Source organism: Carboxylicivirga fragile (assembly GCF_050589805.1).
GTDB classification, from domain to species: Bacteria; Bacteroidota; Bacteroidia; order Bacteroidales; family Marinilabiliaceae; genus Carboxylicivirga; species Carboxylicivirga fragile.
Window position 1 is genome coordinate 1 of sequence record NZ_JBNGOY010000008.1, and the last position, 115343, is coordinate 115343.

At 37.7% G+C, this 115343-nt stretch carries 78 protein-coding genes, 1 tRNA gene and 1 pseudogene (1 of these 80 running past the window's edge); 20 read left to right on the forward strand and 60 right to left on the reverse strand.

Annotated features, from left to right (window positions below):
• Positions 1-80: 80 nt before the first annotated feature.
• Positions 81-254 (reverse strand): hypothetical protein, encoded by a 174-nt coding sequence (locus ACRD7B_RS04615; protein WP_430823303.1) that lies wholly within the window; start codon positions 252-254, stop codon positions 81-83.
• Positions 255-537: 283 nt separating this feature from the next.
• Here ACRD7B_RS04615 and ACRD7B_RS04620 point away from each other — a divergent pair, with 283 nt between their 5' ends.
• Positions 538-1527, forward strand: a complete 990-nt coding sequence (locus ACRD7B_RS04620; protein ID WP_430823304.1) for a helix-turn-helix domain-containing protein — start codon at positions 538-540, stop codon at positions 1525-1527.
• A gap of 120 nt (positions 1528-1647) precedes the next feature.
• Here ACRD7B_RS04620 and ACRD7B_RS04625 read toward each other — a convergent pair whose 3' ends face one another.
• Positions 1648-3333 (reverse strand): sulfatase-like hydrolase/transferase, encoded by a 1686-nt coding sequence (locus ACRD7B_RS04625; protein ID WP_430823305.1) that lies wholly within the window; start codon positions 3331-3333, stop codon positions 1648-1650.
• Positions 3334-3565: 232 nt separating this feature from the next.
• On the opposite strand from ACRD7B_RS04625, the gene ACRD7B_RS04630 reads away from it, so the two are divergent.
• Both ACRD7B_RS04630 and ACRD7B_RS04635 read left to right on the forward strand, forming a co-directional pair.
• On the forward strand, positions 3566-6790 hold the full coding sequence (locus ACRD7B_RS04630) for a VPS10 domain-containing protein (RefSeq protein ID WP_430823306.1): 3225 nt from the start codon (positions 3566-3568) through the stop codon (positions 6788-6790).
• Between the two features lie 252 nt (positions 6791-7042).
• The gene (locus tag ACRD7B_RS04635) at positions 7043-7582 is read left to right on the forward strand and encodes a GNAT family N-acetyltransferase (RefSeq protein ID WP_430823307.1); all 540 of its coding nucleotides are present in this window, start codon (positions 7043-7045) and stop codon (positions 7580-7582) included.
• Between the two features lie 3 nt (positions 7583-7585).
• On the opposite strand, the gene ACRD7B_RS04640 is transcribed toward ACRD7B_RS04635, so the two are convergent.
• The 9 genes from ACRD7B_RS04640 to ACRD7B_RS04680 all read right to left on the reverse strand — a co-directional run bounded on the left by ACRD7B_RS04640 (position 7586) and on the right by ACRD7B_RS04680 (position 17059).
• Positions 7586-9067: a DUF3300 domain-containing protein gene (locus ACRD7B_RS04640; protein WP_430823308.1), complete on the reverse strand. Its 1482-nt coding sequence runs from the start codon at positions 9065-9067 to the stop codon at positions 7586-7588.
• A gap of 154 nt (positions 9068-9221) precedes the next feature.
• Positions 9222-9773 carry a 2-oxoacid:ferredoxin oxidoreductase subunit gamma family protein gene (locus ACRD7B_RS04645; protein WP_430823309.1) on the reverse strand — a complete coding sequence of 184 codons (552 nt, stop codon included), beginning with the start codon at positions 9771-9773 and terminating at the stop codon, positions 9222-9224.
• Positions 9774-9801: 28 nt separating this feature from the next.
• Entirely contained in the window at positions 9802-10569 is a 768-nt protein-coding gene (locus tag ACRD7B_RS04650; RefSeq protein WP_430823310.1) for a thiamine pyrophosphate-dependent enzyme, read from the reverse strand.
• A complete protein-coding gene (locus ACRD7B_RS04655; RefSeq protein ID WP_430823311.1) occupies positions 10569-11657 on the reverse strand; it encodes a 3-methyl-2-oxobutanoate dehydrogenase subunit VorB in 1089 nt (362 codons plus the stop codon). The genes ACRD7B_RS04650 and ACRD7B_RS04655 overlap by 1 nt, the downstream gene beginning before the upstream one ends.
• 31 nt (positions 11658-11688) lie before the next feature.
• Positions 11689-11925, reverse strand: coding sequence for a 4Fe-4S dicluster domain-containing protein (locus tag ACRD7B_RS04660; protein ID WP_430823312.1), 237 nt, complete (start codon positions 11923-11925; stop codon positions 11689-11691).
• A 126-nt stretch (positions 11926-12051) separates the two neighbouring features.
• Entirely contained in the window at positions 12052-13371 is a 1320-nt protein-coding gene (locus tag ACRD7B_RS04665) for an aminotransferase class I/II-fold pyridoxal phosphate-dependent enzyme (RefSeq protein ID WP_430823313.1), read from the reverse strand.
• 104 nt (positions 13372-13475) lie between these two features.
• Positions 13476-14000, reverse strand: coding sequence for a flavodoxin (locus ACRD7B_RS04670; RefSeq protein ID WP_430823314.1), 525 nt, complete (start codon positions 13998-14000; stop codon positions 13476-13478).
• Between the two features lie 71 nt (positions 14001-14071).
• Entirely contained in the window at positions 14072-14776 is a 705-nt protein-coding gene (locus ACRD7B_RS04675) for a hypothetical protein (protein WP_430823315.1), read from the reverse strand.
• 222 nt (positions 14777-14998) lie between these two features.
• Positions 14999-17059, reverse strand: a complete 2061-nt coding sequence (locus ACRD7B_RS04680; protein WP_430823316.1) for an acetate--CoA ligase family protein — start codon at positions 17057-17059, stop codon at positions 14999-15001.
• A 245-nt stretch (positions 17060-17304) separates the two neighbouring features.
• Between ACRD7B_RS04680 and hydE the strand changes: the two genes are divergently transcribed.
• From hydE to ACRD7B_RS04700, 4 genes are all read left to right on the forward strand, one after another.
• Positions 17305-18399: a [FeFe] hydrogenase H-cluster radical SAM maturase HydE gene (gene hydE / locus ACRD7B_RS04685; protein WP_430823317.1), complete on the forward strand. Its 1095-nt coding sequence runs from the start codon at positions 17305-17307 to the stop codon at positions 18397-18399.
• 37 nt (positions 18400-18436) lie between these two features.
• Entirely contained in the window at positions 18437-19966 is a 1530-nt protein-coding gene (gene zwf / locus ACRD7B_RS04690) for a glucose-6-phosphate dehydrogenase (protein ID WP_430823318.1), read from the forward strand.
• 80 nt (positions 19967-20046) lie between these two features.
• Positions 20047-20733, forward strand: a complete 687-nt coding sequence (locus ACRD7B_RS04695; protein ID WP_430823319.1) for a DUF3575 domain-containing protein — start codon at positions 20047-20049, stop codon at positions 20731-20733.
• Positions 20734-20857: 124 nt separating this feature from the next.
• Positions 20858-22042, forward strand: a complete 1185-nt coding sequence (locus tag ACRD7B_RS04700; RefSeq protein WP_430823320.1) for an aldo/keto reductase — start codon at positions 20858-20860, stop codon at positions 22040-22042.
• 22 nt (positions 22043-22064) lie between these two features.
• Here ACRD7B_RS04700 and ACRD7B_RS04705 read toward each other — a convergent pair whose 3' ends face one another.
• The 6 genes from ACRD7B_RS04705 to ACRD7B_RS04730 form a co-directional block, all read right to left on the reverse strand.
• A complete protein-coding gene (locus ACRD7B_RS04705; RefSeq protein WP_430823321.1) occupies positions 22065-24491 on the reverse strand; it encodes a PAS domain S-box protein in 2427 nt (808 codons plus the stop codon).
• Between the two features lie 384 nt (positions 24492-24875).
• Positions 24876-25061, reverse strand: a complete 186-nt coding sequence (locus tag ACRD7B_RS04710; RefSeq protein WP_430823322.1) for a YgaP family membrane protein — start codon at positions 25059-25061, stop codon at positions 24876-24878.
• A 28-nt stretch (positions 25062-25089) separates the two neighbouring features.
• A complete protein-coding gene (locus tag ACRD7B_RS04715) occupies positions 25090-25392 on the reverse strand; it encodes a hypothetical protein (RefSeq protein WP_430823323.1) in 303 nt (100 codons plus the stop codon).
• Positions 25393-25403: 11 nt separating this feature from the next.
• Positions 25404-28652 (reverse strand): efflux RND transporter permease subunit, encoded by a 3249-nt coding sequence (locus tag ACRD7B_RS04720; protein ID WP_430823324.1) that lies wholly within the window; start codon positions 28650-28652, stop codon positions 25404-25406.
• 133 nt (positions 28653-28785) lie between these two features.
• Entirely contained in the window at positions 28786-29862 is a 1077-nt protein-coding gene (locus ACRD7B_RS04725; RefSeq protein ID WP_430823325.1) for an efflux RND transporter periplasmic adaptor subunit, read from the reverse strand.
• 82 nt (positions 29863-29944) lie between these two features.
• On the reverse strand, positions 29945-31279 hold the full coding sequence (locus tag ACRD7B_RS04730; RefSeq protein WP_430823326.1) for a TolC family protein: 1335 nt from the start codon (positions 31277-31279) through the stop codon (positions 29945-29947).
• A gap of 425 nt (positions 31280-31704) precedes the next feature.
• On the opposite strand from ACRD7B_RS04730, the gene pgl reads away from it, so the two are divergent.
• The 3 genes from pgl (at position 31705) to ACRD7B_RS04745 (ending at position 35153) form a co-directional block, all read left to right on the forward strand.
• A complete protein-coding gene (gene pgl / locus ACRD7B_RS04735) occupies positions 31705-32412 on the forward strand; it encodes a 6-phosphogluconolactonase (RefSeq protein WP_430823327.1) in 708 nt (235 codons plus the stop codon).
• A 134-nt stretch (positions 32413-32546) separates the two neighbouring features.
• A complete protein-coding gene (locus ACRD7B_RS04740; RefSeq protein ID WP_430823328.1) occupies positions 32547-33722 on the forward strand; it encodes a PP2C family protein-serine/threonine phosphatase in 1176 nt (391 codons plus the stop codon).
• A gap of 123 nt (positions 33723-33845) precedes the next feature.
• Positions 33846-35153, forward strand: coding sequence for a carboxypeptidase-like regulatory domain-containing protein (locus ACRD7B_RS04745; protein WP_430823329.1), 1308 nt, complete (start codon positions 33846-33848; stop codon positions 35151-35153).
• Positions 35154-35223: 70 nt separating this feature from the next.
• Here the strand turns inward: ACRD7B_RS04745 and ACRD7B_RS04750 are convergent, their stop codons facing one another.
• Entirely contained in the window at positions 35224-36582 is a 1359-nt protein-coding gene (locus ACRD7B_RS04750) for an MATE family efflux transporter (RefSeq protein WP_430823330.1), read from the reverse strand.
• Between the two features lie 218 nt (positions 36583-36800).
• Between ACRD7B_RS04750 and ACRD7B_RS04755 the strand changes: the two genes are divergently transcribed.
• Positions 36801-36874: transfer RNA gene (locus ACRD7B_RS04755), tRNA-Arg, on the forward strand.
• Between the two features lie 733 nt (positions 36875-37607).
• Here the strand turns inward: ACRD7B_RS04755 and ACRD7B_RS04760 are convergent.
• From ACRD7B_RS04760 to ACRD7B_RS04840, 17 genes and pseudogenes are all read right to left on the reverse strand, one after another.
• Positions 37608-38450, reverse strand: a pseudogene (locus ACRD7B_RS04760) (recombinase family protein); the annotation flags it as partial.
• Between the two features lie 51 nt (positions 38451-38501).
• Positions 38502-38705: a hypothetical protein gene (locus ACRD7B_RS04765; protein WP_430823331.1), complete on the reverse strand. Its 204-nt coding sequence runs from the start codon at positions 38703-38705 to the stop codon at positions 38502-38504.
• 681 nt (positions 38706-39386) lie between these two features.
• Entirely contained in the window at positions 39387-40313 is a 927-nt protein-coding gene (locus ACRD7B_RS04770) for a response regulator (protein WP_430823332.1), read from the reverse strand.
• Between the two features lie 30 nt (positions 40314-40343).
• Complete coding sequence (locus ACRD7B_RS04775; protein WP_430823333.1) at positions 40344-46706, reverse strand: PAS domain S-box protein; 6363 nt, start codon at positions 46704-46706, stop codon at positions 40344-40346.
• Positions 46707-46750: 44 nt separating this feature from the next.
• Positions 46751-47923: a response regulator gene (locus tag ACRD7B_RS04780; RefSeq protein ID WP_430823334.1), complete on the reverse strand. Its 1173-nt coding sequence runs from the start codon at positions 47921-47923 to the stop codon at positions 46751-46753.
• Positions 47924-48402: 479 nt separating this feature from the next.
• Positions 48403-49455 carry a hypothetical protein gene (locus ACRD7B_RS04785; protein WP_430823335.1) on the reverse strand — a complete coding sequence of 351 codons (1053 nt, stop codon included), beginning with the start codon at positions 49453-49455 and terminating at the stop codon, positions 48403-48405.
• A 182-nt stretch (positions 49456-49637) separates the two neighbouring features.
• The gene (locus tag ACRD7B_RS04790) at positions 49638-50378 is read right to left on the reverse strand and encodes a DUF2490 domain-containing protein (protein WP_430823336.1); all 741 of its coding nucleotides are present in this window, start codon (positions 50376-50378) and stop codon (positions 49638-49640) included.
• Positions 50379-50501: 123 nt separating this feature from the next.
• Positions 50502-51839, reverse strand: coding sequence for a DUF1254 domain-containing protein (locus tag ACRD7B_RS04795; protein ID WP_430823337.1), 1338 nt, complete (start codon positions 51837-51839; stop codon positions 50502-50504).
• Between the two features lie 205 nt (positions 51840-52044).
• A complete protein-coding gene (locus ACRD7B_RS04800; RefSeq protein WP_430823338.1) occupies positions 52045-52776 on the reverse strand; it encodes an acid phosphatase in 732 nt (243 codons plus the stop codon).
• Between the two features lie 220 nt (positions 52777-52996).
• Positions 52997-55381, reverse strand: coding sequence for an arylsulfatase (locus ACRD7B_RS04805; protein WP_430823339.1), 2385 nt, complete (start codon positions 55379-55381; stop codon positions 52997-52999).
• Positions 55382-55420: 39 nt separating this feature from the next.
• Entirely contained in the window at positions 55421-56965 is a 1545-nt protein-coding gene (locus tag ACRD7B_RS04810) for a DUF1214 domain-containing protein (protein ID WP_430823340.1), read from the reverse strand.
• 76 nt (positions 56966-57041) lie between these two features.
• A complete protein-coding gene (locus ACRD7B_RS04815; protein WP_430823341.1) occupies positions 57042-57848 on the reverse strand; it encodes a hypothetical protein in 807 nt (268 codons plus the stop codon).
• Between the two features lie 155 nt (positions 57849-58003).
• Positions 58004-58726, reverse strand: a complete 723-nt coding sequence (locus tag ACRD7B_RS04820; RefSeq protein ID WP_430823342.1) for a hypothetical protein — start codon at positions 58724-58726, stop codon at positions 58004-58006.
• A gap of 113 nt (positions 58727-58839) precedes the next feature.
• The gene (locus tag ACRD7B_RS04825; RefSeq protein WP_430823343.1) at positions 58840-59406 is read right to left on the reverse strand and encodes a porin family protein; all 567 of its coding nucleotides are present in this window, start codon (positions 59404-59406) and stop codon (positions 58840-58842) included.
• Positions 59407-59415: 9 nt separating this feature from the next.
• Complete coding sequence (locus tag ACRD7B_RS04830; protein ID WP_430823344.1) at positions 59416-59883, reverse strand: hypothetical protein; 468 nt, start codon at positions 59881-59883, stop codon at positions 59416-59418.
• A 31-nt stretch (positions 59884-59914) separates the two neighbouring features.
• Positions 59915-60493 (reverse strand): outer membrane beta-barrel protein, encoded by a 579-nt coding sequence (locus ACRD7B_RS04835; RefSeq protein WP_430823345.1) that lies wholly within the window; start codon positions 60491-60493, stop codon positions 59915-59917.
• Positions 60494-60509: 16 nt separating this feature from the next.
• Entirely contained in the window at positions 60510-60779 is a 270-nt protein-coding gene (locus ACRD7B_RS04840; RefSeq protein ID WP_430823346.1) for a hypothetical protein, read from the reverse strand.
• 195 nt (positions 60780-60974) lie between these two features.
• Here ACRD7B_RS04840 and ACRD7B_RS04845 point away from each other — a divergent pair, with 195 nt between their 5' ends.
• Complete coding sequence (locus ACRD7B_RS04845; RefSeq protein WP_430823347.1) at positions 60975-62558, forward strand: hypothetical protein; 1584 nt, start codon at positions 60975-60977, stop codon at positions 62556-62558.
• An 891-nt stretch (positions 62559-63449) separates the two neighbouring features.
• Here the strand turns inward: ACRD7B_RS04845 and ACRD7B_RS04850 are convergent.
• The 5 genes from ACRD7B_RS04850 to ACRD7B_RS04870 form a co-directional block, all read right to left on the reverse strand.
• Positions 63450-63731: a hypothetical protein gene (locus ACRD7B_RS04850; RefSeq protein WP_430823348.1), complete on the reverse strand. Its 282-nt coding sequence runs from the start codon at positions 63729-63731 to the stop codon at positions 63450-63452.
• 599 nt (positions 63732-64330) lie between these two features.
• Positions 64331-67030 carry a CHC2 zinc finger domain-containing protein gene (locus ACRD7B_RS04855; RefSeq protein ID WP_430823349.1) on the reverse strand — a complete coding sequence of 900 codons (2700 nt, stop codon included), beginning with the start codon at positions 67028-67030 and terminating at the stop codon, positions 64331-64333.
• Positions 67031-67071: 41 nt separating this feature from the next.
• Positions 67072-68190, reverse strand: coding sequence for a hypothetical protein (locus tag ACRD7B_RS04860; protein WP_430823350.1), 1119 nt, complete (start codon positions 68188-68190; stop codon positions 67072-67074).
• A 327-nt stretch (positions 68191-68517) separates the two neighbouring features.
• Positions 68518-68739, reverse strand: a complete 222-nt coding sequence (locus tag ACRD7B_RS04865; RefSeq protein ID WP_430823351.1) for a hypothetical protein — start codon at positions 68737-68739, stop codon at positions 68518-68520.
• Between the two features lie 71 nt (positions 68740-68810).
• The gene (locus ACRD7B_RS04870) at positions 68811-69044 is read right to left on the reverse strand and encodes a DUF4248 domain-containing protein (protein WP_301200411.1); all 234 of its coding nucleotides are present in this window, start codon (positions 69042-69044) and stop codon (positions 68811-68813) included.
• A 690-nt stretch (positions 69045-69734) separates the two neighbouring features.
• Between ACRD7B_RS04870 and ACRD7B_RS04875 the strand changes: the two genes are divergently transcribed.
• The 6 genes from ACRD7B_RS04875 to ACRD7B_RS04900 all read left to right on the forward strand — a co-directional run bounded on the left by ACRD7B_RS04875 (position 69735) and on the right by ACRD7B_RS04900 (position 78388).
• Positions 69735-70724, forward strand: a complete 990-nt coding sequence (locus ACRD7B_RS04875) for a GntR family transcriptional regulator (protein WP_430823352.1) — start codon at positions 69735-69737, stop codon at positions 70722-70724.
• A gap of 64 nt (positions 70725-70788) precedes the next feature.
• Entirely contained in the window at positions 70789-72264 is a 1476-nt protein-coding gene (locus ACRD7B_RS04880) for a xylulokinase (protein WP_430823353.1), read from the forward strand.
• Positions 72265-72340: 76 nt separating this feature from the next.
• Positions 72341-74572, forward strand: a complete 2232-nt coding sequence (locus tag ACRD7B_RS04885) for a glycoside hydrolase family 3 C-terminal domain-containing protein (RefSeq protein ID WP_430823354.1) — start codon at positions 72341-72343, stop codon at positions 74570-74572.
• An 86-nt stretch (positions 74573-74658) separates the two neighbouring features.
• A complete protein-coding gene (gene xylA / locus ACRD7B_RS04890; RefSeq protein WP_430823355.1) occupies positions 74659-75975 on the forward strand; it encodes a xylose isomerase in 1317 nt (438 codons plus the stop codon).
• A gap of 302 nt (positions 75976-76277) precedes the next feature.
• Positions 76278-77660 (forward strand): D-xylose transporter XylE, encoded by a 1383-nt coding sequence (gene xylE, locus ACRD7B_RS04895; RefSeq protein ID WP_430823356.1) that lies wholly within the window; start codon positions 76278-76280, stop codon positions 77658-77660.
• 80 nt (positions 77661-77740) lie between these two features.
• Positions 77741-78388 (forward strand): M50 family metallopeptidase, encoded by a 648-nt coding sequence (locus ACRD7B_RS04900; RefSeq protein WP_430823357.1) that lies wholly within the window; start codon positions 77741-77743, stop codon positions 78386-78388.
• Between the two features lie 51 nt (positions 78389-78439).
• On the opposite strand, the gene ACRD7B_RS04905 is transcribed toward ACRD7B_RS04900, so the two are convergent.
• The 9 genes from ACRD7B_RS04905 to ACRD7B_RS04945 form a co-directional block, all read right to left on the reverse strand.
• Positions 78440-79906 (reverse strand): sulfatase, encoded by a 1467-nt coding sequence (locus ACRD7B_RS04905; RefSeq protein ID WP_430823358.1) that lies wholly within the window; start codon positions 79904-79906, stop codon positions 78440-78442.
• Positions 79907-79958: 52 nt separating this feature from the next.
• The gene (locus ACRD7B_RS04910) at positions 79959-81467 is read right to left on the reverse strand and encodes a sulfatase family protein (protein WP_430823359.1); all 1509 of its coding nucleotides are present in this window, start codon (positions 81465-81467) and stop codon (positions 79959-79961) included.
• Between the two features lie 28 nt (positions 81468-81495).
• Positions 81496-83490, reverse strand: coding sequence for a sulfatase (locus tag ACRD7B_RS04915; RefSeq protein ID WP_430823360.1), 1995 nt, complete (start codon positions 83488-83490; stop codon positions 81496-81498).
• A gap of 397 nt (positions 83491-83887) precedes the next feature.
• Positions 83888-85363 (reverse strand): sulfatase, encoded by a 1476-nt coding sequence (locus ACRD7B_RS04920; RefSeq protein ID WP_430823361.1) that lies wholly within the window; start codon positions 85361-85363, stop codon positions 83888-83890.
• 136 nt (positions 85364-85499) lie between these two features.
• Positions 85500-87113, reverse strand: a complete 1614-nt coding sequence (locus ACRD7B_RS04925) for a sulfatase family protein (protein WP_430823362.1) — start codon at positions 87111-87113, stop codon at positions 85500-85502.
• Positions 87114-87120: 7 nt separating this feature from the next.
• The gene (locus ACRD7B_RS04930) at positions 87121-88812 is read right to left on the reverse strand and encodes a glycoside hydrolase family 9 protein (protein WP_430823363.1); all 1692 of its coding nucleotides are present in this window, start codon (positions 88810-88812) and stop codon (positions 87121-87123) included.
• 13 nt (positions 88813-88825) lie between these two features.
• Entirely contained in the window at positions 88826-91150 is a 2325-nt protein-coding gene (locus ACRD7B_RS04935; RefSeq protein WP_430823364.1) for a glycoside hydrolase family 3 N-terminal domain-containing protein, read from the reverse strand.
• An 85-nt stretch (positions 91151-91235) separates the two neighbouring features.
• The gene (locus ACRD7B_RS04940) at positions 91236-92792 is read right to left on the reverse strand and encodes a RagB/SusD family nutrient uptake outer membrane protein (RefSeq protein WP_430823365.1); all 1557 of its coding nucleotides are present in this window, start codon (positions 92790-92792) and stop codon (positions 91236-91238) included.
• A gap of 18 nt (positions 92793-92810) precedes the next feature.
• A complete protein-coding gene (locus ACRD7B_RS04945) occupies positions 92811-95984 on the reverse strand; it encodes a SusC/RagA family TonB-linked outer membrane protein (protein ID WP_430823366.1) in 3174 nt (1057 codons plus the stop codon).
• Positions 95985-96483: 499 nt separating this feature from the next.
• On the opposite strand from ACRD7B_RS04945, the gene ACRD7B_RS04950 reads away from it, so the two are divergent.
• Together ACRD7B_RS04950 and ACRD7B_RS04955 are read left to right on the forward strand one after the other, a co-directional pair.
• Positions 96484-100419, forward strand: coding sequence for a hybrid sensor histidine kinase/response regulator transcription factor (locus tag ACRD7B_RS04950; protein ID WP_430823367.1), 3936 nt, complete (start codon positions 96484-96486; stop codon positions 100417-100419).
• A 4-nt stretch (positions 100420-100423) separates the two neighbouring features.
• Positions 100424-101398: a glycoside hydrolase family 5 protein gene (locus tag ACRD7B_RS04955; protein WP_430823368.1), complete on the forward strand. Its 975-nt coding sequence runs from the start codon at positions 100424-100426 to the stop codon at positions 101396-101398.
• Positions 101399-101790: 392 nt separating this feature from the next.
• Here ACRD7B_RS04955 and ACRD7B_RS04960 read toward each other — a convergent pair whose 3' ends face one another.
• The 11 genes from ACRD7B_RS04960 to ACRD7B_RS05010 form a co-directional block, all read right to left on the reverse strand.
• Positions 101791-102984, reverse strand: coding sequence for a T9SS type A sorting domain-containing protein (locus tag ACRD7B_RS04960; protein ID WP_430823369.1), 1194 nt, complete (start codon positions 102982-102984; stop codon positions 101791-101793).
• A 36-nt stretch (positions 102985-103020) separates the two neighbouring features.
• On the reverse strand, positions 103021-105066 hold the full coding sequence (locus ACRD7B_RS04965) for a hypothetical protein (RefSeq protein WP_430823370.1): 2046 nt from the start codon (positions 105064-105066) through the stop codon (positions 103021-103023).
• Positions 105067-105109: 43 nt separating this feature from the next.
• Positions 105110-105964: a sialate O-acetylesterase gene (locus tag ACRD7B_RS04970; protein ID WP_430823371.1), complete on the reverse strand. Its 855-nt coding sequence runs from the start codon at positions 105962-105964 to the stop codon at positions 105110-105112.
• 94 nt (positions 105965-106058) lie between these two features.
• Positions 106059-106424 carry an SGNH/GDSL hydrolase family protein gene (locus tag ACRD7B_RS04975; RefSeq protein WP_430823372.1) on the reverse strand — a complete coding sequence of 122 codons (366 nt, stop codon included), beginning with the start codon at positions 106422-106424 and terminating at the stop codon, positions 106059-106061.
• A 46-nt stretch (positions 106425-106470) separates the two neighbouring features.
• Positions 106471-107604 (reverse strand): endo-1,4-beta-xylanase, encoded by a 1134-nt coding sequence (locus ACRD7B_RS04980; protein ID WP_430823373.1) that lies wholly within the window; start codon positions 107602-107604, stop codon positions 106471-106473.
• Positions 107605-107629: 25 nt separating this feature from the next.
• Positions 107630-108727, reverse strand: a complete 1098-nt coding sequence (locus ACRD7B_RS04985) for an SGNH/GDSL hydrolase family protein (protein WP_430823374.1) — start codon at positions 108725-108727, stop codon at positions 107630-107632.
• Positions 108727-110259, reverse strand: coding sequence for a sulfatase (locus tag ACRD7B_RS04990; protein WP_430823375.1), 1533 nt, complete (start codon positions 110257-110259; stop codon positions 108727-108729). Before ACRD7B_RS04990 ends, ACRD7B_RS04985 begins: the two co-directional genes overlap by 1 nt.
• Before the next feature lie 19 nt (positions 110260-110278).
• Positions 110279-111292, reverse strand: coding sequence for an alpha/beta hydrolase (locus ACRD7B_RS04995; protein WP_430823376.1), 1014 nt, complete (start codon positions 111290-111292; stop codon positions 110279-110281).
• Between the two features lie 4 nt (positions 111293-111296).
• Positions 111297-112598, reverse strand: coding sequence for a T9SS type A sorting domain-containing protein (locus ACRD7B_RS05000; protein WP_430823377.1), 1302 nt, complete (start codon positions 112596-112598; stop codon positions 111297-111299).
• Positions 112595-114073, reverse strand: a complete 1479-nt coding sequence (locus ACRD7B_RS05005; protein ID WP_430823378.1) for a sulfatase — start codon at positions 114071-114073, stop codon at positions 112595-112597. The genes ACRD7B_RS05000 and ACRD7B_RS05005 overlap by 4 nt, the downstream gene beginning before the upstream one ends.
• A 104-nt stretch (positions 114074-114177) precedes the next feature.
• A protein-coding gene (locus ACRD7B_RS05010; RefSeq protein WP_430823379.1) for a T9SS type A sorting domain-containing protein crosses the window boundary here: on the reverse strand, positions 114178-115343 show its 3' portion. It continues 550 nt past the right edge of the window; the window shows 1166 of its 1716 coding nt (coding positions 551-1716); its start codon lies off the right edge, out of view; its stop codon occupies positions 114178-114180.

Genomic DNA, 115343 nt, shown 5'->3' on the forward strand with positions numbered 1-115343 from the left:
ATTGTTTTTGTTGATACAAAGATTGCTCGTTTCAATCTCTGCTTTTATTCCAATCCGACTTTGTAATAACCCTTAAAGACTTATGATGGAGAAACAACTGGTGGCTGACCCACTGGGTTTTCAGGTCCCGGAGCTACTGGCACTTCAGGTTGTTCGGGGTTAACCGGTGTATAATTATCATCGCTACTACAAGATGTGAGTCCAATTCCCATTAAAAATAAACCTACTGCTAATACTGTTTTTAACTTTTTCATGACTTTTGTTTTTTACTGTTTGACTTTTGTTTTGGAACGGTTCTCTATAACCATTATGCAAGAAAGAATCGTTCCTTATTTTATTAGTTGATCTTTATTGTTTTTGTTGATACAAATATCACTGATTCAAATGCTTCAACTTATTCCAAGAAGACACAACAATGCTCCATAAAGACCAAAACACCCCTTTTTCAATAAAAAAGTGTCAGATAATAAATAAGAAGTTTTATGAGAATGGATCTATTTAGTAAATTGCAAGTGCATCATATCCAATAAACCGATCATGAACACATCACAAGAGAAGATACACATCGTTATACCTGAAGGAGTTGCAAAAAACTACATTAAAGGCATTAAAGATGTTCTGGGAGGTACAGAAAAAGAAAATAGCCTGGAAGTTACAAGTGGACCTGTAAAATTATCACTTCGTTATTACTCCATTGAAGGCGTTGAATTTACCTATGTTGAGTTCAACTCAAAAAAACCAATGATTATTACACGTACACCTGATAATGATCCGGAATTCATCCACCTAAATATTATGAAAGAAGGCTCATTTACTCACACTTATAAAGAGTCAGATACTAAAATGGGTGATGAAGCGGGTGGTAATATCTTCTTGTACAATGGCCTGTTTCCAGTAGAAGGAGAATTTGAGGCAAATACCAATGTAAAATGGATAGGCTTTAAGTTTGATCGCAAAAAGATGGGACCAATATACGATGGGCTCGACAGGGTACATTCCGAACTTTTTGATTCGGATGGAGGCATTGCCTATCGTATGGATCTTTCTCCAGAGAACGATAAATTAATTTCCGACATTTTTGCCTTTGACAAACTACCTTACGCTAAGGTACCACTTATATCGGCGCGTGCACTTGAGATATTTACCAATGTGGCACTTCATTTTAAGAAAGAGGTTGATGAAGATGAATTATCGGGTTTGCACATTGATGACTATAAGCTAATTCATACCATTCGCTTAAAAATTCTTAATAACCTTGAAACCGCTTTTACCATAGAAGAGTTGTCAAGTGAATTTGGCGTGAGTCCAACAAAGCTTAAAAAAGATTTCAAACATCTTATTGGTTCCTCAATCTACCAATTTTACACGCAAGAACGTATGGAAGAGGCCTATCGACGACTTAAAACAGGCGACTACTCAGTATCGGAAGTGGGTTATGATTTGGGTTACTCCAGCTTATCGAAATTCAGTAGCATGTTTAAAAAGGTGAAAGGCATACTACCAACCGAAGTTACCAGAGCCAAATAACAAATACGACTAAAGGAGCTGCTCTTTCTAGGAAATTTCACTAGAAAGAGCAGCTCCTTTAGTTATTCAAAAAAAAGGCTGCCTCCGAAGAAGCAGCCTTGATGCTATTATTAGTTCCGATCATTCGTCTACAAAAGGTAACTCATGATCCATCACCTCTTTTAAATCGAATGGTAAATCATCCATATTAAATGGTGCATGATACAGTTTTTCTGTTTCTGGTCGAACATTTTCGATACCTTGCAAAGGAATACCTGGCGTTGCATCCGGACGATTAGGGTATTTTTCAATCCACAATAAGTGACGCTCTTTCTGACGCTTGAACATACTCTTGGTATGAAATTGCTGAATCATCTCTGGATTATCTTCGCGAGGATCGGTATACAGATCATAAAATTCAGCACCTGATAAACCTGGCTCAGCATTTTTCCAATCTCTCTTAAAACGCCCTTTAATACCTGCAGATAAATTATCACCTTGATAAACCATTACATAATCTCTTCTGCTATAACCATCTCCATTGATTAATAAAGAAGTTTGGTCTACTCCATCAACAATTCTATCTCTTGGAATATAATCCGTTGCTCCAGCTAAGCGTGCAAAAGTGGTATACAAATCCGTTATGTGAATGATATCGCCAACAATCTGTCCTTCTTCAATGGTACCTGGCCATGTTGCAATACATGGTACTCTTATTCCACCCTCAGTAAAGTCACCTTTTCCACCGGTATACAATGTTTCAACCATTCCACGAGGTCCATGGTGAGTAAAAGGACCATTATCAGCCATTACAATTACCAATGTGTTTTCTGAGATTCCTAACTCTTCCAGTTCCTCAAGCAATTCACCCACAAAAGCATCAACTTTAACCAAACCTTCTTGCAAAACATTTTTATTTGCAGTAATCTTCTCCGAACTTCTAGCATCTGGCACAAAAGAAGTTACAGTAGGCCAATAGGCAGCATAAAATGGCTTATTTGCTTTAGCATTTCTTCTCACAAATTCCATTGTACGCTTTTCACACTCCTTATCAATATCCCAGAAGTTAGGCACGGCAGGAGGAGCTCCCCATTCATAAGTTTTACCACCTTTGGTTCCTTCCAGAGTCCAAACATAACCAATTGGTTTCCATGATTGATCGATATCATAAATATCTTCTCCGTATAATTCAGGATATAAACCTGTTACAACATTATTGGCTTCAGCTTCACGAACCCACATACTTGGCACCTGGTTGTAAGGCGTAAAAAAAGCTTCATCAAAACCTTGATTGTGTGCGTAACTTGACTCAGTATCACCTAAGTGCCATTTACCGTAAAAAGCAGTTGAATACCCGGCTTCTGACAATACCTCGGCTATGGTTACTTCTTCAGCATCCATTCCTGAATTCTCTATTGGAAAGCTTACTGTGTGCATCCCTGTTCTTACGGCATATCTGCCAGTCATGGCATCAGCCCTTGTTGGTGTACAACTTGGCTCGGTATACATTCTCATCATGTTCATACCATCTTCGGCCATTTGATTCATATTTGGTGTTTCAAATCCACGTAATTTCTGAATCTCAGGTATACCTACTTCACCAACACCTGTGTCATCCCACATTATATGTATAATGTTTGGTTTGGTTCCATGCTTTTTCTCAAGTTTTTTGAGCTTAGCATCAATATCTTCATCTTCTGTTGCCCAATTATCTCCATGTTGCTTTTTTAACACATAATGTTCAGCATCGTGAATAATGTCCTGAGCGAATAAGCTTGTTGAAAATAAACAAGCAATAACGACTAATACTACATTTAACTTTTTCATGACTTTTTATTTTTGTTTTGTTTGTTAATTATTACACTACAAAGATGTAGTATATCGAAGCCCCCTTTTATTCCAAAAAGACTTAGCATTAGCCCAAAAAGAAAAATCCTATTTCCCATATAAAATCAATATTTATTTACGTATATTGTATTTCTCAGTTACTGAATATCAGGAAGTATTAACCTTTATCACCACACAAACGATGAAACATCAACTTAAAAGATGCGCCCTAATGATCATCATCATTATAGGCGTTCATTCTGTGCACGCGCAACATTCACTGTTAAACGACACCACATTTTCGGGTTTAAAACTACGTAATATTGGCCCGGCGTTTATGTCAGGTAGAATTGCAGATATTGCCATTCATCCCTTACATGAAAACACTTGGTACGTAGCCGTTGGATCAGGAGGAGTCTGGAAAACCAATAATGCAGGTACCACCTGGAAACCTATCTTCGATAAGCAAAAGGTATACTCCATTGGCTGTATCACCATCGACCCTAATAATCCACATACCATTTGGGTGGGATCAGGTGAGAATGTTGGCGGCCGACATGTTAGTTATGGCGACGGTATTTACCGTAGTAACGATGATGGACAAACATGGGAAAATATGGGATTAAAAGAATCTCAGCATATTTCTAAAATCATTGTAAATCCCGAAAACTCAGATATTATTTGGGCAGCTGTTCAAGGCCCACTCTGGAACAAGGGCGGTGAGCGCGGTTTGTACAAATCAAGCAATGGCGGACAAACATGGTATAAAACCCTGGGAGACGATGAATGGATTGGTGTCACTGATCTGCTAATAGATCCGCGAAATCCTAAACAACTGTATGCAGCCACCTGGCAACGGCATCGAAATGTAGCAGCTTACATGGGTGGTGGTTCGGGTACGGCCATATATAGCTCCAAGGATGGAGGTGAAAGCTGGCAAAAGCTTAAAAAAGGTTTACCAAATAGTAACATGGGTAAAATCGGTTTAGCTATCTCCCCACAAAATCCGGATGTAATTTATGCCGCCATTGAACTCGATCGCCGACAGGGAGGTGTGTATCGCTCAACTAACAAAGGTCAATCGTGGAGCAAGATGTCCAATGCAGTATCAGGAGCAACTGGCCCTCACTATTATCAAGAGTTATACGCGAGCCCACATCAATTTGATAAACTATATTTAATGGATGTGCGCATTCAGGAATCAAATGATGGCGGCCGTACGTTTTCACGGATGAAGGAGCAATACAAGCATTCTGACAACCATGCCATAGCTTTTAAAAAGGATGATCCCAATTACTTGCTCATAGGAACCGATGGAGGTTTATACGAGACCTTTGATGGAACAAAAAATTGGCGCTTTATTTCTAACTTGCCAGTAACACAATTCTACAAATTGGCTGTTGACGATGCTGAACCCTTCTACAATATTTATGGAGGTACGCAAGATAATAATACGCAAGGCGGCCCGAGTAGAACCGACAATGCTAATGGCATCGCCAATCGCGATTGGTACGTTACTTTATTTGCCGATGGTCATCAGCCGGCTACTGAGCCAGGCAACCCAAATATATTATACAGCGAATGGCAAGAAGGTAATCTGGTACGCATTGATAAAACAACTGGTGAAATAGTACACATTCAACCGCAACCGGGTAAAGGTGAGCCGAACGAACGCTACAACTGGGATGCACCAATTCTAGTTAGCCCTCATGAACCAACACGGCTTTATTTTGCTTCTCAACGTGTTTGGCGTTCCGATAACCGTGGTGATAGCTGGACACCAATCTCAGAGGATTTAACCTTGAACCAAGATCGAATCACCTTACCAATTATGGGTGAAACGCAGAGTTGGGATAATGGATGGGATTTTTATGCCATGTCGAATTATAACACCATCACATCATTGGCTGAATCACCTATTCAGGAAGGATTAATTTATGCAGGAACCGATGATGGTCGGATACAAGTAACATCAAATGGAGGCGAATCATGGATTGAAACCGAACTTAGCTCAATCTCAGGTATTCCAGCCACAGCTTTCGTTAACGATATAAAAGCAGATTTATTCGAGCCAAATACTGTTTATGCTGTATTGGATAATCATAAGTATGGCGATTTAAATCCCTACCTCATCAAAAGTACGGATAAAGGAAAATCGTGGAAATCAATCAAAGGAAATCTTCCTGAAAACACATTGGTGTGGAGACTCGTTCAAGATCATGAAAAACAAGACTTATTATTTGCAGGAACAGAATTTGGTATTTACTTCACAGTTGATGGAGGTGAGAAGTGGATTAAACTGATGGGCAATGTTCCAACTATCTCTTTCCGCGATTTGGCCATCCAGCGTCGAGAAAATGATTTAGTTGGTGCGTCATTTGGCCGTAGCTTTTTTGTGTTCGACGATTACTCCGTACTTCGACATGTTAGTGAAGAACAACTAAATAAAGAGGCAAGTTTGTTTCCAACGCGTAAGGCTTTGCGTTACATTCCACGTCCAGGCGTTTCAATGGGCGGACGAGGTTCACAAGGTGCTGAATACTACCTTGCTCCTAACCCCGAATTTGGAGCCATATTCACTTATTACCTTAAAGAAGGTTATTTGAGTATAAAAGGCCAACGACAAAAGGTGGAGCGAGAACTGAAAAAAGACCTGAAACCAATATCTTTTCCGGGCTGGGAAAGTATTGAAAAAGAATTAAATCAAGACTCCATTCGTGTTTGGCTGACAGTTAAAGATTCTAATGGTGATATTATACGTAAAATTAAAGGTTCGACTAAAAAGGGCTTTCATCGAGTGGCATGGGATTTAAGGTATCCAGAAAAAAATGCAGTGAAATTGAATTCAAAATCCAGTGGAAGATCAGGTGCACTTGCCCCTCCTGGAGTATATACCGCTAGTTTATCCAAAGAAGAAGATGGTAATATCGTAAGTTTAAGTGAGGCAATTAACTTTGAAGTCGTTAACATGAAAGATGGCTATTTACCAGCACAGGATGACCAAACCATCGCCAACTTTAACAAACACTTTGGTGAACTTCAAAATAAGCTAAGTGCCGTTAATTTATCTCTTAACAAAAGTTTGTCGCAATTATCGGCAATGCATAAGTCATTAGCTCAGTCTTCTTTAGAAGCCGGACAAGCCGAAGGTGAAATACAAGAATTAAGAGAAAAACTATATGTACTTAAGGCAAAAATTGAAGGCGATAAGGCTAAAAATGAGGTTGGTGAAAAGTCAATGCCATCGATTAATCAGAGATATGGTAATGCCTCAATGGCACTTAGGAATACTTATGGCCCAACAGCCACTCAATTACAAAGCCTGGAAATTGCGACGGAAGAATTGGAAAAGGTAAAGTCTACATTACTCGAATTACAAAAAAATCAAATGTCTGAGCTTTATAAACTGTTAGTTGATAGTGGAGCTCCTTTGATAGAAGGCATGCAACTTCCATAAAAAAAAGAAAGAAAGTAACTTTCAAAATGAGGCTGTCCAAAAACTAAGCTCGCTCATCGAGATGCCCCTTGAGCATGTCGAAAGGAAGTCGAGATGAAATTTGATTAGTACTGATTATCAACTAATAATTACTTCGACATACTTCGGCAAGCTCAGCAAGCACTCAGTGAACATATGCTTTCACAGTTTTTGGACACCCTCATTTTTTTTGTATTTTTCCGAAAACAGACTAGACACTTAACCCAAATCAAAATGGACTATCCCATTATTAAAACAGAGCGTTTAACTTTACGCCAGATAACATTCGATGATTCAGCTGCTGTTTTCGCTTATCGCTCAGATACAGTCAGTAATCGATACCAAGGATGGATTCCTAAAACCAAGGACGATACCGAGGACTGGATTGACAAAATAGCTTCAAGCTTTAATCAGGCAGATTCGTGGGCACAATTCGCCATTATCCTAAATTCATCCGGAGAACTTATAGGTGACATTGGACTCCACTTTTTGGATGAACATCAAGTAGAATTAGGCTGTACATTGGCTAAAACAAATCAAGGCCAAGGTTATGCTACCGAGGCCTTGTCTTCTTGTATAAAATATCTTTTTAAAAGCTTATATAAACATCGTATAATTACTTCCATTGATCCTCGAAACACGGCATCAATAAACTTAGTTAAGCGTCTTGGCTTTCGACAGGAAGCGCACTTCAAGCAAAGCATATTACAAAATGACCAATGGTTGGATGATCTTGTGTTTGCCTTGCTTAAAAGCGAATACAATAGTTATTAAGAACTAACGCCTTCTTCCGCCACCTCCTCCACTTGGACGAGTAGCTGGGCGACTTGTAGGTCGTGGCGCACTCATATTTTGCTTAAAACTTTCGTTTGAGCGATAGTTATTATAATTAACCGGTCGCTGACTAGGTTGCTGCGTCGGCCTTGTACTAGGTTGCGTACTTGGACGAGTTGACGGTTTCTGTGTTGGTTTCTGAGCTGGCCTTGTTGTAGGCTTTTGTGTTGGTCTCTTCGCAGGTTTAGTGCTTGGCCTTGTAGTTGGTTTACTTGCCGGTCTGGTTGAGGGCTTATTCGCCGCACCACCAGACGGTCTTGTACTTGGTTTTAAAATATTTTGTTTATTCCGGTCTATCTTATTTAAGTTATCCCGATTGACATTCACATTATTATTAATATTCACATTTACATTTCGGTTAAAATTGTACCGAGAACGTGGGTGACGATGGGCATGTCGACAATAATGATACGACAAGTGATGGTAGCGATTTGGGTAACGACGATGATGCCAGCCTACATAATAATAAGAAGGCATACCTATGAAAATCATTCCCCCACTAGGTCCATAATAAAAACCAGTATGAAAGTACCATGGATAAGGTCTCCAGTATGGTGAAGCATACCAATAGGGATATCCATACCAGTAAGAATAATGATGCACATGAACCATCTGTACATCTTGTTCTTTAGCTTCAGTAATATCCTCACCACTTGTATCCGCAGAGTATTGCTTGGCTGCAGCAACCATTTCTTCCATGGCTTCTGGATCTTCCTCAAGTTGCTTCTGGTAATCAGCTAGCTCCGCCTTTTTTTGTTCACTAATTTTATCATGACGAACTTTGAGTTTAGCGACCAACTCGTCTGGGTACTCGCGATAAACTTCTCCAAGTATTCGAACAAAATCCATATTCTCATCCATCGCTGAGATAATTTCAGGATAATCCATCAACCGCTTAACACTGGATTGCACTTCCTCATTATAAGAAGAAATAACTTGCTGGAATTCACCAATATTTTTTTCATTTAAAATATTAATGGATGTCAAAGCATCGAACTGCTTATTCCCATATTTTTTACCTGATTCATGTATATCTTCAGGATAAGCCATCAGTATTTGCTCAATCTCCTTCTTGGATTTCTTGCCATTAATGGTTAAAGTTTTAATCAGGTCGGGATAACGACTTAACTCATACAAACCAAACTGCGTATCTTGATCGTATGGATCAATAATATTTTGAAAAGCTTTATGCGATCCATCCCGGATTTCAGCCAATTTTATTAATATTTCAGGATGCAAGGATAAATTTAAAATATCCATTCGCAGGGTTAAATCATACCCAGCTAAAGCATCAACCAAAGTACTATCCTCTTCAATCTGCTGCTTATATTTCTTTAAATCATCTTGTGCATAACTACTTGTAGTAGTACTAACGACTATAAACAAAGTAATTAGCAAAAAACGAAAACGTAATAAAAAATCCATAAGGTTATGTTTTAAGTTACAATGGTGCTAAACTATAAAATATGTTCATAACATAAGGCATGTAATAGCACATTTAATATCTAAGCAAATATGAAGCCAAAAAAAGCGCAACTTGCTGAGGGTTGCGCTTAGGATTTTCATAAAAGATGGATTGCTATGCTTCTGAAACTTGATTAATACATTCAGTTCCACGTGTGATTGCCTTCTCATTCATCGGGATAAGATGATGGTGGCGTTCAGGTAAGGACTTCTTCAATCCAGCAATAACATTTTCCATTTTCACAATAGGCTTCACCTTAAGGTATCCACCTAGTACAATCATATTAAACGTTTTTACAGCATGCATGCGTGCAGCTTCAGCTGTTGCATCAATGCGATAAATATTTATATCGGTACGTTCCGGGTGACGTGTAATACCATTTCCATCATAGATAAGCGTACCACCTGGTTTAATATCAGATTCGAACTTATCCATCGACTGCTGATTAAGAATAATCGCAGTATCGTATTCGTGAAGAATTGGAGAACTGATACGGTCATCACTCAAGATAACTGTTACGTTGGCAGTACCACCACGCATTTCAGGACCATAAGCTGGCATCCACGACACTTCCATATCTTGCATAACGCCAGAGTAAGCAAGGATCTTACCCATCGAAAGTACTCCTTGTCCACCAAATCCGGCTATTATTATTTCTTCTTTCATTTCTTAAATTTTAAAAGATTAAACCGAACTACTCTTCGTTCTTAATATCACCAAGAGGGTAATAAGGGAACATATTCTCCTCCATCCACTCATTGGATTTGATTGGTGTCATTTTCCAACCTGAGTTACAGTTTGAAACCACCTCAACCAATGATGTACCTTTATTTGCCGCTTGATTCTCAAATGCCTTACGTAAAGCTTTCTTTGTTTTGCGAACATTACCAGCCGTATGAACCGACTGACGTGTCACATAGCAAGTACCCGGTAGCTGAGCCAAAATTTCAGAAATCTTAATAGGCTCACCATCGTGGCTTACATCACGTCCGTGCGGACAAGTTGAAGCTGCCATACCTGGTAAGGTTGTTGGTGCCATCTGTCCACCTGTCATTCCGTAGATACCGTTATTGATGAAGATCATCACAATGTTTTCACCACGGTTACAGGCATGAATAGTTTCAGCAGTACCAATTGCCGCTAAATCACCATCACCCTGGTATGAGAATACATTTTTCTCTGGCATCAAACGTTTAACAGCTGTTGCCAATGCTGGCGCACGACCGTGAGCTGCTTGCTGCCAATCAATTTCTAAATAGTTATACGCTAATACCGAACAACCAACAGGTGCAATACCAATGGTGGTATCCTGAATACCCATTTCTTCGATCACCTCAGCAATTAGCTTATGAACTGTTCCATGACCACAGCCAGGACAGTAACTTAAATCATTATCCGAAAGAACATCAGTTCTTTTGTAGACAATATTTTCAGGCTTAATAATTGTATTTATATCTGACATTACTTATCCCCTCCAATTAATTTTTGTTCAAGCGCTTCAACCACTTCTCCCGGCGAATGTACGGATCCACCAAAACGACCAAAGTGTTCAACAGGTATAGAGCATTCAACAGCTAACTTAACATCTTCAACCATTTGTCCGGCACTCATTTCAACAGATAACATTCCTTTAACCTGCTTAGCGCGTTTCATTAATTGTTCTGTTGGAAATGGATATAAAGTGATAGGACGAAACATTCCTACTTTAATACCTTTTTCGCGTGCAATTTCAATTGATTTTTGACAGATACGTGCACTTGAACCGTAGGCTACGATAATATAATCTGCATCATCGCACATCACTTCTTCGTAACGAACTTCATTCTCTTCAACCGAACGATACTTCGCTTGTAATTTATGGTTGAATGCCTCTTGAACTGAAGCTTCTAACTGAACCGAAGTGATAATATTTTTCTCTCTATTGGCCTTTTTACCAGTTGTTGCCCAAGTATGATTTTCTTCGATATACTCAGCTGTCCAGCGTGGCTTTTGTTCCGACAACTCAACTTTTTCCATCATCTGACCAATAACGCCATCAGATAAAATCATTACCGGGTTACGGTATTTAAAGGCTAAGTCAAAAGATAATTCAACAAAATCAGCCATTTCTTGAACGGATGCAGGAGCTAAAGTTATTAACTTATAATCTCCATGTCCACCACCTTTTACTGTTTGGAAATAATCTGACTGAGCAGGTTGAATGGTTCCTAAACCAGGACCTCCTCGTACAACATTAACAACAACACAAGGTAATTCAGCTCCCGCAAGATAAGTTAAACCCTCTTGCATCAAACTTACTCCAGGACTTGATGATGATGTCATAACGCGCTTACCACAACCTGCGCCGCCGTAAACCATATTAATAGATGCAGTTTCACTCTCCGCTTGTAGTACAACCATCCCGGTTGAATCCCAAGGTCTGAGGGCCATAAGGGTCTCCATTACTTCCGACTGAGGAGTAATAGGGTAGCCAAAGTAACCATCCACACCAGCGCGAATTGCTGCTTCAGCAATTGCCTCATTGCCTTTCATTAATTTTAATTCTCTCATGTGCGACTAAAATTTCTTTATGAGTTTTAAATTAAGCAGTAGCACCTGCTTTAGCGCGATAAACAGTAATACATGTGTCAGGACAAATGATCCCGCAATTAGAACATCCGATACAAGCATCCGGGTTCGCCATATACGCATAGTGATACCCTTTGCCATTTACTTCGGTAGCTAATTCAATTACTTTTGTGGGACACACGGTTGTACAAACACCGCAGCCTTTGCACTTAACTGTATCTACCACAATTGCACCTTTTGCTTTTGCCATTTTATTGAGTCTTATTGTTCGTTACAAATTTACACAACTTTCTTGAAAAAGGACATGATGGAAGTCAATATTTCTCTGTCGCATAATATATTACAAAGCTTACAATTAGTAAGCAACAATCCATTTTTAACTATAATTCTTATCAAAAGCACTCAATCGCTCTTTCAATTCTACAAAGCGCTCTTGCCCCGTTTGTGAAACACAGGCACGAAGCCCCTCTTGCTTGCTTCCGGTTTTACCTAAAGTAATGGCACTCACACCGTAATACAGCATCTCCTTCAGCAACTCACCTCCACTCATATTGCCATAAGCAACCGTAAAGTAAAAGCCATCTGCCAAAGGCTCATCCATATCTTTGTCGTAAATTATATTGAAGCCATTACCAGTAAATAATTCTTTCATCAATCTTCCTCGCTCGCCATATTCGCGGATCTCATCTAAGAATTTAAACTCACCATCGTTAGCAGCTTTTAACATTGCCGACAATGCATACTGTGCAGAATGACACGTTCCGGAAGATAAACTATATAATACACGCGCTACCAATACCTGACCATACTGTTCCAAGCCAAAGCGCTTCTCAAGATTTTCATACCTACGTTTATACAGGCTATCAGAAATACACATCATACCCGTACGTTGTCCTGCATAACTAAATGCTTTTGAACTAGAAATGAGCAAGACATAATTATCAGTAAAATGCCCAACACTACTTTGGTAAGGTGCCTCGAATGGTTTTGATAAATCCTGACGGAAGTCCATGGCGAAATAAGCCAAATCCTCAATTACTACCACATCATATTTGGTAGCTAATTCGCCAATTATTTTTAATTCCGTTTCGGTAAAGCAAACCCAAGTTGGGTTATTTGGATTGGAATAGATAACCGATGCTATCTTACCAGTAGAGAAATATGATTCTAACTTTTCTCTTAAAGCTTCACCTCTATAATTGTATACATCAAACGATTCGTAATTATAACCCAATACATCAAGTTGCTGTTTCTGAACTGGAAAACCCGGATCGATAAACAATATTGTGTCTTTCTCTTCGAATAATTTACCCGTAACTAAGAAGTTTGCATACGACCCCTGCATAGAACCAACTGTAGGCACACAACCTTCAGGTGAAACCTCCAAGTTCATGAATGCTTTGACAAAACGACTTGCTTCGTGCTTTAAGGATTTGATCCCTTCTAACATAGGATACTTCGAAGCCATACCATTCTTTAAGGCTTCAATCTCAGCATTGGTACCAACCTCAGATGGCATTAATCCGGGAACACCCATTTCCATACGAATGAACTTCTCCCCGCTCTCTTCCTCTATATCGTTAACGATAGAAACAATTTCACGAATTGTAGCTTCGTTTAAATCCTCAATTTGATATTTAGCCAATACCTTGTCAACTATGTTAGCAGGTATTGGTGTGTTTTTATGTTGATGCATGCTATTAATTTAACTTGAGTTCGATTTGACCAATTGAACTAATTTCATTTGGCCCATTCGAAACAAAAAAGGTGGTATACACAATACCACCTAATTAATAATTCTTAAAACCCAAACTCGTTAATGAGTCGGTTAATCCAATTCTGTACGCGTAGATCCGTTTTTTCTGGCTCACTGTCTTCATCAACAGGTAAACCTAAAAACTGTCCGTCCTTTACTCCTTCTGATTCAACATATTCATATTCATCAGTAGAACAAAAACCTACAACTTCGACCTCTAATTTCTCTAATCGCTCGTAAATCCATCCAATAGCATCTACGAAGTGTTCAGGATACTGAACATGGTCACCTAAGCCAAAAATAGCAACCTTCTTTCCATTCCAGTTAGCATCTTTTAACTTAGTCGCAAACACATCCCAATCCGAATCTTTGTAATCCGAGTTCCAATTTGTCATACCAATTGTAGAAGCACCAAAAATCATTTTATCAAAACGATCTAAAGCGGCTGCATCACAATTTTTAACAGGAATTAATTCAACTCGATCATTGCCGATCTTATCAGCAATTAAGCGCGCTACCTTCTCAACACTGCCCATTTCTGGACCATAGAAAATACCAATTTGAGACATAGTTTGTTTATTTAGTTTTCTTGGTTTGTAATACTTCAAATATGCTTTAATTATACGAGATTTGCAACCTTTCAACCCTTAGTTTTAGGCTTAGGACTAGCTATTGCCAGCAGCACTCCTAACACTATACCAAGCAGGGCAGCGAACAATACCTGATACTCGGCCGCCATCAAAAAGGTAATAGTATGCGCTGGAATCCAGAAAAATGGTATGGTCTTTTTAAACACAAAATTCCATTGCATTCCCCAATCCATTTCCTTTAGAATTTTTCCAAAATTGATTCGTTTAACTAAACACGACACCTGACCACCATGAAACAATATATGAGTGTCAGTTATTCGATGTAGCGTCATCATTACAGGAGCATAAACCAGATTCATAGCTGCACTAATTGAGAAAGCTGCCAACAATTTCGTTGTACTAAAATCCCCTTTCATTGAAGCTACTATACCTTCAACACCCATTTTTTCTAGAAAAATAGGCACTCCACTCGCAAAAACAACGAATGCAGCCTTTATGGTAATTCCCAAAAAACCCCATACTATCGCGCGAGACATTAAGCCAAAGCCTTTTTCCCAATAAATACTTTTTCGAATTCGTAAACCAATTACCTCGCCTAAAGTTGCTAATACCGCAAACTTCAGAAAACTCATAATAAGTGGGTGATCTATATTAAATTGGCTATAGGCAACAAATACCTCCTCTATTAAAAAAAACGGTAGAAAGAAGATAACGACACCTAAAACGAATATTATATCTTTAAAATATCTGTTCATACATTCCATTTATTAACGCTTACAAATTGATTGAAGAATTTTTTCTCTATTTACTTGTTTCAATCTGTAAGACTTCACAAAAATACAAGTATTTGTTAAAATCATACACTCCTAATAGATGATTTAAATCAAGTTTACAGACTTATTTCTCTATTAGTAATTTATAAACAAAAAAAGCTGACTCACAAAGCCAGCTTTAATTCTTATTATTAGTTACTTATACTATTTTTCAATTCTAATTCGAGCATCAACAGCAACAACCTTTTCACCTTCACCTAGTAAAGGATTAATGTCCATTTCTTTAATTTCAGGCGCATGTTGCAACATTGTCGACAAACGAACTATCACCTCAGCATATTTCTGTTCATCAACACCTTGCTGACCTCTAACTCCTTTTATAATCTCGTACCCTTTCAGATTTCTAATCATCTGCAAAGCCTCGTCCTGAGACAAAGGTGCCAAGCCTGAACTAACATCCTTTAATACTTCCACAAAGATACCTCCTAGTCCACATAAAACCATGTGTCCAAATCCAGGCTCAAATGTTGCTCCAATAAAAAGTTCCTTACCGCTCAACATTGGCTGAACCATAACTCCTGTAGCATCTTTTATTTTCATCATACGATCAAACTCACTTGCCAACTGCTCATCTGAATCCACGTTTAAAACAACACCACCGACGTCTGACTTATGAACCGGCCCAACTACTTTCATCACCACAGGATAGCCTGTTTCAGAAATAGCATTTTGCAAATCTTTTAGTTGATCACTAACAAATTCTTTTACACGCGGAACTCCGGCAGCATCCAATAAGTCCTGAACAACTTCAGGTGAAACATATCCATCTTCCTGAGCTTCGATAATTCGACGCACCTCAGTTACATTAACTTCTTTAGGCGCTTCGCTTTTTTCTGCGGGCTCGTTATTATTAAACACCTTCGTAAGAGCCTGCCCTAATTGCACCTCATCCGGAAAGTTAATATTACCTTTAGCTAAAAAGTTCTCTATGTCAGTTTTAGCATTAACAACCGAAGGTAGTACCGGATAAATTGGCTTATTACAGCTTCGCATTTTCTCATGCAGCACATCGTAAACCTCTCCAATAGGGAATAAACCAGGACTACCAAAGATGACGGCCATGGCATCGATATTATCAAAATCCTTATCGCAAGCTTCAATAATATCACCCAACTGCTCTGCCGTTCCCGTAGCTAAGAAATCAATTGGATTAGCCACACTAGAACCAGGATATAGCTTTTCCAATAATGCATCAGCCTTAGCTCCTTCAATGTGCGGAATTTCTAGGCCACCATTGGACATGGCGTCCGTTAACATTACTGCAGGCCCACCCGCATGAGTTATTATTGCTATATTTTTCCCTTGCAGCTCTTTTGCCATAAACACGGCAGCTACATTAGCTAAATCTTCACGTCCATAACAACGAACAATACCCGCTTTTTTAAACAAAGCGTCAACAGCTAAATCACTACTTGCCAAAGCACCAGTATGACTTGATGCAGCTCTACTACCCGCTTCTGAATTACCAGCTTTAATGGCAGCTATTTTACATCCCTTCTTTATTAAAGAAGAGGCATGCTTCAATAATTTCTGTGGATTATTTACACTTTCGAGATACAATAATTTAATGCGCGAACTTTTCTCAGCATCAAAGGTGTTATCCAAATACTCTAATACTTCCTCAACTCCTGTCTGTGCACTATTACCAACCGAATAAACACTATTAAACTTCAATCCTTTTGAAGTACCAGCTTCAATAATAAATACCGCTGTTGCACCAGAACCAGAAATAAAATCAGCACCTTGACTTTCTAGTGCAGGAATAGGCGTAGTAAAAACACTGTTGTGATGAGTAGTTAATACACCTACACAGTTAGGGCCGATTAAACAACCGCCAACTTCGTTTACCGTGTCAACAACTTGCTGTTCTAATTTGGCTCCTTCTTCATTCTCCTCGCTAAAGCCAGCGGAAATAATAATAAAAGCCTTAGTACCTTTTTGCTTAGCCAAAACCTCAACAGTTTGTGGGCAAAACTTTGCTGCAATAGCCAAAACAGCCAAGTCAACTGTTTCAGGTAAATCAGCGACATCCTTGTGACAAGTTATTCCTTGAACAGTTTCACTTTTAGGATTAGTAACATATAAATCTCCTTTATAGTTACCATCTATTATATTCTTAACAATTTTACCTCCGGGCTTCTGAATATTATCAGACCCACCTACTACCACAATACTCTTTGGATTAAGAAGTTGTTCGTTTATCATCTCTTTATATTTTGTCAGGTTATATTTTGCTAATCAGGAACTAACAGTCCCAAATGTCATTTTTACTTACAATTCATTAATCAATCTTATCCACTGTATTCCTAATACTTACAAGCTTCGACCAGAATTTTTATTAAATTCTAATAACAATTTATCACGCGGCAAAAATAAACGAATGATTGAACTTTCAACCTGATTGATATTGTTTTTTTCTTATTTTTACGCTTTCTAAAAAAGGATTAGCCGTGAGCAACTCAATATCAGAGATCATTAAGAAAGAAAAACTTAACAAAGCAGATTTAAGCTATTTGTTAAGCCTGGAGGGGAAAGAAAGAGATGACTTTCTGAAACAGACAGGCAATCATTATATCAATTCACTAGGCAAGAAAGTATATTTTCGAGGCTTAGTTGAATTTTCAAATTACTGCACTAAAGACTGCTATTATTGTGGCATTCGCAAAGGCAATTCATCATCGGAGCGTTATGACATTGATGATGAAGCAATAATTGATGCTGCAAAATTTGCTCACGAAAATCGCTATGGATCACTTGTACTACAGGCAGGTGAACGGAGCGACAAAATTTTCACCGATAGAGTAACTGCTCTACTTAAGGAAATAAAAAAAGCGACTAATGGAGAACTAGGTATAACCATTTCGCTTGGAGAACAAACAGAAGAAGTATATCAGGAATGGTTTAATGCGGGGGCTCATCGTTACCTCTTACGAATTGAAACATCAAACAAGGAACTATACTATAAAATTCATCCCAAAGATGAGCAACACAACTTTGAGAAACGTATAGAGTGCTTAAGGACATTACAAAAGGTAGGCTTTCAAACCGGAACCGGTGTAATGATTGGTTTACCATTTCAAACCTACGACCAACTGGCCGATGATCTTTTATTCTTTAAAGCTATGAATGTGGACATGGTAGGTATGGGGCCATTTATTGAACACACCGAAACGCCACTTTATAAATACAAAGATGATTTGTGGCCTTTGCAACGTAGGTTTGAAGTGGCACTAAACATGATTGCCTCTCTTCGCCTATTAATGCCAGATATTAATATAGCTGCTGCAACCGCCTTACAAGCCATTGATCCAATGGGACGAGAAAAAGCTCTGCGTTACGGTGCCAATGTGATTATGCCAAACATCACACCAACTACGCATCGAAAAGATTATACGCTCTATGAAAATAAACCTTGCACGGATGAAGGCGCCGAGGATTGCTCAAACTGCCTAAGTATCAGAGTTGAGATGGCAGGTAGAGAAATTGGCTATAACCAATGGGGTGACTCAAAACACTTTTTTAATCGACAAATCGACAAACAATAGTGCCACTTTCTTAGTTATCTATTGAAACTATACCATCGTGAATAAACCAGAAAACCACATACTAGTAATATTTGGTGCTTCAGGCGATTTAACCTATCGCAAATTGGTACCTGCAGTGTTTGATTTATTTGATCAGGATTTATTACCAAAGCAATTTGCCATACTTGGTTTAGGACGAACCGATTTAAGTGATCAGGAATTCCGCACTAAGATGAAGGAAGGAATTATCCTGTTTGCATTAAACAAACCTGAGAGCGAACAAAAATTAGATGAGTACCTTGAGAAATTGCACTATTTCTCATTCGACACCAAAGATCCGGATGAATATTGTTTGCTGAAAGGTAAACTGCGCGAGTTGGATGAACAATACAAAACAGGGAACAACTTTATCTACTACTTGGCTACGCCGCCAAGTATGTACAGCATTATACCTGAGCAACTTGCAAAACAAAATTTAAATAGCGAAGAGGATGGATTCAAACGCCTTATCGTTGAAAAACCATTTGGCTATGATTTAAAAACAGCTCAAACACTAAATACAAAATTATTACAAGACTTTAAAGAAGAGCAGATATACCGAATAGACCACTATCTTGGCAAGGAGACTGTACAGAATCTTCTGGTGACACGATTTTCAAATGGCATATTTGAACCGCTTTGGAATCGCAACTACATTCATCATGTGGAGATTACTGGTGCCGAAAACATCGGTGTTGGGAATCGTGGCGGCTATTACGAAGGATCGGGTGCCATGCGCGACATGGTTCAGAATCACCTATTACTTTTAGCAGGGCTGGTAGCCATGGAACCACCTGCCTTGATAGATTCTACTAATATTCGAAACGAAATTGCAAAGGTTTTTCACTCACTCCGCCCCATCAAAGAAGAAGAAGTTTCGAAATATGCTATTCGTGGACAATATACAGCATCAAAAATAAAGGGAGAGCAAGTAAAAGGCTATCGCGAAGAACAAGGGGTTGATCCGGACTCTCGCACTGAGACTTTTGTTGCCATGAAACTATTTATCGACAACTGGCGCTGGGCTGGTGTACCGTTTTATATCAGAAGCGGAAAAATGCTACCAACACGTGTCACCGAAATAGTGATCCACTTCAAAGCAACACCTCATCATTTGTTTGCTGATAACGAAAGCATATGCAAAAACTACAATCAGTTAGTCATTCGCATTCAACCAGATGAAGGTGTACTGATGAAGTTTGGCATGAAAGTACCGGGAGCTGGTTTTAATGTTCAGAATGTGAATATGGATTTTCACTACAGCGATTTATCTGACACATATTTACCAAGTGCTTACGAACGATTACTACTGGACTGCATGTTGGGTGACGGAACATTGTACCACAGAGGCGATGCAGTTGAAGCTGCATGGAAATTTGTGGACCCAATATTAAAAGCATGGCAAGAAGACGATAGCATACCTGTGCACGGTTATCCAGCAGGCACTTGGGGCCCCGATGTTTCTGATGATCTTATTGAAGAAAATGATATCACATGGCGCTATCCGTGTAAAAACCTATCGAACGATGGAAACTACTGTGAGCTATAGACATAAATAACTAACATTTATTGAGAGTGCGTGCATACTATTAATTAGTTGTCATAGTGAATGAAGAAATCTAATTCCCTATGAACCGACTTATATTAGCATTGATATTGTTGCCCAGCACTTTCTTAATTGCGGCTCAAGAAGAAACCATTGAACACGATTACAAAGGAAACATCATTTTTAGTTGGGCACCTTTGTCTGCAATGGACACCTATTCGCGAATACGACTAGGTGTCGAAATTGGTCTTTCGCAAAGAGTGAGCTTAAGCACTGACATTGGCTTTAATCAGAGTAAATACCAACGAGGATCATACTATCAAAATGATCGCTCGTATCAAGTATTTGAAGTACGTCCCGAATTAAAGTTTTACTTAAACGATAAATACCGGGCGCGTTGGTATAATTCCGTTGAGCTTTTTTACATTGATGTTAAAGAAAATCTGAAAGACGACTATTACTACCAGGATAGAGGTGAAATAAAGGTAAGCTACGATGCCGCTACATACACTCGATTAAAATTTGGCGCGCATTATAAATTTGGCATTAGTTTAAGAATGGGATCCAGAATGGTATTTGATCCGTTTGTGGGTATAGGCATCCGGTTTGTTGAACGTGAATACATTGATGTTGAAGGTGCCATTTCTGATCCGGAGGGAGGCGACATTTGGGACGATTGGCTGTGGAGCGAGGCTCGCAGATATGAAGGCAACTATTGGGGCATCAATATTAGCGCTGGATTTCGTCTAGGTATTTATTTATCGAAATAGATAAACGCTGCTTCCATTGGCATTACAATTCACTTAAATTTAATGAACCTTAAATATGCTCCATTGTTGAACTTTGGATTACTTTTGCAGCCACAACAAACTCAATAGGATTCAATCACAAGCAATGGAGTACAGACGTTTCGGGAAAACCAATAAACATATTAGCACAATCACACTAGGTGGAATGCGTTTCAAACAGGTATGGGAAGAGCCTCGTCACGAAATTCCACGTGCCACACAAGATCACTGCAATCAAATTGTTGACCTGGCAATTAAAAATGGCATTAACCATTTTGAGACAGCTTATGGTTACATGAAAAGCGAAACTGTTTTTGGCAGAACCCTTAATGATGAATTAAATATTGATCGCTCATCGTATTACCTAATGAGCAAGGGCAACTCAGCCACTGCCAATGAAATGCGAAAATTAGTTGATACACAATTAAAAACACTTAAAACCGACTACCTCGATTTTTATGGATGGCATGGAATCAATACAGATGAAATTATAAGCTCTGCTTGTAAGACAGGTGGCCCTGTTGAAGCCTTACTGAAAATGAAAGAGGAAGGCATCATTAAACACGTTGGTTTCAGCACCCATGCTCCACTAGAGGTGATTGAAAAAGCCATATCAACTGATTTATTTGAGTTTGTTAATTTACACTACTATTATTTCTATCAGAGAAATGAGGCGGCAGTAGCATTGGCAAAAGAGAAAGACATGGGTGTTTTCATTATCTCTCCTAACGACAAAGGTGGACAATTATACAAAGCTCCGGAAAAAATACGCGAAACCATTCCTCACTCAACTCCCATCCAATGGAATGCTCGATTTTGCTTGAGTAATCCTGCTGTTCATACCTTATCATTTGGGATGACAGATATTGAACACTTCACCGAAATGAAAGGGATATTTCCAAGTCATACACCACTTAACAAACCAGATAAGGAATCAAAAATAAAATTGGATGAAATGGTTAATGATGATCCATATGCTTTTTACGATGGCTACGATTCGGATCCCAGCATTACAGAAATGAATATTCCGTTGTTATTGCATTGGCGAAAACTATGGAAGTGCTATAACCTTCTTGATTTTGCCCGTTACAGGTACAAGGAACTAAAAACTCCTAACCATTGGGTTCCTGGCGTTTTTGCAACACCCGAAGCAATTAATAAAATGAATTTTTCATCCATACCCAAGAACATTCCGTTAAAAGATATGCTTACAGAATTGCATGAAGCATTCTATCAAGCTCCTGTGGACATTAATAAAATTGATCCAACAAAAATTACCTTGCGCAAATAGAAATTGTATTATTCGAATATTATCAAGATATATATTCCAACACTTTCTGTTTCAGCAAATCCTTACTAATTGGCTTGGTTAAATAATCATCAAACACGCCTTTGTATTTAGCAAGTTCATTTTCTAACACATATGCCGATTGACCAAGAATCGGAATCTTAGGATGCGACTGTTTTATAAGTTTAGCTGCCTCATAACCATCCATAACAGGCATTTTAATATCCATTAAAACAAGGTCTATATTCGGATTAGAGTTACAAGCAACTATCGCATCCTTGCCATTCTTTACATGAATTACAACGAAAGACATACCCGTTAAAATAGCATCTAAGTATAAAAAATTATTCTTAACATCTTCGGCCACCAACACTGTTCTTACTTGCTCACTCTGTTTGACAACGGCACCTTCTTCATCGACTTTAATAATCGGCTCATACGGAATAGTAAAATATATGGTGGTTCCCTTTTCGATCTCCGATTCTAACCAAATCTTTCCTCCTAACAGTTCAACAAAGGCTTTTGATATTGACAAGCCTAAACCAGTCCCTCCAAATTCCCTGCTAATTAATACATCAGCCTGACGAAAACGCTCAAAGATTTTCTCATGAAATTCAGGCTTAACTCCTATACCGGTATCTTTAACGTAAAATTCCAAATCGTTCTTTACCAAGCTACATCCAATTTCTACCGATCCTCTATAGGTAAACTTCAAAGCATTAGCTATCAAATTACTTAACACCTGTGTCAACTTTGTTCCATCAGTATAGATTTCAGCCTCATGATCTTTTAATGACATATTAGAAACCAATTCTACATTCTTATCCGAAGCCTGCTGCTGAAATATCGTTAATAAATCAGCTACAATGAGGTTGACAGAAGCCTCCCCCACATTTTTCTGCTCTTGATTGGTTTCAATCGCTGAAATAGTTAGCACATCAGTTACAATCGATACCAACTGATTACTACTATTTTGTATGATAGAAACGTAGCCCTCTCGCTTCTCTTTAGATAAATCTGGTTCATTTAATAAACCTGAAAACCCGGAAATAGCATTAAGTGGCGTTCTAATTTCATGCGACATATTTTGCAGAAAGGATGTTTTCAAATGATCACTTTCCTCAGCATGCTCTTTAGCTCTTATCAATTCAATTTCAGATAATTTACGCGCAGTAATATCACTTCCAAAACATGACCCACCAATCACCTTCGAATCTTTGATGATGGGATTAAATGAAATTTGAATATAGATATTTCCATTCACCCCTTCTACTATATCCTCAACCGTATATGACTCCCCTGCAAGAACCCTGTCGTATCGAGGTTTCCAGAAACCACGTATAGCTTTTGGCAAGGCATCGATCAAATTAGAGCCAGGAAGTAATAACACTCCAAAAGCTTTATTAAAATCTCGTTGAAAAACTTTATTAATGTAAATAATGTCATACTTGACATCAAATGCCCAAATACTATCCTCTGTTCCTTCGATAATAGCAGTAACATTTGCATTGTTAGCCTCAGCAATTTCCTTAGCTTGCAACAACTCTTCTTCTACTTCTTTACGCGCACTTATATCCCGAAAACTACCAACCAAACATTTCTTACCCTTATATTTCACTTCAAATGGTAATACCTCAACCGGCACTGTTGTACCATCCTTCCGAACTATCAGATTTTCGACCCTATTGGTATGAACTAATTCCTGAGCGTCCTTGGCGTGTTGCTTAAAGGTTTTTTTGGTATAATCCTCTTTTTCGGGAGGATGCAGTCTAGATTGATGTAAACCAACTAATTCACCTCGCGTCATTTGCATCAATTTCTCAGCTGCTCTATTGGCATCCAGAATAAGACTTGTTTCGGGGTCTGCAATAAAAATAGCATCTGCTGCATTTTGGTATAAACTTTTAAACTGCTGCTCACTTTCTTCAGCTTTTACTTTGGCAACAATTAAATCATTCAAAAACTGCTTCTTCTCGGTAATATCGGCAGCAAAAGTAATTACCACATCCTTGCCAAAATAACTTCCTTTTACGGTCCAAACATCTTTAGGAAAAATAGTACCATCTTTTTTTAAACCCCAAAACTCAAAAAATTGTGGCTCGCCATTAAAAGCACGCTCAATCAACTTAGCTACTTTATTCAAATCATTCTTTCCAGGCGCAGAAAGAAACTCCGGTGTTTTTCCAATAAAATACTCACGTTCGTAACCATACAGATCAATGGCACCTTGATTTACATTCACAAAGGTTAAATCCGGATTTTGTATATATATTGCTTGCTTTACAGTATTAAATAAACCGAAGTAATTTATCTCTCTTTCTTTTAAATCCAGTTCTGTTTGCTTCTGATCAGCGATTACTCTATCATAGGTGTTTTGCAAGGAATTATACTTCCGCTGCAAGTCATCAAGTTTTTTCAACAGTTCCTTTTGACTTTTATTTTGATTGTCCATAAGCAGTAATTTGTGGTATTTTGCTATGACTAAAGCTCTCTACCATAAATTTAACTTAAATCAATTAAAAATCAAATACATATAAACCTTTTTAACTAAATATTAATATTATATTTTGAAATCTTCTCTATAAGCCAGTATATACAAAGAGGGTGTCCAAAAAGTATTTTTGTGAACAAGCAAACTTACAGTTTGTTATTTTACTTTCGTTTTACCCCTCCAAACCTCCCCTAAAGTGGAGGCTTAAGTGCGATAGCTATCGCACCCCTTCAGGGGATTTAGGGGTAGTAAAAAAGGATATTTGATTACAAATTAAAAGTAACCTAATTGTAATTTTTACTTTTTGGACACCCTCTTCATCATCTATTTACATTCCAACACTAACTATTTAGGCACTCCTAATTTTGTAAGTATATCTGTTAAAAAACACCATTTGGTAATTGATGATTGAATTAAATTGACAGCTACAAAACCTGCCAAATAAAGCCAATTGATATGTAGGGTGATGGCAAGTAAAATACTTATCAACACCATAGTACCAGCTATCGCCCTAACTATTCTTTCTTGCATAATTCTATTATTTAATATTAATAATTTTCTATATACCCTTATCAACATCAACGATATAGGCATTAATATTACACTGCGGAACTTCAGCTTTACACCGCAATAACTTTTCAAGTAAACTATCAGCTTGGGTATCATCTAAAAAAGCCAAAAAGGCAATATTATTAATACCAATACTTCCTTTACCGAACCAATTGCCCAGACGATGCTGATTCTGCAACTTGCGCATACCTTTCATTTCAAACTCGTTATAATAAGGCACCTGATGTTCGCTAAAATGCTCCTGCAGGCGATCTCTAAATTCTGCAACTGTAATGGCTATTAGTAATTTCATTGTGTCAAGTTTTATTCGTTATCATTCGATTCTGTTTGTTCTGTCTCATTCACCGATTTAACTTCTACATCACCTTCATGCTTTTTACGCTCTGTCATGAAAAATATGAGAGGAACAATAAGTAATGTAAGCACCGTTGAGGCAATGGTTCCGCCCATTAACGAAATAGCTAATCCCTGAAAAATTGGATCGAACAGAATAACAACTGCTCCAATAACCACGGTTCCTGCCGTTAATAGAATTGGCGTAGTTCGCACTGCACCAGCCTCTATTACAGCCTCGCGAAGTGGTACACCTTCATTAAGCCGAATGTTAACAAAGTCGATGAGTAAGATGGAGTTCCGGACCATTATTCCAGCAAGTGCTATCATTCCAATCATTGAAGTGGCGGTAAAGAAGGCATCGAGCAACCAATGTCCCAACACAATACCTACTAAGGATAATGGAATAGCAACCATCATCACAAATGGCACTTTCAAGTTTTGAAACCAACCAACTATCAACATATAAATAATAACTAACACCACAGCGAAAGCTGTTCCCAAATCACGGAATACTTCATAGGTTATTTGCCACTCTCCATCCCATTTTAAACCAAAATTACTTTCATTAAAAGGTTGTCCATTATAAAACTCTTCTATTGAATAACCTTCTGGCAAATTAATTTCATCCATTCGATCACTCATATCCAATATGGCATACACAGGACTTTCCAGATCACCTGCAACATCCGCCGTAACATAAACCACTTGCTTCTGGTTTTTCCGGAAGATACTTTTGTCATTGAGCACTTCACGCACATTCACCATGTCGCCAATAGCCACCATATCACCTCGCGATGACACAAGGTTAATTTTCTTCAAATCATCAATGTTTGTTCGGCTATCTTCAGCTAAGCGCAAGGTAATACCAACCTGTTGATGATCGTTCTCAGCATACAGTTGCGATACTGTAGCACCACGTAAAGCCATGTTCATCGCTTGAATGATCTGCTGTGGAGCTATACCTGCCATCATCGCTTTTTCTTTATCCACATCAAAGCGATACTCTAATTGGTCATCTTCCATCATCCAATCCACATCAACCACACTTTCGGTGGTCGCAAACAGATTTTTAACCTGTTGGGCAACATCTTTTTGAGCTTCATAATTCGGACCATAAATTTCTGCGACAAGTGTAGACATTACCGGAGGACCTGGTGGTACTTCAACCACTTTTACGTTGGCATTAAAGCGCTCTCCTATAGACTGTAACCCCGGACGTAATTCCTTGGCAATATCATGTGACTGCAAATCACGTTCTTTTTTCGAAACCAAATTAACCTGTATATCGGCTACATTTGAACCACGGCGCAAATCATAGTGACGCACTAAACCATTAAAGTTAATAGGGGCCGATGTTCCTACGTATGTTTGGTAATTGGTTACCAACTCATGACTTCTTAAATAAGCAGCTAACTCTTTGGTAACATTAGCCGTTTCTTCAAGCGTAGTACCTTCAGGCATGTCAATCACCACCTGGAATTCGTTTTTATTATCGAAAGGTAATATCTTAACTGTTACAACCTTGAACAAGAACAAACTAGCCGAGCCAAATAATAAAAGTGTAACGCCAATTATAAACACCCAACGTTTCATAGGGCTTTCAATCATAGGGCGCATTGTTTTATCATACATCCTGTAGATGAAGGTATTCTCAAGTGAATAATCCTTTTCACCATCAGTAGAATCGTCGTGTTTTAACAATCGATAAGCCAACCAAGGTGTAATCATCAGAGCCACCAACAATGAGAATATCATTGCAATGGATGCACCAATCGGCATCGGACTCATATACGGCCCCATCATTCCAGACACAAATACCATCGGAATAACAGCCGCTATTACCGTGAATGTTGCTAAGATCGTAGGATTACCAACCTCATCGATGGACCGCAGTGCCGCTTGCCAAAATGGCAATTGTTTCATTTTAAAATGGCGGTGCATATTCTCCGCTATAATAATGGAATCATCCACCACTATACCTGTTACAAATACAAGCGCAAATAGTGTGATACGATTCAATGTGTAGTCCATAAAATAGTAACTAAACATTGTTAGAGCAAAGGTAATTGGTACTGATATAAATACGACCAATCCACCACGCCAACCCATGGCAAGCATCACCACAAAGGTTACTGCAATAATGGCACCCAACAAGTGCATTAACAACTCACCAACCTTGTCAGACGCTGTTTCTCCATAATTACGAGTCACCTCTACCTGAATATCAGCCGGAATTAAATTGCTCCCCAACTGCTCCACTCGCTTATTAATCTGCTCTGCTAAACGCATCGCATCAGCTCCACGTCTTTTTGCAATTGAGATAGTTACGGCAGAATATTCACCTTTGTATGTTTCTTTTTCTTCGCTTGCTTTTCCATAACCGAAAGCAACATACGAATTAGGTACAGCAGGTCCATCAATAACTTGCGCTACCTGATGCAAATAAACGGGTGAATTTTGATAAACACCAACAATTAGGTTAGCTACCTCATCGGCTGTTTCAAAAAACTTACCAGTTCGAACGACGTATTCCTCATTACTTTGATTAAAACTTCCGGACGACACTTGCTGGTTAGCAGCCTGAAGCTGTTGAGTAATCATCAATGGATCAGACTTAAATACGCCCATCTTATCGCGATCAAGAACTACTTGAATCTCACGATTACGTCCACCTATAATTTTAGTCTCTGAAATATCAGTTATTTTTTCAACTTCAGAGCTTAATTCCTGAGCGACGCGCTTTAATTGATAATCATCGTAATGCTCGCTCCAAAGTGTTAAACTCATTACTGGAACATCGTCAATTGAACGTGTCTTAATCAATGGAAGCGTTACCCCAGCAGGCATTTGATCCATGTTTTTCATTATCTCATTGTAGAGTTTTACCAAGCTGCGCTCAATATCTTCACCTACATAAAACTGAACAATCAACATGGCCTGTTCGGGCAAGGACTGGGAATACACATACTCCACACCTTTAACATTAGAAATAACCTTCTCGATAGGTGTAACAATCTTCGATTCAATTTCTGACGGACTGGCTCCCGGATAGCCAATAAAAATATCGGCAATAGGCACATCAATCTGTGGCTCCTCTTCGCGAGGCGTTAAGTAGGAACTATACACTCCTATTATCACAAAGACCACCATCAAAAGTGGTGTCAACTTTGATTTTATAAACATTCGGGCTAGTGTCCCGGCAATACCTGTTTTCATATGATAATATTTTCTTTCAATTGTCTCCCGATAGCTATCGGGATGGAACTCGCCAGCAAAGTCATTCTCGTGTGTGAGAATTATTCGCTCATGGCTCGTTTCATCTGTTATATTTATTTTTATTGCGGAACAATTAATTTAAATTCAATTCGGCTCCATCGTAAAGACGGCCATCAGCTTTAACAACTAACTTTGAGCCCTCATTCAAACCTGATAAAACCTCGATTTTATCTCCATACTTTTTACCTAAACGTACCCAACGGAGTAATGCTTGGTTGTTTTGACTTACAATCCAAATACCTTGTAATTGGCCTTGCGTAACAAGTTGTTTTTCTTCAACGAGTATTTTCTCCTCTTTTCCTTTTAACAAATCAACATGTGCAAACATGCCACTTCGTAATTTCTCGACTTGACCAGGCATCGGCAACAATGTAATAACAGCATCAAATTGAGAACCTGAAAAACGACTCGATGGACTTACACGAGCAACCATACCAGGTACAGGTTGGGTTAAAGTTCCAACACGAACTTCAACCGTATCACCCTTCTCAACCATATAAACTTCTGATTCTGGAATTTTTACATTTACTTCAAACAAATCAGGTGCTTCGATGGCTAATAATGGCATACCAGGATTCGCCATATCGCCCGCATCAACAAATTTTTGAGTAATAACACCACTATATGGCGCTACAATATTGGCATACGACAGCATTTCAAGCACTTCTTCTTTGGCTTTCTGTGCCATCTCAAGTTGCGCCTTTGTCATTTCGTAATGAACAGTTATATCATCCAGTTCTTTTTGAGTGGCACTTTTACTTTCGAATAAGACAAGTAACCTTTTATGGTCATCTGCAGCATGTTTATTGGCTGCTTTAGCTTGGATAATATTAGCTTCAACTTGTTTCTTTTTGGCCAAAATATCGTTACTTCTTATGGAAATTAACAACTGCCCCTTATTTACAACATCTCCTTCACCAACATGAACTTTACTAATTTGCCCCATTAAGCGGGTACTTAAAGTAGATTGATTAACCGATGCCATTGCTCCCGTAAAATGATACTTCTTAGCAACAGTTGATTTTGTAACAACTTCCGTTTGAACGTTCATGCCATTTGTTTTACTAGACTCATCAGCCTTACCCTTTCCGCACGATTGAGCCAGTATGGCAACTACCAGCAATGACATAAATACATTTAATACTTTCATATTTTAGATTTTTTTATTGACTTATTGATTATGACTTTAGTAATTGAACGAAAATCTCAATTACTCTTTATTTAATGGATTATTATTGATTTGATTCTGATACCAATAATTGATATTTAAAGACCGCTAAATTATAATTATAGATAGCATTGAGTTGCTGCAACTGACTACCTTCAGCCTTGGTTTCACTCATCAATAAATCGCTTGTACTCTCTAAACCTTGATTGTAACGGTTTGATCGAATTCGTAATGATTCCTTGGCTTGATCGGCTGCCAATTGATAAGTGATAAGCTGACTCTCGGCCAAAACAATTGCTCGAGAAGCCTTGGACAACTCCATATTTTCCTTCTCTATATAATCATCGTAATTAATTTGTGCTTTAGAATAATCGGCCTTTGCTTTATTTACCTTACCTATGTTTCGGCCTCCATTAAAGATGCGCCATTGCAACTTAAGACCAAGCATATAACTATCTGCACTGAAACCACCAAAATCAGAATCGTTTAAATTATAAGCACCAAAGGCATTTACACGCGGAGCAAATTTCATCAATTCGCTTTTCGACATTTTTTTGTAGGCATCAACCCCGTACTGCATGGCCAAAACATCTGAACGATTGAAAATCGTATTCGCTGTATTAAAGGTAAAGCTCACTTGCTGAATGGAATCACTTATTTGAATCGCTTCATTTAATTGGCGCCCCAATAAGAAGTTCAAAGTTTCACTAACCGTATTCACATCATTTTCGGCTTCCTTTAACTTTGCATCTTGTTCGTACTTTCGAACTTTGATCGACATCACATCAGCCTCTTTCATATAACCTTGTCTCAAGTTATCTTCACCCATCTTTAAATAATTCGCAGTAGCAACTTGTGCTTTTTTCATGACTTCAACCTTATTCTGGGCAAGTTGAAGCGCATAATACGTTTGCTTTACCAAGTACGCTACATAAGAACGAGTATACTCCGTTTTGTGTTCTACTGCTTTAAGCTGATTATTAGCAGCTCCTTTTCCCATCCAAGCATCAACATTTACAAGCGGTTGCTCAACCAATACTTGTGTATTGAAATGATTGGTTCTACCTGGTGAATTAATCACAGCTGGATCAAAATCGGCCATGGTTACATTTTGCTGCTGCAACTTAAACCCAAATGCGTTTAATGGATCGTTTGACACTGCATAAGCACTCGATAGCTCAATCGATGGTAAAAATGCAGCGAGCGCCTGTTGATTATTTGCCTTAGCTGCTTTAACATCAGAAAGTGCTTTCAACACCTCTCTGTTATTTTCATCTGCCAATTGTAGGGCTTCTGTCAGGCTCAATGTTGGCTCATTATTCAATTGCTGAGCCTTGGCTCTATCTGGCATCCCCATTAAGGAGATTAGTAATAAACTTATAAAAACTGTTCTGTACATATTATTTTCTTTTCAACTTTGAGAGTTCAAAACTATATCTAATTTTCTACATATACAACATTCTAGATGTTTGGATGTTTAATAATTTCTCTAAATTACTTTATATGAGTATATTATAATTTTATACTTTAAGACACTTTTGTCTTTTTTATGAAACACTAACAAAAAAAACACCCAATCAATTCAGAATTGATCAACAAAAAGCAGGACTAACCAAACTATAAATGTTAAATTAAATATACCTGTTCGACAGTTCATTATCTTACCTCAAAGTTCTTCAAACGAGTCGCAAATGAATTAATAGACTAAGTGTTAATATATAGATAGTAATATAAAGTTGTATTGCAGAAAATATAATGAACATCATTATACATCTAATTGTCTATTTATATAAGTTAACTTTGTTTCGATATAATAGAAGACCTATGAAAAACGTACAGGTATTTTCAGATAAAAAAACCTTAGCAAAACAATTCGGCGATTTATTAAGCAAGTTATCGCTTGAAAAAAAAGAAGTTTATATAGCCTTATCTGGTGGTAGTACACCCAAAGCGATTTTCGAAGTTTTATCGCATGAATACAAGAAAAAAATAGATTGGTCTAATCTTCGCTTTTTCTGGGGCGACGAGCGTATCGTTGAAGCCACTGATCCGGAAAGTAATTTTGGAATGACTCGCGAACATTTATTTGATCACGTAAGCACAAAAGCAATCAATATTTTTAGGGTAAAAGGTGAATTATCACCTGATGAAGCTGTTGACGATTACATAGATGTTATTTCTGAAAATGTGCCTCAGGCAAATGATCTTCCTCAATTTGATCTCATATTACTAGGCATGGGTGATGATGGGCATACTGCCTCCATCTTTCCACATCAAATAGGATTATGGAATAGTGAGAATATTTGTGAACTAGCCCAACATCCGGAATCAGGCCAATTTAGAGTCACCTTAAGCGGTAAAGTTATTAACAATGCAAAGCAGATAATATTTTTGGTGACAGGTAACAACAAAGCTAAAAAAGTTAAAGAAATCATCAATGAAGAGGAAGTTGCAAAAAACTACCCTGCAGCTTTAGTAGATAAAAGTAAATGCACTTGGTTCTTAGATAAAGAGGTAGCTTCACTACTATAACTCTATTTAACCATCATTTCCAATGCAAATAAACATAAGTTAGAAATAAAGAAATTAAATCCACTTGTTTGACATAAACCACAAACTTTCAATCATTTTTTCCGTAAATTAGATTACACATTTCAAAAAAGTGCATGACCAACCAAAAACCAAGTATATTATTAGTAGATGATTCGCCTGTTAATATCGACATCTTAAAAGATTCCTTGGCGCGTTATAATCTATACGCTGCTGGTGATGGTGATACTGCACTTGAAATAGCATTCTCTCGAAACAAACCAGATCTTATATTACTGGATATAATAATGCCAGGGCTTAACGGCTACGAAGTTTGCAAGTTCCTTAAGACAAACGAACTAACAAAGGACATTCCCGTTATATTCATTACGGGACAAAACGATCCAGAAAGTATTATTAAAGGCTTCGAAGCAGGTGCTGTCGATTTTATTACAAAACCATTCAACACATTAGAACTTAAAGCGCGCGTAAAAACGCAGATTGCTATAAAAATGGCGCGTGATCAAAACCAAAGGTTAATTTGGAAGATTGGCGCCATGAATAAGAAGTTAACGGATAGCATTAACTATGCACAAAAAATCCAAAATGCCAGTTTACCAAAAGAAGAGTATTTAAAAGAAGTTCTTCCTGAACACTTTATCCTATTGAAACCACGCGATGTGGTTAGTGGTGATTTTTATTGGGTTGGAGAAGTGGGAAGCAAAGTAATTGTTGTTGCGGCTGATTGCACCGGACACGGTGTTCCCGGTGCTATTATGAGCATGTTTGGCGTTGCGTATCTTCATGAAATTATTGGTAAAAATGAAGAAACACAGCCAGCCAAAATACTGAATGAACTTCGAAGAATTGTGATTGAATCGTTGCAACAACATGAAGAAAGTGAAGTCAAAGATGGAATGGATATAAGCATTGTAAGCATTGACAAGAAGAAAAATGAACTACAATTTGCCGGGGCATTCAACCCAATTATACTCGTTCGCAATAACATGTTAAACATTTATCCGGCCGATCACATGCCTGTATCCTATGGTGAAATTGATCGCTCTTTCAGAAATCACACCATCAAATACGAAAATGGAGATTGTCTTTATATGTACTCAGATGGTTACGCTTCTCAATTTGGCGGACCAAAAGACAAAAAGTTAATGCAAAAAGGATTCAAACAACTTATACTTGACAATCATTCTCATCCAATGCAGGAGCAAAAGACTATTTTTAATAACTTCTTCGAAGATTGGAAAGGATTTAACGATCAGATTGATGATGTTTTACTAATAGGAATTAAACTATAACACTCTACTTTTCTGTCCGTTAACAATCATTCAATTATTTTTTTCAAAAATAGGTAGGGGTAAACTGTTTTAAAAGATGTCCTTTAAGCGACAACGAAATAATAACAGTTAAACCTATATACCATGAAAAATTTAATTAATCATTCCAGTCGCATCAGTCGTTCATTAGTACTGATAACATTGTGCCTTTTTACATTTACAGCAATTACATCAGCAGGTAACTTGTTTAAAAAAGCTCAACAAACCGACACCTTATCTTTCATAACAGTAAAAGGTGTTATTCTCGATGAAAATAATAACGAACCTTTAGTGTTCGCAAATATTGGAATTGAAGGAACAAACATTGCAACCGTAACAAATTCAGAAGGTGCATTTGGACTAAAAGTACCGAAGGAAATGGCAAATAAAAACTTGCAAGCATCTTACATTGGGTACAAAGGAAAAACCCTCGCAATTAAGGACTTAAAAAACAGCAAGAACAAAATAAGGTTAGAACTACTAACTGTTTCTCTTGATGCCATTAATGTTTTTCCTAAAGATGCCAACCTCTTGATTCGTGCGGTACTCAACAGGAGAAATGAAAATTACGTACAAGACGAAAGTTTAATGACCGCTTTTTATCGCGAAACAATAAAGAATAGACGCAAATATGCCTCTCTTTCAGAAGCTGTAGTAGAAGTGTATAAGCAAGGTTATAGTAACGATAGATATGATGCCGTTCGCCTACTTAAAGGTCGTAAGAGCGCAGATTATTCAAAACTTGACACTCTTCTATTTAAATTACAAGGAGGGCCATATTCAACATTGATGCTCGATATCATGAAGAATCCTTACATGATATTAGCGGAAGATGCTATTGAGGATTATACTTTTAAGATTTCGAATGTAACTCGTGAAAATGATCGTTTACTTTATGTTTTAGAGTTTAAACAACAAACTTGGATTGATGATCCATTGTTCTATGGTAAATTATACATAGACTCGGAAAAACTAGCAATCGTAAGTGCCAACTACATGGTTAACACCGAAGACAAAGCCGCCGTTGGACGTATGTTCATCAAACGAAAGCCAGCAGGTGCCGATGTTTATCCAACGGAAGCCAATTATTTAGTGACTTACCGTGAAAGTGATGGAAAATGGATGTATGCTTACTCACGAGGTGAAATAACCTTTAAAGTAAAATGGAAAAAACGACTATTTAACTCAGTATATCATACCGGAATTGAAATGGCGGTTACTGACTGGAAGAAAACATCTCAAAAACGTTTCAAAGGATCGGACAGAATGAAAATGAATGTTGTGATGAGCGATGCAGAACTAGGTTTTGCTGATGAACATTTCTGGGGAGCATACAATGTAATTGAACCAGAAAAGTCAATAAATTCAGCTATCAAGAAAATACAAAAGAACTTATCAAAACTTGAAGAATAAATCACTTTCCACCACAGAGTTTAATTTTTAAATAGAGACATGAAAGCCAAATCCAGAAGGGTTTGGCTTTTTAATTATGCTCTATCCGCTTATTAAGCACCTTTAATTCTCTTACTAAAAAGAAGGAAACTACGATAGCTGATATAGTATCAGAAATAGGCCCAGCTAACCATACGCCATCGAGACCTAAATATTTCGGAAGAATAATAATGACTGGCAAAAGAACAATAACTTGGCGCATTAAAGATATTAACGAAGCCAAACCAGCTTTTCCTGTCGACTGAAAGTAATTACCTGTTATAACTTGAAAACCAATCAAGGGTAACGCCATCAGAAAGATGCGCAATCCTCTCACGCCTATTTCCAACAACTGTAGATCCTCGGTATTAAATAATTTAATAATTGTACGAGGGAAGAATTCACCCAATAAAAAACCAATGATTGAAATTAAAGTGGCAAACCAGAGGCTCAGCACAAAAGTTTGTTTAACCCGACTAAAATCCTTCAGACCATAATTAAAGCTGATTATTGGTTGAGCCGCCATATTAATAGCAATAATTGTCATCACCAATAGCATAGCGATACTCATTATAATTCCCATTGCCCCCACTGCAATATCACCACCATATTTAACCAACTGTACATTAAAAGCACCGAAAACAACACTTGAGGCCAACTGCATCGAAAAAGGCGCAAAACCTATACTTAAGATGTACCAAACAATATCCCATTTAATGGAAAAATTACGGGCTCGCAAACGAATTACTGAACGACTACTACGAAAATGTGCAATCACCCAAATACAAAGAGCAATTTGAGATATTACAGTCGCATATGCTGCCCCCTTTACGCCCATATCTAAACCAAAAATAAAAATAGGATCCAATACAAGATTCAATCCTGCACTGATAAGCATTGAATACATCGCCACCTTAGCACTTCCTTCAGAACGAATTAAATTATTAAGGGAATATCCAACTATATTGAACAATGTTCCTGCTAAAATAATATCGAGATAATCATTGGCATAAACATATGTTTCTTCATTAATACCAAAAAAGATAAGAAGAGGTTCCTTAATAGCAAAGCCAAGTAGCATTATTGACAACGAAACAACAACCATCAACACAAAGGAATTACCTAGTACCTTCTCGGCCCGCTCAAAGTCTTTCTTGCCTAAGTTAAAAGAGATACGTACCCCCGCTCCAACACCTATGAGCATACCAAAAGCCATCATAATTACCATAATAGGAAAAACAGCACTTAAGCCAGATAAAGCTAACGCGCCAACACCTTGACCTATAAAAATTCGGTCAACAATATTATACAATGAGTTGATAATTACTCCAGCAAAAGCCGGCAAAAAATACTTAAATAGTAATTTTGGTATCTGTTCAAATTCAAGCTCTCTAACGTTGCTCTCAGACATATATAGGAATTGTAAAACAAAACTAATAAAACAAGCGATAAGTCTGCATCTATTAACCAAAAAAGAGTTCTTCAAAAAATCCTAATAAACACATACCCCAACACTTAGCAAATACAATTAAAATGCGATAAAATCTTTTCTGAATTTTAGCAAAATACTTTTGATGATTTGAGTTGAATGTTTATCTTTGCAACGCTTTTGAAAAAAGGCACAAGGCTGGTCCCGTAGCTCAGCTGGATAGAGCATCTCCCTTCTAAGGAGAGGGTCTCAGGTTCGAATCCTGACGGGATCACAAAAGCGGGGATTTTGTCTTTATTGACGAAATCCCTTTTTTTATGCCCTTCTGTGTACCTTGCCAACTCAGGGATTAGAGAGAAAAAAGAATTTACACGTGGGGTTCGAACTTGGTTGTTTTCGTGATTGTAGTAAATTCCTTCGGGGAATAGCAAGTTTTGGAATACTTTCTTACTGTCAATACTTAGTGACTCCCACATATTCAATAAATTAGAACTTATTTTGGCGACAAATTTCAGTGCCTTATTGAGGTTCGAACTATAATTACCAGTTGCATTTAATTCTTGCTCAATTTCGACGATTTCTTTCTCGAATTTCGGCTTAAATTTATCATATAAGGAGCGGTCTATTTCTCCGATAACAAATCTCTCTTCGATTGCATCCAGTTTCTTTTGCACTTCACTTCTTTGTGCTTTTAGTTTTTTTGAGTCTTCACTTTTCGTTTTAAAAAATACATTCATTTGTTCTGATAATACGACCTTGATAACTTCTTGCTCATCTTTGTCGATATGAAAAGCAGAAACTAAATTCTGAAACATCTGATGCAATGATTTGGCACTTTTATTCACTCTGCAACCTTTCGTTCTGCATTTGTAATAGTATATGCCTTTCTTCTTTACCAAATAACCGGTCATTGGAGTTCCACATTTCTCACACTTTGTAAATACCTTTAGTGGAAGACTCTCATTGTCTTTATCATGTACAAAGCCATGAACCCTATTTTCCTGACGAATATTATTTACTTGTAAAAACAAATCACGAGTTACCAAGGGTTCATGCCGCCCCTCAATAACCTCACCCGGTAGCATTTTGCTTGTAATTAAACCACAGTAAAACGGATTTGTAAATAGGTTGTGTAATCTTTTTTCAGAAATATCAACGCCCAATGTTTTTAATTTACGAGATATTTCTGCATTAGGAGTTTGTTTATATGCTTTCCATTCAAAAGCCTTCTTTAATATTTTACCTTCATCATTCACTACTAAATTACGCTCAGTTGCTTTTCCTTTATTAAGGTCAGTATAACCTCTTGGAGCAGCCCAAACCCAATGACCTTTCATTAACAGTTCTTTCATTCCGGTTACCACTTTATCTCGTCTCAACTCATTGTCCATCTGACCGAAAAGAAACATTATATTCTGCTGAAATGCACCTGAAGGAGTTGTTGGGTCAAGTTCCTGTGTGACAGCTAATGTTATAATACCATGCTTTTTAAGCAAATCATTGGCAATGGAAGCTCCATTGATGCCAGAACGAGAGAAGCGTTCATAAGAATATACTATAACGTAATTGATGCTTTTTGAGCGTTTTAAAAAGGTGAGCATACGGTTAAATTCTTTTCGGTCATCGGTTTTAGCAGATTCGTACGTTCCACCAAAATAACCAACAATATTTAGCCCTCTTTTACCTGCAAAATTTTCACAATATTTTTTTTGAGAACTAAGACTTGTATTATCCTCTTGGTCTGCCGACGATACTCTTGTATAAATCACGGCATTATTACCTTCCTTGAATTTTTCAGGAATTTTCGGTGCAAATTGTTGAAAAAGGGATAAATTACTCATAGACTTCATTTTTAGACTTACTCTCTACAAATATACTGATTCCCTGGATTTTAAATAATACTAAAGTTCGCACTCTATAACTTCTTCCTTAGATAAGGACTCAAGAATCAATAAAGAAAAGGCTTCCGCATAATTAAAAAGGTCATTGTATTCCTGCTCTGAAATATCCTTGTATTTATTTCTTCTTTGTAATTGCCCTATAGGAAGTCGTTGTTTTGCTCTCATAGTGGCTTCCTGAATAGTATCTGAATCCGGCTTTTGCATAATTGTTTCAATAATTATGCTGTAAACCTATGTAACTTGAAGTGTGCAGATTGGTTAGAATATGGTTGATTTGGCTAGAATTGGCTGAATGTGGTTATTTTTGATTTTTTGTAAGTGAAAGTGCATTAAATAAGGGTAATAACTTATAGCTTCATTTGCTTTTATTATTTGTACTTATTCTTAATTTCAGCATCAACATTATGGATAGATTAAGCAAACCATGTCATCATCTTCTTTATATAATATAGGTCAATAATCATTTCATCACTTTTATTTGTAATTCCATAGCGGAATGTTGTTCCAGCTGGGTCAAAGTCAACAAATGCAAGTATTATATTTTCAAACCACTTCGGTGGGGTAACTTAAAAGATTCTGAAAGAAGTACCTTAAACTCTGTGTAAAGAACTTTGAGGTTATGAATTTTACATTCGTTTGGGAGAGAATTGATTTTGCCAATTAATTTATGTTTGTGGTATAATTCAATAGCGTGTCGGTAATTATAAATTGCAGGGTAAATGAAATCAATGTTATAATCATTAATGCCATTCTGAACAAATGCACCTCCTGCTTTTTTATATGAATCTGCAAGTGAAGTTTTATTTTATAACTTTTTTAATTTCAGCCTTGATTCGCATTAGTAATACACTATTACATTATTTGTGAATTTTCAGGCTTTGAATATTACCTATCCGAACCATAATGATTGTCAATATAGGCTAACATCTCGCGAGGCTTTAAACTTTGCGTAGAGTTTCCTACCCTAACATAGAAATACTCTTCGTCATCTCTACTAAAAAAAACGGGTTTAGGCGCAGAGTCGCACTTTACAAACAATATCTGTTCACCTTTGTAATTTAAAATTTCACTTTCGATAAACTTTATTAAATCTGCACCGACAGTTTCCTTTAAGAGGTTAAACCAATGCAATAATAATTTATCGTTATTCTTAAAATTATCAGCAGTCAAACCTAATGCTTTACCATCATCATCGATTCCTACCAACAAGTAGCCGCCTTTACAATTTAAATACCCAACAACCGTTTTTAAGCATTGGTTTTCAATTCGCGCTTCGTTTTTTTGGGTGTACAAATTTTTTCGCAAGGTCGATTTAAACTCAATCTCATTGGTTTCACCCAAAGCTATCAACTGCTCAATTTCTTTTTCGGATATAGGCAATGCTTTAGCATCATTCAAAGTTTGAAGTTGCTTTTCTAGTTTCTTCCTTTCTTCTAAAACACGCACTCGGGTTTTTATTCGAGACTTTACTACTTCCGGTTCAAAAGGTTTGGTAATAAAATCCGATGCTCCTAATTCAAATGCCTTTTGCTCATCGAGGGGGGTATTGTTTGATGTCTGAAATATAATGCTGATATCTTTAGTATCTTCGGAACTTTTCAAGATTTTACATACCTCATAACCATCCATCTCTGGCATCATTACATCGAGTAATATTAAATCGGGTTGTGGTTTTTGTTTTGCTATTTCTAAGGCTTTTTTACCCGAGACGGCTGCCTTAAGTTTATATTCTGTGCCTAGCAAATTTTTAAGTATGGTAATATTCTCAGGTACATCATCTACTATCAGAATACTAACTTTATCTTCTTTCATTTATTACTTTTTGTTTTAATCAATACCACCTTACAAACTTAATTGATTTATTACTTCATTGGCAGCATCAAAGTCAAAAGAGTCTAGTGCTTCAAGTGCAGTTTTAAGTTTGTTCTTTAGATCTGGATTTAGGTTTTTATGTAAGATTTCTTTTAATATATCTGCAGCATCTAAATCATTTTCAGTTATTAGTGTTTTTAAATCGTTTAGCTCATCAATAATATCTTCTACATTTTTTATGGGCTGTGAATTATCCTGAGCATTTAAATCATTCAAATTCTCTCTTGCATGAATAAAAGCGCTCAACTCATTTATTACCAAATTCAACTTTAGTTGATAGTTTCTTAGCAAAGGCTCAAAACCCGGATTCAGAATGTTCAATTCAAGCTCTATGGTTGCTTCATGAAGATCTATAGCTCCGATATTACCTGATGTGCCTTTTAGGGTATGAATATAGCGCTTTAACTCATCGGTTGTGGTAAGAAGTTCAGCGAGGTCTTGTTCGAAACTACTATAGCGTTTATGGAACTTTTGGAGCAAATCAGCATACAGCTCTTTATTGTTGTTCACTCTCTTTAATCCTTCGACAATATTAATATGTTCAAATTCAGGAATATTTATTTCTTTCAATTCTACCACCGGCTTATCAATAATTTCAGCTTCAAAGGAGCCTGCTGTTATGTGTTTTTTTAAGGTTTCGTATAAACTATCGGTATCAATGGGTTTTGTAATAAAATCGTTCATTCCCACATTCAGGCACTTTTCTTTTACGCCGGCTATGGCATCGGCCGTCATGGCCACAATGGGTAGGCTAATCAATCCCAAATCTTTACGTATACAAGTTGTAGCAGTATAACCATCCATCACTGGCATCTGAATATCCATAAACACCAGTTGATATTTATGAGCATTTGCTTTAAGTATATCTACAGCTACCTGGCCGTTTTCAGCAACATCAACATTAATACCAGCAGTCTCAATTAGCTCCTTGGCAACTTGCTGGTTTATATCATTATCTTCAACTAGTAAAATCCTTGCACCTTTTAAGGACGCAAGTTTTTCAACCTTCTGAATTAATTCATTTTTATTAAAAACTTTTATAGTATCAATCTTTCCAAATGCGGTCATAATTGCATTTAACAAGGTCGAATGACTTACTGGTTTCACCAATAAACCTGCAATATCCATTTCTTTTACATCTTGGTAAATTTCATCGCTATTATAAGCGGTTACCATTATGATAGAAGGGATTAAGTTCTCACCGAATTTAGCTTTTAAAGCCTTTATGGTTTCAATTCCATCCATTTCAGGCATTTTCCAATCCAACAATAATAAATCAAAGGGGTTTTCAATATGCTGCTCTAATTGTCGAATAGCTTCTGCTCCAGAGTTTACTGCTGTTACTTTAAATGATAAATCTTCTACGGTGTTTGCTAATATTTCTAGAGCAGTAGCATTATCATCGCATAATAACACCTTTAATCCGCGTACATCGGGTGTAGGTTTAAACTTGTCTTTTTTCTGCGATTTTTGCTTTGTAAAAGGCAGGGAAAAACAAAATGAACTACCTTCTCCTTCTTTACTTTTCACCCATATTTTTCCATTTTGGCCATCTACTATACCTTTACATATGGCAAGACCTAAACCAGTTCCTCCATATTTACGAGTGGTAGAAGCGTCGGCCTGAGAAAAGGATTTAAACAGTTTGTTCAATTTTTCCTCTTCAATACCGATTCCGGTATCATTAACCGAAAACTCTATAACTACGTTGTCATCTGTTTCTTCAACCAAGTTAGCGAGTACAGAAATTTCTCCTTGATGTGTAAATTTTATAGCATTATTTACGAGGTTAACTAAAACTTGTCGTAATCGTAAAGGATCACCAACCAAAGAAAGTGGCACATTTTTACCAATCCCTAACACAAATTCAAGTCCTTTTTCATGGGCTTTGTAGGTTACCACATTGGCATTATCTTCAAAAACCTGTTCTAAATCAAATTCAATATTTTCAAAGTTCAGTTTTCCAGCCTCAATTTTAGAGAAATCAAGTATGTCGTTGATAATGCCAAGTAACGAATGCCCAGAGGAATTTATTTTTTTTACATAATCGCCCTGTTTGGCATCAAGATCAGTAGCCAAAGCTAACTGACTTAATCCTATAATGGCATTCATAGGGGTTCTTATTTCATGACTCATAGTAGCCAAAAACTCACTTTTTGCCTTTGTTGCATCTTCGGCAATTTCTTTAGCTTTTTCCAATTCGGCACGATGATTATTGATTTCGGTTACATCTAGATAAGAAGAAAGCAGCACTTTTTCACCCGAATAATCAACTAAAATGGTGGAGAATAAAACAGTTCGTTGCTCTCCCGTACCAAATAGCTTAATATTCAATTCTTGATCTTTTATAGTACCTTCTGCTTTTATCTTTTCAACTACTTTATTTCTATCTTCAATATCTGCATAAGCATCTACGACATTAAATTTGCATAATTGAGTAAAGGATGAAAGTTTCACTAACTTTAAGAAGGCATTGTTTGCTTTTAAAACTTCTCCTTTTACGTTGGTTATTAGCATGGGTACTGGTGACTCATCAATTATTCTTTCCGAAGTTTCTTTTGCAACGATTAAATTTTGTTCCGCTTCCTTTCTACTGGTAATATCTTCTTCAATGATTACAATATGCGTAAGGTTTCCTACATTATCAAGCACTCCTGCCAATGACAGACTACTCCAGAAAGGGCTCCCATCTTTCTTTACGCTCTCTAATTCACCACTCCAGTGTTTTTGGTTTTGTATTTGCTTAAATATTTCATCGTATTCAATTCTACTCAGCACACCAGTTTTTAAAAGTGAATGTGTTTTTCCTATCACTTCTTTTGCGCTAAATCCTGTTACACTGGAGTATTGAGGGTTAACATAGTCTACTATCCCTTCAGGTGTAGCTATGGAAATCATTGCAGGACTTTTTTCAACGGCGGTGAGCAGTTTTTGGTTCTTTTCTTCAGCCTTTTTGCGTTCACTTATATCTCTTGTAAATGCAACGATATGTTCAACCTCTCCAAATTTTATATAAGATGCTGTAACTTCAATAGGGAAAAGTTCTCCACTTTTTGTTTTATTAATTGATTCAAGACTTACGATACCTTCTTTTATTATTTTAGCAGAAAATTGCTTCCAACTCTCCTTGCTAAAGTTCGGGTCAATATCATATACAAATAACTCCAGCATTTCTTCTTGTGAATATTCTAGAGTAGTCCAGCTTTTTTCATTTACATATTTAAATTTTCCGCTATTGATATCGATCCATAGAATGGAATCACCCGCATGATCTAAAGCATATCTCGACAATAACAACTTTTCTTCAACCTCTTTTCTTTTTGTTATATCTGAAAAAGTAATTACAGCTCCCAGACAATTTCCATCTTTCATAATGGGCTTACTGGTATAATCAACAGGAAATGAAGTACCATCTTTTCTCCATAAAACCTCAGTATCCACATGATTTGTTGAGCCCTGTGTATAGGTTTTATACATTGAACAATTCTCAACGGGATACTCACTTCCATCGGGTAATTTGCTATGTATTAGATCATGAATACTTTCACCTATTATTTCACTCTGGCTATACCCCAGCATTCTGGTCGCCGAGGTATTAATGAATGTTGTCCTGCCGTTTAAATCAACCCCAAGTATTCCTTCGCCTGCTGATTCAAGAATAAGACGGTTTTTCTCCTCCGTTTCTTGCAATTCAGCCGTACGTTCCTCCACTTTTTCTTCAAGTTCTTCTTTGCTTTTTAATAAAGCCCCAACTGCAGTTTTTCTAATATAAAAATTAGCAATCTGTCGAGCAATAGCCTCTATTAAGAGCTGCTCTTCTTTCATAAATGGCCCAATATCGGAAGTTGGTCTTTCTTCAGTATAATAAACTTCAATAGAACCAGACACCTCTCCGTTAATTGATATGTCTTCTTTTTGACTCCAGGCACCTGCAATAAAATTGTCAGATAAGTATTCCTGATTTAAGAAAGAAATCTTTGCACAAGTAATGTCAGGGTATTGCCAAGAAGGTGGTATAATATTTACAGTTTTATTCAATAAATCATTTATAGTTGTACCCTCATCGTCTATAATTTTATAAATTTCATATAGACAATTGAGCTCTTTAACTCTTTCGCCAACTTCATGAATGAGTTGCTTTTGTGATTCTTCAGTTAACTTCTGCTTACTAATATCTATATGCGTACCGATTGTCTTCGTTGTTATAGAATTATCCTCGTTCCGCAGAGTTCTTGCCCTTGACCAGATCCAAACCCAACTACCATCTTTATGCTTCATTCGGAAAACACTTTCATACATTCCAACTGAACCACCTTCAAGGTAGCAAGTAAATAAATTGGCCGCTTTTTCTTTATCATCAGGGTGTAATAAATCTACCCATACTTTATTTAGGTTGTCATTTCCAGACAAATCATAATCTGCTGCACTTCGACCTAACATTGTAAAATACTCCTTACTGCACCATAAGAAGTTAGTTTCTGAGTTAAACTCCCAGGCGCCCGTATTCGATGATTCTATGAGTGCCCTGTACCGTTGCTCTTTTTCTATGAGTTCCTGTTCTCTCTTAACCAGTTTGGTATTCATCAAGTTGAAGGACTTTGCCAAATAACCAACCTCATCTTCTGAGTTAGTTTCTATAATTGTATTGTAGTCTCCATCGGCAACATTCTTAACTGCTGTATTAAGTAATTTAATTGGCTTGGCAATGGCTCTAGAAATCAATACAATAACAATTATAAGTACAGTAATAACAAACAATAGAATTAGTAATTGATTCAGAATTTCTGCTCTAACCTCTTCAATTGCATTGTACTCGCTAATACCCAGATAAACCTTCCATGGAGCACTATTTATTGGAATATAGTAAAGCCAATTCTCATTTTTAGTTTGGTTGCCTATGTATTCAAATTTACCCGACACATCGGTTGAAAATAGGGATGGAAGGCTATCAGCAATGTCATAAGAATACTCAATATTATTTTTATAATGGTTTTGACCTACCAGATTAGGGCGTGTTGAATTGTATAGGAAAGTCCCTTTTGTGGAAACTATATAGTATTCTAATTCATCAGAGGTATTAATCTCCATTAAAACGGGTAATTCAGCCAAATGTAGATCAAGGGTTATTACAGCCCAAACTTCTTTTTCATGGTAGATAGGGACACTATATGTGCATAATAATTCATTGGTAATACCCTCATCAAAGTAGGGTTCTGTCCAGACTGATTTGCCAGCATCTGCGGCCTTATTAAACCACTCTACATCGGCTTGCATATAATCAATCTCATTGGCTAAGTCTAATCGTAAGAGTATTGAATCTGGTTTGTAGACATAAGGGCCATACAGCCTTTTTTTCTTGTCGTAATCATATTCATTAAACAATAAGGCAGAACCATAAATTAAGCTGTCTGATTCGACAATATTTTCGAGTAAGTTATAGATTTCATCCTCATTTACACGATCCTTATTTAAAAGCTCTCTCCTTGCTTCTCTCAGAATTTCTGTTGCATCAAAAAGATTCTTGTCGATTTTCTCAGCAAACTTATAGCTTAGTGTAGCCAATTCGGCATCTGTTTTTTGCTCAGTAATTTTCTTTAAATGATTAATGTCTGCAATAGAATCTACAATGTAGATTAGTATTACCGGAATTATTATTCTGATTATTAGTCTCCATTGGATAGTAGAATTGAAAATGTTCTTTTTTTCAAAATTATGCCATAACCATGAGAATAAGCCGATACTCATAATAAAAAAAGAAATTGAAGTATTGATCGACATCCTTGTCCAGTGCCCCCAACCATAAGCAGCTTCAAGACCAATGAAATAGCCTACCAATGAAATACTAGCAATTAAACCGATTACACCACTAATGGGAAATAGAATATAATAAAAGTACTTCTTAAATAATTTTAAAGAATAAGCTATAAGACCGAAACACGCTAAAGTAAAGCAGATAGCAGTATTCATCCCCATTCTACCAGGAGATGAGGTTTTTATGAATATATAATCTTCCAGAAATAATTCATCGATGCCAATTTGTACATTGAATAAGTATTCTATAATAGTTAATGTGGCAATAATAAAAACGGCCAAAGATGGTATTACAGCTACTTCTTTCTTGTTCTGTAAAATGAGGATTATTGACAGTCCCGTAAGAAATATACTTAAAGCTGTATTAAAGTGTGTTGGAGCATAAATGATATTAATTTGAGTAATTGTTTGGTTTTTTATCAACCAACCTATAATTATTATTACACCTGTAAAAACTAGAAAGTAGGAGGATATTAGCGCAATGGATTTAAATATATTGTTTGCTTTAGAACTTGCAACCATAGAGTTTGATTTTTGTTATTGATATAGAGTCAGCTTTAATCCGTTTAAATTTTTATACTTATGATAAGAGTATCATCAATCTGTTCATTGCCATCTTGCCATTCGCAGAAAAACTCTAAGAGCTTTTTCTTTTGTTCTGCCAATTCAAATTCTGAAAACTCAATAAGCTTTGCTCTGAAATTTTTTTTCATTAGTTTCCTGTTCCTGGGGCCTCCAAACTGATCAGCATAACCATCAGAAAATATGTACAATTGATCCCCTTTAATAAGTGGCACTGTATGCTTTGTGAAATCATTCATAAATACATGTTTCCCTATAGGCATCGTGTCCCCACGAGTTATCAACATTTCTTCCCCCCGTAATATCCATAGAGGATTGTTAGCACCTGCGTAGTCAACCGAACTAAAATTACTGTTTATGGTCAATACAACCATATCCATACCATCTTGCATATTGGTCATTTCACCCTGATTGAGTGATTGTATTACTGTTTCGCGCATGCGGTTCAAGATTTGGTCAGGCTCAGTTATTTTGTCTTTCAGTACAATTTCATTTAAAAAAGCTATGCCATACATACTTAAAAATGCTCCAGGAACACCATGCCCTGTGCAATCTGCTGCAATAACTATGGTTTTATCCTCCACTTTCTTAGCCCAATAAAAATCCCCACTTACAATATCTCTAGGACCATAATACACAAAATGTTTGGGCAAAATATCTTTTAGGTAATCTTTCGACGGTAGACTTGCTTTTTGAATTAAATGAGCATAATTAATACTGTCTGTAATTTGCTTGTTTCTTTTATCAATTTCAGCAATGTATCGGATATTATCGTCCATCGATGTTTTAAGAGCCAACTGTGTTTTAACACGTGCTTGCAACTCTCTAACATTAATAGGTTTAGTTACATAATCAATTCCGCCCACTTCAAAACCCTTAACAATACTTTCAGTTTCAGTTTCGGCGGTAATAAATATTACTGGAATATCCTTAGTCTCTTGATTAGACTTTAATATTCTACAAACCTCAAAACCATCCATTTCGGGCATTATTATATCTAAAAGAATTAAGTCTGGTTTATGCTGAAGTGCAAGCTCTATGGCTTTAGATCCATTAGTTGCAGCAATTCGTTTCCTGTCCGAAAGTGCATTGGATATCAAAGATATATTCTCTGGAGTATCGTCAACAATTAGTACTTTTTGTTTTGCAATAGTCATTTATGTTGGATTAATTTAATGCCCATCAAAATACAGTTTAAATGCATTTTTTGAAACAGCAGTGATCTTTGTGTCAAATTATAAAATATTTGCGAATTCTGTTTTAGTTTTATAGCAACTAAACAGATTGAGGCTAAATTAGAGTTATTATAAATAAGGCAGATGTTTATTGACTGCTTTAAACAACTAAAATCATTAAGCTGCACATAACAGAAGTGTTTGTATTGCATATTTTATTTAAAGTCGATTGTTTTTTGTTAGGGAAAGGTGGTAAAAATCAATGTTTTTTATTTAGAAAAGGGGGTCGAGAGCATATTTCTCTATCGATACAATTGCCCCTTATTTCATACTATAAGGCTTTTAAATATTCAACAGAATAATCATTGAAGTTTAACTCGAATTATAGATATTAAAGGTTGTTGTACAGAATTAAGAATCGGTAACCTTCTTGAAGCAATGCCTTAGAATGTTGCATATTCTCAAGGCTTAACATTCTCATCCTCTTTGATACCGTTAAGTATCATTTGCTGTAATTGAGGATTAGTTAACAGGTAATCGTGCCATAGCCCCTTTTTATCTTCTTCAACCAGAAATTCACCAACATCCAAAACCTTAATATAGCCGGGTAAGTTTTCAGGTTTACGAGGACCATACAGGCCCATCCGCTTGCGAAAATTGAGCGATTTTGAAGCTTTTAAGGGGATGTCGTTATCATGCCAGGTTACCGTAACCGTATCGCACAGTTCGTTAAGATGGTCAAAGCCCTTTCCTTCTTCGAAAGAGCCCCATGAAGCATCGCTCCCTATAAATAATATATGCTTATAGACCTTTGTGAATGGTATATCCTGTTTTTCACGCTTAATTAAGTACTTCTTCAGCAACTGATTTCCCATGGAAGAGCAAGTCAAATAAAAAGTGATGTCTTTCGGATGAGTGGAGAAAAAAACGCTATCCGATAAAAAATCCTCCAGCATGTGTTGAAATATAGCAAAGTCGGCTGCTCCGCGTATGGCAGAAGTTCTAGCACTATGATAACGATAAGGCCGCCATTCATCGCTCCACGCATAGAGTAAGTGTACCATATTGTGTTTCACCGAATCGGCATAAGTCTTTTTAACACGATGCATGTACTTATATATCTGATCATCGAAGGTGTGAGAGTATCCAGGTATCACTACTGAAAATTTTTTTATGCCCTTTTTTATGCGTAAATCGTCATAGATTTTGTAGAAGATATTATTTTCAACTTTTTCAACGGGGTAGTTATTGGAGCTATTCTTAGCCCTGTATTTAATTAAAAAAGTATCCTGTGCGTAATCAAACAAGCAAAAATAAAGGTTGTCGGTCTTCTTGTTTGTTTTGTTCTTAAATTCTAAAATACCTTTTTTGCTTTTTACTTTTAAGGGGCGGTTGGTAAAAAAGTACGAATGGTCTCCAAACTTATGTGTTGTTGTATCGATCCAGTAAGTATCTATCTGTGCTTGCAAGCCAAGCGGAACTATAAGAAGGAATAATCGAATAAGGGTTTTCATGTCGGTATAGTTGGATAATAAAGGTATGAAAAAATAACCCTATATAAAGTTGAAGCTTTTCACTCTGCTAAAAGGTATATAAACGCCGCTAGCCCCAATGCCGTAACACTCATATAGATATAAAAACACTCAAATTATAGGTATTCATTTACCATGTTGAGTTTGATTGGGCACTTATTCTCTCAAAAGTTATAATAAACCCTAATTCTTAGTGCTAAATCATTGGTAGCAAAAACATCTTCAACGGTATTTCTTGTATAAAAGTAACCAATGTCTACTTCACCTTTCCATTTTGGTGAAAATTCACGTCCAAGCCCGAACATAACCCTAACCGCATCATTAAACTGTTTTACTCCTATAAGATTCCAGAATAGCTCTACATTAACCGGAAGATAAATGCCATTGTTAAAACTTAGCCAATCACCCTTTAAAAAAAATACCATGGCTGCCTGATAGCGAAGTCTAAGCCCAAATGTATTCACCCAATTTGTAGCGTCTATATCAAATCGCTCTTCCAACCTTAGGTAATGCTGAATTCTGATTCTTGGACGGTTTGGCCAGCTTATTTTATAGCCTTGAAAAGGTCGAATCTCAAACCTATTTACATCCGACAAGTTATTGGTGAAGAAAAACCCGATACCACCATGCAATTCGGAACGGTAATATAAATTTGAAAATATTGTTTTGGGTAATTGATAACGAATAGAAGGTCTAATCACATATCGATTCCACTCATGAGGAGAAACTGTTCTTGCTCCAATATCACCATAAAGGTTAAACGCTTCATTTAATTTATACGAAGGGTTGTAATCCAGCCAAATCTGTTTTGTAACAATATTATCACTTGTTACATCTTGCGAAAAAATCTCAAAATTTAAAACAAAAGACGTTAGCGCTATAAATAAAAATAATTTAAAAGTCATAATACTATTATTTCCTTTAAAGTATATTAGAGTTGGGCGATAGCTGTGTTTCCAATCTCCATTGTTACCTAGATAAAAAACACCCATTCAACAATAATAAATCGTTGAATGGGTGCATCTTCTTTATTCCACTATTTCAAAATCACCGGGCTTCCATATTTTATCAAACCAAGGTTCCAGTGGACCATAAAGGCGCAGTAATACGTTGTAGCTTTTACCAGGGATAGTCTGAATCCAATTGTCTTCATGACCTTCGGGTGCCTTAGGACCGAACCAAACCGTATAGGATTCATCTTCGTTTTGTTGAATGGTTGGGCTGTTGCTATCGAGACCGGCTTCTTTTTGATCGGTCTCCAACATGGAGCGATGTTGGCCAGAATAGACCATGAATGACCAAAAGTTGTTCACGGGGATAGGTGCAGGTAGGGTTACTTTATATGTTTTTCCACCATCGAGATAGTTTCCTTCCGCATCGTGCGGCGTAAAAGCATAGGCCGATCCTGTTCCCACTTTTGGCATGGACATGGCTGGTGTAATGCCGGTAGCAACATAGTGAAAAATAGTACGACTATCAATATTCATTTCCCCATTATCCATAAAATCATGGCCGCCTGCAAAGGATGTATACCATCGACGATCTGGGTAGAAATAAACATCTGCATCGCGAGGTCTGAAAACAAGGGAGCGTGCCGAAGCGTTAGCAATTGCAGCTGCGTCCTTCAATATTTTTTGCATGCGCTCATCCGGAGCAAACGGTTTTCCTTTTTTAATTCCGATAGAGGCAAAAAGTCCTACCAGTTCGGGATTAAAAGCATCGGCAGGTTCATATTGTATAACCGCGTTAAGTTCTTCGTAAAAGTGCTCGTTGTTTGCATGAATGGTATTAAATTTTTGCCCTGACAAATCTAGTATCCTCTGCTCTGGAGGTTTATTAGCTTGTGCAAGAGGATAACAGCGAAAACCTTCTTTTAGTTGTACTGTAGATCCCTTCACATCACCATCTTTTACAAAAACACGCATGAAAAGCCAGTGGCGATAGGTTGTGGATTTTGCCACAAAGTAGCCTTCAGGGATATCTCCTTCGTAGTCAGGTCCTATAAACAGATACTTACCTCCCTTGCCTCGATCAGGACCCGTTAGCCCTACATCACTAACATAACGAAAAAAAGCATCATCAAGCGAGCCCAATACAGGTCCGGGTATCTCTACTACAACGGGGCCATTTTTTAAGTCAACCTCAACAAAGGCATAAGGAGTTGTTGATTGCGCAGTCAGGAATAAAGTACGTGCATCCATCAAACCTCCAAAAAGACCGAGATCCCCCGGTTGCAAGCCTGCTTCTTTAAGTCCTTCGAGCATGGCATAGATAGAAACGGCTGGCATTCCACTCAAAAATGCCTCTACGCCACGTGATAGGTCAAGAAAATCAAAACTTTTCTGAACAGTAGCTTCATTGGGCATACCATCGAAGAATTCGAGTTCCCCGAGTAAATCAGTCTCTACCTTGTCTGGTGTAAGTAAAAACTCAGGTACATCAGCCGCATAGGTAGGCTTTATTTCTTGAGTAAACGCCAGCGTTGTTAAGGATAAAACTAGCGTAGCGAGTATAAAATATTTCCTTTTCATAGTATTGGATATAGGTTTTTATTTTGATAAGAATTATAGTTTAATTTCTTAAGGCTTTAACTTCTTCTTTTGCAGCTTCTACATCAATCATAAAATCAGTATTAGCATGCAACATAGCTACTGCTGCAGCTCCCATCATTCTTCCGTAAACCACATCGCTATGCCAATGTACATTACATACATTACGGCTGATGCCAAATTGTAAGCCTCTTTCCATAATAACATCGGTTTGTTCAGGAAACACTTCCGTTAAAATTAACGCCCAAGCCCAACCGATAGCGGTATGTCCCGAAGGATACGATCCATCTGTACGTAAAACTGCTTCTTCATCGGGTGTGCAAGTAGGCGTATTGTTAAGCATAAATGGCCGCGCCCGCTGATAGTGGTTTTTGGCGGCATAAGTTGACAAACCTGCATCTGCCAAAGTCCTGCGAAGAATCATATATAAATGCGGTGTGGATTCTTCCGTTATTTTTATGTCCAACACACTATTAAAAGCTTCGGTAGCCTCAGGGAAAGACAATACAGCATCATTTTTTGCTTGTTCTTTTCTGGCACTATCGTCTAAAGATACGTACATAGCTGCAATTTCTTGATCCAAGAAAAAAGCTGCCGATCCTTCCTTCGGTGGCGGAGGTACTAATTTTAAACTATTCGGAATTTCTTCTTTTGATAAATAGCCTTCTAAAATTCCGGCATGAATTTCCTTTATATCTTTTGATACAGAAGTAATGGGCTGCTGCTCTTTTGCAGTTTGCTGCGTACAACTCAACAATAGAGCGGACAGTGCTAGAGTCGTTAATATTTGTAATTTGGAATATTTTTTTTTCATAATGCTGTAGGATTATGTTTATTATCTTCTTCTATTCTTTGCTACGTAAAAGAGTTTTACCTAAAAACCTTGTTTAGTGGCTGCGCACTGGTACGGCCACTAAACAGGTTATTTATTAAATGCCTGTTAAACAAACATCACTCAGCGTTTATAGACAGCTTTAATCAATATATTTAATATGGATTTTTTCAATCTTTCCGTTAAACCTAAATGGTGCTCTATCAAAGTAATCTAGCGCCACAGGCGAACCATAATCTACTCCAACATCAAAAGTTTCAGATGCGGTATGCCCACCAGGTACAGAACGTTCCATACGCACTTGTCCTACTTCTTTTCCATTCACTTTTAAAGTAATCGTTGCAGGAGCCAAACGCTCTTTTGTATCATATTTGGTCTCTACCTCAATGTTTACTTTACCCGTGGGAATAGCTGATTTAGAGGAAACTTTATAACGATTTAATGTCATGGCGTTGTATTCCGCTTTCAAAATACCATTATCCATGTACACGGTGAATCCTGACGAGATACCCCCTAAAGCAAAAAGTACTCCTTCTGCATCCTTTGGTATTTCTGCATCGATCACTGCCAAAGTAGAGCGTCCGCTTACAAACTTTGGGGCAATTGCTTCCGGTATTCTACCTTGACCTTCAAAGAATGACCATTCTGTCAAAGGGGAAGAGGGCATTTCACTGGAGTTGTAGAGCGCAGTATATAATCCTGCTCCAATAGGATATACGAGGTTATCTGTGGCCTCGTTGTCAAATACGGCTTTCAACTCAGCCAGCTTTTCCGGATTTTCTTTTGCCAGGTCTTGCGACTGTGAGTAGTCTTTTTCCAGGTTGTAAAGTTCCCATACATCATTTTCCGGTTCCCAGTTCAAAACGCGAGAAATGTCAGTAGACCAAGGTGTTCGAGGACCAGGAGTTCCCGCAAACCAACCTTCGTGATAAACACCACGGCTGCCCATAATCTCAAAATACTGGGTATGTTTGGCTGCTTCGGCCTCAGGATTATCAAAGGTATAGGCCATGGATATTCCGTCAAGCTGTTGCTGTTCTATTCCATCCACAAACCTCGGAGCTTCAATATCAAGAATGTCATAAATAGTCGCTGCAATATCATTCACATGATGAAACTGAGAACGAATTTTCCCGTCATGCTTTATCTTTGCAGGCCATGATATAACCAGGGGAGTTCGAGTTCCACCCAGATGAGCGGCAACTAACTTGGTACTCTGAAAAGGTGCAGATCCTGAAAATGCCCAACCATGGTGATACATAATGTCAAGCTTGGGTCCACCCAAGGCATCCATTCCGCCATAGTCTTTGTTAAGAACATCCATCTGTTGTTCTTGCGTTGAAGGCATTGAATTCTGTGCCAAAAGTTCAGATATGGTTCCATTTAAACCCTCAGCGGAAGGTCCGTTGTCGGAGTTAATATAGATAATCAAAGTGTTGTCCAGTTCTCCCTGACGTTCGATTTCATCTACAACCTTTCCGTACTGCACATCGGTATGCTCCAGGAATCCTGCATATATTTCCATTAAGCGTGATTGAAATTCGCGTTGGGATTCCGGAATATCACTCCATTTTTGCATACTTTCTGCTAAGGGATTCAGTATGGCATCCTGTGGAATCCAACCTAGTTCTTTCTGTTTTTCAAAGGTCATGGTTCTCAGTACTTCCCAACCTTCATCAAATTTGCCATCATATTTATCAGCCCACTCTTTGAAAATATGGTGAGGACCATGAACAGCACCAGGAGCGAAGTACACAAAGAAAGGCTTGTCTGGATTTAATGTTTTACTGGTTCTCATCCACTGAATGGATTTTTCAGCCAAGTCTTCTGTTAGGTGATATTTAGCGTCGTGCGGCGCTTCTACAGGGTTGGTATTTTCAAACAGTACAGGTTCGTACTGTGATGTTTCTCCGGCTAAAAAGCCATAAAAGTAGTCAAAGCCCAGTCCTGTTGGATAGCGGTCAAATGGTCCTAGTTTAGTTATGTCAGTTACTGGCGTGTTGTGCCATTTTCCAAAGGCCGCCGTGTTGTAGCCATAATATGAAAGTACCTGTGCAACCGTGGCTGTAGACTTTGGTATTTTTCCCACATAACCATCCCAGTCTGAAGCATATTCCGCAATCTGACCTGCACCCACTCTGTGATGGTTACGCCCTGTTAATAATGATGCTCTGGTAGGAGAACACATGGCCGTGGTATGAAATGCATTGTAGCAGATACCCGATTCAGCCAAACGCTCCATGGTTGGCATATGTATGGGACCGCCAAACACCTCTGGATTCGAAAAGCCCGCATCATCGGTCATAAAGATGACAATGTTAGGAGCATCCTTTGGTAAATGATTTTCGGCTTTTCGCCACTGGTGTTTTGAATCGGCAAGGGTTTTACCTGTTGCACTCGCTGACGGTGGTTCTGGAAACGGTAAGACATCTCCCGGTTTAGGTGCTGGTGTTTGTTGACAAGCAAAAGCCAAAACCCCTATTAATGGAATAACAATTATTTTTATTTTGTTTTTAAGTCTTTTCATGGTTTATCCTTTATAAGATTCAAATAGCTTCTAATCAATTTACTCAACTAACATAACTTCACTTGGTCTCCATGTTTTATCAATCCACGGTTTTAAAGGACCATATACACGAAGAATGACAATAAAACTTTTTCCGGGAATGGTTTGTAACCAATTATTTTCCATACCTGAAGCAGGATTTGGAGAGAAAAACACATCGTAAGAACCATCTTCGTTTTGTTTAAACCCTTCCGTTAAACTACCCACTGTAGGAAACTGTTGGTCAGTTTGTAACAATGAACGTGTTTGGGTGTCGTAAATAGTTACCGCCCAAAAATCATTTACCGGTACATTTGCTGGAATATGCAATTTGTATTGTTTTGCACCATCAAACGGTTTTTTTTCTCCATCCAAAAATGAAATGGCATAATCAGACCCCGCTCCTTCAATAGTAACGGCCATGGCAGGAGTAACAGCAGTGTAGCTGTAGTGAAACATATCCAAAGCATCTACATCTAAACCGCCTGTTTCGGTGGTAAAAAACACATTTTTATCAGCAAAAGCCATTATCCATGAACTTTCGGTATCCGGATAAATTTCTACACCCGCTAAATTTTTATCGGTACGCGGATAAAAAGTAATTGAACGAGCAGCCGCATTTCCAATGGCAACGGCTTCTGTAAGCAATCCTTTCATTCGTTCATCGGGAGCAAAAGTTTTTCCTTTTTCAATACCAATGGATGCAAAGAGTCCTTTTGTAACATCATCCAACATATTCACATGCTCCTCGTTAATCCATTCAGCTAAATGCTCATAAAAAGAAAAGTCATTGGTATGTACCGTATTGAAATCTACGCCTGAAATATCAACTAATTCCATTGCTTTTGGATTATCAATTTCAGCCAATGGATATACTTTTAGCGTTTCTCCAATCATCTTTACGGCTTTTTCAATACCATTTGCAATGGAGGTTCTTGTAAAAACAAATACTCTGTTGGTTGGAGATTTTATTACAAAATAACCTTCTGGAATTTCACCTTCATACGCTGGAGGCAATATCAAATATTTTCCACCTTTGCCTTTGTCTTCGCCAAAAGGTCCAATATCGGCGATGAAACGAAACCATGCATCGTTAAAAGCACCCAACATACCAGCAGGAATTTCCATGACTATGGGACCGTGTTTGCCAACATTTAAATACGGAGTAACATAAATGGTAGAGGTATTGGCTGTTAAGAGTAACGATTTTGAATCTAACAAGCTTTTTGTAATTCCCACTTTATTGTAATCATCTACGCCAGCTTCTTCTAGTCCAATAATTAAACCTCTAACTGAAGCACCAGGTATGCCCTTCATGAAAGCATCAACACCACGCATTTTATCTAGATAGTCATACACATTTTCGGCAGTTTCTTTTGAAGGAACTCCATCAAAATATTCCAAGGTACCAATACTTGTTTCAACATTGTCGGGGGTGAGAATACCTGCCGGAATTTCGGTGGTCATCTCAAAAGTTTGAACGTTATTTTTTTCTTTAACTGCTACATTTTGCTGACAAGATGCAAGAGCTAAAGCAATTCCAAAAACTAAAAGTATTCTTTTCATAGAACTTATTTTTAAGGTTATACTAGCCTTTGTTTGGCGAATATTAGTTATAGTGCATGGGGTATTTTCAAATGTATTAATTTTTCTTTAATATACTGGTTGGCAAAAGTATTTGAGCTTGCACCCGCCATTGCCATTCTGGACCAAAATCTGGTCGTACAACATTGTAGTATAACTGAGATTGAAGGTTTAGCGGCAGTTTTCCGCCAAGCATTATCAATTTTCCGCCACCACCACCTAATGGTACAATCCATCGGTCTTTAGAATCGGCTGTCCAATCGGCTGTAATTATAGGCGAACTGTTTACGTACCAGCCTCCACCTAACTGACGAGTAGTAAATAGATTTACCATCATGTGGTTTACATCATCACGATGGGACTTTCCGGCAACCGACCAAACATTGTTAATTAAACCTCCAACCGTCCAGTCGCCGGGTTGAACCATTACTACAAGCGACGGGCCCACACTCCACTTTTGCGTGCCCCGTGTGCTACCACCGGTTGGCAATTCAAAAACAGGACCAAAGCCCCACATCAATCCTTTACTTTCAGGAACATAGAATCCCGTTAATACCATATCACTTAATCCTGAAGATAGTTTTCCACTTTCATTGCTAAAATCAGGAATACGTACTATAGGCATAATGGTACGTGTAATCAATTTACCTTTAAACAAAGGAATAACCGGTTGAATGTTTAATACATTAACATTACGATTGTGTTCTCCATAATTCATATTCAGGTTATTCTGAAAGGGAAAACTCATTAAATCGGCTAAGGGATTAGCTGCTGCTGCTGATAATTCTTCCTGAGATTGCTGAGCATTGAGTATTCCAATTGTAAAAACGAGAATTAATGCTGCGGTTAATATTTTTTTCATCATGTTATAGTCTAAATTTGGTTACTTATTATTCTTTATTCATAAAACTAAAACTAAAACGCTTAGTATTTATCGAAAGGGATTCTAGTTACGAAAGCTTAGGTATTCTATATCTGTAAACGCTGCTTATCTGTTTTCCTTTATAGCTTAACTGGTAATTAAAACCCAGCAACTATACCAACACTGACAAATGGTTCAACGGTTTTATAGGGTGAATTATCTTCTTGTAAAACATCCCAAAGTATTTCAGCATTTAATGACACCCTTTTAGACATTGGCAAACGAACACCTCCACCAACATATAAAAAGGAAATCCATTCGCGGTTACTGTTTCCATTTATATCAAAAAACTTGTAATTCATTTCAGAATATTCTACATGCGCATAGAGCCTTTTAGCAATTCGTAGTCGCGAAAACGCTGCAACACCATAATTTGAGACTTCGCGAGGGGGATCGTAATTTTTATTTTTAACATATTCATAGGATAATTTAGCACCCAATGAAAATTTTCGAAATAACTTATATGCAATTAAAGGTTCAATACCAACAGCCGTATATTTTCCGAATGAAAAGGTAGCGTATCCACCATAATATACTTTATCATTCTTTTCCTTACTCTTTGGTTTAGGAGTTTCAGTCGCTTGTGGTTGATTTGGAGGTTTTGCTTCCTCTTTAAGTGGCAGATAAACCGTATCTACCCTTACCTTTTCGATTACAACCGTATCTACTCTAGTTGGTTCAACAGCAATACTATCCCTACTTTCTATAATTTGTACCGTATCCTGAATCGTATTATTCTCATATGCTGAAGAGTCAGTTTGAGCGAAGGTGGCTGTGCTTATTACAAAAAATAGTAACGATGGAAGATATATTTTTTTCATATTAATTATTCGTGTTTATGCCACGGAAGCTATACTTAAATGCTAATAAATGGCTGATTTTATATTTTATAATAAAACTTATAAACAGTAAAATGGGTATAAGTTTTATTGCTCTAAAATGAAACGACAGCACCCAATTGAAAATAGCGATTATGCATTCCATTACGTACTTCCATAAGTCCCCAATGATAACGTGCTTCAACCGAAACAAAAAGGATTTTCACACCCGCACCCAGAAAAACCGGTACATCAAACCAATTCGATTTATCGGAATCAATGGGACTTAGACTATTATCACCTACAACAATTTTCTCCGATACTTTAAAATTCGCAGCAGCGCCTACAAGCCCAAAAACAGGACCAATTTTCAACTTCAGATTAACCGGAACACTCAAAGTATGCAATAGTCTTTTACTGCTGTTTGTATACCGTAATCCATTTTGAAAATATTCAATACCTGTTCCCCAATATAAAAGATCAGTCACTTGTTTTTCTCTACCGAAGCCAATATAAAAGTTATTTACACTTTTTGCGGTATCAGGTTTATTGCCTTCAAAATCCATATTTGCCGAATGAAAGCCGGCTCTTATGCCGACTGATTCATCCGAATTATTTTGTGCTATTAATTTCGTGTTTAAGAAAAGCACAACACCTAATAAAAGGATTACGTAGTATTTCATAACCTACCCTTAATTAGATCTTGTAAACTTAACTCCTTCACCAAATCTAAATCGAGCCATAAAACCCCAGTTGTTTGAACTAAACTTCATCCCATTGCTTAGCATGAAATGTGGTCGCCAGTCAAAACCAATGGTTAATGGAAAGTCAAATGAGTATTCAGCGCCAAAATCACCGGCTGCTGCCACATTAAAACTATTACCAAAATAGAATTCAGGACCTACACCCGGATAAAATTTTAAACCATTAGGGCCTCCTTGCAAATCGAACATCCAATCGAAATAGGTGCCAAATGAAAAATTATTGTCAAAATTTAATGCCGTGTGTAAACGTGGTGCTGCGGATAAGGGGATAGTTATATCGGCTGAAAAACTATTGCCAAAACGTGCTCCAACTTCCCAATTGGATTGAGCTCTTAGTTCAGAACCCAAGACCATTACCAAGCCAATAATTAATACTTTTGTAAAAATTTTTTTCATAATGTATTGCTGTTAATTAAAAATTAAATAATTAGAACGAAACCGTAAAACCCAGTTGCATGTATTGGTTGCTAGCCTCTTTGTGTACGTTAAACATTCCCCAATTATACCTAGCCTCAACAGAAAACATCAGTATTTTTAAGCCCGCACCCAATTGAAAAGGCATATCGAAAAATTGTGTTTTTTCATTATTTAAAGGGTCCGCTAAAGCGCTACCTGGTATTTCTTCCGATACTTTAAAATTAAAGCCTGTTCCTCCAGTTGCATAAACAGGACCAATTTTTAGTTTTAGGTATAAGGGGACACTTATATAGTGTATCTCACGTGTAATGTTATCCGTAACCTTATAGCCATTTTGAAAGTACTCCAGACCTGATCCAAGTCTAAGTAATGGCACCATCTTTTTTTCTTTGAAAACCCCAATATAGAATGAGTTTATATGTTCAGCCCCAGACAGTTCTTCATTATCAATAAACATAGAGGCATAATTCCAACCTGCTCGCACGCCAATCTTTGCTGGCTTATCATTTTTATCTTGTGCGCTTAAGCTAATACTGCTAATGGATAAAACAGCCAATATTAGCAGGTTAAGAGTAATTTTGTTTTTCATCTGTTTAGAATTTGGGTTATAGTTTTTTAATATTTAATATTAACTTATCTGTTTTTGATAATAGTTCCATTTTTAGCTCGCTTAAGAGCAGCCTTAGATCATAGATTTCTTTCTCAAGATTCTTATTATTTTGGGCTTCCATATCCTCGATAGAGTTTTTGCAAAGTATATAGTCCTCACATATTTCAATAAAATTGGAACTTTCGTCAAATAATATTTCAATTTCCTTTTTGCAATTGGGAAAATCGGAAAGAATGATTTCGAGTATTTTATTCTCTTCAAGCATTATCAAATTTTTCAACGAACTAGTTAGGTTTCATAACAGAAAATCAAAGATAGAGTACCCCTTAAGGCAAGTCAAGGTTGCTACAGTAAAATACAGTAAAATACAGTAAAATACTATGCTCAAGAACTAAGGCTACGGTGGAATTAAGCTAAGGATAATTTATTATCTTTGAACTGTGCTACAATGCGATATACAATGATGCCAACGACACTTCCTTCAGTAAATGAGATCAATAAACAGATAGAAAAACTATGTGCAAGCGAGGAATTTAAATCTAAGCTGCTTATTTGCAAGCTATTAAGGTATCTGATTAAGGAAACAATAGAGGGGAGAGAAGATAAGTTAAAAGGATTTACCATTGCAATTGAAGTATTTAATAAGGATCACCACTTTGACTCGGATAAGGATCCACTGGTAAGAATACATGCAGGTAGATTAAGAAGGATGTTGAAAATGCATTATGCGGGGATAGGGAAAAATGATCCCATTAGAATTGATATTCCAAAAGGAAGATATATCCCCTTCTTTTCATTTAATAACCCATCATTAGATGAACAGATTGGTACCACCATAGCACAAAATAATTCCACTCTAGGCCCCACGGTGGTCGTATTACCCTTTAAAAACCTTGCCGGTAATGCAGATAAAGATTATTTTGCTCTTGGCCTTGCTGAAGAACTTTCTGTTGAACTCACCAAATTTGAAGAGCTAACCATATTTGGAAGCACCCCTTTTGCGAATCAAAATATTTCTGAAGCCGATAAAAATGAATTTATTATAAGTAAAGGCATCCGCTTTATTATTGATGGAGGTGTGCATTGGGCCGGTAATAAAATAAAACTTTTAGTAAAACTGACAGACACCTTAAAGGGTGAGCAAATTTGGGCTGACCGATACACAGTCGAATTAACACCTGACAACATTTTTGAAGTTCAGGAAAAAATTTCAAGTGAGGTTTCCTGTATTCTGGGTAGCGAATATGGTATTATTTTACAGCGTTTATCTCTAGAATCAAAGCGAGTAAAGCCAAAAGATATTGACACCTTTGATGCGATTTTAAAATTTCATTATTACCAGGCGTGCCAATCACCGGAAAGTGCAATGCAGGCTTTTACTGCTTTACAACACGTCTTAAGTAAAGAGAATGATTCGGGCTTAGCCACTGCAATGTTGGCGGGTTTGCATGTCTCTCTGTATTTATTGGATATGCCAAATGCTGCATATTCACTTGAACAATTGCATATCCTCTCAGAAAAAGCATTTAAACTTGCCCCAAATAGCTTCATGGTTAGGCTTGTTCTTGCTATAAAATATTTTATAAATAATGAAAAAGATCGTTTCCTAAATGAAGTTGAAAAATGCCTTTCGATGAATTCAAAATCCCCGCTTAGATTGGGTAATGTAGGTCAATACCTTTCGCTTTATGGAGAATGGGAACGTGGAAAACTTATTTTGGATAGAGTAATGCAAATGAATGTTAGTTACCCAGCATATTTATTAGGGCCAACAACTCTTTATTATTATCGGAAAAAGGAATATGACAAAGCTTTGAAAGAGGCTAATCAATACGATACTCCCTTCTGGGGCCCAATGCTTAAGGCAGCAACTTTAGGGCAATTAAATAGGCTTTCTGAAGCGGAAGTCAGCATTGCCCACCTAAAACAATTAAAACCAAACTTTGAAAATGAAGCAACTTATTTAATCAGTCGATTTGTTAAAGAGGACGAGCTTGTAGAACATGTAATTGAAGGACTTAAAAAAGCTGGGATGATAATTTAAAGCTATCATAAAGTTATTCAGCACCTAAAATTACAACAAACTCCTTAGCATAGCTTTCCCAAGCAACTTTCAATTCATCCTATCTTTCTCGATATTGACTAACAAGTTTTGTGGTTTCTACAGGGTCAATTATATGCTGTTACAAGCCATACAGTATATGATTAAGGTGTATTTACAAGAGTGATGTTACAATTAATATTTTGGCATTTCTAGTAGTTACCAGGAAAAACTGCTCTTTTGCAAACTTCAGCTTGTAGATTGGCATTGTGCAGTTTGCAATTATACTGTTGTGTGTTGGATTCCCTTTTATAAGGAGGAGACAAAATATATATCGTTTTAGCGATGAACTTATTGCGTAGTGTTAACTTCTTAGGAATAATTAAGTTAATGCTTATTAAATAAGCAAATGATAATCTTTAAGCATTTTATAAGCTGTCACGTCCTAAAATACAGCTACAGGTTAAAATTAAATTGTGCTACATTTTTAAATACCATATTAGGTGTTTTATAATCTAATTATAAATGTAATCTTTTGTTGTTATAATTGTTAATTGCATTTTTTGTAGCTTTCTTGCGCATGCAAAGTGCTATAGGAGCATTGGTCAAGATTAAATATTTTCCTTAAATATACCATCAACTCTCTCAGCAACTGCGTTTTTTTATGGCAGTTTTTTTCTTCGGTCATGCTAATTAGGATATTTTGTTTTTTTAGTATTTCTACATAAGTATGACTACAATACTGAACACCTCTGTTAGAGTGATGTGCTATTCCGGACGCTGACCGAGCGCCTTCCAGGGCCATTTTTAGGGCTCGGAGACACCCAGTCAGCTCCAGCGAGTCACTGATGTCCTATTCTACTATCTTTCGTGAATGCAAATCAGTAATAAGAGCTAAATGGCAAAGCTATTAACTGTGTGTATATCGGTAATATCAGATACCCAGACTTGATTTGGCCGAGTTACTTTCATATCCTTAATCAAGTTATTATACTTGTGGAAATAAAGATATGAGTTCGTTGGTTTAGCAAAGACTCTTTTCTTAGAAACAAGCATATTACTGTTTCTTAAAGTATCAAATAAGTAGTCTCTGATAACTTTCATATTTTCAATCACTAATGCTTCTTCTTTAGCTGCATGTAGCTTTCTTATGCCACCTCTCCTACGTCTCGGCATACAAATAAATATTTAAGCGAGAATATTAATACTAAAAATATAATGAGATATCACATATTAAAAAAGAAATGAGTTTTTTTTCTTTCCGAATAAAACTGAAACTTGGGAATTTCATATTAAAAAATGGTTCTTGCTTGCCTATCTGACACTCAAAAAAAAAATGTTAACTATGTTAACCATGTTAACCACACCTGTAAATTGCAGTAATTCTGTTGCTTAATGGTTAACACAAGCGCAAATCACATGTTAACTTGTGTTAACTGTTTCAAAAACGCTTACTATTTAGAGCTAATAATAAAGAATTCAAATATGTAGGTGTGTTAACCATGTTTACCTCATGTTAATCGATAAGAAACTACAATACAGTAAAATAGCATGTTTGGTTAACATGGTTAACATAGTTAACATAGTTTATAATTCAACATCTTATCAAGTTTAATAAGGACAAAAAAAATACCGATTAAAACGGTATTATACCGATTACCAAATAAAATGAGTCTTAAATTCGCTCTACTCTTTAAGTCTCTTTATTTGTGTATCGGCATTAACAATTGTAATTTTTAAATATCGCTTAAAGCTCTTTGAAAAAACAATTTGTATTATAAGTTCAGTTCTACAGCATTTATTATTATTCCCATTCCTTCGGGTATATCTTCATATTTAAACCGATAACAGCTCCCCAAAGGTTTTTTATTAATTGCCTTGTCTCTCGACTTCTGTGTTGTATTTTGAATGAAAGATGTATTGCCTTTTGATGTGAGTAATGATTTTAACGAGTTTGCATCCAAATCGTTTAATCCGTTCTTTTTCACATATTCCTTGTAATATGGAAACAGGAGAGGAAATTTAATAAACAGGTTTTTATTTACCGGGTCTTTTAAATAATGTGTGCTTACTTTAATCTCACTTTTAGGTTGGCTCAGTTTAAAAGCAATGGCTTCCCAAAATATGGTGACATCTTTAATGGTACTGGCCATCTCATTTTGCTTAATTGTATTCTCAATAACGGACTGTTTGTATGTTGAATAATCAAATGGTAGCTCCAAATTGCTTTGTAATAGCTGAACAGGAGTTAGCAATAAAGCTATATGCTTAATCTGTCGGTCAGATATTTCAGTAACAGTCGTTATTTCCGGTTTAAGTTCGTAAAAGATAGCATCAAACGCCGTTTTAAACTTCGATTCAATAACATTCCGGTACTTTAGAAGTTCCCTGGTTATGTTACAAAAGCCTTGTTCTTTCTCTTTTAATAGGGTTTTATAAGCTTGGGTGCTTTCATCTGAAAACTTATTGTCCTCAAAATGCAGTACAATCATTCTGGCAAATAATGCAGCTTCTGATGTGGGCAGCTCGTTACCATCTACCATACAGGCAGAACTAATTTCAAGCGTTGTGGTTTTATTATCGTTACTTTTTTGAGCCATAGTGTATAGCTCTCCATCGTAACCAGTTTTGAAGACATCAACCGTTTTCTTATCAATGGCATTGGTGTATTCCTTTAGATAATAAAGTGCATTATTTCGTTGTGTAAGCGAACGAGAAAAACCTTTATCGGTTGAGTTTAGTAATGATATCCCATGATTAGGCTCGCCAAACAGATGTAGAAAAAAGTTGACAAAGTTTGATTTCCCGGCTCCCTGGTCTCCAAACAGGAACAGGAATGGAAAAAACCCTGTCAGTTCAAGTATAAAATCACGATACAAGGCAAGTATGATGAAGGAAATACCAATTGCGCCATTAATACCATAAGCTTTATAAATCAGCTCCGACCATTCTTTAAAATTCAGGTTTCCTGCTTTGTATGTAAATTTTCGTTGTCCGGAATAGCTTTTATCATCAAGATTGGTGTATGCAAATGGAGGTAAATAATAGGCAGATTTACCATGATTCACAATACCGAGTTTGTCTGGATAAAGCAATTTATTGTCATGGGTTATTGTAGCATCCGCAAAACAATAGGCTTTTGATTCTTGCTGATAACCCAGCTGATTTACAGCAATGGCATTTTTTTCATTATCGTAGAGGTAAGTAAGGATAGTGTCAAGATTTTGGGTGTTCCCAAAGAAAGTTAAACCACGCTCGGATATACTACGAATTACTTTCTTAAACTTATCGAGGTTAAGCTCAGAACTTGTTATTTCATTTACTGTAATCTCTCCTGTATTTCGTTGAAACTTAATCAAGCGTTTGCTTTCCTTTGTGCCATCCATTAAGTGATAAACTGAATCCATCAAAAAGTTGGAAAGCTTTCTTTCAACAGGTTTGCTTTTATGAAACTCATTGGCATAGTAGCATCCATTTTTCTTATAAAAGTTGTATTCTTCGATGTCGGTCAGTTCATCAATACTGAATTTTGGAATAGGCTTATTAATAATATCTTCCCAAAGCAATTGGTAATTATTCATGTTTTGAAGAAAATCAACAATTGTTTTGTCTTGAAGTAAATCATTGGCATCCTTATTCCCCGGTAATATCAACCTACGTAGTGATTTAATGTCAAATCGGTTGGATAAAATAAAATCTTGATAATACTCCGCACATTTATTTCCTGCACTATCGTTATCCATTGCTAAAACAACGATTTTTCCTTCAATATACTTTTGTAGGATTTTAGGATTCTTGATTTTATTCTCTGTGGAAAACAAAGCGATGGATGAACAGCCTTTCATTGATAGAGCATTTACAACGCCCTCCTGTATGAAAACAACATCATTATCGGGATTGTACATTTTATCATAGATGCTGCCGTTTAACGTTCCGTTATTTTTTGCTTTTGGCTTACCCTTTGTAGGATTAATCATCCTGCGGTTAATGAGTTGATTGTTGGCATCAGTAAAAACAATAGCATCTGCGTGTGAATCGTACCAATAACTATTGTCAGGCAAATCATCTATAAAACTAATTCCACGAGATTTTAGGTAATCGGCAGCAGTTTCTTTAGGATTGTTTTTTATGGCAAAAAGCATTTTGTCGAAAGCACTTGTAACATTCTGTGATGGTTGAAACGTCTCTTTTATACCAAGATATTCCTCCTGTAAATATTTGATAGCCTTATGTTCGTTCCAACCTGAATTTAGAGAAATCAAGAAATCTATGGTGCTACCACCGGAACCACATGAAAAACATTTGTAGAAATTATTTTTCTTTTTAATGCTAAAAGCTGGAGACTGATTCGTGCCTTTACCGCTACCACAAAAAGGACATTTTTCCAATTGATTGGTTTTATTGAAGCAAGTTCCGGTTTCCTTTTCAATAAGAGCTTTTATATCAATTTGCTTTACTTTTTCAATTGTTTGCATCTGCATTATTATTGAGCCATAAACTGGCTGTTTAAATCCTTTTATTCTTCTTTCCCTGTGCTTTCATCATCTTCCTCAATGGTCAAACGCTGTTTTTCCTTTTCGAGATGCTGAACCATGCTCTTGGTCAGCTCTTTGCTTTCCATGCAATTGCCAATTATTGTTATCATGTAAATAGCAAATTGAATATCGCTTTGCTTGAGTGCTTTTGCAGTATCATTTATGGCATTAAAGATTTGTTTTTGCTGTTCTGTTTTTGGGACTGGCATCTCTTCTACGTCAACATCGTGTTGGGTAATGGAAGAATGTCCTTGCAATTCTTCATCCTCTTCAACAAAACCCAGGGCAGCTTGCAACTCATCTTTTGATAAACCCATTAATTCGGCAGCCTTTGGGCTATTCCCAAGTATCTTACTACCGATGCCTGATAGTACACCCGTTGCAACCCGTTTTAATAGTTCCGTGTTTGAATATCCGGCAAGTCGGGTTTCAAGCTCGGACACCTCAGTTTTGTAAGCCGAATTTGCTTTTTCTAATTCCTGATTTTGGTTTTTTAGGCTATCTCGCTCAGTAGTTATTTTATGCAACTGCTTTTTCAATGTGCTGAGTTCGGTTTCCTGTTTGTAATCGCTGAGTTTTTTCTCAAACTGCATCAAGGTGTTTTCATACCGGGAATTATTGACAGCACCCAATAATCCGGCTAAACCATTTAAGGTATTACCGTTGTTTTCATTATCAGCATCATTACCTGTTAATGCGCCGAATAGCATATTGAGGTTTTCAATACTTCCCAATCCACCTATATTTCTACTGAACTGGTATTTTTTAATAGCCATATCAACCGCTTGTTCTATTTGTGACTGATTTGTTACAGGTTTCTCAGTTTTACTGTTGTCATCTAAATCAATGTTGTATCGTGTAACTAATCCGGCTTTTGGACTTTTACCACGATAAATATCTACTTTGATATTACCGCCATCTTGCTTGACAATATCTTTAGCCGATTTCATGTTCTCATTAAAAGCCTCGATATTATTGGTTCGGGGTACAATCAGTATATGTCCTGAATTGTCTTCGACTAATATTTCATAAGCGTAAGTTGCGTTTTCTTGCAAATTCCGATAAATGGCATCTTGTAAATTGCTATGTTTTTCCTTCATTGTTGCATTTTTTTATGTTGTACTCAATTCTTATGGTATTAAAAGCTATTGGTCGGGCACATTTTTCTATAAAAAGTTATTATGACCTACTTTGCTGCGATTATTACCTATTGTGAGCAATTAAATTCTACTAAACAGCTACTTTTCTAAGTGTTGCAGCTATTAATAGTGACTACTCATCTATTATTTTTTAAAACTCCATTTGTGATTTTCTCTTTGATTTACTTCTAATAGACTTTTCAATACTATTGAGCAAAAGAGTGGGGTTCTTAACGTATTAGATTGAAACTATGGGTTATTAAAAACAACCCACAGCTTACCATTGCCTTACTCATCATCTTCTTCTGAGTAAACCTCGTCCAGGTCTTCTAAATGGTCAATCATTTCAAGAATTGCCTGGCTGTGTTCCTCTGGGTCGTAATCTACTTTAACAAGGATTTCATCATCTTCATTTGTGCCAATGATTGCACCTTCAAGTTCGTACTCTCCCAATAACCCGGCAAATTCAACCATCGAAACTGCCGAAACATTAAATGTTCTAATCTTCATAATTTTAAATTTTAATTAAACAAAAAATTGACTACTCATTTCGGGGCGGGATTATTGTTTAATATGGAATATTACAGCTCCTCAAACTCTTCTGGCTCAACACAGAAATGTTCAAGTATTAATAAAAGCTGCTGTTTGTTGTAGTAGTGTCGTTTGGTATGACCAGCTTTAGCAATTTGCCTTTTTAAATCAGGGCATGTATCTATCTCACGCCTTAGATGCTGCATGGCAGATTTAATTGAGACACTATTAGGATATAACTTTGTTACTAACTCTTGCTTTAATATTGTTCTGCGATTTATCATAGCGATGAATTTTATTTAGATAACTGAAATATTTTTAGAGGAATTGACGGTGAGAATAGAATACAAGTGTAGAACCTTGATATTTCGGATAATAAATCGAAACATAAGGCAACAAATCAAAAAACACTTAGGGACTATAAACACGAAAAGCCCCTGAACGGAGCTTGTTTTAAAAGAATCGGCATGTATTTTCGGCATAATTATGAAAATTACACCCTTGACAATTAGCTGTAGCAAATATATAATTTTAGCCGAAAATTCCTGAAAGTTTTCGTTTGAATTTATTTGAAGTGGATTGATTAACATATCTCGGACTTTAATAAGTTAATCAAGTACTCCGCTAAGGATTACATTAGAAATTGCCTCTAAATCTTCAAGTATATAGTTCGAAATTTGACCGCTTGGGTTCACATTACAAGAATTCAAATTGTATCAAAAGCCTGTAAATCGCACGATTTACAGGCTTTTCTTATGAATAAGTTAAGTTTTAACTTTCTTAACAATACTGATCAATATTCGAGTTAACTCCTGATTAGCAACTATCATTCTCAACCAAAACCAGTTGTTAAACAACAAAGTAAAAAATACTTTTTCTGCTACCACCATAAATTTTAGCTAAGCCAGTACTCTATCTCTACAAATAATCATATCTTTGACCCGATCAGAACAGAACACTTTAACCAGGAAGCAATGTTAAAATTCAATATTAATACCAACAGTGAAATTCCTAAATTTCAACAGATGGTAGATACAGTTACAAATGCTTTAGCCGAAAATAAACTGCATGAAGGAGACCAACTCCCATCGGTAAATGCCATTTGTAAAACCTATAAATTATCGCGCGATACCGTATTTAAGAGTTACGGCATACTCAAAGAACAAGGCATCATTGAATCAGTGCCAAATAAAGGATACTTTGTTGCTAAAGAGGGGCAAAAAGTATTTCTTTTCTTGGATACATTCAAAGCATATAAGGAAGTACTATATGCTGAATTCGTGAAAAATTTAAATAAAAACACCATAGCTGATGTTCATTTCCACCATTATAACATTGAGTTATTCAAAAAGCTAATTACCGAAAGTCGTGGGCGCTATAGCAAGTACATTATTATGCCATTCGCCCATAAAGATGTAGCTGATATTGTTAACCTATTACCACCAAACAAAACACTCATAATTGACTGGAACACAAATATAAACAAGGTTAAAAATAAACTATATCAGGACTTTAATACCCCTGTTTCAAAAACCTTGCAAGAGGCTGACCATCTACTAAAAAAATACAAGCGCAAAATAATGGTCTATCCCTCCTTTACCTACCACCCTATTATAACGGCACAGGCATTTGAAAAGTATTGTAAAGACAAGGGGTATGAACATTATAAACTAACAAATGAAGAAGAATTAAGTGTTAGAGCAGGTGACATGTATTTTTGTGTAAGCGACAGAATGTTAGGCCATATATTAGAACAGTGTAAGGAACGTAAACTTGAACCAGGAATTGATGTTGGCATCTTATCGTACAACGAAACACCCATGAAGAAATTTATTTACAAGGGTATTTCCGTTATTTCAACTGATTTTAAATTAATGGGACAACAAGCGGCTGCCTTTGCTTCCAACGATATTGAAATGGACTTTTGCGTACCAACAAAAATATTTTTTCGAGAATCATTATAATGGTGATTCTTTTTTTTATAGATTTGCACCATACCACAACAGAACAGTATAGAAATATAGAATTATGTACTCATTAGGATTCGACATAGGAAGTTCATCGGTTAAAGTTGCATTGTTAGATGTAAAAACTGGCAAGGCTGTTAACTCGGCTTTTTACCCAAAAGAGGAAATGGCTATTTCAACACCTGAGGCAGAATGGGCAGAACAAAATCCATCGGACTGGTGGTCTAACTTAAAATTGGCATTATCAGATGTTCTGAAATCTTCAAACATAGATAAAAAAGACATCAAATCAATTGGCATCTCATATCAAATGCATGGTTTAGTATGCCTTGATAAAAATGGTGAAGTTCTGCGCCCATCAATCATATGGTGCGATAGTCGTGCCATCCAATATGGAAATACAGCATTTGAAGAAATTGGCGAAGAGCATTGCCTGTCACACATGTTAAACTCACCTGGAAATTTCACGGCTTCTAAACTTAAATGGGTAAAAGAAAATGAACCTGAAGTATTTGATAAAATTGATAAGATAATGCTTCCAGGCGATTACATTGCCTATAAGCTAACTGGAGATATCGTTACAACCAAAGGTGGTTTATCAGAAGGTATTTTCTGGGATTTTAAAACGCAAAGCGTATCAAAAGAGCTTCTTGAAAACTATGGCTTTAATGAAAATATTATCCCAACTATTAAGGAAACATTTGAAGTGCAAGGGGTTTTAAGCGGTAAGAGCGCTAAGGAACTTAATTTGAAGCTAGGTACTGCAATTTCATACCGAGCCGGCGATCAACCTAATAATGCCTTGAGCTTAAATGTACTTAACCCAGGCGAAGTGGCTGCCACAGCTGGAACATCTGGTGTAGTTTATGGCGTAAGCGATCAACTGAAATACGATCCTGCATCACGCGTTAATACCTTTGCTCACGTCAATCACACAAACTCAGACAATCGCTTAGGTGTATTGCTTTGCATTAATGGAACAGGCATTCTGAATTCGTGGTTACGCAAAAATGTAGCAGCCGATTTGAACTATGTTCAGATGAATGATGAAGCAATGGCTGTTAAACCTGGTAGCGATGGTTTGCTAATTTATCCTTTCGGAAACGGCGCTGAACGAGTACTTAAAAATGAAAATCCAGGAGCTACGGTAAAGAATTTAAACTTCAACCACCACAGTCGTGGACATATGCTAAGAGCTGCTCAAGAAGGTATCGCTTTCAGTTTTAAGTACGGAATGGAAGTAATGGAGCAAACAGGTATTGAAACTAAGGTGATTAAGGCTGGCAAAGCCAACATGTTCCTCAGCCCTGTTTTTCGACAAACATTGGCTGATGTTTCAGGTTCGACAATTGAGTTGTACGAAACAGATGGCGCCTTAGGAGCCGCACGCGGTGCTGCTTATGGTGCCGGATTATATGAGTCGCTTGAAGAGGCGTTTGCATCATTGGAAAAGGTACAAGTAATAAAACCCATTCCTGAAAATTCAGATACTTTAAAAGCAGTGTATAGTCACTGGAAATCTAACATTGGCTTATAAGCTGCTTACATTCATCCTTAAAAAATATTTGCATAAAGCATATTGATCAAGAACACTAACTAAATACGGATTCACTATGAAGCAATCATTAATCATTGGCATCATCACAACAGTATTTACAATAAGCTGTAGCGCACCAAAGCAAAAGACAAAAAGCAACAATCAAGCTTCATTTCCTGATTCTTTAGCTGGCACCTTTCTTGATCATCGCATTGATATTGAAGAAAGACTCAATCTTATTATCAATGAACTTACACTAGAGGAAAAGTGCGCTCAATTAATGCATGACGCCCCAGGAATTGAACGTTTGGGTATTAAACCCTACAACTGGTGGAACGAAGCTCTTCATGGTGTGGCCAGAATGGGGCGCGCCACCATTTTTCCTCAGCCCATTGCTATGGCATCTACTTTTGATCCTTTATTAATTGAAAGCGTGGCTTCGGCCATATCTGATGAAGGAAGAGCAAAATTTAACATCGCTCAAAAAAATGGCAACTATCTGCAATATGCTGGCCTAACATATTGGTCGCCTAATGTTAATATCTTTCGTGACCCTAGATGGGGACGCGGAATGGAGACTTGGGGTGAAGATCCTTTTTTAAGTGGAATACTTGGTGGTGCTTTTGTTCAAGGAATTCAAGGCTACGACTCCACCTATCTTAAGGCAGCAGCATGCGCCAAACATTATGCAGTTCACAACGGTCCTGAAGGTTTAAGACACAGCTTTAATGCCTATTCTTCGCCCAAGGATCTTTATGAAACCTATTTGCCAGCTTTTAAAATGCTGGTAACTGATTATAATGTGGAAGCTGTTATGTGTGCCTATAACAGAACATTGGATGTACCTTGTTGTGGTAGCACCCTGCTGCTAACAGATATCTTACGAAGCAACTGGGGTTTTAAAGGGCATGTAATGTCCGACTGTGGTGCCTTGGCAAATTTCCATGGACTGCATCAATATACAAACAACCCCAAAGAGTCATCAGCAGAAGCAATAAAACACGATGTAAGCCTCAACTGCGGAACAACATATAAAAATCTTGTTGAAACAGTAAACGCAGGTTTATTAAGTGAAGTTGATATCGACCGCAACCTTCGTTTACTATGGCGAACACGTTTTAAGTTAGGCTTATTCGATCCCTATGGCGATAACCCTTATAATAACTTAGGCCCTGAGGTAGTAAATAGCAAACAGAACATTGATCTTGCTCGTCAATCTGCTCAAAAATCAATTGTTTTACTAAAAAACAATGGCGCACTACCCCTCAAAAAAGATATCAATCACTTATTTGCAATAGGCCCTTTGGCAGCAGATGTTGACGTTATGTTGGGTAACTACAATGGTATGTCTGGCAATGTGGTTTCGGTAATTGAAGGTATCGCCGGAGCGGTAAGCTTAGGTACCCGTTTTGAATACCGCCATGGCTTTTTATTAAGTGAAGAAAATAAAAACCCTATTGGTTGGGCAATAAGTGAAGCCCGAGGTGCTGAAGCTTGTATTGCTGTAGTAGGGATTAACACGCTTCTCGAAGGAGAAGAAGGCGAGGCTATTGGGTCGGCTCATAAAAGTGATCGTTCTGATTTGAAGCTTCCAGGCAAGCAATTAGATTACTTAAAACAAATACGTGAAGGACAAGATAAACCATTAATTGTAGTGGTAATGGGGGGCAGCCCAATTGCTCTTGAAGAGGTGCAGGAATTTGCCGATGCCGTAATCATGGCCTGGTATCCAGGAGAACAGGGCGGTAATGCAATTGCTGATATCATTTTTGGCAATGCAAGTCCAACAGGCAAATTACCAATTACCTTTCCTAAATCAATTGAACAGCTACCTCCATATGAAGATTACACCATGTATGGACGTACCTACAAATACATGAAAGAGGAACCACTCTATCCATTTGGATTTGGCTTAAACTATGCCGACCTAAACTTTTCAAACATTGAGGTTAACAAACAAAACTATCAATTTGGTGAAGCCATTACAATAACAGCAGATCTTAATAACAAAAGTGATTTTGATGCCGAAGAAACTGTACAGTTATATGTTTCTGCACTGGATGCACCATTTCCTGTACCAACATACGACCTAAAGGGCTTTAGAAGAGAAAATATTAAAGCCAATGGCAGTACTCAAATTAGTTTTACAATTGATTCATCAGACCTGTATAATATCGACGAAAATGGTGAAGAACAATACATTAAGGGTAAGTATCGCTTTTATATAGGAAGCACCTTACCGTCGCAACGAGCAGTTGATTTAGGTGCACCTAAATCCGTTTCTATTGAAATTGAATTAAATATTTAAATAAATACACCGGAGACTTGAATCTAATTTAACATTTCGGATTTACATAAAATGCGATTCGGTCTCTATTTTTAAAATAACAAATTATGGCAACAGGTAATGAATTTTTTCCTGGAATCGGGAAAATAGCTTATGAAGGCAGAGAGTCAAAAAATCCATTAGCTTTTAAATGGTACAATCCCGAGCAAGTGATTGCTGGAAAAACAATGAAAGAGCACATGCGTTTTGCAATTGCTTACTGGCACACTTTCTGTGGCGATGGTGGCGACCCTTTCGGACCAGGCACACAAATCTTTCCTTGGAACAAAGGTGCTGATGCAATGGATAAGGCCAAGTTTAAAATGGATGCTGCCTTTGAATTTTTTACCAAAATTGGTGCTCCATTCTATTGTTTTCACGACACCGATGTGGTAGGAGATGGTACTGTTTTTGAAATTGAAGAGCGCCTATCGAAAATCATTCCTATAGCACAACAATATCAAAAAGATTCGGGTGTAAACTTACTTTGGGGAACTGCCAATGTTTTTTCGAATGCTCGATACATGAACGGCGCCTCAACCAATCCTGATTTCACTGCTTTGGCACATGCCGGAACACAGGTTAAAAATGCCATAGATACCACCATCGCTTTAGGTGGACAAAATTACGTTTTCTGGGGAGGTCGCGAAGGGTACGTGTCGTTACTAAACACGGATATGAAAGCGGAAAAAGAACACATGGCTCAGTTTTTAACAATGGCACGTGATTATGCTCGTAAAAATGGATTTACAGGTAACTTCCTTATCGAACCAAAACCAATGGAGCCATCGAAGCATCAATACGATGTTGATGCTGAAACAGTGATTGGATTCCTACGTCATTATGGTTTAGATAAAGATTTTAAACTAAATATTGAAGTTAACCATGCAACTTTAGCTCAACACACATTCGAGCACGAATTACAATGTGCGGCTGATGCCGGTATGCTTGGAAGCTTGGATGCCAACAAAGGTGACTATCAGAACGGATGGGATACGGATGAATTCCCAACAAGCATACCAGAAACTGTTCAAGCCATGATGGTAATTCTTCAGGCAGGTGGTTTGCAAGGTGGTGGTGTTAATTTCGATGCTAAAACTCGTCGTAACTCAACCGATCTTGAAGATATCTTTATTGCTCACGTTTCAGGTATGGATACTTTTGCACGTGCATTGGTTATTGCTGACGACATTCTTACTAACAGCGAATATCCTAAAATGAAGGCCGATCGTTATGCATCATTTAACACTGGCTTAGGTGCTGAGTTTGCAGCTGGCAAGTTATCAATGGAAGATCTTCGCAAGATTGCTAAAGAAGCTGGCGAACCACAAATGATAAGTGGTAAACAAGAGCGTTATGAGCAATTAATTAACATGTATATTTAAAAAGGTAAATAGTTTGAAGTCAGTAGGCAGAAGTGACGTAAAGCTTCAAAAGTAAAGCCATAGGCGAACAATCAACTACGGTCTACGGACTTTCGACTACGGACTATAAAAACATTAACTCCCGAAAGGTGTAAAATGAACTACAACTGTGTTCGATTCGTATTGCAAGATACATTAGAGCATGGTTGCATTTTAAATAAAAACAACACAATTGTAGTTCGGTCTTCAAACGCGCATCTTTCGGGAGTTTTTCATCTAGCTTCTAGCAATTCGCAGCTAGTGGTTAACTTAAATCCGGGTTTATGAAAAAACAAAATTTAGCTTACATCATGCTTCTCACATTAGTGGCAACCTTAGGCGGGTTGCTTTTTGGGTATGATACGGCTGTTATCTCAGGAGCTGAAAAATCCATTCAGGCCTTTTTAATTGATGGCTTAAATCTCAGCTCATTTGCGCATGGAGCCACTGTCTCAAGTGCACTTATTGGTTGTATTATCGGCGGTGCTATCTCAGGCGTACTTGCATCACGATTAGGACGTAAGAAATCGCTACTCGTTGCAGCCATCCTATTTTTCATATCAGCTTTAGGTTCAGGCCAACCTGAATTCCTATTCTTCACTAAAGGTGAGCCTACTATGGGTTTACTTTACATGTTTAATTTCTATCGCATTATTGGTGGTATTGGAGTTGGTCTGGCATCAGCCATAAGTCCTATGTATATTAGCGAAATAGCTCCGGCACATATCCGTGGTCGTCTTATCTCTTTTAACCAATTTGCTATCATATTTGGTATGCTGGTGGTTTACTTTGTAAACTGGTCGATAGCCAAGGGACAAACCATTGAATGGATCAATCAATTTGGGTGGCGTTACATGTTTATGTCGGAAGCCATACCCGCAGCCCTATTCGCATTCCTTCTAATATTTGTTCCTGAAACACCTCGTTATCTGGCAATGCAAGGCCAAAATGAGAAAGCGCTCTCAATCTTAGAACGCATAAACAGTAAAGAAATCGCTGCCAAAATACTAAACGATATCAAAGGAACGGTTACTAAATCATCGGCTAAACTATTTTCATATGGTAAGAAAGTCATTATCATCGGCATTCTTTTATCTGTATTCCAACAGTTTGTTGGCATTAATGTAGCACTTTACTATGCACCTCGCATATTTGAAAGTATGGGAGCAGCAAAAGATGCTTCGATGCTTCAAACAATTGTAATGGGCTTGATAAACGTTGTATTCACCGTAGTAGCTATTTTAACAGTAGATAAATGGGGAAGAAAACCACTATTGATTACCGGATCAATTGGTATGGCCATAGGTATGATTGCTATTGGAATGTTATCGTTCTTTGAAATCATTGGCATCAGTACATTGGTATTTATCATTGTATATACCGCTTCATTTATGATGAGTTGGGGACCAATTTGCTGGGTATTGATTGGTGAAATATTTCCAAATAAGATTAGAGGTAAAGCCATTGCCATTGCCGTAGCCACGCAATGGGCAGCTAACTACTTTATATCATCCACTTATCCAGCTATGATGGAGTTCAGTGGTGGTGTGACATATATGTTCTATGGTGTCATGAGTATTATGTCAGCTATCTTTGTTTGGAAAATGGTACCTGAAACAAAGGGTAAATCATTAGAAGAAATGGAAGAAGTGATTGAAAGATTATAAGCTATTTTGAAACATACTAAAGCCTGGCATTGTAAAAAAGTGCCAGGCTTTTTATATACTTGCATAAACAACATCTGCATATGCAAAAGAAGTTATTGATCCTAATACTTACAGTTATTCTTTATTGGGTGCTTAAAAACTATATTCCTTATGGAAATATGGTATTGTATCCTCTTACATTACTGGTGACATTCTTTCACGAAACAGGTCATGCTTTCTTTGCTGTTATAACAGGAGGAAGTGTACATGGTATACAGATAAATAATGATGGATCGGGTTATGCACTTATTGCCGGTGGCATTTCGCTCTTGGTCATTCCAGGTGGATATATTGGTAGTGCTTTATGGGGTAACTTACTTTTATTTGTGGCTCTGCATAAGGATCGCTACTCAAAGTTTGTTCTGTACCTTATCACCTTTGTATTAATATTTAGCGCCATTGTATGGTTCAGCTCAATTGGCACAAGCCTCTTGTTGTTTGCATTTGCAGCACTATGTTACTGGCTAAGTAGATTAAATGCTAATGTTCAAACTAACACTTTACTTGTGATAGGAGCTATCTCATTAGTATATATTCTGATGGATTTCAATGGTGGTCCTTCTTCTGATCTCAATAAGTTCACGCAACTTATTCCAATCTTTCCATCCTTTATTTGGGCACTTATTTGGTTAGCAATAGTTGCTTACATCACCTATTTAAATCTTAAAATTATTTGGCGTAAAAAATAAAAGCCGCTCCAGTTAAGTTGAAACAGCTTTTATAATATTTTGAAGGTTCCATTATTTCATAAAGGCATTTACGTCTCTTCTCCATTCATGCAATTCTTTTAATAAGGAATCACGCACAGCAGGTAAGCTCTCGGCCAAATTATTTTGCTCCGAGAGATCAACCTCCAAATTATATAATTCAACTAAATTAGTATCATAAAATTCGATAAGCTTATACTTTCCTTTTCGCATAGCCGTACTATTTGAATCACCTGTTGCGTGTGGTCGATCCACTGGCGAATGCCAAAAGATCGCTCTATCTTCAAATACCTTTTCACCTTTCAAAGCATCAACAAAACTTTGTCCGTCTAAATGAGCCTCAGGCTTCAATACTTGATTTGTCATTTCCAGTATAGTTGGAAAAAAATCAGTTCCTGTTATCACTTTATTTGACTTACTTCCAGCTAAAGTTACACCAGGCCATTGCACAATCATAGGCTCGCGAACACCACCTTCATATAGGTGCCCTTTACCTGCTCTCAAGGGGTAATTCGAGGTAGCAACGCGCCGTGGGTTAAACCCTTTATTGGAAAGACCTCCATTATCAGAAAAGAAAATAATGATGGTATTATCCAAAACACCTAACTCTTTTAATGTGACTTGTATTCTTCCCAAACTCTCATCCATGCTATACACCATACCGGCATATGCAGGATCATCCTGATGCATTTTCGTCGTTCCTGTTCCTTCGTCAATAAAGGCGGGACCTTCATATATCATCTTTTCTATCTTCTTTTCAAACTTATCTATGTGTTCCTGCTTTGCCTGTAAAGGTTCATGAACCGCATAGTGCGACACATAAGCTAAAAATGGTTGTGATGGATTTTGTGTTTGATGTTGCTTGAGCCACTTTATGGTTTCATCAGTAATGCGATCGGTTAAATATTCTCCATCCGGCCCATTATCCAGACCTTCAATGGGTTTCTTTTTACCCGCTTGCTTTCCCTCGTTATAGGGTTGAAAAAACGAGATGGGCGAACCAGCATGCCCACCAGCAACATTAACATCAAAACCCACATGTTCAGGCATAGTACCGGAAGTTGCCAAGTGCCATTTTCCAGCAAAAAAAGTGGCATAATTAACTTCTTTCAATGCTGAAGCAATGGTATGTTCATTTGATTTCAATTTCCCCTCATCTCCCGGACGAACACTTGAATGCCCTTTCAACTTGCCCTCTCCTGGTCCAGGCATTTGAGCACGTGCAGGATATTTACCAGTGATTAATGAATAACGAGATGGCACACAACGAGGATGCGTTGCATAGGCATTACTAAACACCATCCCATCCTTTGCCAGTTGATCAATATTTGGTGTTTCATAAAACTCAGACCCGTTATAGCCAAGGTCAGCCCAACCCAAATCATCAACTAAAAAGAATAAAACATTTGGCTGCTTTTGTTCTTTTTTGCTTTCTGTATTACATGCAAATACGAGCAAGGCTAGTAATGCAGCAATGATTAATCTATATGAATATCTCATAATTCGTATTTAAAAATCCTGTTTCATTTGTAGAAACAGGATTAGTTAAATTTTAATATTGATTTGGATGACGGTAATCGCCATATGGGTTCTTAACGGTGCGCTTAAGTGGAATATTCATTCCATGTGTTTCTTCCAACCAATCGTATAGATCAGATGCCAGTTGTTTCGCCACATCAGCATATTCAGGATCGCCCATAAGGTTATACATTTCATCTGGATCATTAATGATATCATACAATTCATTCTGATCCCAGATTCCCTGGTAACGCATGTACTTGTACTTATCAGTTCGGACTCCAAATACAGTAGGTGTCATTGGAAAATCATATTCCCAGAAGTACTCATAATAAACGCGTTCTCTCCATCCCTCTTCATTTCCCTTCAAAAGCTGAACCATTGATTTACCCGGCATATAATCTGGCTTTTCCAATCCGGCGCACTCAAATACAGTTGGTGCAACGTCAACATTCTGAACCATGCGCTCAATGTTTTTACCTCCTTCAAATATCTCAGGGCAACGAATTAGCATCGGTACTTTAACCGACTCTTCGTAGAAATGACGTTTATCTATCAGACCGTGTTCACCCCAGCTAAAGCCATTATCGCCCATGTAAATCACCATGGTTGACTCATCCAAGCCGTTGGCTTTTAACCATTCCATTACAGAACCAATACTTTCATCTACACCCAAAAGGGTTTCGCAATATTTCTGAAGGTTCTCATTAAAATTTCCATTTTGACCATGATACATGTAGTCCACACCATGCCAACTGTGGCGTTGCTGCTTCACCCATTCCGGCCATTTCAAATCCTTATAATCATCACCAATGGTCTGCTCATATGTTGCTGGTAATTCAATGGTCTTGCCGTCGTATATTCCATCATGACGTTTAGCTGGCTTAAATAAGGCATGAACAGCTTTATGCGATAGGTACATAAAAAATGGCTTTTCCTGATCGCGATTATCCAACCACTCCAAAGCATGTTCCGTCAATAAATCAGTCACATAAGTATCTTCATCGTACTGAACACGTTCGCCATTGATGTTTAAGTTTGGTGCATAATAATCTCCTTGCCCCTTAAAACTTTCCCAATGATCAAAGCCAGGACGTGGATCGTCATTATGATCGCCCATATGCCATTTACCGAAGAATCCGGTTTGATAACCACCTTCCTGTAGGTATTGGGGGAAGAAAGTTAAGTTACCCGGATTTGGCGCATTATTATCAACAATGGTATGCACATGCGAATACTGACCCGTTAGAATACTCGCTCTACTTGGCGAGCAAAGCGACGTGGTTACAAAGGCATTTTTCATGTAAGCACCTTCCTGAGCCAGTTTATCCATCTGCGGTGTTTCTAACCATGGCACTTTACCAGTAAACCCCATATAATCGTAACGATGATCATCCGTTAAAATAAAGATGACATTGCGTTTTTTTGCACCCTCAATTTGAGTGAGCTTTAAATCTGTTGTTGTATCCTGCGTCTCGTTCTTTGAAACGGTGCAGCTCGTAAGCAAGGCAAGAATAACAAAGAAGTTAATGATGTGTCTCATAACAATATATTTCTAGATGCTAATTCTATTATTTAATGGTTGCTTTAAAATCTGACATGGAATACTCACCCTTGTTGAGGAAGTTGAGTTTGAAAGACCAATCTCCCGCTTCACTTATAGGAAGCTTGATTATTTGCTGGCTCACTTCTTTACTGGCTTTTACAATACGTGCCAGCCGTTTATTATCCGAGGCATTCATATTAATCTTCATTTCCGGACCTGAATACTGCATAGATATCACCAATGATTGACCTTTCTGAAGTGTCAATTTTTCCTTGTACTCTAATTGAAGATCCCAAGGCTTTTTTCCCAAAGAGCTGACATCTGCGCTTAGTGTTTTGCCATCAATCTTGAAATCACAGGAGGCACCATTACGTATTATTGGTTTCCAGTTTTCATTAACTGTACTACCTAGACTTATAGCATTGGATTCTTGTTTAACTTTTGTTTTAGGCATTGTTTTGTTTGTTGCAGAACCTTTGCACTGCACATTTTGCTCAATCACAAAATCAAGGAAAATCTGAAGCATTTGTTTTTTCACTTTAAGATACTTCTCTTGCTCATACAGATTAGTTGTTTCATACGGATCGCCTTTGTAATCATACAGCTCACCATCAATAATGGTATTTGTAGCGATAGGCATGGTTGTATTCCAGCCATCTGCCGTCCATAAAGTTAAACGAAAACGATCGCTTCTGATGGAATAGCCCTTCTTCTTACCTCTGTTGAATTGACTAACTGCAACAGGTTTCACCATCTGATTGTTATCCTTAAAGGTGGGCACTAGACTGACACCTTGCAATTGTTCAGGTGTTTCAACATCTGTTAGTTCGCACAAGGTTGGAAACACATCAATGAACTCTGCCGGATGGGCATATGTTCCAGCTTCAAATCCCGGAGCTGTAATAATCAATGGCACTCTCGTTGCCTGTTCAAAATTAGAATGCTTGCACCACAAGGTATGATCTCCCAGGTGCCAGCCATGATCACCCCATAATACCACAATGGTGTTCTTATCCAAACCTGTTTCTTTTAATTTGGCCATTACTTTACCTACCTGAGCATCGATGTAAGAAATAGCTGCATAATAACCATGAATCAACTCCCTTTGCTTGGCCTCAGGTAGGTCCAAAGTATTAATATCGGAGAACGAACTTAAGGGCGGAATATCTGTATATGATCTTAATTCACCTGAGTTGTGATAGGCTAACTGAACACCATCCTTAACGGGATGTGGATATTTAGCTAGTTCAATCTCTTCGCGTTTATACAAATCCCAATATTTAGTGGGCGCTGCAAATGGCAAGTGAGGACGTTTAAATCCCACTCCAAGGAAAAAAGGCTTGTTTTTATCTTTTGAAAACTGATCGATGTAGTCAATCGCATTATTGGCTATTTGCCCATCAATATAAGCTTCGTCGGGCACATCGGCCATTTCAACAGAAGGCTTAAATCGCTCACTCACATATTTATGAACATTCACATTCTTCTTACGTGCTTCTTCTTCCAAAGCATGTACTTTCACTTTACGATCTTCAAGCGCATAATATGATAAGGCGGGCTCTCCATATTCCTCAGGATAATTATATACTGAACTTTCTTTATAAGGAATACTCCACGAAGGCGCATCGTATTGTTTATCAACGCAACGCGGATCATAAATCTTACCAACAGCTACTGTTTCGTAACCATGGTTTTTAAAATGCTCAGGCATAGCCAAAATATCAGGATTAACATCGCGCATGCGCGTTTTTAGATCCCAGACACCCGTGTAATCAGGTCGCATACCAGTCATAATACTGGCTCGTGAAGGTCCACAAACGGCTTGTTGGCAATGCGCATTGGTATAAATCATACCAGCACCAGCCAAGGCATCCATATTTGGTGTATGCATAAAATCGGCACCATAACTCCCCGTCAAGGGTTTCATATCATCAATCGCAATAAATAAGACATTCGCCTTTTTCTGAGAAAAGGCAGAAAAGCTCAAAACTGACAACACAATTATAATTAGTTTCTTCATCGTATATTTTTCAATAAAACCTTCTTTTCTTTTTTTGATGATACAATATTAAGACATGTTCGAATCAAACAAGATGTAAATATCGTTCCTGATAGGTATAAAATTCATTCTAAAAAACCACACGCTACTTATTACAACTAACATTTACAAGAGCTTAAGACTGACAACAACATTGTTCTATATTTTATGTTAATTGGACTGTCCGCCCAAACCCGACTTCATTTTTTGTCATGACGCAAAAAACGTAAGCAAAAAAAGTCTAGGCTGCACCAGCTTCGCTATATGATATTTCGAAGGATACATAATATACCAAAAATACACCCAATGCATGTTGCATCAGATGTATCCTTTCCCTCCCGATTCTAAACAATTATATTTTTTTGTTATGCCTATTACCTTATTTCACAACACCCACTGGCGATGGGGCAATATTTTCTTGATACTCGCTATGCAAGAGCGCGTGTAAACTATCTACAATTTGACTGTACTCATTTAACTCAGCTACATTTCGTTCTTCCAGTTTATCAACTGAATGATCATAGAGGGCTCGTGCCATTACTTTATCAATATCCTCACCAAGTAATTCGGTGTAGCTGTAACGAATGGTTTTTATGGTATAAGCTGTTCGGTTATTAATTAACACATGTTCTTTTCCACTCTTCTCTTGATCATTTAATAATGGGACAATACTTCGACCATCTAGCTTATTGGGTGCAGTATGCAGCCCACATAACTCGACCATTGTTGGATACATGTCAACTAGTTCCACCATAGCCTGAGATTGACCTCTCTGTTTCATGTTAGGTGCTGAAATAATTAAAGGTACACGTGCTGATGTTGTATGATAGGTCCATTTTGCCCATTGACCATGTTCCTGTAAATTATAGCCATGATCGGATACCAATACTACGATGGTATTCTCATCTAAATCCAATTCTTTAAGCTTAGCCATTATTTGGCCTATTAATGCATCAACATAACTTACTGTGGCAAAATATGCATGAATAAGTGAGGTGGCCTTTTCGTCGGATATCACTTCATCAATGGGTGGTATATCGGTATACTGTCTAATCTCAAAAGAAGGAAGTTGCAAAGCCTTAGGTTCGGATTGTGCCGGCTGATTATTTATGGGTAGTTGAATCTGTTCTCTTTCATACTTATCCCAGTGTCTGGCTGGCGCATTAAAAGGTAAATGAGGGCTTATAAAACCAGCCGTTAAGAAAAAGGGTTGATTCGATGACTTGAGCTTTTCCAAATCGCGCATCACCTTTTGTGTCATTAAACCATCAATATAAGCCGAATCAGCAACATTGGCTTTTTCATAAGATGGCCCTCGATCAGTATCAGCATATAGTTTTGCATTATCACTATCGAGGTAATCGCGCCATAAGGATTGCCACCAATCCGTTGGTTTGAGTCCTTCTGGATTTTCATCAAAGGCATATGGTCGCCATACCTCATCCCAATCGTCCATACGATCATCTAAGTGATGGTATATTTTCCCATTGGAAATGCAGATATAACCATTCTCTTTAAATAGCTGCGGTAATGTAACTGCATTTGGTGCATCCTCCTGAACAAAGGTTTTGTAATCCCTGAAACGATGGCGAGTAGGACGCAATCCGGTGAGCATGCTTGCACGAGAAGCGCCACATACAGCTACATTACAATAGGCATTGGTAAACTTTACACCTTTGGCGGCCAAGGCATCAATATTGGGTGAATGAATATGCGACTGCTCATAGCATCCCAACTCAGGTCTTAAATCATCCATGTATAAGAGCAAAACATTTGGCTTCTCATGCTCCTTATTGCAAGATTGCAATAAAGTCATGAAACTTAATGCTAATAGTATGCCTGCTATTCTACTCATATTAAACATTAAATCGCGTTAATAATTATACCGATTATATAATGAACTTAGTGTCAAGTTCGCTACGCTCCTTATCACTAGTCATTATCATATCGGCATTATGCCTGGTTCTAAGTATATTGCAAAAAACATGTTGTCACTTCGTTTTTAACTCTCCAAATCCGCCTGGAATCGTTTTTATATGCTTTTGTAACTCAACTTGCATTTTCCTGGCCAAATCGCGATACTTTGGATCGTTAAACAAATTATTTTGTTCCTCAGGATCATCAACAAGGTTATATAACTGATCGGCGTCGGAATAATGCTTGTAGCGCTGCGTAGCCGGAAATTCGGCATCTCCTCCGCCCGGAACTATTTGTACATGTCCAAAACCAGCCTGCGGATCCAGATTATTCGGTGCTTTCCCTCGCCCTGCTAATATTTTATTGTAATCATCTAAAATAGTCTGACGCTGTTCATCATCAATATCCATCACCCATTGCGGATAACGTACGGCAATGTATTTATAATCACCCATCCTTACGCCTCTGGAATAACCAATCTCAAAGTAGTGAGACTCTCTTGCCTTCTGTTCTTTCCCTTCTAAAATAGTTGCAAAGCTGCGACCATCGTAGTCGTATTTTTTTGGATTAAGACCTGCTTGCTCAATGATAGTTGGCATAAAATCCACATTCGAAACCAGGGCTTCGCAATGATTACCAACTTCAAAACCACCCTTTTGCCAAATTATACTTGGATTAAGCACTGATCCTTGATAAATGGTTCCTTTGGCATATTGGCCGTGGTCGTTGAAGAAATAGATAATGGTATTATCAAATTCGCCTATATCTTTCAGCTTATGAATAAGTGCACCAAGGGCATCGTCCATCCACAGCAAATTAGCTTTAGGATCATTTACCTTGACATCCGCTTCTTTTAATCGAGTTGGGATGGTTGATTTATCAGGCAAACAAGATGGTGCTTTATCCAGAATACCAATTGGAGTAATTTTTCGATCTGCATTCCAGGCACGTTCGGCCTTTTGGGGGCCATGAGGTATGGTGGTGGCAAAATACAAGAAAAATGGTTGCTCATCCGTATCGTCCAAAAAAGTGAGTGCTGCTTCAGTTGACCAATCCAGGTTATGAACGGCCAAGTCCATTGGCCCGTTAAAATCAGGGTTTTCATAAAATATGCCATCGGCATAATCAAATCCACATTGATGATAGGCTTCTATAGTAAGCTTGTAATTCAAAAGCTGCTGATCCATTACCTTCTTATCAGAAGCATCGGCAGATAAAGGAATCTTTTTATATTTTTTCACCTCAAACACATGATTTTTACCAACAGCTCCCGTATTGTAACCTGAGGCTTTTAGTACATTAATAAGGTTTTGCTCACCAGGTAAAATGTGCGTATTCCACTCCACAACACGCTGCTTGTTGTTCTTTCTGCTTTGCCTTAAAAACCCAGGGTTCTCGGCTCTACTGGCATATTTACCCGTCAGCACATTAAAGCGACTAGGAGTGCAAACCGTAGCGCTCACATGTTGTTGATGCATGATGGTACCTTCTTCTGCTAAAAAGTCAATATTGGGAGTCAGGTTCTTTCCTTTACCTTCTTCCAAACAGTTAAACATATTGCGAGTCATATCATCCGCTATGAAGAAGATGATATTTGGTTTTTTATCTTTAGTTTTCTTTCCATTGGCCATCATCCCCTGTGTGGTCAACAATAAGAGCAATGAAAAGATGGATATTAAATGCTTCATAAAAGGTTTATTGCTTATCGTTGTAAATACTATCTAAACCAAGGAATAGATAAATGGCTGCTGCATTCCAATTAATGGCAATTTCGTTGGTAGAGTAACTACACTCCTCATCTAAATACGACATGGCAGGAAACTCTGATGGATACTTTTTCTCGCCACAATCTTTTCGTGCTTGTTTAGTTGGTCCACCAGCAAGTAATCCGGGCACTGGTGCATCTATTCCATCTGATTCGGAACGACGCTCATGTATATGCATCGGACTTTTAGTTCCAAAACCGGTAATAAAACAATAGCCCAATGGATTAGCGCCCAAGATATAGGCTGCACAGGCATCCGCTGCTTTCAGATAAATGGCTTTCTCAGTCAAATGATAAGCTTGCAACAACAATATTCCTTGATTAGCAACTTCGCTATTGCTTCCCCATGGAAATTTTGTGATGGAAATACCATATGCCGAGTTTTCATATTCGTTTACTAATTTATCAGCTTGTGCTAATAATTTTTTGCTTGCCGTTTTGTTATCTGCCTTTGATTTCTTACTTGAAAGGATTGAATACAGGCCTAAACTATTCACTCTTCCCCATTGTGGCACCCCAAAATGCGTGCTCTTATAATCCATCTTATCCAAGAACTTTTCATTGGAACTAAGCAGATATAACTCGCTAGCGGCCCAAAACCACTCATCGGCAATTTTAGTATCTTGATATTGTCCGGTTTTAATGTCTTCAGCCTGCTTATATAAAACATCAGGATTAGCCATTGCCCATTCCCAGGCATATAAAGCAGCTTTTTCACACTCTTCTGCCAAACCAGGATAATCCTTTTGATGGGCTTTCAACACACGGACTGCTTTAGCCATTGTGGCAGCAAAATCGAGTGTTGCTGCAGTAGTTTTCATCACAACATACCGATCCGATAAATCTTTATGTGGCATTTTTATTCCACAAAACTTCTTTGATGTCAGCTTATGGTAAACCCCTCCATCATTGGGATCTTGCATGCTTAGCATCCATTTCAGGTTAATAAGTGTTTCATCCAATAAATCAGGCGTAGAGTTTCCACTTTCCGGGATGTTCAAATGCATCTTCTTTGCTGTTTTTGGATACATTTGCACAGCATGCAACATGGTATAAGTGGTAATACTTGAATTAACGATGTATTTATTGTAATCGCCTGCATCGTACCAACCGCCTGGTGAAGAAATAGTAGATCCTTCAGAGCGTTCCTTTGTGGCCGCTGTTGGATGAATTATTACTTTATCATCAGGATGCCCAGCCGGACGTGCATATTCTCCTGCAAACTCCTCCAATATCTCAACAGAAACTCTGGCATGATAAAACGATTTGCTGAGCGCCTTATTCAAATCTTTATAAACGATATTAGTAATAAGGATGGCTTCATGCTGCTTACTTCCCTCAATAAGTAATTCAAAACTACCTTCATCTTTCAGATGCGAAAAATCAGCAATACAAACCTTAGTGCCAGAGTGTGGCCATTCTTTAGCTTGGCTTGTAATGCCTTCATAAACTGCTTTACCATTTTCATTAAGCACTTTGAATGATTTAGATCCAAAGTCTTCTGAAAAAAACACGCGTTTTTGACCTTCCGGATGAAAACCTATCTGACTCTTATTCTGAGCAAAAACAATAGAAGTACCGAGTACTAAAATCGCTGCAAACCATTTTATTCTTAATACCATGTCTCTTTAATTTTTATTCGACGTAAGTGAATGGGATTGACAACAAGTCCTTATCGCGGGAAGAACCACCAACCATAGCTTTAAAAACACCTTCTTCAATAGTTGGCTTTAATTGTTTATCCAGAAACACTAACATATCGGGTGTAATTTCAAAACTTACTTGCTTGGTTTCTCCAGCTTTCAACGATATGCGTCGATAAGCCTTCAATTCCTTTACAGGTCGCGTTACAGAGCAAATTTTATCATTCAAATAAAGCTGAACAACCTCATCCCCATCGTATTTACCAATATTTGTCACTTCTACCTTAAGCAGTAACTTTTCCTTTTTACCAATGCTTTGTTTCGACAATTGCAGGTTCTGATAATTGAAATCGGAATAGCCTAAACCATAACCAAACTCGTACAATGGTGTTGATTTTGAGGTCACATATTTGTGGAAATAATGGGTTGGCTTATGGTTATAAACCGATAACAGGTGTCCTGAACTTCGTGGAATACTAATGGTTAATTTGGCCGAAGGATTCACTTCTCCAAATAGTATTTGAGCCAATGCCTTACCTCCCATGCTTCCTGGTTCCCAAGCTTCAATAATAACCGGAACATTGTCTGCAATCCATTCGGTGGCCAATGGTCGGCCATTCACCAATACTACAATTGTTGGCGTACCCGAATAGTATACAGCTTCCACTAGATCTTGCTGTAAGCCTGCTAAGCCTATGTCTGATCTGCCTGAATTTTCACCACACGTTTTTTGGTCCCACTCCCAACGGAAAGAGTTTTCACCAACTACAACAATGGCTAAATCTGCTTTTGACGCCCGCTTATTGGCTTGTTTGATATGAGCTTTAGTTACGTGGCGAGGGTTATGTCCCACATCCAAATAATCATAGTTACAAGAAGTACCAATCTCATGTAATCCATCAAGAATAGTTGATACCTTATCACTTGCTTGTTGAGCAGACCAATCGCCCAATACACTTTCGTTATTGGCATTAGGACCTGTTATAAACACATTTAATTTTTTCGAAATATTTAAGGGCAGTAGCTCATCCTCATTCTTTAATAATACGATTGACTTTTGAGCCGCTTCCAAGGCTGTGGCCTGATGTTCAGCATTAAATAAGATTGTTTCTGTTACCGTTTCATCAACCATTGGATTTTCAAATAAGCCCAAACGAAACTTTGCCTCTAACAAGCGACGAACACTTTCATCAATACGTTCCTCTGTTAATCGGCCTTCATTCACCAAGTCTATTACGGGCTGAAGAAATTCTGGCCCATGCATATGCATATCCATTCCAGCATCAATGGTTTGATAACAAGCTTCTGTTTGATCTTCTGCCACAAAGTGACGAGTAGCCAAACGCTCTATATCCATCCAATCACTGACGATGAATCCTTCAAAACCAAGTTCCTCGCGCATAACATCAGTCATCATCCACTTATCGGCATGACAAGGCACTCCGTTTAATTCGTTATGGGCAGTCATTAATGAAAATACACCAGCATCAACAGCAGCTTTATAGGGTGGTAAATAAATCTCGCGAATGGTGCGTTCTGACAAATCTGTTGGTGCACCATTTAAACCATTTACTGATTCGCTTCCGGCAATCAGATGCTTTGCACAGGCAATCACATTAAAGTAGGCATCGCTATCTGTATTTTGCAGACCTTCAATCATGGCTACACCCATATCTGAAACCAAAAGCGGGTCTTCGCCAAAAGTCTCACCAACTCTCCCCCAACGTGCATCACGTGCCACATCAAGATTGGGTGTAAATGTCCATGCTGCTCCTGTGGCTCTCATTTCTTTGGCTGTCTCAACTGATAGTTTCTTAACCAGTGTTGTATCCCAAGTACTGGCCAATCCTATTGGTGTAGGGTATACTGTAGCTCCTTGTACCAAAGCCGTACCATGAATGGCATCAATGCCAATCAAGAGCGGTATTTTTAAGCGACTCTTTTGAGCCAGGCTTTGTAAGTAATTAGCCTCCTTAACATCTGTTACATGCAGAAATGAACCAATCAAACCTTGTTCAACCATCTTCTCCACATCGGTGGAATGCAGATCCGGGTAGAAGCCCTGTGCATCACTCTTCTCCATATCTTCTTTGGAGAGGTTTTTCTCAGCCTGCTTCATGTGCTCCAAACCTACAAACTGGCACATCTGTGCCACCTTTTCTTCAAGCGTCATCTGTTGAAGTAAGTTTTCAACTCGCTCCTCAACAGCCATCTCCGAATTAAGGTACAAGGCCTTGTCTTCACTATTCTGAAACGAACAGCTTGTAACTAACAAAGCAAGTAGCCCAACTTTTATATAATCAGATATCTTACTCATATTTGACTAATTAACATTACTCCAATAAGCGGAGCATTAAAGAATTAATAAGCACACTCATAACTGAGTGTGCTTAAATTATTATCTAATAACCAGGATTTTGATCAGCTTGAGTGACATTAGGATTTGAAGTAATTTCAGCCTGAGGAATAGGCATATAGATATTACGTTCATTATCCGGCAAAAACACATCACGTATCACGCTAAAATCATATCCCGAGTGATTGTTATGAACATCGATAACATTGGTTTTAAAATATTCGTAACCGCGTCGACGATCATTAAACCATTCATGACCTTCTCCTAATAATTCATAACGGTATTCGAACATAATATCCGCTCTAAACTGTTCTTGAGTTAAACCACTCCAATCAGCTGGTTCAGTAGAAGAAACATCTCCTGAATTTCTAGCACGTTCAAGAACAAGATTCACATACTGATAAGCATTATCTGGTCCATTTAGCTCATTCTCAATCTCCGCTAACATCAATAATAAATCGGCATAACGCATTACTACAAAGTTCATGTTTGTATCATAACTACTGCGAGTTGTTTCGCGAATATAATATTTATCTAACCATGGGTAACTTTTGTCTTTGTTATTGCGATTTGTAAATACGGGATACGTTTTAATTGTGGATGTATTACCATTAGCTGCATACTTTGTCCATTCAGTCATAAAAGTTGCTGCGTGACGTGGATCATCAGGGTATTTTGCCAAGTGCATATCGTAACATTCAATATTTGGCTTGATACGCCCCCAAACTGAGCGTCCTGCATTACCATTTGATGGAGTAAACAGTTGGTGCAAACGCAAGGTATTTTCAACATTACCTTGAATTTCGAATATTGATTCAGCTGTATTATTAGATGATGCTTCGTTAAACAAAGTTCGGTAATCACTAACTAATGAATACTTCTCATAAACTTCTATGGCTTCATCATAAGCTTTTGTCCAGTAATCAGTTTGAGCTGCTGTTTGATTCCCGGCCATTGTCATATACACTTTAGCTAACAACATATGTGCGGCATACATACCCGGACGCCCTGCCATTTGAGTTGCATTATCCCTCAACATAATTTTGGCCTTATCTAAATCAGAAACAATCTGCTCATAAACAACCGATACTTCAGCACGTGGCTGATTCATAGTTTCAATAGTAGGGTTTTTAGTTAATAAGGGCACGCCACCATATAATCGCACCAAATTGAAATACGTTAGAGCACGTAAAAAATAAGCTTGACCGATTATATTATTTTGCTCCACTTCATCACCTAATTCAATCATTTCAAGATTTTCAATTAAATCATTGGTACGACCAATTACACGATAAGAAGCTCTCCATACGTTTTCAACAAAATTCAGTGAAGGCGTTTGCTGCAATGCTATTATATCAACCAAACTTGCATCTCTGTTACTGGTAAACAAGCCTGATGAGAAATAGGTGAGGTGCATAAAATCAGCTCCATAATAATTAAAATCAGCCATGCCGGAATAACAACCATTTAATACGGTGTGGCTACCTTCGATTGACGAATATAAATTATCGGCCGAAGGGAAAAGAGGCTTTTCCTCCATATTGCAACTAATCCCAATGAAGCTTAGTGCAATGCTTAATGCTATATATTTAATAAATTTCATGATCATTCGGATTAAGTATTAAAATGTAATGTTTAAACCTACGAGGATAGTCTTTGTATTTGGTGTACCTACCCAATCAACTCCCATAATAGAACCATCGTTTAAGAAACTTGTAACTTGCGGGTTATAACCACTATAGTTAGTAATGGTAAAAACATTTCGCATAGAAGTGTAAAAACGAGCATTAGCAATGCTATTGGTCCATTTCATTGGGACGTCGTAGCCAAGGGTTAAGTTATTCAACCTAAAATAACTGCCATCTTCAACTATTCGATCTGATAAATATTCATTCAGACTATACCCAACTCTTGGGTAGGTATTGGAAGGTGCGTCAGGCCGCCATGCCAGCTCATAAGCATCACTTAGGATATTTTTATTATTTCCCTCCGCGTAAGCCAATTCCATATCATATGCATTAATGATATCATTACCATAAACCCCTTCAAATAATACACTTAATGTGAAACGTTTGTATTGAACATTTAAGTTAAAGCCGTAAATGAAATCAGGATTAGGATCACCAATAATAGTTTTATCCGTATCGTCAATATTACCATCTCCATTCTGATCTACGAAAATAACATCTCCAGCCTGGTTTGGATTACCATTAAATAGGGGGCCATCACCTGCTGCTGTAACGTCTCGGTAAATTCCATTTGTTTTCCAGCCCCAGAATAACCCCATTGGCTGACCAACCATAAACACGTTAGCTGGTTGTTTAAAATAAGTACCAGTAGAAACTGAACTACCAAAATAAAACTCTTTCTCAACTTCCTGTCCGTCGATCCAAACATTAGTTGAAGGTAATCCTAGCGTTTTGACTTCATTTCGATTAAATGCAATGTTAGCACCTAAATCAATACTAAAATCGGTTTTATTAACAACTAAACCATGTATAGTAAATTCAATACCCGAATTCTCTATAGATCCTCTATTAATAAAAATACTAGTCAATCCATTGGAAGGGCCAATTTCAATTTCTTGTAATAGGTCTTTGGTTGTTTTCTTATAGTAATCGACTGTTCCACTCAAACGACCATCAAAAAAACCAAAATCTAAACCAGCATTAAACTGATCTGTTTTTTCCCAAGTCAAATCCGGATTTGGAATACGAGCTGGTGCATTTCCCACAATTGTTGAATTACCAGCATTTACATAGTAAACTGTATTATATGTTCCTAAGGTTTGATAAGGCGAAATCGCCTGATTACCTGTCAAACCCCAACCCACGCGCATTTTAAGATTATGGAATACGCCAAGGTTTTTAATAAAAGGCTCTTCCATCATACGCCAGGCACCTGCAACTGAAGGGAAATAACCCGTTTGGTTTCCCGTCTGAAATTTCGTTGATCTATCACTCCTGAAACTACCGGTAAAAACATACTTATCGTTAAAGGTATAATTTACGCGTCCTAAAACTGAGAATATAGCTTCTTTCGAAGTAAGAAGACTAAATGGACGCAATACTATCTGTCCTCCTTGAGGGTAATCAGCACGCAAGCTTTTATCAGGAAAATCTTTTACTTCATATACTTTATTATCGGCATCAACACCATCATAAGTTACACCTGCAACTGCATTAATATTGTGTTTCTGGTTAAACTTACGATTATACATCAATAAATTATCAACCACATAAGCTTTACGATCAAGGTATGAATAGTTGGCCAAACCATTCTCTTTTTGACCAACAAAAACACCAACATCATAGAATCGCGTACGGTCTTTTTTACGGTAATCAAAACCAGCGTTTATTTTGTATTTTAAACCTTTAGCAATTTGATAGGTAAAAGCAACCGATTGATTTATTCTGATTTCTTTTGTTTTATCATCAAAGTCTGTTAACCAGGCATAAGGATTCGATACTTCAAGATCTAAATCTTCATCTTCCTGATCATCTGCACTTATTAATGGGCGATAGCTAAGAATTTGTTTAGTAAAACTGCGATTACCACCCGATTTACTACCGGCTTGAGCAAATGTTCCATCCTGAAACATCATGCTTGTGCGTGTTTCTAGTTTTAATCGCTCATTTAATTCGCGAGAAAAGTTAAAACGCAAATCACCACGTTTAATACGCGTTGTTTCAACAATACCCCTTTGATCATTTATTCCAGCTGAGAAATAATAGGTTGACTTGTCAGAACCACCATTGATCGAAAGGCCTGCATTATAACTAAGTGTCGTATTATATATCTCATCCTGCCAATTAACTTCATTATAGGGCACTTCACCAATTACAGGATTATCATCCGAATCATAACTTATTGGATACACTTTGTTTCCATCTAAATGATACTTTGGCTGAAAACCATCCAATACATCTTTTTCGTTTTGATATCTGGCCCATCCAGATCCATCCAACAGGTCAATTTTGCGATCAATCATATTCCATTCCGCACTTGCATATGCCGATATCTTTGCATCACCTTTCTGCCCTTTGTTACCACTTTTGGTTGTTATCATTACAACTCCATTCGCACCTCTGGATCCATAAATGGCGGTTGCTGACGCATCTTTTAGTACTTCAATGGATTCAATATCCTGAGGGTTTAATCCAGTTAATCCATTCTGCCCCGATTGTAACTCATTGGCATCAGTTGAAGCATCACTTACATCAGTTCCTGCTGTAGATATTAAAACACCATCAATTACATAAAGTGGCTCATTATTTCCACGTAAACTATTTGTACCACGGATACGAACACTTACTGCTCCTCCTGGACTTCCTGAATTACCAACTACCTGCAAACCTGCGGCACGACCTTGCAATAACATGTCAACGGAAGGATACTGACGAGCCACTTCATCTGATTCACGAACAGAAACAACTGAACCAGTCAAATCACGCTTTCGCATTTCACCGTAACCAACAACAACAACCTCATCCAAATCGGTGAATTCTTCAATCATCACAACATTAATTTGTGTTTGATTGGCAACTGTTATTTCCTGGTTTTTAAAACCAATAAAAGAGTAAATAATAGTTGCAGTCTCCGATACCTTTATTGTATAATTACCATCCATATCGGTGATGGTACCATTGCTTGTTCCTTTTTCAACAACAGAAACTCCAGGAATACCTAGTCCATTCTCATCTGAAACAACTCCTCCAATGGATTTTGTTCCTTGTGAATAAACAGAAAGTGAGGATAACATTAGAATTAGCCCCATCATAAATAGATTCTTCATATTAACTTGGATTTATTATTTAAAATAATTCACATTTTCTTGATACAATGTTACCACCAATATCTAGCAAGCCTTAGGTAAAAATCGTTCCCTTGGGGTGGATAAACCATTCAAATTAACAAATGATGACATTTATTAAGATGACTAAAACTCACAAGTCCTAATGTCTTTGACAATTAAGATCGAACTAAGAAATAGAAAGCATAAAGAATTTTCACATCTATGCTCAAGCCTGATACATTAACGCTTGCCACACATCGAATCATTTACACCCCTTGATTGAACGATTTATACATCCTTCTATAAATATAATAAATGCCGACTAAGAGTATATGAAGAGCTAATCAATTATTAACTATATTTGATTTCATTAGCTGATTAATTAGACATTAATACCGTTTACTAATCAAAATGCGCCTTTAGTGCATTCCATTTCTAAAGTCACTTTGATTATGTATCGGCATTATACCAGCGCATTTTAATATTTAATTGGTATAACATGACCAACAACATCCATCATTTAAGATTGATCATCGTTGCAGTTTGTTTGCTGTTTGGTTTACAAATAGCGTGGTCGATTGATTATAAATTTCAGCACATATCAGTTGACGAAGGCCTGAAAAACAACCGTATTGTATCGCTTGCCCAGGATATGGAAGGATATATGTGGTTTGCTACTCACAATGGCGTTGATAAATTTAATGGTGCTGATCTAAAGCACTACACGCTGAGCATCGATGGGGAGCTTGGAGTACCCAATGATCAAATTATAAATTGCCTTGAATTCTCTGAGTACAACGATATATTATGCGGCACTAAAAGTGGCAATGTGTACAGATACAACAGGGAACAGGATCACTTCGAAAGACTCTTTCATAATTCGGACAACGATGCCTTATTTAATGTTACCGCTATCCACTCAATAAACAAAGGAGAGATGTGGGTTGGCACTACATCAAGTCTCTTTTATTTCAATTTAAATGCCCCAGGCATCCAAAGCGTTAACAAAAATACATCCACCGTAAATTGCATTACAAAATTCAACGATAATTACGAATTGGTGGGTAGTGCAAGTGGCTTGCACTTTTTGAATAACGAAGACAAGAAACTAATAGCTATTGACAACGCTCTATTCTCAAAAAAAGATATTACCTCAATACAACAAATTGATAAGCATTTTTACATTGGAACAAGAGATGGATGGGTGTACAAAACAATGATTGACATCAATAACATTGAAGTAGTAGCTTCGGTTTCCTTCTCAAAAAAAGAAAAGGTATTCCCAATAAAAGACATTGTGTTAACACCAGATAAGCATGTACTTTTTGGAATTGATGGTCTTGGCATGGTTCAAACTGATGGTGAATTGAATAATCAGCAATGGTTCAAAGCGAACGAAAATGACGACTATTCTTTATCTTCAAATGGTATTTACAATTTATGTTTTAGTGAAGATAATATTTTGTGGGTTGGTGCCTATGGAAGTGGGGTGTGTTATTCTGACCCCAATATTAAAAAATTCCATATTGAACGCCACGTGGCCTATAAAGGTCAGAGTCTTCGATCAAACGTTACTAATGCCATTTTTGAGAATATTGACGGCTGCTTATGGTACGGTGGCAAAAATGGCATCAGTATTTATGATCCAAAGACAGAAATATGGAAGCATGTGCCAAGGAAACAATCACCTGATGAATTAAGGATTCAAGTTATGTCGATTTGCGCCGGGCAGAATGGCAATGTTTGGGTAGCAACATATGGACAAGGCATTCATTGTTTTAGTTCAAAAGGACAACGCTTAAGGTCATTTACCGAGAATGCTAGCAATAAGAAGCATCAAATAGAAACAGACCATCTATATCAAAACTACACCGATAGTAAAGGTAAGATATGGACAGGTGGAATTTGGGGAGGCATTAGTGTTATTGATTTTAACGGCCTTCGAACCACTGTCAACATTTCCAATGTTAGATCATTTTACGAGTACAAAAATCACATGTATGTTGGCACCCTATTTGGCCTTTTTGTAGTTGATTTAGATACTTATAAGGTTAGCCGCCCATCGCTTGAATCTTTGATATCAAATCGAATCATTTGCATGACCAGTCACCCCACAAGCAATAAGTTACTATTAGGAACCGACGCCAATGGACTTATAGAGTGGAATCATGACAACGATAGTCTGAATTTTTTACAAAGCGAACACGGTCTCCCGTCCAATTTTATTCGAAGCATGGTATGGGTAAATGATACCACACTTTGGTTGGCTTCAACTGGCGGATTGTCCAAGATTCAAAACTTTTCAGTTTATGACAATTATGACTTAAGTGATGGACTGGCCAATACTGTTTTATTAGAAAATTCAATCTGTAAAAAACGGGATGGCCAACTACTTTTTGGAGGGCCGCGTGGCGTATCCTATTTTTATCCTTCCCAAATACATCGTTCTACACAAAAGAACACACCTATCTTAAATGAAATTAAACTCTTTGGAAAAACATTGCCTATTTCACCCGATGGAATCCTTCAAAAAAACATTAACCTGCAAGAAACATTTAAACTAAAGTACAACGAAAATACCTTTGGCATTTCATTCGGAGCAATCGCCTATACCAATCCACACAAAGTAATGTTTAAGTGGAAACTGGAAGGATTTGAGGAACAATGGAATGGTCCAAATCAGATACGAGAAGCCAATTACACAAAAGTTCCATCTGGCAACTATACATTTAAGCTAATGGTGTCAAACGACGATGATGTTTGGCAAGAAGCTATTAAGAAGGTTAGCATCAGCATTGACAAACCTTTTTATACCACTTTTTGGGCTTATCTGGTTTATTTCATGATAGTTTTAAGTTTAACCTTGGTCATTCTTCATTACAATAAACTCAGACTGCATGAACGGCACAACAACGAAAAACAACAATTCTTCATTTCCATTGCCCACGATTTAAGAACACCTCTTTCTCTTATTAAACTACCCGTTGAAAAAATGGTAGAGGAGTCGGAAGAAGAAGACAGCAACCTATCATTAATAAAGCGTAACATCGATCGCCTGAGCAACCTTGTTAATCAATTGCTCGACTTCCAGAAGGCTGATTTAAAAAAGATGCAGCTACAAGTGAGCGAATACGACATCAACACCTTTATACAAGAGCGTGTAAAAGCTTTTGAACCACTATCAAAGGAAAAGAATATAAGCGTTACCATTTCATTACCCAATGAGTCTTCGAGTGTATGGTTCGATCGCAATAAAATGGAAAAGGTAATGTACAACCTATTATCCAACGCCTTTAAATACACACCTAAAAATGGCGAAATAAAGGTTTGCATATTAATTGACAAGAAGTATTGCACCATTACAGTTGACGATACAGGTGAAGGTATTCCGGCCAAGCAGCAAAAGAAAATATTCCAGCACTACTACCGTGCTACCAATGCCATTAATTCAAAAGAAGTTGGTAGTGGTGTAGGTTTAATGTTAACCAAAGAAATAGTTGAACTGCACAAAGGCGACATTAGTTTTGAAAGCACACTTGGAGAAGGTTCTGTTTTTAGGGTAAAACTATTACTTGGCAACCACCATTATACACACGAAGATTTCAGTCACAGTGAAGACGAAAGTCAACTGCCTACGCCTATTGTTGACCAATCAAATACCGAGAGTTATGCTAATGTAAGTTCCATTGGTATCAAATTATTAATTGTTGAAGACAACCCTGAATTACTTGAGGCTCTAAAGCAAGATTTTAGTAAGGATTATAATGTATTTGGTGCAGCAAATGGTAAAGAGGGCATGGAGAAGGTAAATGAATACATGCCAGACATTATTATTTCGGATGTGATGATGCCTGAGATGAACGGACACCAACTTTGTCAGCAGCTTAAGAACGACTTATCAACTTGTCATATTCCTATTATTCTGCTTACTGCGCTTGACTCACCCGATTACAAACGCGAAGGATTGGAACATGGTGCTGATGCCTACCTCGAAAAACCTTTCGATTTAAAGCTACTGAGGGCTCAGGTAAGTAATTTATTGAAGAGCCGCCAGCAACTTAGACAGAAATTTCAGGAACCTGAAAGTGAACTAAAAGAAGTAGCACCTACCAATGCCGATGAGCAGTTTTTGGAAAAGATCAAAAGTTATGTGATTGAAAACATCGATAAGGATGAGCTGAGTGTTGAGAGCACAGCCATTGAGTTGGGTATGAGTAGACCTGTGCTTTATCGTAAAATAAAATCATTGACCGACTTATCGCCCCAACAATTGTTAATGACCATTAAGCTTAAGGAAGCTGCTCGCATACTTAAGGAAGAAGGTAAAAACATTAGTGAAACAGCCTATATGATTGGATTTACCGATCCTAAGTACTTCAGTCAAACCTTCAAGAAGTATTTTGGCATGACACCAAGTGAATACTTAAAGAAATAGAGAAATGATCAAGCGTTCAATCAAGTTGTTCTTTGTATGTTTTATATTTAACTATTCTGTTCTGCAAGCGCAAAGTTTTCAAATAAATAATGGGATTAATGTAAGTCATTGGCTGTCGCAAACGGACATTAGGGGTGATGAAAGAGCACAATGCATACAAAAAATAGATTTCGAAACCATTGCCAGCCATGGTTTTGATCATGTTAGGTTACCGGTGGATGAAAAACAGCTATGGGATGAAAATGGTAATATAGATAATGTAACCTTAAACTTATTAAAGCAAGGTATTGATTGGGCTCACGAGTGCAAACTCAAAGTAATTGTTGATCTACACTCATTAAGAAGTCATCACTTCGTTGGCAATAATCAACGAATATGGAATGACTCAGAAGCTCAAATCCAATTCATTGACTACTGGAAAGAATTATCAAGTCACTTAAAAGAATACCCAAACAAACTACTTGCCTACGAAATTTTAAACGAAGCCGTAGCAGAAGATCCCAATGACTGGAATAAGCTTATAAGAAAAGCAATTAGCGCCATACGTGAGAAAGAACCAAAACGCACCATCGTTATTGGATCAAATAAGTGGCAGCAGGTTTATAGTTTCCCTGAATTAAAACTACCGGAAAATGACACTAATCTCATCCTTAGTTTCCATTTCTACGAACCATTTTTGGTCAGTCATTACAAGACTTCATGGAATACCATAGGCACCTATAATGGCCCAATTGTCTATCCTGGTTACGCTATTGATACGCTCCAATATCCATCACTTGATAAATCCTTACAAGAGGCAATCTCTTACGAAAACCATTACTACGATCGTGAAACAATGGAGGAACGGATTTTAATAGCTGTTAAAATCGCTAAGAAACACAAGCTTCAATTGTACTGTGGCGAATTTGGCTGCTTTCCTTCTACTCCGCTCGCCATAAGAAAAGCGATTTATACCGATTGGATCAGCATCTTCGATTAACACAACATTGCCTGGGCACATTGGAATTATAAAAACGACTTTCCTTTATTTGATGGTAAATCGCTGAAACCAAACAACTCACTACTTGACATATTAAAACCAACAGCTCTGAAAACCCGAAAGGACAGGCGCCCCTTACACAGGACGATGCACTTATTTACAGCACAGCCTCACCTATGCGCAGGATGTAAGCAAACTTCCCTAGGACGGCTCACCTTGTTTCCCATTCACTCTCAATTATGCGCAGGGCGGCTCAACTCGTTGCAGGACATAGAAAATAGGCCAGGAAGTTTTAGTTTAATAGCCATACTTCGACATATTTTGGCAAGCTCAATAAGCGCTCAGTATTCGACTCTCCCATTAAACCTCGGATTTTAAAGTAACCACGAACTTTATAAAACCTGAATCTTGTGCACTTCGGTATAATCAAGCGTAGTAGTAAGCTGCATGTAGTACTGCCCCGCACTCAGAAAAGAAAGATCAAGCTCTTGTGCATAAAATTCTCGACATAGACATTGCCCCTGAATATTAAACACAGCTATACTTTCTACTCTTGCTCCCTTAATATAAAATAAACCATTAGAAGGGTTAGGATATACGCTTAATCGTTTTTCATTTTCAGGGTGAAAAATAGACGTTGTGTTATCTCCCTCGGGATAAAGCTTAAATTGATCTACCTTCAATGTTGATTCGCCCGTATAAACCTCGTAACCTGCTGCAATGGCTTTGAGCCAGGTATTGTCGCCTGCAATTTTTTCGTGTGCCAAACTTAAGTACGGCTCGGGTATAGCCGCATATTGTATATAGTCTTTTGTAGTGGCAATCAAATGCTTTATATTAATATTTGCGACCGATGGTGCCCCATTGCTTCCGTAGGGAATTAGTTTTATATGCGCCTTATCATCCTTATCGCCAGTATCCACAAAAAACTTATAACGAATGGCGTAAGTATAAACAAGACCATCAAGTGTGAGTTCGTAGGGTTTTAGGCTCCCATCCGTATTTCGGGCAAAGAAATATATTTTGTTATTAAGCACTTCGGCCTGGTCATTCAGGTCATCAGAGAAATTATGGCTTTGTGCCTTCACAACTAAATCATAGTCGCGCTCGGCATTGATGGGTTCACTCGTTTCGCTTCCGTTAATATCAAAAATAAAGTTAATGGACGACATCCACTTATCGTCTGCATCCAGAGCGTTGGTTTGTGTACTTTCCCATACAAAACTCATATTAGGATGAATGTCTTTTATCTGAACAGGCATGCCTACCACAGCTTTTTCTCCCACTATCCATTGGCCTCCAACTTTAGAGCCTCCGGCTCTCACATTAGGGTAGCCATCCATTCCGCCATCATAAGTATCGATGTAATCCAACTGAAAACCTCCTCCATGATTCGCATTCATCATAGCTGAGCAATAAAACATGCTTCCACCCACATTCGAGGAAGGTATCAATGCGTAGGAGCTAAATGGAATGACGCGCGATGAAAGAACTATCTTATCGTTTTCGTCACAAACATTCTGTGCTTTGGGTTCACCTGCAGAAAACAGAATAAAAAGACTACAGACTAATAATGTATGATTCATTATCTTAAAATAATGTTAGTACTAATTGCCAGCGCATCAATAAATCAACACCTTATGAATTGAGGAATTTGTTTGAATTATGTACATACCATCGTTCAGATGATTCACATGAATAAGCAAGGCATCTCCCCTATCTACTTCAACGCCACTCATCGAATACAAGCGCCAATTAACACTAGGGCTATCCGTTTTAATTCGGATGGTTTTATTCTGAGCTGAATAAGAGATTGTCTCTGTTTCTTTGAGGCTTGATTCTATACTGGTTGGTATATCCGACTTAGCGATACTCACTACAGCTATGGAATAGGCCGGAAGACTAATTATGCCACTAGCACTTTGCGAAACAAAAGCCTGCTCTGGAGAGTTGTAGGGATCGGTCAATACCTGATTCACATCCTCATGAAAATATTCCAAAGTATAAGCTCCAGCATAACTTTGTCCGCCAAATTGAAGGTTTAATGTGGCAGGCTCGGGCAATTTATTTACTGCCAAAACCTTTACCTCATCGCCATGATCAACCGCTCGGGCATTAACAGCAGGAAGACCTGGCTCTAAATCAGCACTTGTACTTAAAGCACTATACACCTGTTTATCTTTAAACACATCAAACAATTTGGCATAAACAACACCATTAGCTGTCAACACCATTTGCGAGCCAATATTATAGGTCAGTGTTGATTCGTGATAATGTTCGTTTTTAAATAACATATGAATGCCGGCCTGTTTCACTACTTCCTCTTCTTCTATGGCTAAAAACAGATCGGTAATTGATAAAGTCTGAATAAAATTCAAAGGTGTATCGTCCGATAGCACATTCCATTCAGTCATTAATAGTGGTGTATTTCCAAACAGATTTTTGTAGGCTTCAAAACGTTCCTGCGTTGTTTTATAGGCATTCAGCATTGTAAATGCCGATATTGGGTTTAATAAGAAAGTATTGGTTTGTACGTAGCCATGCATCACCGTAGCGTCATAGTAATTCTCTTGAGCCAAATTATAATTCCAGCCACCTGCTTCCCAAGCACCATGCTCAATATTCACCGCTACTTTCACATCGGATATTACTTCTTTCAGCCCGGCTGCCAAATCGGTTGTATGCAATATATAATTCTCTTCTGAATCGACCTGCCCAATACCTTGTGTTCCTATAAAATAGTTCTCATTGCCCATCTCAATCCAGGCAATATCCAAGCCTCCGTCAATACGATCCTGCAGCCTTTGTTTCGCTACTTCAACCGTTTCGGAAATGACATTAAACATGAGTGTTGAACTGGCACCACTACTTAATGAAAAAGCTTCGAATCCGGGATATCCCACACGGTGATCCATACTATACCCTTTATCGTAGGAGTATTGATTTTCGTAGTAGCCATCGCGTCGCCAATCGTAGAAATTACCTACAGTGCCTCCCGGGAAGCGAAGATTAGTCATCGGAAAGTGCTCGTAAATGACCTGATGTACCTCATCATCGGCCCAACCATAATCGGCCCATGTGAAATGTGTATTAGAGGAGAGTTTATCGTTATTAAACGGCCGTGTGCTTTGAAGATCAATATCAAGGTAGCATATCTTATCAGCCGGCACATCAAAGGGAAATTCAAGAGCAGGTACCGATGGTGCTGTGCTTAGTAACTGTGGATTCTTTATCACCATGGTACCTGTGGCACTTTGTATACCAAATTCAATGGTTATCTGTGTCTCACTATTCTTCTCTATTTTCAAACCAGTGGTCACCCATCGCTTTTCAAGCGGATTATAAAAATTTAAAACCGGATATTTAGAACCATCACTTTTATACATCTTAAACTTAGGCGCCTTATGTGCTGCATCGCCACAAACGATATTCTCAAAATAGACATCAGCCACCAAATACAAGGTAGAAGTATTTGCAGGAATATCTACCACCAGGGAAGCAGTGCGATAGCCCGTGCTTGAGCCAATAATTTCTATCTTATTAGCACTTTGAGTTACTCCCGAACTGTAAGTCCAGTCTTGATTCGTGAAAGAAATATCAACTATGGATGCATTAACAAAATAATGTAAGCTCAGCATCACACAAAGCGCAAGAATTTTAATTCTCATAGAACATCGATTTTTTTTACCACTTCAACAACTTTTGATTTCCTTAATCTTCACAGTTATGCTCTTTCAACAATGAGAGCATTTTTTCAGCATACCGTTTACCAATCATTCTGTAGCCCTCCGAATTAAAATGTGCCCTGTCCATTGCCGGGCATCCTTCAGAAGAGATAACGTGGGCATTTAAGAGCACATCTGGCAAAGTATTAATGATTGGATTCATTGTAGAGCAACAATTATCAGGTTCGGAAACCAGCTCACCAGCAAGCAGAGGAATATCCACAGCTTTTAATGAGAGATCCTTCAACATATCGTCATAAATCTTTTTTACGTACATGGGCCATTGGGTATCTCCGGTATTGGTTTCACCCTGATGCAAGAGAACGCCTTTAATCACACCGTTCTTTTGTGCTTGTTTAGCCAATTCAATCAAGCACTCATAGGGATTACCACCGTATCCCTTCACTTTATTGGCAAACCATGCTTTACCATCCTTAGAGTCATAATCGAGATATTGATCTTTATCGAATAAACGTATATCGCAACCACCAATCGCCACATTGATAACACCAACTGTAATACTGTCGGGCAGCTCTGCTACCAATGTTCTGCCAAAATAATCAGCTGGCGAAAGGCCAGCGTAACATTGACTTAATGGTGACACAGCTGTGTACCACTCTCCCTTCTTTCTGCACAGGTTATCGCAATCCATTGATGCCATCACCTGAAACCGATTATCAACCCTTGTGTCTTGCGCTTCAATTTTTCCTTGTCCTTCCATATTAGATTGACCAAAACAGAGATAGATATGGAAATTAGTGTCTTGTGCAATTATATAACTTGAAAACAGTAGTAACTTAATAAATACGAGTAGTCTTATATACTTTATGGTATTATTCATCTTTAATTTTTTATTGATGTTCCATGCATCTTATCTATTTTGGCGCTTCGCCAAACCAATCCCAATATGTAATAACACAATTTATCTCAATTCGTTACCACTTAATATTTTCATCGATAAAGGCAATCAAGAGTTTAGCCATCACTTTGTGCTCATCCACTTTGGGATGTCCTGGGGTATTTTTATAGGGAAACATCAGCGTATACATCTTTTCATCATTCAGTTCCTTAACAGCCGTTTGCACATATCCCGGCCAAGACGATCCTTCTTTGGTGGCATCCATACTTCCCAGTGCGCAGATAATATTTGCTTTGGGATATTTTGCTCTGATATCAGAGACAAAACTTTTATAAGCATCAATATGGCTATAATCAAACTCAAGCGGATTGTTTTGTGCAATAAGGTTTGTGCTTAATACGCACAAAAGAAGTAATAAGTAGAGATGTAATATTTTAATCATAGCGTTTCTTTTAAGTTACTCGCTTACTCTTCACAAACAACTTTTCTTATTCGGATGTTGCGGAAGCGTTTAACAAAGCTTTGTTCATCTCACTATAAATAGCTTTGGGCTTTAAATTAGCATCCCAAGGTGCAATCACCAATTTGTTCTTGTTTTTATAATGAGGTACATCCTTAATGTTCCAGAGGTTAAAGGTCACCACTCCACTTTGGCGCATCTCCAATACAGCATTGAAAATATTCATATAAGTAGCAATGTGTTGTTCTTCCGTGCCAGGTTCTTTAGAGGGCACGTGAATATTACATTCCGTCACATGAAATTCAAGTTTATTTTTATGCGACCAGGCAATGAGCTCTTTCAAAGCCTTAATACTCACTTCGGGCGATTCCCATTCCACATCGCGCCCATAACTAATGTGTGCCTGCCAACCAATGCCATCAACTTTATAATTATTGTCACGCAGGTAACGGACTAAGTCTTTAATCTTATTCCATATCAAAGGACTCATACTGCCATGTTGATTAATCACCAGCTTTTTATTGGTGGCCTCCTGTGTAGCTATTTCGAATGCTCGAATAATATAGATGGGTACTTTACCATCCAGATGCGGATACTTTTGCTTATCGACCTGCTCATAACCAATAGCCTCCCATGGCAACTCCCAACTATTATCACCCAGGCGAGCCGTTTTCCAGGTTCCATCGCGACTTACTGTTTCGTTAATCACATCCATCCAAACCACTACTTCCTCATCGTTATAGCGACGACACAACTCAGTCATATACTCACTTAGGTTGGTCAATAACTCCACATGGCTGCGCTCATCGTTCTTTGCCCAGCGTGAGCATTGCGGACTAATTGGTCCATGAATTCGGATAACTTGCTTATGCTTTTTGGCAAACTTTATCCAGGCATCTGAACGATCCCAACGCCATGTTTGAGGATTAGGATGCACATAGCTCTGTTTAAAATCGTTGGCCGGTGTAGTATAAGAAAACTCGCGAGCTAAAATCTTAGACTCTTTAGTGCCAATTTTACTATACATACTTGTAGCACCAATGTATAGACTCTTGTCAGGGCTAATTCGCTCTACAATTTTCCGGATAGGTTCTTGAGCACTTAAATCAGCAATTGATAAAATACTAATAACAGTTATTACAACTAATTTCATTTTTTTCATAATTACCGATTTTATTATTTCTACACTAATGTTTAATAATTTGACATAACTCTTCAGCAAATAAGGCAGCACCTTCAATACCAAAATGAGCTTTATCTGTTAAGCGGTCTGCCCTTAAATTTTTCTCCGAACTAATTTCATCTCCCTCAATAAGGTAAAGTTTGCTGTCCCCGTTTTTCTGGAAGTCGTTTACGAGTATTTTTAGGGCTTCACGAAAATCGTCAGGCACAATACCTGTTCGTTCATTGGCTTCAGCACGTGTATGTGTGAGCGTAATGCAATATATAGCAGCCTTGGGTTGATTTTGTCGAATGGTTTTTAAATAAGCTCGATAATCATTACTGTACTGCTTCACCGACTTATCATTAAACATTAAATCGTTATAGCCAATCAAAATGGTGATGACATCTGCCTGAGGCATTTCACCTGTCATACTAGCAATGGCTGGAGATATTTTAGCCCCTCCAACAGCCAGATTATAATAATTATAATCCAGTTTCTGCGCCAGCAAATAAGGGTAGGTCAAATAAGCAGCTGATCCTTGTCCTACACCATGAGTAATACTATTGCCAATGGCAAAATAGATGGGTCGTACATCCTCAGGAATGGAAAGTAAACTTGCTCTATCAAGCAGCTCCATTTTAAGTAAAGACACATTGGCAAAACTTGGTAAAACAACCTCAAATAAACTTTCTTTTTCTCCAGCTACATTTTCGAATTCAAGTAGCATCTCATTCTTTGACTTTTCCCCTTTGAAATCAAAGGTATGGGTTTGGATCCCATTTTGAAGCACAGCAAATTCAGCACCCCTATTCTGACCTTGGTCTGGTGCAAATGTCAGGCGAATTTTAGGACTAGCTGACTTGAATCGTAAACGTATACCACTATTAGTTCTTGCCTTATCGGCATTAAACATTGCCTCCGACAAGGGAGCGTTTAAAGTGGCTTCCGAAAAACGATTATAAGACAATTTAGCTTCCTCGCGCATCACATAATTGGCTCCCAGCACTTGTATTTTTTCCATTCTGAGATCCTGAGCGACAAAGGTTTCCTGAGCCAAACTATTGGAGCAACTTACAAACAAGCTACTCAGTAGGATAATATTAAAAACTATCTTTATCATCAGGGTTGCGAGTTTAGTATTTGTAATAATTTATCCTGTAAAAGACTGCGCACCTCGGCATACTCTTCGTTTTCTGCAAATGATTCTTTTTCCAGAGGATCCTTTTCATAATCGTAAAGCTCTACACCTACAATATCAGGATTGGAATAAACGTCTGTTTTTCTGAATTCGCCCTTCAGCCACAAAGTCAATCGGTACTGCTTGGTTCTTAAGGAATAGCCCATTACCTTATTTCCACGAGGATATTGACTTATGGCATAATCTTTTATCTCTACCTTTGAATTCTTAAGCACAGGCACTAAACTAAGACCGTCCAACTCGTCATCAACAGGCAAGTTACTCAACTCACATAAGGTTGGATAGATATCAACAAATTCAGCCATTGTATTGGCTTGTTTACCTTGTTGCATTCCAGGTGCAGAAATCATCATAGGAACCCTTGTGGCTTGCTCAAAATTGGAATGTTTGCACCATAAACCGTGGTCGCCCAAGTGCCATCCATGATCGCCCCACAACACAATAATCGTATTATCACTTATACCCAATTCATCAAGCTTATCCATTACTAAACCAATCTGTGCATCCACATAGCTCACGCAAGCTCTATACCCATGTATCAACTCTTTTTGCTGATCTGTGGGAACAGGCCCTTGCTGCGGGATATCGGAGTAGTTGCGCAATTCGCCCCAGGTATGATAAGCATAATCAGGTGCACCTATAGCTTCCTCCTGATATGGGTTTAACTGTATGGCATCGCGCTCATACATGTCCCAATATTTTTTTGGTGCAGCAAATGGCAGGTGAGGTTTATTAAACCCTAATGCTAAAAAGAAAGGCTTATCATTTGAGCTTAATTCTTCCAGTAGTTCAATACCGGCAAGTGCAACAGCTCCATCTTTGTATGCTCCATCTGGTACATCCATACATTCGACAGATGGCGCTAAACCCATTTTTTTCAAGTATTGGTTGGTTTCCTTCCAACCTAGCTTCTGTTTTTTACTCTGACGATAAGCTTTATGAATTTCTTTTGCCTGATACTTGCCATTGGCCGGGTATTTATAACCTTCAGGGTATACCAATTCTTTTGACTCCTTATAAGGAATGCTCCACGACTTAGGATCATTATTTTTTGCCCCATGCATCAGTTTACCCAAACCAACCGTTTCGTAACCTTGCTGCATAAAGTATTGAGGTAAGGTTACTACATCGGGGTTAACATCGCGCATGTTGGTTTTTAAATCCCATACTTTGGTTTGATCAGGGCGTAATCCGCTAAACAAACTTACCCTTGATACAGCACATACCGCTTGCTGACAATAGGCATTATTAAACTGCACACTTCTAGCCGCCAAAGCATCCATATTAGGCGAGATTATTTCCGTATCGCCATATGTGCCTAACATTGGCTTTAGATCATCCACAGCTATAAATAATATATTTGGCTTCTGTGGTTTGGACTGTGCACAGGCTACTAACTGCACCCCCAGCACCATAAATAGTAGAAAGTATGCCTTCAAACTTCGATTCATCATTTTCGCAGATTTAATATTATTAATTATCTCTTATCACTTTCAGCTTTTGCTGTTCTACTATAAAATCAAACGCCAGCTCTTCCAAGCGTTTATTGTCAAGCATAGCACCCCAGGCGCCATGCCCCTTTCCTTCTAGTGGGTAATAAACAAATGGCGCACCGGTGCTTTCATACATCTGTTTTAATTCCTTTGCATTAATGAAGGGAACAGTAGGATCTTCTGTACCATGAGCAATAAACAGGGCAGGATCATTACGGTCAAATCGTTGATGACTAAATATTTTTTCCATTGCATCCAATGCAGCTTTTGATCCCCAAAGGTCGACTATGATTTTAATCTGATAGGATTGATCAATGTTTGTAGTCGTCAAGCTTGGGTCTTGCTCAAATGTCAACTCGTCTCTGAAATCTTCCGGGTTAGAAATACCCATTGTTATGGCGGTAATAGCGCCTGCAGAACCTCCACCAACAGTAATATAATCTGTATTTATATTGTACACATCAGCATTTGCCACCACCCAACGCAGCGCTGCCTTGGCATCTCGAATAGCAGGATAGATTGCTAAGAACGGTCCTACCTTCGCTGCTTTAGGAAGCTTTTCTGCAAAATCAAGCCACTCAATAGGTACTGTTCCTTTATGGCGCTTTAAGCGATAATCGGCTGAAATGAACACCCATCCTCTTGAGGTATAATAATTGGCCCATTCAATAATCCTCCCTTGTTGTTTTGTACCGCCAGCAAAACCACCTCCATGAATAAACAAAAATACAGGTCTGTTTTCTAACTCATTATCCGGCGTATACACATCAAGCTTTAAGGGCATAACTGTGGCATCCGAACTATTAATGCTTGAATGGCTCAAGCCTTTGGCATACACAATATCATGCTCCACATTTACTTCAAATGTCTGCTCAGCCTGTACAACAGGTGTTTCATCCTTACAAGACTTTGATTCACTTTTATTATTTGAAAACGAAAGTGTGCACTTGCCAATTGCTAATATTAAGATAACTGCCCTTATTAATCTATGCATACGTTTATCTTTTAATCAATTTTATTACATGCCCATTTTGTTCGAAAAGGTAGACTCCTGAAGAAAAAGCTGAAATATCAAATACAGACTCCTCTCCGGCTTTCATAACCTGACCATTCATGTTATAAACCGTCCAAGGCCCAGCTTTACTAACTCTAAAGATACCTTTAGAAGGATTTGGGTAAACCAATACTTCACTTCCCTTGGTGGCATTAATGGACAGAGGCTCTTCATTCAGCTTAATGTTGAGAGAATTGAATTTTAATGCGCCAAAACCATCCGTCACCTCTAGACCAACTTGTATATTTGGCACATACTGATTTTTATTCAGGTAGCCTCTTGATATAAACGAATCATAAATGCCTTTCATATCAATACTTCCCTGAAGCAATTGCTCGTTATCTTTAATAATCACCCTGCGCCATTCATAACCATTCTCCTCCTTATACAAGCGTGCAAATGGTTTTTCATTAATAATGGTATCTGTTAACACAGTTGGGTATGGTGGAATCCACGTTCCTTTCTGGTCAAATACAAAGAAAAAATCACCGTCGTTACTACTGAAATCATCCAGGTAAGCTTCGTCGGTAACAAAATGGTTCAGCGCAATTTTATAGCCTTCTGTACCATAGAGTTGTTTAAAATCAAAATCCAGCTCCATTGATTCAATGGAAGATAATTGTATAGGGAAACCCGACAAGTCCTCTCTTATTCCTTTTCGATTACCCCACAATACACTGATATAACACCAAACTGAGGCACCATCAAAATCTCCGGGTGACGATGGAGTATCCCAAACAAAAATGGTTTGATCAGGCAAATCGGCGTGGCAAAGTGTAGCCATTCTGAAATCCACACCCTCCTGGGCTGTGCCACGTCCCCATAAATTATTGTATCCTAAATAAGGGTTGCCAGGCACTATGTATGTTTCTTTATGCGACTCTAATATCACATACTCATTGCTATTGGATAGTGTGTAATCATAGCCATCGACAACCACAATGCTTGTTTGCTCATTATTACACTGTATCAATAAATCATGCCTTGTTACTTCACCGATTACATCCTCAATAACAGTGTTGATGCTAATAATGCCCGTTGTCGGCTCAATAACAAAATGATTATCGTTGTTGCCTCCTACTATTTCATAATCAAAGCTTCCTTCTCCTGGCAAATCAACATCAGCAATCTGATCGCCCATTTTTTCGAATTCACTCCTGTAAAATAGAGAAGACTGAGCAAACAGATGACAACTATTAGAAAATAGTACCACTGTCAGAAAAACATGTAATAATACCTTTGTCATTTCTTTTTCTTCCACTTGCTCTTACTCGGATCGATCTTCTTGGCATTAATGGATTTCCGCCACTCTTTTACTAAAGCATGTAACTCTTTGGTTTTCTCAGGGAGTTCCTGACTCAAATCTTTATTTTCACCAATATCATTACTTAAATCAAACAGCTCTACACGTCCTTCGTCGTACCAATCAATTAGCTTATACTTACCCAAACGCACTGCTGAGCTATTCTCATCTCCTGTACTTCCCGGCCGAGCCAGAGGCGAATGCCAAAACATAGGTGTTTCACGTTCAAACTTTTTACCTTTAATGGCTGCACTTACATCTATCCCATCTAAATGATCCTTTGGACGCTGATCCAAACCAGCCATTTCTAATACAGTTGGGTATATATCGGTTCCTGTTATTAAGGCATCACTTACCTGACCAGCTTGGCTTTGTGCCGGCCATTTGACAATAAAGGCCTCACGAATACCTCCTTCGTACAACCAGCCTTTTCCATAACGTAAGGGATAATTAGAAGTAGCCAGTTTACGTGTATTACCACGTGTTGAAAGGCCTCCATTATCGGCAGTGAAAATGATGATTGTATTATCTGCAATATCCAATTCAATCAGTTTAGCTTGTAGCTTAGCCATACTCTGGTCGATGCTTTCTATCATGGCTGCATAAACCGGATAATCCTGAAGAAGTTTAGTATCACCTGTGATTGTTTCTTCATACTCCGGCAAATCATATTCCATCGATTTTAGTTTGGCCTCATACTTCTTAACCAATTCTGGTTTGGCCTCAAAGGGTGTATGCACCCCGTAATGCGATAAGAAAACAAAGAAAGGATCCTCACTTTGATGGCTAACATGATCTGATATAAAATCTAATGTTTCATCGGTAATGCGATCAGTAATGTATTCACCTTCCTGGCCATCTTCCAAACCATGAATTTCGTTTTTCTTATAACCTTTTTTACCCGATGGAGTAGCTTCTCCTTTGCGATATGGATACCAATAAGTGGGCGGTGCACCAGCTGCCCCTCCAGCCACATTTACATCAAAGCCCTGATTTTCGGGCATATTTCCTTCCTTATCTCTGAACAACAGATGCCATTTACCTGTGAAAAATGTTGAGTATCCACCTTCTTTTAAAGCTTCTGCAATAGTAACATCTTCAGGCAGCAAACCTCCACCTCCCGGAACAGAATCACGGGCAGGATATTTTCCTGTCATTACACCGTAGCGAGCAGGCACACAGCGAGGATGAGCAGTATACGCCTGAGTAAACCTAACTCCTTCTGCAGCTAATTGATCAATGGCAGGTGTCTCATAAAACTTAGATCCCTGACAAGCTAAATCCATCCATCCCAAATCGTCCACATAGAAGATAACGATATTTGGTTGTTGCTTTGGTTTATCCTCAGCAAATAATAGTACTTGATTGAGCAATAATATACCGATGATGGCTACTACGAACTTTATCTTCCCCTGCATCCTAAATATTTTTAATTTCAGAATATACTCTATTTTTAAATAATAAAATACCTCTGCAATTTTTACATCACAAAGGTATTTTCACCTCAAACCAAAACTTCTAACTATTTCTTTGTAAACTTCTTAATTACTTTTTCACCATTTACCTCAAGAGCAGCAATGTAAATGCCATTTGGTAAATGTGCTACATCTACTCCGTCAACTAATTCCATTACGTCTAACACCTTTTGGCCAGATAAGCTATAAATCTCAACTTTACTTACAAGATCAGAAGAATCGATGTATAACATTGATTTAACAGGATTAGGATATATCGAAAGCCCACTTAAATTATCATTAATAGCTGTCGCATTATCAACAGTAATTATTACAGTATAAAACAATTTTGCCCCATTTTCTGCTTCTACCCTTACACTAACTTTGCCACTGCCTGAAGAAACATCGGCGTTTCCATCAGCAATCTCAACGGCAACTTCTTCACCATTAACATCAGTTACTTGTCTTATTGTAACAGTTGCTTTCTCATTGTCTGTAGCAGTTGCTGAAAAATTAACCACAGTAGTACCATTTGGAACTGTTAATGTATAATCGTGAACACCAGAACTAAATCCAGGAACCAAAGTTCCTAAAGAACTAGTTAAACTACTCAAAGTAGCATCATCATTTCCTTTTAAAAGTTTTATATAGTCTATCTCAACTGTGCCAGCATTTACCGGATCAGCCAACTTAGCCGGCCCCATAATAAGGAAGGATGCGATATTGCCATTCCAATATTCATGTCCACCTAATAAAACTCTGTAAGTTTTAAATTCAGTATCATTAGCAGTGGTATTAGGAATTATATTACTTCTTTGATTGCCATCAGGATCAACAAAGACAAACTTCAATGGAGCCTCACTATCAACATCATAGATAGTGTTATTTTTCAATCTAACTTCAAAGATATCAAACTCATCACCCATAACGCCAAGTTTATCATGTTGAAATCTCGGCCAGTTGCCCGTCATTGTCATAACTGCCGAGCCATTAACAACCTCTATATCACAATTGGTGTAAGCTTCCCAACCTTCCAGATCACCATTAGTATTAAAGTTCCATTCATAAGTAAATCCTGGTATCTTTGTGAACGTAGCACTTATGCTTTTATCACCATCCATGGTTAAAGTAGTCGGGTTTGTCGTACCGCTTAAGTCTCCTCCCCAGCTTGTAAACTCATATCCTAAATAGGGCACTGCCGTAATTGTTTGTACAGAATTCTGTGGCAAATCAT

What these genes read in the sequence shown, in the direction of transcription:
- ACRD7B_RS04615 (WP_430823303.1), bottom strand. Translation starts at nt 254, where the DNA reads ATGAAAAAGTTAAAAACAGTATTAGCAGTAGGTTTATTTTTAATGGGA.
- ACRD7B_RS04620 (WP_430823304.1), top strand. Translation starts at nt 538, where the DNA reads ATGAACACATCACAAGAGAAGATACACATCGTTATACCTGAAGGAGTT.
- ACRD7B_RS04625 (WP_430823305.1), bottom strand. Translation starts at nt 3,333, where the DNA reads ATGAAAAAGTTAAATGTAGTATTAGTCGTTATTGCTTGTTTATTTTCA.
- ACRD7B_RS04630 (WP_430823306.1), top strand. Translation starts at nt 3,566, where the DNA reads ATGATCATCATCATTATAGGCGTTCATTCTGTGCACGCGCAACATTCA.
- ACRD7B_RS04635 (WP_430823307.1), top strand. Translation starts at nt 7,043, where the DNA reads ATGGACTATCCCATTATTAAAACAGAGCGTTTAACTTTACGCCAGATA.
- ACRD7B_RS04640 (WP_430823308.1), bottom strand. Translation starts at nt 9,067, where the DNA reads ATGGATTTTTTATTACGTTTTCGTTTTTTGCTAATTACTTTGTTTATA.
- ACRD7B_RS04645 (WP_430823309.1), bottom strand. Translation starts at nt 9,773, where the DNA reads ATGAAAGAAGAAATAATAATAGCCGGATTTGGTGGACAAGGAGTACTT.
- ACRD7B_RS04650 (WP_430823310.1), bottom strand. Translation starts at nt 10,569, where the DNA reads ATGTCAGATATAAATACAATTATTAAGCCTGAAAATATTGTCTACAAA.
- ACRD7B_RS04655 (WP_430823311.1), bottom strand. Translation starts at nt 11,657, where the DNA reads ATGAGAGAATTAAAATTAATGAAAGGCAATGAGGCAATTGCTGAAGCA.
- ACRD7B_RS04660 (WP_430823312.1), bottom strand. Translation starts at nt 11,925, where the DNA reads ATGGCAAAAGCAAAAGGTGCAATTGTGGTAGATACAGTTAAGTGCAAA.
- ACRD7B_RS04665 (WP_430823313.1), bottom strand. Translation starts at nt 13,371, where the DNA reads ATGCATCAACATAAAAACACACCAATACCTGCTAACATAGTTGACAAG.
- ACRD7B_RS04670 (WP_430823314.1), bottom strand. Translation starts at nt 14,000, where the DNA reads ATGTCTCAAATTGGTATTTTCTATGGTCCAGAAATGGGCAGTGTTGAG.
- ACRD7B_RS04675 (WP_430823315.1), bottom strand. Translation starts at nt 14,776, where the DNA reads ATGAACAGATATTTTAAAGATATAATATTCGTTTTAGGTGTCGTTATC.
- ACRD7B_RS04680 (WP_430823316.1), bottom strand. Translation starts at nt 17,059, where the DNA reads ATGATAAACGAACAACTTCTTAATCCAAAGAGTATTGTGGTAGTAGGT.
- ACRD7B_RS04695 (WP_430823319.1), top strand. Translation starts at nt 20,047, where the DNA reads ATGAACCGACTTATATTAGCATTGATATTGTTGCCCAGCACTTTCTTA.
- ACRD7B_RS04700 (WP_430823320.1), top strand. Translation starts at nt 20,858, where the DNA reads ATGGAGTACAGACGTTTCGGGAAAACCAATAAACATATTAGCACAATC.
- ACRD7B_RS04705 (WP_430823321.1), bottom strand. Translation starts at nt 24,491, where the DNA reads ATGGACAATCAAAATAAAAGTCAAAAGGAACTGTTGAAAAAACTTGAT.
- ACRD7B_RS04710 (WP_430823322.1), bottom strand. Translation starts at nt 25,061, where the DNA reads ATGCAAGAAAGAATAGTTAGGGCGATAGCTGGTACTATGGTGTTGATA.
- ACRD7B_RS04715 (WP_430823323.1), bottom strand. Translation starts at nt 25,392, where the DNA reads ATGAAATTACTAATAGCCATTACAGTTGCAGAATTTAGAGATCGCCTG.
- ACRD7B_RS04720 (WP_430823324.1), bottom strand. Translation starts at nt 28,652, where the DNA reads ATGAAAACAGGTATTGCCGGGACACTAGCCCGAATGTTTATAAAATCA.
- ACRD7B_RS04725 (WP_430823325.1), bottom strand. Translation starts at nt 29,862, where the DNA reads ATGAAAGTATTAAATGTATTTATGTCATTGCTGGTAGTTGCCATACTG.
- ACRD7B_RS04730 (WP_430823326.1), bottom strand. Translation starts at nt 31,279, where the DNA reads ATGTACAGAACAGTTTTTATAAGTTTATTACTAATCTCCTTAATGGGG.
- pgl (WP_430823327.1), top strand. Translation starts at nt 31,705, where the DNA reads ATGAAAAACGTACAGGTATTTTCAGATAAAAAAACCTTAGCAAAACAA.
- ACRD7B_RS04740 (WP_430823328.1), top strand. Translation starts at nt 32,547, where the DNA reads ATGACCAACCAAAAACCAAGTATATTATTAGTAGATGATTCGCCTGTT.
- ACRD7B_RS04745 (WP_430823329.1), top strand. Translation starts at nt 33,846, where the DNA reads ATGAAAAATTTAATTAATCATTCCAGTCGCATCAGTCGTTCATTAGTA.
- ACRD7B_RS04750 (WP_430823330.1), bottom strand. Translation starts at nt 36,582, where the DNA reads ATGTCTGAGAGCAACGTTAGAGAGCTTGAATTTGAACAGATACCAAAA.
- ACRD7B_RS04765 (WP_430823331.1), bottom strand. Translation starts at nt 38,705, where the DNA reads ATGCAAAAGCCGGATTCAGATACTATTCAGGAAGCCACTATGAGAGCA.
- ACRD7B_RS04770 (WP_430823332.1), bottom strand. Translation starts at nt 40,313, where the DNA reads ATGAAAGAAGATAAAGTTAGTATTCTGATAGTAGATGATGTACCTGAG.
- ACRD7B_RS04775 (WP_430823333.1), bottom strand. Translation starts at nt 46,706, where the DNA reads ATGGTTGCAAGTTCTAAAGCAAACAATATATTTAAATCCATTGCGCTA.
- ACRD7B_RS04780 (WP_430823334.1), bottom strand. Translation starts at nt 47,923, where the DNA reads ATGACTATTGCAAAACAAAAAGTACTAATTGTTGACGATACTCCAGAG.
- ACRD7B_RS04785 (WP_430823335.1), bottom strand. Translation starts at nt 49,455, where the DNA reads ATGAAAACCCTTATTCGATTATTCCTTCTTATAGTTCCGCTTGGCTTG.
- ACRD7B_RS04790 (WP_430823336.1), bottom strand. Translation starts at nt 50,378, where the DNA reads ATGACTTTTAAATTATTTTTATTTATAGCGCTAACGTCTTTTGTTTTA.
- ACRD7B_RS04795 (WP_430823337.1), bottom strand. Translation starts at nt 51,839, where the DNA reads ATGCCCAATGAAGCTACTGTTCAGAAAAGTTTTGATTTTCTTGACCTA.
- ACRD7B_RS04805 (WP_430823339.1), bottom strand. Translation starts at nt 55,381, where the DNA reads ATGAAAAGACTTAAAAACAAAATAAAAATAATTGTTATTCCATTAATA.
- ACRD7B_RS04810 (WP_430823340.1), bottom strand. Translation starts at nt 56,965, where the DNA reads ATGAAAAGAATACTTTTAGTTTTTGGAATTGCTTTAGCTCTTGCATCT.
- ACRD7B_RS04815 (WP_430823341.1), bottom strand. Translation starts at nt 57,848, where the DNA reads ATGATGAAAAAAATATTAACCGCAGCATTAATTCTCGTTTTTACAATT.
- ACRD7B_RS04820 (WP_430823342.1), bottom strand. Translation starts at nt 58,726, where the DNA reads ATGAAAAAAATATATCTTCCATCGTTACTATTTTTTGTAATAAGCACA.
- ACRD7B_RS04825 (WP_430823343.1), bottom strand. Translation starts at nt 59,406, where the DNA reads ATGAAATACTACGTAATCCTTTTATTAGGTGTTGTGCTTTTCTTAAAC.
- ACRD7B_RS04830 (WP_430823344.1), bottom strand. Translation starts at nt 59,883, where the DNA reads ATGAAAAAAATTTTTACAAAAGTATTAATTATTGGCTTGGTAATGGTC.
- ACRD7B_RS04835 (WP_430823345.1), bottom strand. Translation starts at nt 60,493, where the DNA reads ATGAAAAACAAAATTACTCTTAACCTGCTAATATTGGCTGTTTTATCC.
- ACRD7B_RS04840 (WP_430823346.1), bottom strand. Translation starts at nt 60,779, where the DNA reads ATGCTTGAAGAGAATAAAATACTCGAAATCATTCTTTCCGATTTTCCC.
- ACRD7B_RS04845 (WP_430823347.1), top strand. Translation starts at nt 60,975, where the DNA reads ATGATGCCAACGACACTTCCTTCAGTAAATGAGATCAATAAACAGATA.
- ACRD7B_RS04850 (WP_430823348.1), bottom strand. Translation starts at nt 63,731, where the DNA reads ATGCCGAGACGTAGGAGAGGTGGCATAAGAAAGCTACATGCAGCTAAA.
- ACRD7B_RS04855 (WP_430823349.1), bottom strand. Translation starts at nt 67,030, where the DNA reads ATGCAAACAATTGAAAAAGTAAAGCAAATTGATATAAAAGCTCTTATT.
- ACRD7B_RS04860 (WP_430823350.1), bottom strand. Translation starts at nt 68,190, where the DNA reads ATGAAGGAAAAACATAGCAATTTACAAGATGCCATTTATCGGAATTTG.
- ACRD7B_RS04865 (WP_430823351.1), bottom strand. Translation starts at nt 68,739, where the DNA reads ATGAAGATTAGAACATTTAATGTTTCGGCAGTTTCGATGGTTGAATTT.
- ACRD7B_RS04870 (WP_301200411.1), bottom strand. Translation starts at nt 69,044, where the DNA reads ATGATAAATCGCAGAACAATATTAAAGCAAGAGTTAGTAACAAAGTTA.
- ACRD7B_RS04875 (WP_430823352.1), top strand. Translation starts at nt 69,735, where the DNA reads ATGTTAAAATTCAATATTAATACCAACAGTGAAATTCCTAAATTTCAA.
- ACRD7B_RS04880 (WP_430823353.1), top strand. Translation starts at nt 70,789, where the DNA reads ATGTACTCATTAGGATTCGACATAGGAAGTTCATCGGTTAAAGTTGCA.
- ACRD7B_RS04885 (WP_430823354.1), top strand. Translation starts at nt 72,341, where the DNA reads ATGAAGCAATCATTAATCATTGGCATCATCACAACAGTATTTACAATA.
- xylA (WP_430823355.1), top strand. Translation starts at nt 74,659, where the DNA reads ATGGCAACAGGTAATGAATTTTTTCCTGGAATCGGGAAAATAGCTTAT.
- xylE (WP_430823356.1), top strand. Translation starts at nt 76,278, where the DNA reads ATGAAAAAACAAAATTTAGCTTACATCATGCTTCTCACATTAGTGGCA.
- ACRD7B_RS04900 (WP_430823357.1), top strand. Translation starts at nt 77,741, where the DNA reads ATGCAAAAGAAGTTATTGATCCTAATACTTACAGTTATTCTTTATTGG.
- ACRD7B_RS04905 (WP_430823358.1), bottom strand. Translation starts at nt 79,906, where the DNA reads ATGAGATATTCATATAGATTAATCATTGCTGCATTACTAGCCTTGCTC.
- ACRD7B_RS04910 (WP_430823359.1), bottom strand. Translation starts at nt 81,467, where the DNA reads ATGAGACACATCATTAACTTCTTTGTTATTCTTGCCTTGCTTACGAGC.
- ACRD7B_RS04915 (WP_430823360.1), bottom strand. Translation starts at nt 83,490, where the DNA reads ATGAAGAAACTAATTATAATTGTGTTGTCAGTTTTGAGCTTTTCTGCC.
- ACRD7B_RS04920 (WP_430823361.1), bottom strand. Translation starts at nt 85,363, where the DNA reads ATGAGTAGAATAGCAGGCATACTATTAGCATTAAGTTTCATGACTTTA.
- ACRD7B_RS04925 (WP_430823362.1), bottom strand. Translation starts at nt 87,113, where the DNA reads ATGAAGCATTTAATATCCATCTTTTCATTGCTCTTATTGTTGACCACA.
- ACRD7B_RS04930 (WP_430823363.1), bottom strand. Translation starts at nt 88,812, where the DNA reads ATGGTATTAAGAATAAAATGGTTTGCAGCGATTTTAGTACTCGGTACT.
- ACRD7B_RS04935 (WP_430823364.1), bottom strand. Translation starts at nt 91,150, where the DNA reads ATGAGTAAGATATCTGATTATATAAAAGTTGGGCTACTTGCTTTGTTA.
- ACRD7B_RS04940 (WP_430823365.1), bottom strand. Translation starts at nt 92,792, where the DNA reads ATGAAATTTATTAAATATATAGCATTAAGCATTGCACTAAGCTTCATT.
- ACRD7B_RS04945 (WP_430823366.1), bottom strand. Translation starts at nt 95,984, where the DNA reads ATGAAGAATCTATTTATGATGGGGCTAATTCTAATGTTATCCTCACTT.
- ACRD7B_RS04950 (WP_430823367.1), top strand. Translation starts at nt 96,484, where the DNA reads ATGACCAACAACATCCATCATTTAAGATTGATCATCGTTGCAGTTTGT.
- ACRD7B_RS04955 (WP_430823368.1), top strand. Translation starts at nt 100,424, where the DNA reads ATGATCAAGCGTTCAATCAAGTTGTTCTTTGTATGTTTTATATTTAAC.
- ACRD7B_RS04960 (WP_430823369.1), bottom strand. Translation starts at nt 102,984, where the DNA reads ATGAATCATACATTATTAGTCTGTAGTCTTTTTATTCTGTTTTCTGCA.
- ACRD7B_RS04965 (WP_430823370.1), bottom strand. Translation starts at nt 105,066, where the DNA reads ATGAGAATTAAAATTCTTGCGCTTTGTGTGATGCTGAGCTTACATTAT.
- ACRD7B_RS04970 (WP_430823371.1), bottom strand. Translation starts at nt 105,964, where the DNA reads ATGAATAATACCATAAAGTATATAAGACTACTCGTATTTATTAAGTTA.
- ACRD7B_RS04975 (WP_430823372.1), bottom strand. Translation starts at nt 106,424, where the DNA reads ATGATTAAAATATTACATCTCTACTTATTACTTCTTTTGTGCGTATTA.
- ACRD7B_RS04980 (WP_430823373.1), bottom strand. Translation starts at nt 107,604, where the DNA reads ATGAAAAAAATGAAATTAGTTGTAATAACTGTTATTAGTATTTTATCA.
- ACRD7B_RS04985 (WP_430823374.1), bottom strand. Translation starts at nt 108,727, where the DNA reads ATGATAAAGATAGTTTTTAATATTATCCTACTGAGTAGCTTGTTTGTA.
- ACRD7B_RS04990 (WP_430823375.1), bottom strand. Translation starts at nt 110,259, where the DNA reads ATGATGAATCGAAGTTTGAAGGCATACTTTCTACTATTTATGGTGCTG.
- ACRD7B_RS04995 (WP_430823376.1), bottom strand. Translation starts at nt 111,292, where the DNA reads ATGCATAGATTAATAAGGGCAGTTATCTTAATATTAGCAATTGGCAAG.
- ACRD7B_RS05000 (WP_430823377.1), bottom strand. Translation starts at nt 112,598, where the DNA reads ATGACAAAGGTATTATTACATGTTTTTCTGACAGTGGTACTATTTTCT.
- ACRD7B_RS05005 (WP_430823378.1), bottom strand. Translation starts at nt 114,073, where the DNA reads ATGCAGGGGAAGATAAAGTTCGTAGTAGCCATCATCGGTATATTATTG.